This window comes from Variovorax sp. IB41 (genome assembly GCF_016405905.1).
GTDB lineage: Bacteria > Pseudomonadota > Gammaproteobacteria > Burkholderiales > Burkholderiaceae_C > Variovorax.
This window is the reverse complement of sequence record NZ_JAEFCB010000009.1, coordinates 55,120-169,245: the sequence shown is the minus strand read 5'-3', so window position 1 is coordinate 169,245 and position 114,126 is coordinate 55,120. Positions and strand designations below refer to the sequence as shown.

Below are 114,126 nucleotides of genomic sequence, written 5' to 3'. Positions count from 1 at the left end.
TGCGCGGGCAGCACGACCACGCGGGCGCCGTTCAACCCATCGCCCCGCCAGTGCATGTGCGCGACGCTGTCGATGCCGCGCCAGAGCTGCGCGTCGTCCGAGGGCGAACCGAGCACGCGCAGGCGGCAGGGCCAGCCCTGCAGCGCCGCTGCCAGCTCGCGCGCGCCCTTTCGCGCGAGCGCGCTCGCGGCGAAGACGATCAGCGGCGGCGCATCGCGTGCGGCATCGGCAGCGCGAACAGCGGGCAGCACCCAGTCGAGCCGCAATGTTTCCGCCTGCGGCGCCATCGCGGCCAGGTGCGCGGCGACCGCCGCATGCGGCGTGACCACCATCGCAACGCGCGCCAACGCCGCGGTCTCGGCGAGCACGAGCGCCGGGTCGGCGCGAAAGTCACGCAGCGTCGCGTCGTCCGGCCAGCGCTGCGCGGCTGCATCGAGCCGGCGCTCGATCTCCGCCATCGGCAGCGTGCTGGCCAGCACCGTGATGCGGCGGCCATCGAGCGCGCCGATCTGCTGCAGATGCGGCAGCAGCCCCTGGTCGATCACGAGTTGCGTGTGCTCGGGTTTCAGTCGCGCGGCGAAGGCGAGCGCCAGCCAGCGCTGGCCGTCGATCAGGCTGCCCTGCCGCTTGCCCGCATGCCGCGCCCAGAGACGCTGCCACATGGCGCGACGCAGGCTGGCCCACCACGGCGATCGCGCATCCGCGGCGGCTTCTCGATGCCAGCCCGCGGCCGGGCCGGCGCGCCAGAACGTGAGCCGCACCGGCGCGGGCTGCATGCGGTCGGCGCCGGCAAGGTGTTCGGCGAGATAGCGCGCGAACTCGGGCGTCCACGCATCGAGCAGGATGGCCGTGCGCCCCTGCTGCGCCACGGCGGGGAGTGCGCGATGCCGGAAGCAGGCGGTCTGGTCGCAACTGAGGCAGCCGCGTGCCATCGGCAATGCGTTGCTGCCGCCCTCCTCGCTCGCCCGCCGCAGTGCCATCGGCGTCACGGGCATCGCAAGCGGCGAGCGAGCGCGGATGCGCAGCACCAGTTCGTCGGAAGTCAGCTCGACTTCAAGCCGCCAGGCATGCCTGGCGCGCACTTTCAGATCGACGTAGTTCCAGAACACCGTGGCATCCACCGCATCGCCCGCAGCGTCGGCGGCCTGTTCGATGCGCGCCGTGTGGCCATGGCGCTCCACCAGCTCCAGCCCGGCGCGTGCGGCCACGGTGGCGAGCGCGTTCGAGAGTTGGCACAGGCCCCCGGCCAGCGTCGGCACGACGCAACCGCCGCGCAGTTCGCGCCCCTGCACGAAACCGCGCAACGCGCCCGGCCGGCCCAGCTGGCGCCAGAAGCTCAGCACCTCGCCGGCGGGCACCTCGATCGCATCGAAGGCCCGGCGCGCCACGCGCAGGTTCTGCACCTTGCCGGCCACGAGGGGGAATTCGTCCGCGCGTCCGTCGGTCCAGAGCGGGGTGCGGTACTGCGCAAGTACAGGCGCATCGGCCAATGCGTGCGTGCCGCCCTGCCAGCGCCGCGCCGAAGGCCGCAGCGCCTCGCGCAGCGAATGGGCGCTGGCCAGCAGCCGGGAGCGCAGCCAGAAATCGATGGCATCGATGCGGCGCGGCGGCAGCCAGGCCGGCGCGCTCACACCGAGGGGCCTCGCTTGCGCCATTGGCCGAGTTCGGCTTCGATGCGCTCGTTGATGTTGCCGCTCCAGTGCGCCTCGAAGCCGGCGGCGCGCAGCAGCTCGACGATGCGGTGGCCCACCACCACGGTGTTGGCCTCGCGCTGCTCGATTTCGGGGATCATGCCGCCGCTGAATGCCAGGTGCAGCCGGCCGGTGCGCACGGCCGTGTCCAGGTCCTGCGAGTGATAGAAGCAGCACCCCCGGATGCCCGAGGCCAGGCGCCCCGCCGCACGCCAGTGTTCGCGCACGTCGTCGTGGCCGTCGGAGAGCGTGTTGCCCGCGCGGTGCAGCGCAATGATCTTTTCGTTGCGCAGTTGCGCGAATACTGCTTCGAGCCGGTCGTACTCCGTCTCGGCCGGCCACTCGGCCTCGGCCGCGCGCTTGGCGGCGCAGATGCCGGCCGCCTCGGCCTTGACCCAGGCCCGGTCTTCGCTCGTGAGTTCGTCGGGGTCGAGATACTCGTCGGTGACCATCCACTCGACATCGGCATCGGGATAGAAGCCGCACCACACGAGATCGTGAATGCGTCCGCGCGTATCTTCAGGGTCGAGAGTTAGAGCCATGCGTGTTGGGTTGTCGCATCGGGGGCGACGGATCATGCTTTCATTTTTCCTGGCGGAAACGTCGTCGTATTTTCGCGTGCCCGCACCACCGTGGCGCAGTAATGCGAAAGCATGAAGTCGGGCGGTCGTCCCTTCCGCGCCGCCATCATGATTGATGCGCTGCGGCAAGGCAATGCGCCTTTTGGCGCAGCCGCGGCCTGTCGCGCAGCCTGTCCAGGCGAACTTTAGGCCGAGTGCCGCACCGGCGTGGTGCCGCCGGCGCCTCGGGCCGCATGGCTATGCTCGGTGGCTCCTCCCCCGTGCCCCGATGCCCCGCCTTCATCCGTCCGTTGCACTGATCGCCCATCTGTCCGGACACGCGCCGGGGTACGGCTGCATCTCGCCCGACGGCCGCTACCAGGCGTTGGAAGCCGGCGGTGACACGCTGATCGTCGATGTGCGCGAGCGGCGAATGCACCGCGCGCCCGGCGTGTACCCGCGCGGCTTCGAGGCCGCGACGCCCGACGGCGCGACAGGCACCGCGCTGCGGGTGGAAGGCGAGGAAACCGCCACGGCCTACCTGCCGGCGTGGACCGATCTCCAATGGATCGCGCTGGAAAACGCGGCGGGCGATTTCTGGTCGCCGTGGCCCGACCCGCGAACGGCCGGCCTGCCGCCCGTCGATGAAACGCTGCCCGCCGAATGGACCTCCGAAGCGCCGCAGGCCACGGAGCGCGTGCGCAAATCCATCGGCGACTGGGCGGCGTGGCTCATCGCGCTCGCGGTGCTCGTCTTCTTCGCGGTCTTCGGCTTCAACGCGATGACCTGGGCGCTGGCCGGCGGGTGGCAGTGGCTCTGGATGGCGGTCGGCCTGCCGGTGTTCGCGATGTTCTCGGTGCTGACGGTCGTCTTCGTCGCCTCGGGCTGGCGCGAGCGGCGCCGCGTGCGCGTGGCGTTGAGCGGCATCTCGCTGGAGCGCGGCGAAGGCTTTCGCGTCGGCGAGCCGCTCGACGTGCGCCTGTTGGCGACCGTGCCCGAGGCGCAGGGCGGCGAGCGCACGGCGGCGCCGGAGCGCATCGTTGTGCGGCTGATGCGGCGGTCGGTGTGCGACGAAACCGATGGCCGCTGGCGCGTGGTGGACGAATGCTGCGACGAGGCGGTGGCCGTGCGCGACGACACGACGCGCGCCGGCCGGGTGCTCTATGCGTGCGAGCTTTGCGCGCGCCCCACATCCGACGACGCGCGCTCGCAGTGGACCGTCGAACTGCACGAGACGGCCGCGCCGGACAGCGCGCCTTTCATCGTCGCCGGCCTGCGGCTGCTGGCCGCGCGCTGAGCAGTTTCAGTTCTTGCCAGCGATCGCTGCGACGAATTCGTCCGTGGAACGCACGCGCCCCATGCGCGGGAACAGTTCCTTGACCGTGAAGGCGTGCGGCTCGGCGGCCAGCGAAGTCATCGCGTCTTCCACGAACACCAGTTCATAGCCGCGGTCGAACGCCGCGCGCGCCGTCGATTCGACGCCGAAATTGGTCGCGATGCCGCTCATCACCAGCGTCCTGATGCCACGGCGGCGCAGTTGCAGGTCCAGGTCCGTGCCGTAGAAGGCGCCCCATTGGCGCTTGGTGATCCGCACGTCGCCGTCGTGCACGCGCACTTCGGGCACCAGTTCGGAGAGTTCGGGCGGCGGCACGGGCGAGCCGGGCGGGCGCAGCGGCGTGTCCGACGGCAGGCTCAGCAGTCCGGCGAGATCGACGCGCACCCACACCACGGTGCCGCCCGCCGCGCGCAGCGCATCGGCGATGCGCGTGCTGCGCTGGACCACGTCCGCCGCAGCGTGCGGCGCCAGCGGGCGGCCGACGTTGCTGCGCTGCAGGTCGATGGAGATGAGGGCGGTCTGGCGGGGGTCGAAGGCGAGGGCTTGCATATCGGGCGATGGTACGAAGGCAGTCTGACGGTGTCATGAGGACATCGCGGGGCAAAGAAAAAGCCGACCCATGCTTTCGCAGGGGTCGGCTTTTTGGAGAGCTGACGCTCTCGGCGGATTACAGCGGCAGTGCGTCGCCACGAGCGGCAGCGCGGGCTGCGGCGCGGACGGCGTTGCGGTCCACGGTGCTGGCGACCAGCGGGGCCACGCCAGCCGATGCGCCTTCGGCGTACGGATCGGCGCTGTGTGCAGCGGCGACGGCTTCGGCGCGGACGGCACCGCGGCTGGTCGACGACACGAAGACCGGTGCGGGGCCTGCATTGGCGCCGGTGGCGTACGGGTTGGCGCTGTGCGCGGCGACCACGGCCTGGCTGGCGACGTCGGCGCGGGCGGCGGCCGAGGTCAGTTGGTGCACGCCGTCATAGCTTTCAGCGTGGGCGGCACCGGCAACAGCCATCAGGGCAACAGCAACGGCGGAGAGGATCTTCGAGGCGGTCATTTGGATTTCCTTCAATTCAGTTCAATTTCTTGCTTGGATGATTCGAACCGGTCTTGGGTGGGTCACCGTCCCTGCGGGGGGCGGCCACCTCGCTCGGGGCCCTGTTCACCCGGATCAACTGTTTGGCTGGTCCGTGAGATGTATTGTGCGACGCCATCTAGGTAAAAACCCGTAGCAAAACGAACCGCGGCGTTCACAGAACGGAAACAATCAATGCCCAAAGGTCAGCGAACTTCCGTTTGACCTACAGTTCGCGCATGGAAACGACGCCCCTGCCGCCCCTCGCTTTCTGGGGCACGCCGGACACGGTCTTCGCCCGGCTCGAAGGCGCCTGGGACCTGGACCGCACCATCGAGAGCAAGGCGACGATGACTGGCATGGCCGGGTTCACGCGTCTCGAAACCTGCCAGCTGAAGTACCGCGAAGACGGGCGCATCCGCCTGCCAGACGGCCAGTCGTTCGACGGGCACCGCGAATACGTCTACGAGCGCAGCCCGGACGGCTTCTCGGTGTTCTTCGCCGAGACGCCGCTGCGGCTCTTCCACGACATCGCCATCGTGCGCGAAGGCGACGCGCTGGTCGGCGCGGCCGGCCACCTTTGCGTGGCCGACCAGTACGACAGCATCTACCGGTTCCTTGCCGACGGCACCTTCGTCGTCGAGCACCTCGTGAAGGGCCCGCGCAAGGACTACCTTTCGCGCACCGTGTTCAAGCGGCGCGGCCTCTGAACGCGATCAGTCGCGATCGAGCCGCCAGCTCGGCATGCCGCGCATCACCGTCTGCACGAGCATCGCGCAGATGCCGCACTTGATGAGGTCGCCCGGAATGAACACCAGCATCGCGAGCGCCGCCTGCGAGAGCGACATGTGGGCGATCAGCGAGAGCCCCACGATGCCGAACGCATAGACCACCACGATCCCGCCGACCACCGACGCGAAGAACGCCGCGGCCAGCAGCCCCTTGCCCGTGGCGCCGGCCATGCGGCGCATCAGGAGCCCGCACACGAAAGCGCCGAACATCCAGCCGAACAGAAAGCCTCCGGCCGGCGCGACGAACACCGCCAACCCGCCGCGACCGCCCGGCAGCAGCGGCAGACCGAGCGCCACCGCGAGCAGGAACAGCGCGATCGCGAAAAAGCCGCGCCGCGGCCCGAGCAGGCAGCCGGCCAGCATCACGCCCAGCGACTGCAGCGTGATCGGCACGCCGAACGGCAGGTCGACCTTCGGGATGAGCCCGAACACCGCCATCAACGCCGCGAACAGCGCGATGTACGAGAGCGAGCGGGACGAGGTGAGGGAGCCGGTGGTGGTCATGTCGGGATTCGGGAGAGGGGTGTGGTCGGATTCTGCGCCGCGCTGCCTGGGCTATCGCCCCAGCCGCGCGGCCAGCGCATCGGCCACGCGCTCGGCCGTCTGCAGCGTGCGGATGGTCAGCGGCGCCAGCAGCCGAATGCCGCCGCCGTGGCCCGCGCGGGCGCGGTAGGCGTCGTCCAGCCGCTGCCACTGCACGTAGAAGTTCTCGGCAAAGCGCAGCATGAGGCCGATGCCCAGCGCGATGCGCTCGGTCGGAACGCCCAGGCGCTGCAGCGGCTGCATCACGGTTTCGAGCACGGCCAGCAGGTCTTCGAAACGCGTGGTGAGCGTGAGCATCAGCGCGAGCACGGCCGCGCTCGCCAGGCGCAGCGCGCTCGCGACGCCGAGCATGGTCGTGCCCAGGAACCAGTGAAAGCCCACGATCAACGCGCAGCCGATCGCGATGCCGACCAGCATCCGCAAGCGCCGCCACGCGGTGCGGCCGAGCGATGCGAAAAGCAGCAGCACCACCGCGCACGCAATGCCCAGATGCACCGGCCGCGCGACCAGCACCAGCAGCGTGCCGCACACCGAAAGCACCGCGAGCTTGACCCACGCGGGCACCGCATGCAGCCAGGTCGGATGGGATGAATAGAGGCTACGCACGCCGTGCGTCCCGCTCGGCCTCGGAATGCCGCGCGCTCCGCTCGGCCGCCGCGCGCCGGCGCACGTCTTCGGCATAGGCCTCGCAGACCTCGCGGCCCGGCCCGTCGGCGCGCACCCGGCCCTGCTCGAGCCACAGCACGCGCTCGAAGCCGTGGACGTGCTCGAGCAAATGCGTGGAAACGACGATCTGCTGCCCGGTCGCTTCGAGCTGCGCCGCGAGCCGCGCCTGGCTCAGCAGGTCGAGGCTCGCGAACGGTTCGTCCAGCAGCAGCGTGGCGGGCTGGCTGATCTGCAGCGCGAGCAGGCACACCTGCTGGCGCTGGCCCTGGCTGAGTTCGCCGATGGCGCGACCGGCCCACGCCGCGAGCCCGCGCTCCGCGAGGAATTCTCGTGCCCGCTCGCGCGCCGCCTGCCGCGTCTGGCCGCGCGCGGTGAGGCTGAACGCGAGCTCTTCGGCCACGGTGGGAAAGATGATCTGGTCGTCGGGGTTCTGGAACATCAGGCCGACGTGCTGCGAGAGTTCGCGGCGGTCCGTCTGGGTATCGCACCCATGCACCACGACGCGCCCGTGCTGCGGCTGGTCGAGCCCGCTGATCAGGCGAAACAGGCTGCTCTTGCCCGCGCCGTTGTCGCCGACGAGCCCGATGCGCGCTTCGTCCAGGCTGAGCGTGAGCCCGTCGAAGACGCGCTGCTCGCCGCGAACCAGCGTGACCGATTCGAGGTGGATGCTGTGCGGAACGGGAGGATCGGTGGGTGTGGGCTGCGGCAAGGGGTCGCCACTGTACCCCAGGCGTTTCGTCGCCCGAGGCGCGCGGGCATTGCGTCCGCGTCCCTGCGCCGGACGTGAAAAGGGGCCGGCTCCGGCAAGAGGGCTCTGGGGCGCCCCCGTGCAGTTGCCGACCCCTTCAGGGTGGTTTGCCTGTGCCGCTCACGCCGCCGTTGCGGCGGGCGCTCTGCGGCACGGCGCTTCAGCCGCGAACGCTCAGAACACGCCGCTCACGCCCACGCGCACGCCCGCGCCGCCCGACGATGCGGCCGACACGCCGCCCGTGATGCTCCACTGGCCGTCGTCCGAGGTCTTGCGCAGCGACACGCCCACGGCCGATTCGCCCTGGTAGTGGCCCAGCGCAGCCGAGTACGACACCTTGCCCGGCACGTACGGTGCGCTTTCCATCGCCATGGCGGCGGCCACGCCACCGTAGGCCTTCTTGGCGACGTCGCGCACGTGGTTGTCCAACTGGCGGTAGCGCGATTCCGACGCGGCCGAGACGGCCGAGAGCTGGTTCACGTTGACGGCATCGGTGCCCACCACGCCCGGCGCGACGTTCGAGATGCGCGTGCCGCCCGGTGCCTGGCCGTTGCCCAGGGTCACCTGGTTGTAGTTGACCGAGCCGTCGGGGTTGGTCGCGTACTGCACGGTGCCCGCCTTGACGTTCTCGGCGGCGGCCTTCAGCTGCGCGATGTTGGCGGCGTCGGTGTCGGCCGAGCCGGCTGCGACGCCGGTGATCTGGCGATAGAGGCCCGCGGCCTCGTCGCCGACCGATACCGCACCCACCGCATTACCGTCCAAGTCGACAGTGCTGGTCGTTGCCGCGATGGCAGCCCTTTGTGCCGCCGTGGCGCCCTCGGGCACATAGCCCGCCACGCCGCCAGCGCGGGAGGCCAACGAACCCGAGCCCAGCGCCACTCCACCTGCCGTGCTCGCCCAAGAATCCCAACCCAATGCCACGGCGCCAGTGCCCTGCGCAAGCGACTGTTGGCCAAGGGCCAGAGCATTGTCTCCCTGCGCCCAGGAGTCTGAGCCGAAGGCTGCGGCGGCCTTTCCCTCGGCAAGCGCATTGCTGCCGACGGCTGCAGCAGCTTCGCCGTTAGCCCCCGAGTTATAGCCAGCGGCCAACGAAGCCGACCCGTTGGAGATTGACGAATGGCCGATTGCCGTGGCGTTTAGCCCGGTAGCGGTTGCGGCACTACCCAGCGCCACGGCACGCTCCCCGTCTGCGGTGGAGGAATCGCCGATTGCCACAGATCTCATCCCTTTAGCCTCGGCGAGGTTACCCACAGCCACGGCGTTCTGTTGTGTTGCAGCTGCTTCGCTACCTACTGCAACCGTGTTGTCGCCGGTGGCATTTGCAAAATTACCGAAGGCTGCAGCACTTACGCCCTCGGCGATAGCTTGCGCGCCAATAGCTGATGTGCCCTCTCCCTTTGCGAACGCTTGATCGCCGACGGCCGTGGACGCGAGTCCGACCGCGACAGCCTCGGACCCGAGTGCCGTAGCGCGCTCCCCATCGGCCTTTGCGAGGATACCGAAAGCCGAAGCTTGCTCGCCCTTAGCCAAGCTATAGGCGCCAACGGCCGTTGACGACAAACTCTGGGCCTCGGCGCTGTCACCCACCGCCGTGGAAGACTCGTCCTTGGCAAGGCTGTAATGCCCGATAGCAGTGGAGGCGTAACCAGCAGCCATGCTGGCGGCGCCAAGTGCCGAAGCCATATTGTTCAAAGCGCTGGCATAGATGCCAGTCGCGGTGCCCGACAACGTGAACATCTGGGGGGCCATGTCTGCCCTCAGCTTGGCTTCGCCCTCTTTGGTCGCAAACGCGGCTGCCCGGTCTTTTTCAAAATCGCGGTCCTCCCAATAAACACTCGGGACAGTCGCAGGGCCGAGGGCAAGCCGGTCTTCTTGTGACGTCGCACTCGGATCGCGCTGGAGAGATCTCTCATCTGCAGAGGTAGTCTTTTGATCAACCGCCGGAGCATCCTGTGCCGCGGCAGCCGTTTCCTCTGCCGCAGGAGCATCCTCCGCAAAAGCACTTCCCATCGAGGCACCCGCCAGAACCAGGCCCGCGAACGTGGCGGCCACCAGCCGGGCGGATTTGCTGCGCTTGCCGCGCGCCTTGGTGGTTTCGGAAGCGGCAACCCAGGCGCCGAGCGATTCATTCCATACCGAGCGATGTGATTTATTCATGTTGGTCAACAGTTTTAAAACTAACTAACGACGGGGGGGATGGACAAAAAAACGGATCGAGGGCCCCTCCCCACAGCCTCGATCGCGCGTGCGGCGCGGATGCGCCGGCGGTTCGGTTCGGTTCAGTTCGCCTTGGGGGTCAGGAAAGCTGCAGGCCCATGTCCGGGCCGAGAGGGGCGGCCGGCCCGAGGGCCAGTCCGTTGAGGGCGCCATCGGCGCGTGCGAAACCCGGCGGCCTGGATGCAGTCGCCGGCGCCAGCCCCGCATCGGTGCGGTTGCGCGGCGGCGTTGTGCGCAGCTGGTAGCCGCGCTTGTAGACAGCGCGCAGCGTGAAGCCGTTTTCGGGCCGCAGATCGAGCTTGCGGCGCACGTTGGCCACGCACACGTCCAGGGCGCGCACGCCTTCGCGCGGCAGCACCGGGCCCCAGAACGAGTTCCACAGCCACTCGCGCGTAACGAGCCGGCCGACGTTGCGAAAGAGTTCGAGCGCCAGTTCGAACTGGCGCGGCTGCAGCATGATTTCGCGCCCCTTGTGCACCACGATCTGCGGGCCTTCGAGGAACTCGTAGCCGCCGATGGTGGTTTCGTGGACCTGGGCGTAGCGGCGTCCGTTGGCGTTGGCGCGGGCGCGCTGGATCAGGTTGCGCAGGCGCGCGTCCAGTTCGATGTCGGTGCTGTCGGAGGTCGCGAAGTCGAAGAGCGGCGCCAGCAGCACGTCGTGGTCGAGCTCGGTGCGGGTGCGCCAGCGGGCTTCGTAGGTCAGGAGCAGCGCCGGCATGCCGAGCACGCTGCACACCGCCGAGAGGCGGCCCCAGGCCGCGGTGCCGTCGTCCACCAGCAGCAGGGCCTCGAATTGCCGGCCGCTGGCCAGCGCGGCCAGCAGTTCGGACACGCCGGCAAACAGCATCGGGCAATAGCCCCGCCGCTCCAGCCGGGTGGCCAAGCCCAGGCGCTGGACCTCGGCGCTGTCGACAAGGGCCACGGAAGATGGCGCCCGTGTTCCATTCATTGTTTACTCCAGAAATTGGGCACCCGGGGATGCCGTGTCTACCGATGGATTGCCCTTTGAAAGAGCAAATAACGAATTGCGCCAATTCAGAAATCATTCCCATGGCGCCGGAATGGAGCGCTGACCCGGTGTCATTGCGATCCGGGGCGGACTTTAGAAGGGCATTGCCCAACGAGCGAGCGCTAAATGGCTCGGAAAGTAATGTTTAAGACATTACCCGAGAAGCAATTGCGGCGAGTGCAAACAATTGCACACTCCGGAATTGGCAATCCCGCTTTCGACTCAATTCCATTGAAAAGTGATGTTCGCGACAATTGAGGGCAATGAGATTTGCATCGTGCAAATAAATGCACATCCGCAATGAATTCAGGACGGCAAATCCGCCCCGGGCGCTCAGGCCCCGCGCCCCAGCGCGCGCAGCGCGGCGAGGTTGCGCACGATCACGCTGCCGTACTCGGCGCTGAGGAGCCCGCGCTGCTCGAAGGCGCGCATCTCGCGGTTGATGGACTGGCGCGTGACCTGCAACATGGCCGCGAGGTCTTCCTGCGACAGGCGCAGGCGCAGCATCCGGGTGGTGTCGCTGCCGCCCAGGATCTGCGAGAACCGGGTGAGCGTGGCCGCCAGGCGCTGGCGCACCGGGCCGCTCAGCTGGTGCAGGAGGGTGGTGAGCAGCGCACGCTGCTGCCGCAGGAGAAACGGCGCCATGCCCTTCCAGAGCGACGGCTCCGCATCGAGAATGCCGAGCAGGAGCGGGGCCGGCAGGTGCGCGACGAGCGTGCCGTCGTCGTGCGCGCGGTACGCATAGCGGGTTTCGTCATGCAATTCGGGCTCGCCGATGCCCGCCAGCGTGCCCGGCCCGACCAGCGTGAGCGACAGGGGCTCGCCGGCGGGTCCGGACCAACCCATCATCAGGTAGCCCGACAGCACCACCAGCGCTTCGGAGCCGCCACGGCCTTCGCGATGAACCGACGCCCCCCGGTCATACCGGCCCAGACGGGCCGATTGCAGCAATTCCCGCAGCGCGGCGGCCGACCATGGCGCAAATGCCTGAACGGTGCCCAACCCCTGGAGCAGGAGCGCCATATCCTGCGCGGATTTTTCCGACGAATTCACGATGCCACCCTGTGCGGCGGTTCATTTCATGAATTCGGAATTGAATTGCTTTGAAAATGATCGCCAACATTTAATTTCAATCCGCAATTCGAGGCGGATTGGCCGGCGGGCAATTTAATCGAGTTGAATTCGTAACTTAATAACGATTGAAAATTCAGGGCTGCGCTTCCTGTGCGCCCTGTGCGCCTTGTTCGTCCGATCCCTGCACCCCCAATTGCCGCAGGGCCGCAAGCTGGTGAACGCTGACCGCGCCGTATTCGCTCCCCACGAGCCCCTGCGCTTCGAGCACGCGCATCTCGCGGTTGATGGACTGGCGCGAGACCTGCAGCATGGTCGCCAGGTCGTCCTGCGAGAGCGCGAGCCGCAAGCCGGGGCTGCCGTCGCCCGCGCCGTACAGCTGCGCCAGCCGGGCGATGGTGGCGGCCAGGCGCTGGCGGGTGCTGCCGGTCTGGTAGTCCATCAGGGTCCTGCCGACGGCGCGCGCGCCCAGCAGCAGCGGGGGCGCCATGGCCCGCCAGAGCGCGGGCTGCGCATCGAGCCGCTCCACGATCGCGCGTCCCCCCAGGTGCACCACGACGAGCTCGTCGAGCGCCTCGTACATGTCGTGCAGGTGGTGCTGCAGATCCAGCACCTTGTACATGTTGGCGACCAGGCCGGGATGGAAAACGAACACCGGCGTGTACGACCCGTCCGCGTGCACGCGGCTGGCCAGCAGGTGGCCCGAGAGCACGACCAGCGCCTCGGGCTCGCCGTCGCTCCTTTCGATGCGCACGCGCGCGCCGCGCCGATAGCGGCCCAGTTGCGCCGAGGCCAACAGCGCCTCGACGGCCGCGGGCGGCCACGCGGCGAAACGCGCGACGAGCGCCAGGCCCTGGCGCATGAGCGCGACGTCGGCCGGCGCATGGCCCGGCTGGCTTTCCGGCTCGAAGGGCGCGGGCCGGCTGGCGATGCCGCCGAGCGCGAGCAGCGCGGGCAGGTCGCGCACGGTCACGGTGCCGTAGTCGGCGCGCAGGAGCCCCAGCGCCTCGATCGCGCGCAGTTCCCTGTTGATGGCGCCGCGCGACACCTGCAGCAGGCCGGCCATGTCTTCCTGCGAGAGGCGCAGCCGCAGCGTCATCGCGGCGCCGTCCACGCCGTAGACCTGCGCGAGGCGGGCGATGGTGGCGGCCAGCCGCCGGCGCAGGCTGCCGCCGAGCTGGTCGATCATGGCCGTGAGCATCTGGCGATGCTGGCGCAGCAGCATGAGGGTCAGGCTCTTCCAGAGCGAGGGCTCGGCGTCCAGCACGCCTAGCATTTCCCGCGCGGGCAGACCGGCGACCACCGCGTCGCCGTGCGCACCGTAGATGCAGCGCGCCTCGCCCTTGGCGTCGAGCGCGCGCGGCACGCCGATGAGCGTTCCGGGCCCCATGAGGGACATGGGCACGCCCGGACCGCCGGCGGCCAGGCGGCTCATCAACAGATGGCCGGACACCACGAGCAGGACCACGGGTTCGCCCACGGCCTCGCTGTAGACCAGCTCGCCGCGTGCGCAGGTGCGCAGCCAGGCCACGCGCAGCAGCCTGTCCAGCAATGCCGCAGGCCAGGCGGCGAAGGCTTCGGTGGTGCCCAGTGCCTGGCGGATGAGCGCGGAGTCGTCGCGCGTGCTGTGTGGCGAATCCATGAGCCCTTTCGTTTCGCCAACCGGCTCCCCTTGCGCTTGGTGCGTTTCGAACGCTCCCGGGATTCTAGGTTTCGGCAACCGATCAGGACAGCGCGGAAAAGAGCGCGTTGACCTCGCCCGCCGCGAGCATGCCCTCGCCCATCGCGCGGAATTGCCCTGCATCGAAGGCCTCCCCGGCGATGCGACCGAGCAAGCCGAGCGCGGACTGCAACGGCCCGCAGCCCAGGCTGATGCGGCGCGCGCCGGCATCCGCGAGCACCTGCACCGGCGGCGCCTGCGTGGTGCCGGCATAGACGTTCACGGGCAGCGGCACCGCGGCCGCGAGGCCCGCGATTTCCGCAAGGCTCGCCATGCCCGGCACGAAGATGCCGTCGGCGCCCGCTGCCGCATAGAGCCGCGCGCGGCGCAGCGTGTCTTCGTAGCGGGCGGCGGGATCGTCGTTGGCGACGAAATAGGTGTCGGTGCGCGCATTGATGAAAAAGCGCGCATCGAGCCGGCGCAGCGCTTCGATGCGCTCGCACAGGATCTCCGGCGGCGCGAGGTCCCGCGTGCCGGGGAGCGTGCCGTCTTCGATATTGATGCCCACCGCGCCCATGTCGATGAGCGCGCGCACCACGTCGCACACCGCCCCGGTGCTGTCGCCGAAGCCGCGCTCGATGTCGACGGTGACCGGCACGCGGCTCACGCGGCAGATGCGCGCGGTGGCCGCGAGCATTTCATCGACGGGCATGCGCTCGCCGTCCGCGTAGCCGAGCGCCCACGCGATGCCCGCGCTGGTGGTGGCGATGGCCGTCGCCCCGGCGCGCTCGACGATGCGCGCGCTGACCGCGTCCCACGCGTTCACGAGCACCAGTGGTGCGGGGCCGGTGTGCAGCCGGTGGAAGGTTTCGGTTTGCCGTTGTCTCGTTTCGGTGGAGGGCATGGTGGGCATGGTGCGTCGTCTGGATCGATGAGTTGGAGGAACGAGGCCAGCGTAGCGGCGCCCCGCCTCCGGAACTTGGAGAAAACTGCGGCCGCCCCTCGCGCTGCGGCTACAGTAGTCGCCCCGAATCGAAGGAACATCAGCCATGGGCGCACAGTGGAAAGCAAAGCACAAGGACCTGGCCGCCAATGCCAAGGGCCGCCTCTTCGGAAAACTGGCCAAGGAAATCATGATGGCGGCGCGCAACGGCGCCGACCCGGCCTCCAATTCGCGCCTGCGGCTGGTGGTGGAGCAGGCCCGCAAGGTCTCGATGCCCAAGGACACGCTGGACCGCGCCATCAAGAAGGGCGCGGGCCTGACGGGCGAGGCGGTGCATTTCGAGCACGTCATCTACGAAGGCTTTGCGCCGCACCGCGTGCCGGTGATGGTCGAGTGCCTGACCGACAACGTGAACCGCACCGCGCCTGAAATGCGCGTGCTGTTTCGCAAGGGGCAGCTGGGCACGTCGGGCTCGGTGTCGTGGGATTTCGACCACGTCGGCATGATCGAGGCGGAGCCCGCGAACGCCACGGCCGACCCCGAGGTCGCCGCCATCGAAGCCGGCGCGCAGGACTTCGAGCCCGCCGGCGAGAGCAACGCCACCGTGTTCCTCACCGACCCGACCGACCTGGACCTGGTGAGCCGCGCGCTGCCGGCGCAGGGCTTCACGGTGCTGTCGGCCAAGCTGGGCTACAAGCCGAAGAACCCGGTCGATCCGGCGAGCCTGAGCGCCGAAGACCTGGAGGAAGTCGAAGTGTTCCTCGCGGCCATCGACGCGAACGACGATGTGCAGAACGTTTTTGTCGGCCTCGCAGGCTGAGGCCCTTACCGCTTGCGGAAGGCCTCGGTGACGCACCCCGTCCGCAACCTCGCCGGCCGGTGCCTGTGCGGCGCCGTCCACTACACCGTGGCTGACGAATTCACCTATGCGCTGAACTGCCACTGCGCGGACTGCCGCCGCGCCACGGGCTCGGCCTTCAAGCCCTTTGCCGGCATCGAGCGGCACAAGCTGGCCCTCACGCAAGGCGACGACCAGCTGCTGATCCATGGCGAGCCGGACGCCGGCGACATCCACTGCGGCCAGTGCGGCTCGTTCCTCTATTCGGTGGTGCGCGACGGCCTGTTCGTGCACGTCACGCTGGGCACGCTGGTGGACGATCCGTCGATCCGGCCCAGCGCGCACATCTTCGTCGGCTCGAAGGCGCCGTGGTTCGCCATCCACGACGACCTGCCCCGGCACCAGGGGCACGCGGACGCCGGCTGAGTGCGGGCTTCAGGCCTTGCGCGGCTTGCGCTGCAGCGGCAGCCACAGCGTGAAGAGCGTGCCGTCCGGCCCCGAGCGCCAGCTGACGCCCCCGCCGATGGCTTGCGCGCGGCGCAGCTGGTTCTGCATGCCGCGCCCGCCGGCCTCGGCCATCGCCTTGTCCACGTCGAAGCCCTGGCCGTTGTCCTGGATGTTCACGCGCACGCCTTCGCCCTCGGGCACGGTGGCCACGCGGATCTCGGTGGCGCGGGTGTGGCGCAGGATGTTGGCGATGCTCTCCTGCACGATGCGCAGGATGTGCAGCGCGCTGGTCGGGTCGAGCCACTCGATCGGCGGGATCTCCTGCACCTCCCACCGCAGCGCGACGCCGGAACTCTCCAGCCGCGCGCCCAGGCGATAGCGCAGCGTGGCCAGCAGGAGCAGCAGGTCTTCCTCCAGCGGCTCCATCGAATCGATGGTGAGCTTCAGGTCGTCCAGGCAGCTCTTCAGGATGTGCGACACCTTCTCGCTGGTGAGGCGCCCGTTCTCCACCGAGCGGATCGCGCTGATGAGCGAGGAGCCCAGGCCGTCGTGCATGTCCTGCATCAGGCGCTGGCGCTCGTCGCCGATGGTCTGGCGCCGCTCCACTTCGCGCAGGCGCCGGTGGCTTTCGTCGAGCTCGGCCTCGCGCGAGCGCAGCCGCTCGGCCAGGCTCGCGTTGACCAGCTCCACCTCGGCGATGGCGTTGACGTAGCGCCGGTACATGAGCGTGCCGAAGACGCTGAAGGTGACCGCGTTGGTGTAGGCGCCCAGGTACCAGCCCTCGGGGCTCACGAAGTTGTTCTGCAGCAACCAGTCCGAGAGGCCCAGCAGCACGCACACGCCGATGCCCACCGCCACCAGCCGCCCCTCGTTGGAGCGGCGCCAGGCGCTGATGCCGCCCACCAGCGCCACGGCACCGCCCATGAAGGCCGCGCCGACGTAGATGAGCGGCGTGACCTGCGGCGTGTTCGTGAGGATGCCCAGGCCCGGCAGCGTCAGCACGCCGGTGAGCACGGTCCACCCGACGACGCCAAATGTCAGCCACTTGAGCGGCCGGCCGTGCAGTTGCCGCAGCGCGAAGTGCACCACCGCGACCAGCCAGAACAGCGAATTGACCGTGAGCCAGGCGAACCAGTCGTTGGCCACCGGCAGGCCCACGTAGAAGTGCAGGCTGCGCAGGAACGACGTGGTCGCGAGGTTGAAGAAGAGCAGGTAGCCGGTTTCATGCCGGCGCCGGAACCACACGAACAGCGCGAACAGGCCCACGGCCATGAAGGCCGCGCCGAGCATGGCGGGCAGGTCCTGCTGGAACCACAGGCGCTTGCTGTAGCGATCTTTGAGCGCATCGACCGGCCCGAGCCACAGCGGCGACACCGCCACCTGCGCATGGCGCGTGTGCTCCAGGCGGATGAGGATTTCTTTCAGCGGCACCGCATCGGGCGTCTTCTCGATCACCACCCACAGCGGCGTGCGCGTGCTGTTCCACAGCGGCCCGTTCTCCTGCGCGCGGTGCACCAGCCGGCCATCGGCATACACCGCGATGGTGCCGTCGGTCTTGATGCGCACGCCATAGAGAGCGAGCGGACCGGCATGCGTCGGCAACTCGCGCACGGCCACGCGCAGCCAGGTGGTGCGCGTGGCGCTGTCGGAGACGCGGCCATCGGCCTGGCGCAGCAGCTCGATGGGCGGCGAGAGCGGCAGTTCGGCGGGGTGCCAGGCATCGGGCAGCGCGCGGCTGTCCATGGTGAGCGAGGGTTCGCGAAAGCCCGGCGCCTCGGTGGTCTGCCAGTCGGCGCGGGTGATCTGCGTGGCCGCGGCGCCCGGCGCGCCGGACGATCCGCCGAAGAAGACGATCATCACCGCCAGCAAGGCGAGCGAGACGGCCAGCACCACGTTGGCCCAGAGGGGCGCGGCGCGGTATTTCGAGAGGCCTTCGAAGAACCACGCATGCAGCTGGCGCACCAAAGGGATGTTCATTGGAGCGCGGGCTGCGGGGCGGTGTTCAGGGCATTGCCGGGGGGCGCGGAGGCCCCGGGCTGAACGCGTGTCCGAAGCGGCGATGCTGCGGCTTCGGTCATGCAAGGGGAGACGTTCGGATCCGTGGTTTTACAGGTGACTTTTTTTGTACATGGCGCAAACGCTCCCGATGAAAGCGGGTCTCTCGGGTCAGGGCGGTCCTATCGATCGTAAACATGGCCTGGAGTTTCGGCATTTTTGTTTACGTAGTCTACGCACCTCGGCAATGTCCAAGGGAGAGCGCTGCAGGACCCACGCAACGCCCGGCCTTCGTTGGTCAAGCCAAGCGTGTCGATGCCAGCGCTTCGAGCTGGGTCGCACATGCATCCCAGCCTGAATGGAATCCCATGTTCTCGTGCTGGCGTGCGGCGTCGGTGGACCAGTGGCGCACGCAGGCGGTGTAGCGGGTCTTGCCCTCTTCATCGTCCAGCGTGATGGTCGCGACCATGAACGGAGCCCCTTCCTTGGGTTGCCAGGCCGCGGTGAACGCGTCGGTGAAAACCAGTTTCCTGCCCTCGATGACTTCGAGATAGACGCCTTCGTTCGGCGTCTCGGTGCCGTCGGGCAACTGCATGGTCAGACAGCTGATGCCACCGGGCCGCACGTCGACTTGGGCCTGCGTCACCTTCAAGGGCGCGGGAGCGAACCATCGCTTGAGCAGGTCGGCATCGGTCCAACAGCGCCAGACATTGGCGCGTGGCGCATCGATGAGACGCGTGAAGACAAGCTCGCGATCGGCGGGAAATTCAGGCACGGCCATTTGTCGATTCATTCGATGAGTGAAGTTGTTGAACAAGCAGCGGGCCACAGACCGCTGCTTGTGGATTGCGAGCATCAGGCCCATCACATCTTGTGGCCGGCGGCGCGAAGGCAAAGAAAGGACCGATGGCCGCAGAGATCCTTCACCAGGCGTTTCTCGTCGTTCAGGATCTGCGCCTTCTCCGCCTTTCCCACCATCTGGATCAGGTAGCTCTGCTCGGCATTCCCCTGTCGATCGATGAAGGGATTCAGGAGGCTGCGCGGGTCGGCGAGGTCGGGTTTGGCGCCGATGTCTGCGTTGCTCACGCCCGGCGCGTAGAACATGAAGTGGGGCATCGCCATCGTATGGATCGCCATGTCGGGAGGCCCCACGGTTCGCATGAGGGGCGCGACCATGTAGGACAGGCCGGCTTTGGTGGGGGCACGGTAGGTGCCGTCTGCAAACCGGCCGAGCACTTTCGCCTTGAGCTCGGCGGCGCCCAGGCCCTCGGCCCGCATCGCGGCCGTGTCCATGATGACCTTCAGGTAGGTGTCGATGCCTGCTGCGTCGTAGCAAAGCGCGTAATAAACATCGTCGCGGTGCTCGCCCAGTTCCCAGGCCGTTCGCTGCACCAGGCAGGCAATGCCGCTGGTGCCCTGGCGAGACAGCCGATAGCCCTTGGCCGGATCGAGCAAATAGACCGACGCGCCATCCCGCAGTCGGGTAGGCAGCGCGCTGAGCGCGAAGCGCGCTTCCAACTCGGCGGGCATGGGTGTGAGCGTCGAGCCGGCCGGCTCGGCGTTGCCGATCGATGGGGCGGCGAGGCAGAACGCAATCAACAGGCGAGATGCGGCACCGCACAGGGCCGATCTCCATTCACCGTTGCCGTTTTCAGTGGCTGAAAAACGATTCGTCATGCGCATTCCACGTGGGTTGAACAACATCCATCAGGCGGCTGCAGCCACCAGCGCTTTCACTGCATAGTCGAGCCGCACGAGCCCGCCGGCTTCTTGGCTGACATGCAGGAGCTCGAGCGTGCGACGCTGAACAGGCGTGGCGAACAACGACGTGCCCGGGCCGGCGATCAAGGGATGGACGAGCAGCCGCAATTCATCGACCAGGCCCGCCTCGATCAGGCTCATCGCGATCTGCCCGCCCCCCATCAGGTAGATGTCTTTGCCGCTCTGGTTTTTCAGGCCTGCAACATCGTCCAGGTTGCGAAGAAAGGACGTGTTGGACCATCGAGCCGACGACTGGTTTTGCGAAAGCACGTAGTGCGGCGTGCGTGCCGCAAATCGCGCCCATTCCAGCTCTTTCGGCGTCGGGGGAACGCCCTTGATCCATGCGACCTTGTAAGGATCCTGCTGAAGGCCGCTCCAATAGTTTTCGTACCCTGGATACATTTTTCCGCCGAGGATGCACGCGTCGATTTGCTCCGTGAGTCCGTAGTCCTCCGACCACGATTCCGCCCAGTCGGCCATGCCCTGCGGGCCTTCCATTTTTCCGTCCAGGGAAATCTTGAAGCCGGCAATCAATTTACGCATTGGTGTTCCTTTCCGCTGCTTGGCGGAATCAGTTTTGGATCTCGACAGAACCCAGCCACGAAGGAGGTCTTTCGAACGTTTGCTGTGCGCAGGGGGCTGCACGGGATCGGATGATGTGCGCCGGCACCCACGGTCCGCAATTTCAGAGCGACAAGCGACGCTCCGCAGCGATAGACGCCGCTCGCCGGCGCGACCGGCTAGCCCTGGATACCCAGCGCCTGGCGGACAGCCCCCAGGTAATGCCGGCCGATCGGGCGGCTTTCGCCCATGAGATCGACCGCCACCCAGGCACCATTTCCGAGATGCCGGCACGTGCCGATCTGATCGACGGCGACGATGGTCGAACGGTGGATGCGGACGAACCGGTCCGCAGGCAGGCGTTCTTCTATCGCCGACATCGTCGTGCGAACCATGAACACTTCCTGCGCGGTGTGCACCTTCGCGTAGTCGCGCTCAGCTTCGACCCGCACGATCGAGGCGATCGGCACGCGAACGACAGTGCCGCGGCGCGGCAACCAGAGGTCGTCGGCCTGACAAGGCAGCGACCCTTTGCGCTGACCCAGGACGTCGGACAGCTTGTCGATCGCACGGCGGAAGCGTTCGGCCCGAAGGGGCTTCAACATGTAGTCGGCCACAGCCAGGTCGAAGGCCTCCGCGGCGAAATGGTCGTACGCCGTCACGAACACCACCAACGGCGGCTTGTCCAGGGCCTGCAGCCTTGTCGCCACTTCGAGGCCGCCGAGCCCGGGCATGCCGATGTCCAGGAATATGGCGTCCGGCCGCAGCGCGTCGACGCGCTGGAGTGCTTCGATCCCGTTGGCGGCGGTGGCGATCAGGCGAACACGACCATCGGATGCACAGTGGCCCTGAAGCGCCTCGAGCGCGAGAGGTTCGTCATCGACGGCCAACGCGGTGAACGCGGTGAACGCCATGCTCACGTGACCGCGGTGAAGGGGAAGCTCAACTCGACGCGATACCCTTGCGGCCCGTCGGGCCCGGCCACGCAACTGGCCGTGGGGCCGAATCGCGCGGCGAGCCGCGCCGAGACGTTGGCCAGCCCGATTCCCAAGCCCGGCGCCGGCAACGCCAGCGGCACTTCGTCCGCCCCGGCTTCGGCAGAGTTCATGACGACGAGGCTGACGCGGTCGCTGCCCTGCCTGGTGGCGTGGATGGAAATCGTCACGGTGCTGCTGGTGGCGCCGACCCCGTGCTTGACGGCGTTTTCGACGATCGGTTGCAGGATCATCGGAGGCAGCGCGGCAGCCCCGACCTCCGGCGCGACCGTCAGTTCCAGTTTCATCCGCTCGGGAAATCGCCGCTGCTCGAGATCGAGGTATCTCTGCTGCATTTCCACCTCGCTATCTAGCGAAACATCGCCGACGGCGTCGACCGTCAAGCTGAACCGGATGAATTGCCCCAGATCGCCGATCATTTCCTCCGCTTGAGAGGTATCTTTTCGCCGAACGAGGGCCGTCAGGGAATTGAGGCAGTTGTAGAGAAAGTGCGGATTGATCTGATAGCGCAAAGCGCGGATCTCCGCGATCCGTGCCGCCTCCCGCTCGATGTGCGCCCGTTCGTTGGCGACGGACGTTTCGATCGCTGAACGCAACGAAAGATGCAACAGGCCCCATGCGGAAAATACGAACATCCAGACCAGGGTGTTGTCGACCTCGAGTTTCCATATGTCGGACCAGGTACAGAGCACCGTGTTCGGGCACGCAATCGACAGATCAGGCTTGATGACCCCGCCGATCAGGGCATCGCTGGCAGCGAACAGGATCGCCGTTGGAACACTGACGGCAATGACCCAGGCAATCCTGCGCGCGAAGACCTGCACGGAGATTATTTCCACCACGAGATACATGAGCCAGGACAGGGCGGCGCCAGCCGCTGCGATGGCAACCCGCGGCCCCATGCCGCTCCAGACCTTCGCGGGCTCCACGAGCGAAGCGTGCAACGTATAGAGCGCGATGAACGTCAGCCAGAACGAACCCAGCGCCACAAGGGCAAAACGGTCCAGTCGGCCGCGCAGGATTTCAGGGGTCGGGAGGCCATCGCGCGGCGAAAAGGATGGGGTCGGTTGCGTTCTGTTCGGCATGGGTCTCCTGGCCGGCGCCAGCGGGTGCGACACATCGGCGGGCGCTGTCGGGTCAGGATAGCGCTTGCCGGCCCAACCCCGGCGCTCGGCCACTCGACCAAGCCGGCTTTGCGTCAAACAACGTTTGCGCGCGACAGGCGCTCCTGTTGTTGAATTTCGCACCTGCCAGCAGCCTGGGTCCTGCAGGGCGTGAACAACGAAAAAGGCCCGGGCGATACTGCCACGGGCCTTTTGTCGACGACTTTGGAAAAGTAGCTCTTAGAACGGAATGTCGTCGTCCATGTCGTCGAAGCCCGACGACGACTTGGCCGGTGCCTGGCGCGGCGCGGCCGAGGGTGCGCGGGGTGCCGCTGCGGGCGCGCGAGGGGCGTAGCCGCCACCACCGCCGCCGTTGCCGTTGCCGCCCTGCGAGTAGCCGCCGCCACCGCCACCACCACCGCCTTGCGAATAACCGCCGTCGTCCTCGGGACCGCCCGACGGGCCGCCCTGACCCTGGCGGCTGCCCAGCATCTGCATCTGGTCGGCGCGGATTTCGGTGGTGTATTTTTCAATGCCGTCCTTGTCGGTCCACTTGCGCGTGCGCAAGGAGCCTTCGACATACACCTGCGAGCCCTTGCGCAGGTACTGGCCGGCGATTTCGGCCAGGCGGCCGTTGAAGACGATGCGGTGCCATTCGGTGGCTTCGCGCATTTCGCCGCTTTGCTTGTCTTTCCAGCGATCGGTGGTGGCCACTGTGACGTTCGCGACCTGGTCGCCGCTCGGGAAGGTACGCATTTCGGGGTCGCGCCCCAGATTGCCGACGACGATGACTTTATTGACCGATGCCATATGCACTGCCCCTGATAAGTAGATGAAGGAGGAGGAAAAAGAACCGGAGATTGTGCCCCAAGGCAGTCGGCCGGAGCCTGCGCCATCGCGGCCGGATGCCAGAATGGACCGCACCGATGAACCGAGAACCTGACTTTTTCGAGCATCTGCGCGCCGAGTTGCGCGGCGGCCGCGTCTGGCTGGACCGGGCCATCGTGCTGGGCTACGCCATCGCGGCCGGGCTCTTCGTGGTGGGCTTCACCTTTGCGAGCGACTGGGTCTTCGGCCAGTTCCATCGCTTCTACCGCGCCTGGCCCTGGGCGGTGCTGCTGACCACGCCGCTCATCACCGCGGCCATCGTGTGGTTCACGCTGCGCTTTTTCCCCGGCGCGGGCGGCTCGGGCATTCCGCAGATCAAGGCGGCGCTGCACCCGGCGCTGCCCGAGGAGCGGCGCTTCGTCTTCGCGTCGCTGCGGCTCACGGTCGCCAAGATCGGGCTGGGCGTCGCGGGCTTCGCGGCGGGCCTCTCGATCGGACGCGAAGGGCCGTCGGTGCAGGTCGCGGCGGGCGTGATGCAGCACGCGCGGCGCTGGCTTTCGCCCAACACCACCATCGACGGGCGCGCGCTGCTGGTGGCGGGCGGGGCGGCCGGCATCGCGGCCGCCTTCAATGCGCCGCTGGCGGGCGTGGTGTTCGCCATCGAGGAGCTGTCGGGGCGGCTGGAGGCTCGCTCCAGCGGGCTCATCATCACGGCCATCGTGCTCGCGGGCCTGGTGGCGGTGTCGGCCTTCGGCAATACCAGCTATTTCGGCGTGATCCGGGTGCCTCATCTCGGCTGGGACGCGCTCTGGCCGGGCCTCCTGGTCACCGTGCTGAGCGGCGCGGCCGGCGGGCTGTTCGCGCGGCTGCTGATCGCTTCGCTGACCGGCGCGCCCGGGCGCCTGAACCGCTGGCGGGCGCGCTTTCCGGTGCGCTTCGCGGCTTGCGGCGGACTGGCGGTGGCCGTCATCGGGCTGGTCACGGGCGGCGTCACCTTCGGCGCGGGCTCGGAGGCGGTCAAGCAGATGCTGCAGGGCCACGACGAGCTCACGCCGCTCTACACGGTGCTGAAATTCGTGGCCACCTGGCTCACGGCCTGGTGCGGCGTGCCGGGCGGCATCTTCGCGCCGTCGCTGTCGATCGGCGCGGGCATCGGCGACGCGGTGGCGCGCCTGGCCAGCAGCGACCTGGGGCCGGCGCTCATCGCCATGGGCATGGCCGGCTTCCTGGCGGCGGTGACGCAGGCGCCGCTCACCGCGTTCATCATCGTCATGGAGATGGTCGACGGCCACTCGATGGTGCTCAGCCTCATGGCCGCGGCGATGCTGGCCAGCCTGGTCTCGCGGATGATCAGCCGCCCGCTGTACGACACGCTGGCCGAGCATATGGTGGGCAAGGCGATCGGCAGCAGCGAGCCGGTGCATCCGCTGGCGGAAGCCCCCACGCCCGCACCGCCGGAAACCGCCCGCTCGCCATGAAATCCGCGGCGGTCTATCATGTCCGGTTGCCCTCGGACGATCGCCCCCTTGAATTCCAAAGCCACTGAAGACATCGCCGCCCACGAGGAAAGCGCACGCGACGCGCAACTCGAACGCGACACCTACCTCGGCGCGGTGCTGGCGCAGCAGCGCATCAGCATCCGCGGTGCGCGCACCCACAACCTGAAGAACGTCGACCTGGACATCCCGCGCAACAAGCTGGTGGTGATCACCGGCCTGTCGGGCTCGGGCAAGTCGAGCCTGGCGTTCGACACGCTGTATGCCGAGGGGCAGCGGCGCTACGTGGAGAGCCTGTCGGCCTATGCGCGGCAGTTCCTGCAGCTCATGGACAAGCCCGATGTGGACGTGATCGAGGGCCTCTCGCCCGCGATCAGCATCGAGCAGAAGGCCACCAGCCACAACCCGCGCTCCACCGTGGGCACGGTGACCGAGATCCACGACTACCTGCGCCTCCTGTATGCCCGCGCCGGCACGCCCTACTGCCCCGACCACCACCTGCCGCTGCAGGCGCAGACGGTCTCGCAGATGGTCGATGCGACGCTGGCCATTCCCGACGAGCCGCGCCTGCTGATCCTTGCGCCCGTGGCGCGCGAGAAGAAGGGCGAGTTCCTGGAGCTCTTCGCCGAGATGCAGGCCGCGGGCTACGTGCGCTTTCGCGTCGATGGCCAGACCTACGAATACAACGACCTTCCCAAGCTCAAGAAGACCGAGAAGCACGACATCGACGTGGTCATCGACCGCCTGCGCGCACGCCCCGACATGCAGCAGCGCCTGGCCGAGAGCTTCGAGGCGGCGCTGCGCCTGGCCGAAGGCCGCGCCATTGCGCTGGAGCTGGGCGCCGAAGGCGCAGCCGACAAGGAGCACCTGTTCAACGCCAAGTTCGCCTGCCCGATCTGCCACTACTCGCTGTCGGAACTCGAGCCGCGCCTCTTCTCGTTCAACTCGCCCGTGGGCGCGTGCCCGAGCTGCGACGGCCTCGGCCACCGCGAGGTGTTTGATCCGGCGCGCGTGGTGGCGTTTCCGTCGCTCTCGATCGCCAGCGGCGCCATCAAGGGCTGGGACCGCCGCAACGGCTATTACTTCAGCATGATCGAGAGCGTCGCCAAGCACTACAAGTTCGACGTGGACGCGCCCTTCGAATCGCTGCCCGCCTCGGTGCAGCAGGTGCTGCTCAACGGCTCGGCGGCCGAAGAGATCAAGTTCAACTACACCATGGAGTCGGGCAACTTCGCGGGCAAGAAGCTCACGAAGAAGCACCCTTTCGAGGGGATCATCCCCAACATGACGCGGCGCTACCGCGAGACCGATTCGGTGCTGGTGCGCGAAGACCTCGCGCGCTTTCGCAACCTTCAGCCCTGCCCCGATTGCGGCGGCTCGCGGCTTCGGCGTGAAGCGCGCAACGTGTTCCTGGTGGACGAGTCGGCCCGCCCGGCGGATGGCGGCGAGCCGCCGCGCATGGCGATCTTCGAGCTGAGCCACCTCACGTTGCGCGATTCGCTCGCCTGGTTCCAGACGCTCAAGCTGCGCGGCGCCAAGGCCGACATCGCCGACAAGGTGGTGCGCGAGATCGGCCTGCGGCTGAAATTCCTCAACGACGTGGGCCTGAACTACCTGAGCCTGGACCGCAGCGCCGAGACGCTCTCGGGCGGCGAGGCGCAGCGCATCCGCCTGGCCTCGCAGATCGGCTCGGGCCTCACGGGCGTGATGTATGTGCTCGACGAGCCCAGCATCGGCCTGCACCAGCGCGACAACGACCGGCTCATCGGCACGCTCAAGCATCTGCGCGACATCGGCAACAGCGTGATCGTGGTCGAGCACGACGAGGACATGATCCACGCCGCCGACCACGTCATCGACATGGGCCCCGGCGCGGGCGTGCACGGCGGCCGCGTGATGGCCCAGGGCACCTATGCCGAGGTGTCGGCCAACCCCGATTCGCTCACCGGCCAGTACCTCTCGGGCACCAAGAAGATCGAGGTGCCCAGGCACCGCACCGCGTGGCTTCCGGTGGTGAAGAAGCCGGCCTTCAACGAAGGCAAGAAGCCCTCGCGCTTTCCGCAGAGCCCCGCGGCCGAACGGCGCGCCGCGCGCGAGGCGGCCCACATCGCCTCGCAGACCGACCTGCAGGAAATCCGCGTGATCGGCGCCACCGGCAACAACCTGAAGAACGTGAGCGTCGCCTTCCCGGTGGGCCTTTTGACCTGCGTGACCGGTGTCTCGGGTTCGGGCAAATCGACGCTGGTGAACGACACGCTCTACACCGCCGTGGCCCGCACGCTGTACCGCGCGCACGAGGAGCCGGCCGCGCACGAGTCGATCGAGGGCATCGAGTATTTCGACAAGGTCATCAACGTCGACCAGAGCCCCATCGGCCGCACGCCGCGCAGCAACCCGGCGACCTACACGGGCCTGTTCACGCCCATCCGCGAACTGATGGCCGAGACCAACACCGCGCGCGAGCGCGGCTACGGCCCCGGCCGCTTCAGCTTCAACGTGGCGGGCGGCCGCTGCGAGGCCTGCCAGGGCGACGGCGTGGTGAAGGTCGAGATGCACTTCCTGCCCGACGTGTACGTGCCCTGCGAGGTGTGCCACGGCCAGCGCTACAACCGCGAGACGCTCGAGGTTCAGTACAAGGGCCGGAACATCGCCCAGATCCTGGAGATGACGGTGGAGACCGCGCACGAGTTTTTGAAGGCCGTGCCGACCATCGAGCGCAAGCTGCGCACGCTGCTGGACGTGGGCCTCTCGTACATCAAGCTCGGCCAGTCGGCCACCACGCTCTCGGGCGGCGAGGCGCAGCGCGTGAAGCTCGCGCTCGAACTGAGCAAGCGCGACACGGGCCGCACGCTCTACATCCTCGATGAGCCGACCACCGGCCTGCACTTCGCCGACATCGAGCTGCTGCTGAAGGTGCTGCACCAGCTGCGCGACGCGGGCAACACGATCGTCGTGATCGAGCACAACCTGGATGTCATCAAGACCGCTGACTGGCTCATCGACATGGGTCCCGAAGGCGGCGCGGGCGGCGGCACGGTGGTGGGCGAAGGCACGCCCGAGGACATCGCGGCGAACGCGGCGAGCCACACGGGGCGGTACCTCAAGCGCCTGCTGTAAGCCCCAGGCCTGTTCATGCCCTCCTTCACCCCGCGCCAGTTCGTCCTGCTCGTCCTCCTGACCCTCGCCTGGGGTTTCAACTGGCCGGTGATGAAGCTCGGCGTGGCCGACTATCCGCCGCTCGCGTTCCGCGCGATCTCGATCTGGCTGGGCCTGCCGGTGCTGGGCCTTGCGCTGGTGTGGATGAAGGTGCCGTTCCGCGTGCCGCGCAGCGCCTGGCCCGAGCTGGTGTGGCTGGGGGCGACCAACATGTTCGTGTGGCACGCCTGCATCATCCTCGCGGTGAAGGCGCTGTCGGGCGGGCGTGCGGCGATCCTGGGGTACACGATGCCGGTGTTCTCGGCGGTGATCGGCGCGGTGCTGTTCTCCGCCGTGCTCACGCGGCGTTCATGGATCGGCGTGGGCGCCTGCGCGGTCGGCGTGGGCCTTTTGCTGTGGCACGAACTCACAGACCTGGCGGGGCGCCCCGGTTACGTGGCCCTGGCACTGGTGGCCGCGGCGACATGGGCGCTGGGCACGCAGCTCCTGCGCCACACGCGTATCGGCCTGCCGACGCTCACGCTCTCGTTCTGGATGACCGCGATGACGGCCGTGGTGATGACGGTGCTCTCGCTGCTCTTCGAGCGCACCCCGTGGCAGTGGCCGGGCCCGGTGACCTGGGGATCGATCCTCTACAACGCGGTGCTGATCTTCGGCTTCGCGCATGCCGCGTGGTTCTACCTCGCGCGCGGACTGCCGCCGGTGGCCTCGACCTTGAGCGTGATGTTCATCCCCGTGCTCGGCGTGTTCAGTGGCGCGGTATGGCTCGGCGAGGTCGTGCACTGGCAGGACTGGGTCGCGGTCGCGCTGATGATGGTGGCCATCGCCTCGGTGCTGTGGCCTTCGCGCAGCAACACCGCCAAGGCCTGACGCAGAAACCTCAGGTCGTCGTCTGCACGTGCAGGCGGCTTTCCTTGCAGCGGTGCAGCGCGCGGTAGTGCTCCAGCGGCCGGCCGTTCGCGCCGTAGGCGATCGACTCGATGCGCAGGAGCGGCTCGGGCTGCGGCAGGTCGAGCAGCTTGCAGGTCGCGGCATCGGGCAGCACCGCATCGATCCAGCGCTCGGCGCGCACCAGGCGCAGGCCGTACTGGCGGCGCAGCACGTCGTAGAGCGAGCGGTCATCCAGCCGCGTGCGGTGCAGCCCGGGCGCGAGGTCCGCGGGCACCACCGTCTCGACCAGGAGGCGCAGTTCGCCATCGACACTGCGAAGGCGCTTGAGCGCCACGACCAGTGCCTCGGGCTCGGTGAGCCCCAGCGACGCGGCTTCCTGTTCGGTGGGCGCGCGCAGTTCCTGCGTGAGGATCTGCGTGCGCACCGAGCGGCCCTTGCGTTCCATTTCGTCGGAGAAACCGAGCACGGTGGAGACGAAATCCTCGTCGCGCTCGCGCGCCGAGACGAACGCGCCGCGGCCCTTGATCTTGTAGATGAGGTTGTTGCGCACCAGGTCGGCCAGGGCCTCGCGCACCACGATGCGCGAGATGCCGAACTGGTCGCCCAGCTCGGCTTCGGACGGCAGCTTGGCGCCGATGGGCAGCACGCCCTGCAGGATCTGCAGGCGGATCGCATCGCGGAACTGGGCCCACAGCGGGGACTCGGAGTTGCGGTCGAGCACGGTCGACATGTTGTCGTTGGGACTGTTCACTTTTAGGACTGGCCGAGGGCGGAGCTGGCCATCAATGATGCATCGAATGAGGGTTCCACGTCGGGCGCCACGGCCTGCAGGCGCACGTTGTGGCGCTCGCGCAGGGCGGTCGCGCAGGCGCTCAGTTCCTTGTGCGCGCGGTCTGCGTCCCAGCCCAGCGCCTCGGCGGCGATGCCCGAGATTTCGGCGAGCGCGGCATCGGTGACGAGGCCGCGAATCGCCAGCAGCGTGCGGCGGATGACGAGGTCGTCCAGGTGCACCACCCCGGTTTCCAGGCACAGGTACGAGAGCTCGGCGGCAGAGTAATCAGGCGCGTGTTGCAGCGGCACGTCGCCCGAAGCCACGAGGCGCTGCGCGAGGGGCAGCGCCTTGGAGCCGTAGCGCGCGAGCAGCGTGAGCGCGCGCGTGCGGCCCATGCCCGATGCCGTCATCTTCTCGATGAAGCGCTCGGTCGCGGCCGCATCGACCGGCAGGTCTGCGCCGCCGCCGATGGGCAGCAGCTCGGTCGATGCGGTGCGCGAACGCCCCAAGAGCTGCAGCACCTCGGTGGTCGCCTCTTCGGCGAGCGAGCGGAAGGTGGTCCACTTGCCGCCCACGAGACCGACGATGGGAATGTCGCGCGTCGCGTTCGGCGGATCGATCACCACCGAGTGGTCGCGCGAAATCTGGCCCGGCTTGTCGGCGTCGGAGCGCGCGAGCGGCCGCACGCCGACGTAGGTGTAGACCACGTTGTCGCGGCCGAAGGCCATGTTGGGGAACACCTCGCGCAGCACGTCGATGAGGTAGTCGACCTCGGCGGGCTCGGTGACGATCTGGTCGGGGTCTTCCACCGGGATGTCGGTCGAGCCCACGAGCACGCGATCGAGGAACGGATAGACGATGCACACGCGCCCGTCGACCGCCTCGAAATACGCCATGCGGCCGTCCAGCGCATCGCGCAGCGCGGGGTGGTCGAGCACGAGGTGCGAGCCCTTGGTGCCCATCACGCGCGGGCCCGCGCCGCCGAGCACCGCGGCGCTGCGGTCCAGCCACGCGCCGGTGGCGTTCACCACGGTGTCGGCCGTCACGCGCACCAGTGCGCCGGTGAGTTCGTCGCGCAGTGTGAGGATGTTGCCCGCACAGCCCATCACGCGGCAGTAGTTGGCAGCGGCCGACCGCGGCTGGTCGCGGCAGGCGTCGCCGATGAGTTCGAGGATGAGCCACTCGGGATGGCTGATCCACGCATCGAAGAAGGTCGCGGTCCAGCGGATCGCCGCGCGGAAGAGGCCGCGGTCGTTGGTCGGGACGCGGCTGATGCGGTGCCCCGGCATCACGCGCTGGCGCCGGCCCAGGATGTCGTAGAGCCGCAGGCCCAGCGCTACCGCCAGGAGGCCGCGCGTGCGCTGCGGCGGCGTGCGGCCGAAGAACTTGAGCGCGCTGCTCATGAGGCCGCCGAAGAAGTTCGCGAGCGGCACCACCGTCTTGAGCGGGCGCACGAGGTGCGGCGCGTTGCGCAGCAACAGGTTGCGCTCGCGCGTGGCCTCCGCCACGAGCGAGAAGCTGCCGTTCTCCAGGTAGCGCAGGCCGCCGTGGATCATGCGCGAAGGCGCGCTGCTGGCGCCCGCGCCGAAGTCGCCCTTGTCGACGATGAGGCAGTCGACGCGCTGCAGTGAAAGATCACGGAACACGCCGACGCCGTTGATGCCGGCACCGACGATCACGGTCGAAAAATGGCGGTCCGCCAACGAAGCCGGACGCACGAAGGGAAGTTGCCATGCGCTCATGGAGAAACCTCCGCGCTGCGCGCTGCGGTGCGAGCGCCTTCGGGCGGCCGTGCGGCGCTCTGCGCACCGCCCGCGATGTGGGTGAATACAGGTGACATGCTGTCGATCAGTTCGTTGAAATCGGCGTTGAAATCCGCATGGGCGCGTGCGTCCCTTGCATCGGGTTCGATGAGGTCGCACGGCGCGAGCAGCGCGCTGCCTTCGGCCGCGTCGTCCAGGCCCTGCGACAGGGCCGCGTAGAGCGCGGCGCCGCGCGCGCCGGTCTCGTCGTCGGCGCAGCGTTCGACCGGGCGGCCCAGGAGCGAGGCTAGGAGGCGCACGAGGCGCGCATCGCTCGCGCCGCCGCCCAGCACGGTCGATGCGGAAACCGCGAGGCCGCCGGCTGCCAGGCGCGCCGTCTGGCGCACATGCAGCGCCGCCACGGCGTCGACCACGGCGCGGGCCATGTCGGCGCGGGTGTGGTGGCTCTTCAGGCCCACGAAGCCCGCCGTCACGCCACCGCCGCCGTTGATGAAGGGCGCGAAGCGCAGGCCGTTGGCGCCGAGCGGCACCGTCATCGCGAGGTCGACCACCGCGCGCGCATCGGGCAGCGCGAGCACCCCGGCGAGCCACGCGATGTTGGCCATCGACGACGGGCTGTTCTCCATGTAGAGCCGCTCGTGCGTGCGGCCGAAATTCACGATGGAGGCGACGGCGGGCTTGGGCGCGAGCACCGGCCCGATGACCGCGTTCACGCACCACGTGCCGAACACCTGCACCGCGCGGCCGCGGCCTTCGGCGCAGATCGCCGTCATCGAGGCGAGCAGGTCGATGGCGCCCATCGCGACCGGAATGCCGGCGGGCAGGCCGCACAGCGCGGCCTCGGCGGCGCGCAACTTGCCGAGCACCGTGCCGCTCGGCAGGAGCGGGCCGAAGTTGCGCGCGCCCAGGTCCGTGAGGCCCGAGGCGTCGAAGGCGATCTGCGACCAGCCGCCCGCGGCGAGCGACACGAGGCCGGCGGTGCTCGCATCGCTCGCGTCGGTGGCGATCTCGCCGGTCAGCAGGAAGCCCAGGTAGTCCTTCGCGAAGAGGAGGCGGCGCAACTCGCCGCGCTGCACGGCATCGGCGCCCAGCAGCTCGGCGGCGATCACCGTCGGCTGGCCGGGCCACGGGCCGCAGCCCACGTCCTCGAAGAGCCGCGCGCCCTGGCTTTTGGCCAATGTCCGTGCGCGGGCATCGGCGCGCTGGTCGGTGGAGGCGACGGCGCGGCCGCCGACAAGTTCGTTGTTCGCATCGAGTGCGTAGAGGCCGGCGCCGTGGCCGGTGCAGGCCATGGCGCGGACTTCTGCGGCGCGCGGCCCGAGCTGGTGGGCCACGTCGCGCAGCACGTGGGTGAGCGCGGCGCGGATGGCCGCGGCGCGCACTTCGCAGCCGCCGCCGGCGAGCCGGTCGTGCGGCAAAGGCATGCGGGACAGGGCCACGGCGCGGCCGCTTCCGGCTTCGAGGGCCAGGGCTTTCAGGCTGCTCGAGCCCATGTCCACGCCGATCAGTATGTTTGGCATCATGTCATAACAGCTTCGGCGGAATAAAAGCACATCGCCAGTAGCGTTTCCCCTAGTACTCCACCCAATCGGGCCGGGATTACATTCTAGCCTGTCATAACAACTGATGTGACATTGAGGTTCCAAAGACCTGCTCGAAAAAGCAAGTCGCAAGCTCTGCCAGTCAACGTGAGGAGACAAAGAATGAGGCGTAATTTCCTGAAGTCCGCAGCCGCCGCCGGTATCGGCTTGGCGGGTGCGAGCGCGTTCGCGCAACAGCAAGCAGCTGCCCCTGCCGCAGGCACGGGTCTGCGCGGCAATGCCAGCGACGTCTACGTGATGAACGTGATGGTCTCCGGCGTGGAGTACTGGTTTCCGGTCTACGAAATGATGAAGCAGCTCGGCCGCACGCTGGGCGTGAAGACGCGCTACACCGGCACGCCCGAGTACGACGTGAACAAGCAGCTCGCGTCGTTCGAGCAGGAACTGGCGCGCAAGCCCGCGGGCATCCTGCTGCACCCGATGAACCCGGACCCCTTCATCGAGCCGATCAACCGCGCCGCGGCGATGGGCATCCCGGTGGTCACCTTCGCGGCCGATTCGCCCAATTCGAAGCGCACCTCGTTCGTCACCTCCGACAACGACCGCGAAGGCACGCAGGCGGCCGACGCCATCGCCGCATCGCTCAACGGCAAGGGCGAATACGCCGTGCTGGAGAACCCGGGCCAGGACAACCACGACCGCCGCATCGCCGCCTTCGTGAACCGCATGAAGACCAAGCACACGGGCATGAAGCTGGTGGGCCGCGCCGCCAGCAACCAGGACCCGAACAAGGCCTACCAGGCGGTGCTGAGCCTCGCGCAAGCCAACCCGAACCTGGGCGCGCTCTTCATGCCCGAGGCCAACTCGGCGCTCGGCGCGGCGCAGGCCAAGGTCGAGACCAAGAAGAACATCAAGGTGATGTGCTGCGACGTCAACGCCAAGATCCTGGACATGATCAAGTCCGGCGACGTGTTCGGCGCCATCAACCCGAACCAGGGCATGCAGGGCTACATGGGCATGATGATGTTGTTCCTGGCCAAGAACCCCTCGCTCATCGACCCGATGAACGACGCCAAGCGCAACGGCACCAACCCGATGGCCGTGCCGTTCCTGGACAACGGCCTGGCCGTGGTGAGCAAGGCCAACGCCGACGACTTCTACTGGGACAAGTACCTCGCGCGCCGCGGCACCAAGGGAATCGGCGAGTGAGCGCCTTGCTCGAACTGAAGGGGATCAGCAAGCGCTTCGGCGCTTCGCGCGCGCTCACGGGCGTGGACTTCTCGCTGCACGCGGGCGAGATCCACGCCCTGTGCGGCGAGAACGGCGCGGGGAAGTCGACGTTGATGAACATCATCGACGGCATCCACCGCCCCGACGAGGGCGAGATCCTCTTGAACGGCCAGAAGGTCGTGATCAACGGCCCGGCGCACGCGATGCGCCTGGGCATCGGCCTCGTGCACCAGGAGATCGCGCTGTGCGCCGATGCCACCGTGGCCGAGAACATCTTCATGCCGGAGATCAACGCCGGCAAGGCGGCGTGGATGAACTACGCGAGCTTCAACGAACGCGCGGCCAAGGTGCTGCACCGCCTGGGGCAGGACATCGACCCCGCCATGCCGGTGCGCGACCTTTCCATCTCCAGCCAGCAGCTGGTGGAGATCGCCAAGGCGCTCACGCTCGACTGCAAGGTGCTGATCCTCGATGAGCCCACGGCCGCGCTGACCGACAACGAGTCGGCGGCGCTGTTCCGCGTGCTGCACGACCTGAAGGCGCAGGGCATCGGCATCATCTACATCAGCCATCGCATGGCCGAGATCTTCACGCACGGCGACCGCGTCACCGTGCTGCGCGACGGGCGCAACGTGCACTGCGGACCGCTGCACGAATTGACGCCCGACGAGCTGGTGCGCCGCATGGTCGGGCGCGACATGGGCAACTATTACCCGCCCAAGCAAGCGGTCGCCGAATCCTCCGGCCCCGTGCTCGAAGTGACCGACATCGCCGACGGCGAGCGCGTGCATGGCGTTTCTTTCACGCTCAAGCGCGGCGAGATCCTCGGCATCGCCGGCCTCATGGGCGCCGGCCGCAGCGAGCTCGCGGAAACCATCTGCGGCCTGCGCATTGCCAAGCGCGGCACGGTGCGCCTGAACGGCAAGACCCTCGCCATCCGCAAGTACAGCGACGCGCTGCGCGAAGGCATCGCGTACCTGAGCGAAGACCGCAAGGCGGCCGGCGTGTTCCTCGATCTCCCGATTGCGCAGAACGTCTCGTCGATGGCGCTCGGCCGCGTGAGCTCGGCCTGGGGCCTCTTGCAGCGCTCGGCCGAGCACAAGCTCGCCAAGACGCTCGGCGCCAAGCTGAACCTGAAATCGGACGGCGTCGCCATCGAGGTCTCCAGCCTCTCGGGCGGCAACCAGCAGAAGGTGGCCATCGCCAAGCTCTTGGCCACCAACCCGTCGGTGCTGCTGATGGACGAGCCCACGCGCGGCGTCGACGTGGGCGCGAAATCGGAGATCCACCACATCCTGCGCGAGCTCGCGACCCAGGGCGTGGGGGTGATCGTGATCTCGTCGGAGCTGCCCGAAATCATTGGCCTGTGCGACCGCGCATTGGTGATCCGCGACGGCCAGGTCGCGGGCGAACTCGAATCGAACGACATGACGGAAGAGGCCCTGCTGCGGCTGGCTTCCGGACTCTGCGAACAGGAAACAGCATGAACTACCCGGCACAACTCGATGCGGGCCTCCCTCCACGGCGTACCGGCCAGTCCGGCGGCGATCCGGGGAAGCCCGCCAACAAACTCACGAGCATGCGCGAAGCAGGGCTGCTGCTGATCATCGCGGTGCTGTGCATCGCGATGAGCTTCGCATCGCCCTACTTCCTCACCTGGGACAACGTGCGCGCGATGCTCTTGTCCTTCTCCATCGAAGGCATCGTGGTGGTGGGCATGACGATCCTCTTGATCGTCGGCGGCATCGACCTTTCGGTGGGCTCGGTGGTGTGCTTCGCGATGGTGGTGACGGGCAAGCTCTTCCTGATGGGCGTGGACCCGTGGCTCGCAAGCCTCGTGGCGATCGGCATGTGCGGGCTCATCGGCGCGATGATCGGCGGCTGCGTCACGCGCATCGGCCTCAACCACTTCATCGCCTCGCTGGCGTTCATGGTGATCGTGCGGGGCCTGTGCCTCGCGCTCACGCAGGGCACGCCGCAGTCGCTCTTCTCGCTGCCGGCGGAGTTCAAGTTCATCGGGCAGGGCACGCTCTTCGGCGTTCCGGCGGTCATCCTGATCTTCCTGGCGATCGTGGTGGTGAGCGACTTCGTGCTGCGCCGCTCGACCCTCTTGCGCCGCGTGTTCTACACGGGCAGCAACGAGAAGGCGGCGCTCTATTCGGGCATTCGCGTGGGACGCGTGAAGTTCTGGGTCACGGTGCTGTGCTCGGCTTCGGCCGGTCTTGCGGGCGTGATCTACACGGCGCGTTTCGGCGCCGCCACGCCGACCTTCGGCATGGGCATGGAGCTGAACGTGATCGCCGCCGCGGTGATCGGCGGCGCGAGCCTGAAGGGCGGCTCGGGCACGGTGCTCGGCGCGGTGCTGGGTCTGGCGCTCCTCTCGGTGGTGACCAGCTCGCTGATCCTTCTGGACGTCTCGCCCTACTGGCAGGACGTGATCAAGGGTCTCATCCTGCTGGCGGCCGTGACCATCGACCACATCATGAACACGAGAAAGAAAACGCGATGAGCCAAGTGCAGATGACGCAGATGACGCAGATGACGCAGATGAAGAAGACAACGCTGGGCCCCTCGGGCATCGAATGCTCGGCCATCGGCCTGGGTACCTGGGCCATGGGCGGCTGGATGTGGGGCGGCGGGGACAACGCGGCCGCCGTCATCGCCATCCAGGCTTCGCTCGATGCGGGCGTGAACCTGATCGACACCGCGCCGGCCTACGGCCTCGGCCGCTCCGAGAGCATCGTGGGCACCGCGCTCAAGGGGCGCCGGCAGGACGCGGTGATCGCCACCAAATGCGGCCTCGTCTGGCACACCCAACAGGGAACGCACTTCTTCGAAGAAGACGGCCACCCGGTGTACCGCTTTCTCGGGCGCGAGTCGATCTTCCACGAGTGCGAAGAGAGCCTGAAGCGCCTGCAGACGGACTACATCGACCTCTACATCACGCACTGGCAGGACAGCACCACGCCCGTGGCCGAGACCATGGACGCGCTGCTCGAGTTGAAGAAGCAGGGAAAGATCCGCGCCATCGGCGTGAGCAACGTGAGCCCCGAGACGCTCGCCGAATACCTGCGCTACGGCCCGGTCGATGCGGCGCAGGAGCGCTACAGCCTCGTCGACCGCGAGATCGAGACGACGCTCGCGCCGCTGTGCAGCGAGCACGACGTCGCGGTGCTCGGCTACTCGTCGCTGGCGCTCGGCCTCCTCGCCGGCCCGATCGACCCCGAGCGCGAGTTCAAGGGCGACGACCAGCGCGCGAGCAACCCGCGCTTCAGCGCCGCCAACCGCGCGACGCTCAAGGCCTTCTTCGAAGAGCTCGAGCCCGTGCGCGCAAAGCTCGGCTGCTCGTTCGGCCAGATGATGATCGCGTGGACCGTCGCGCGCGGCACCGTGTCCGTCGCGCTCTGCGGCGCGCGCGTGCGCCAGCAGGCCATCGAGAACGCCGGTGCCGGCGCGGTCGCGCTGGGCGACGAAGCGTTGCGCCTGATCGACGCCGCGGCGAAGCGCCATCTCTCGGCGCTCGCCTGATACCTCCCCTCTTCATTTCCGACCCCCACAAGGAGTTCTTTCCCATGTCGAAAGACAAGACAGCACGGCTGAACCGCCTGCTCACCAACGGCCGCTGCCTGGACATCGCCCTGGACCACGGCGTGTGCAACGAGCCTTCGTTCCTCGACGGCCTGGAGGACATGCCCCAGGTCATCGACAAGCTCGTGGCCGCCGCGCCCGATGCGCTGCAACTGAACTACGGCCAGTCCGACCTGCTGCAGGACCGGCCCGGCCGCGACAAACCCGCGCTGGTGATGCGCATCGACATGGGCAATCCCTACAACGCCACGCTGCACCGCGTGATGTGGGCGCAGCTGCAGAACGAGCACGACCCGGTGCTGCCGGCCGTGCAGCGCGACGCGGCCTGCGTGGTCGTGAACCTCTTCATGCTGCCGAACGAGCCCGATCTCTTTCGCCAGTGCGTGCAGAACATCGCGCGCGTGCGTGCCGACTGCGACCGCTACGGCATGCCGCTGATGATCGAGCCGCTGGTGATGCAGTCGCCCACGCCCGGCAGCCGCTACATGGTCGATGGCGACGCCGAGAAGATCGTGACGCTCGTGCGCCTGGCGCGCGAGATGGGCGCCGACATCGTCAAGGCCGACCCGACCGGCGACCCCAAGGACTTCCACCGCGTGGTGCAGGCCGCGCGCTGCCCCGTGCTCGTGCGCGGCGGCGGGCGTGAGGAACTGCAGCAGGTGTTCGCGCGCTCGCGCGCGCTGCTGGACCAGGGCGCGGTCGGCATGGTGTACGGACGCAACGTGTACCAGCACGCGAATCCGTCGGCGGTGGTCAGTGCGCTGATGGCCATGATCCACCGCGATGCCAGCGCCGAGGCGGCCTGGGACATCTACGAATCGGGCGGCGCGAAGAAGTAAGGCCGCCGCCAGAGGGAGAGAGAACCAGGACCGTTCGGGCTGAGCTTGTCGAAGCCTCGCGCGGCGCTTCGACAAGCTCAGCGTGAACGGTTCCAAAAGGGTTTACGGCAGGCGATCACCCGTCGCCTGTCGGGGTGCGTCCTGCGCGCGCACTTTGCAAGTCGAGCCAGAGAAGAAACGAGTCAGTGGGTCCCCCTGCGAACTTCTAACAACTTGGAGGCAACGATGAAGATCCGGTATTACGTGATGGCATTGATGGTGCCGTTCGTCACACTGCTGACGCACGCGGCAATCACCGGGGTCAGTCCGATGACGACCCTCGGCAACATGGCGACAGCGGTCTCCGCGGCCGTCGCCGATCCGCTCCCGCTGCAAGGGCCGGGTCTTGGCAACCTCACCTACACCTCGGCCGAACTGTTCAAGCCGGTGTCGATGATCACCAGCCCCGCGCACCCGCTCGACCCCGCGCACAGCAGCGCCTACGAATCGCGCGAGGTGCCCGCCACGTACCCGGGCCGCAAGGACTACGGCATGAACGCCGGCATCATGGTCAACGGCTACTTCCTCACCTCCTTCGCGCCGGACAGCGGCCTCGGCCCGGGCGGCTTTTTGCTGTACGACGTGTCGAACCCGCGGCAGATCCAGCTCGTGAAGAAAATCTACGAGCCAGAGACGCGCACCAAGGAGTTCCGCGAGACGCACTCCTTCGGCACCGCCAAGATCGGCGGCAAGACCTACGTGGTGCTGCCCAGCATCAATGGCGTGGAGTTCTGGGACTTCACCGACATCAACGACATCAAGCAGGTCAAGAAGCTCGCGCTGCCGGGCGTGAACGCCGGCGACTACGAGAACGTCGCCTGGCAGCTCTGGTGGCAGGCGCCCTACCTGTACGTGGCCTCGGCGGGCCGGGGCATCTTCATCGTCGATGCGAGGGACCCCGCGAATGCCGTGGTCGCCAACCGCGGCGCCGGCAAGCCCAACCCGGTGCCCACGGGCGAGCTCGGCGGTTTCCGCATCGGCCCGATCTTCACGATGGGCAACCACATGGTGCTCACCGCGATGGAAAGCAACGGCGGCTTTGCGAGCCTGGACATCTCCGACCCGCTCAATCCCAAGGTGCTCGATTCCATCGTGGGCACCACGCCCTTCTATTACGCGACCTGCTTCGACGGCCGGAACCTGCACGTCTCCACGCGCAACAGCGGCGCGAAGATGTACAGCTACGACCTCTCGGACCGCTCGCGCTTCGTGGCGGAAGACAACCGCCTCGTCATCGACGAGCAGCTCTATTGCGCCACGCAGGACAACTACGTCATCCAGGGCGCGCAGACCCGCATCCACAAGGTGGACGTGAGCAATCCGCTGAACCACGTGGAGGTGGGCCGCGGCAGCATCCTGCGCGAGGACGACCCGAACTTCACGCACTCGGACAACGGCCAGGTCGCGATCTTCGGCAACCTCGTCTTCGTGGGCAACGACCACGGCTCGGGCAGCGGCTTCGTCGTGCATTCGGTGGACCCGGACATCGTCAAGCCCGAAGTGAAACAGGTCTCGCCCGCCAACGGCGCCAGGCAGCAGGCGCTGACCTCGCGCATCGGCCTCGGCATGACGGACAACATCCGGCCCGAGAGCGTGAATTCCAACACCTTCATCGTGCGCCCGGTGGGCGGCAACACGCTGGCGGGCACCTACAGCGTGCAGCTGGGCATCGTCAACTTCCACCCCGAGCAGCCGCTGCTGCCGGGCACGAGCTACGAGGTGTTCCTGCCGGCCAACGGCCTGAAGGACTATGCGGGCAACGCGATCGGCGCGGACTACCGCTCCACCTTCAACACCGGCAACGCGACCGACATCAACCTGATGCACTACTGGACGCTGGCGGGCAACCTCTCCGACCAGATCGGCAACAACGGCGGCACGCCGGCCGCGGGCGATGCGTTCGAGAGCATCGGCATGAACTTCGCGAACCGCACCGCCGGTGTGCCGCTGAAGAACGACAGCGTGGCCACCGTGCTCGGCGGCACCGCCTCGCTGAGCTTCTACATGAAGACCACGCAGGCGGGCGGAGCGAACTCGTGGACGGCGCCGGGCATCTTCGGGCGCGACCAGTCGGGCGGCGCGGACGACGTGTTCTGGGGCTGGCTGGACAACAACGGGCGCATCAAGCTCTCGGTGGGCAACGACGGCGGCACCACCTCCACCGCGGTGGTGAACGACGGCAACTGGCACCACGTGGTGCTCACGCGCGATGCGGCCTCGGGCGCGCAGGCGGTGTACGTCGACGGCGTGAAGACCACCTCGGCGGGCCTCACGGGCACCAAGGGCCTCACGAACAAGTTCAACATGCTGGGCCAGATCCAGGGCAACACGGCGCTCTTCAAGGGCACGCTCGCGGAGGTGCGCGTCTACGGCCGCGTGCTCACCGACACCGAGGTGAACACGCTGCGCGGGCAGGCGATCATCGGCGACCCGGGCATCGGCGGCGGGCCCAAGCTCGTGAACGGCCAGCTGGTGTTCAACCCCGGCACGCTGGGCAGCGGCGGCGCGCAGTTCCGCTGGAACTTCGGCGACGGCACGCAGACCGCGTATTCCAACCAGCCGAACTACACCTACACCTACAACCGCCCCGGCCACTTCACGGTGACGCTGACGGTCAAGGATGCGTCGGGCCGCGAGACCTTCTACACCTACAACCTCACCGTGATCGTTCCGACCACGGCGCGGGCGCCCACGCACACCACCAACATCGCGGGCGATGCGAACTCGGTGTACTCGGTCAACCCCGACAGCGGCACGGTCGCCGCCATCGACGCGCAGACCCTGGCCAAGCGCTGGGAAGTGCGCGTGGGCGAAGAGCCCAAGACGCTGGCGGTCGGCCCCGACGGCCGCATCTGGGTCACGGTGCAGGGCGAGGACAAGCTGGTGGCGCTGAGCGCGGCGGACGGCAGCGTCTCGGCCACCGTGCCGCTCGCCTACGGCAGCGGCCCCTACGGCGTGGCCTTCACGCCCGATGGCGCCAAGGGCCTCCTGACGCTGGAGAGCAAGTCGGTGCTCATGAGCTTCGACCCGAGCAACGGCGCCACCACCGGCGCGGTCGCGCTGGCGGGGAACCTGCGAGGCATCGCAGTGAGCTCCGACGCACAGGTGGCGTATGTCACTCGCTTCAAGTCGCAGATGACCGGCGGCCAGCTGCACAAGGTGAACCTGCAGAGCATGAGCGCCATGACCACCATCGCGCTGCCGGTGGACACCACCACGGTGGACACCGAGAGCCGCGCGCGCGGCGTGGCCAACTACCTGAGCCAGGTGATCATCTCGCCGGACGGCACGCGGGCGGTGCTGCCTTCGAAGAAGGACAACATCGTGCGCGGCAAGTTCAGGGACGGCAACAACCTGGTGCACGACCAGACGGTGCGCTCCATCCTCTCGCAGGTCAATCTGCAGACGGCCGCGGAAGTGTTCGGCGAGCAGATCGACTTCGACGACCGCGCCCCCGCGCGCGCCGCGCTGTACTCGCCGTCGGGCGACTACCTGTTCGTCGCGCAGATGGAAGGCAACCGCGTGGCCATCGTCGATCCGTACAGCCGCTCGGTGCGCGGCGAGATCAACGCCAGCAGTGCGCCGCACGGCCTGTATCTGGACGCGGCGAGGAAGCGCCTCTACGTGAACAACTTCCTCGCGCGCTCTGTGTCGGTGCACGACGTGGCCTCGGTGCTGGCCTCGGAGACGGCGGCGCCGATCTTCCTGCAGAACGTCTCGACGGTCGCGCAGGAGCCGATGTCGCCCGCGGCGCTGCGCGGCAAGCAGGTGTTCTACAACGCGTCGGACCGGCGCATGAGCAAGGACAACTACATCTCCTGCGCGAGCTGCCACGCGGATGCCGGCGACGACGGCATGGTGTGGGACTTCACCCAGCGCGGCGAGGGCCTGCGACGCACCATCAGCCTCATGGGCAAGCGGGGCCTGGGCCACGGCAAGCTGCACTGGACGGCCAACTTCGACGAGGTGCAGGACTTCGAGAACGACATCCGCAACGAGTTCGGCGGCACCGGGTTCCTGAGCAACGCGGACTTCACGGCCACGCAGGACCCGCTGGGCGCACCCAAGGCCGGCAAGAACGCGCAGCTGGACGATCTGGCGGCCTACCTCACCTCGCTGAACAAGTACATGCGCAGCCCCGCGCGCAACGCCGACGGGAGCCTGAGCGTCGATGCGGCGCGGGGCCAGGCGCTGTTCGCCTCGGCGCAGTGCGTGACCTGCCACACCGGTGCCACCTTCCGCGACGGACAGCGGCACGACGTGGGCACCATCCAGCTCTCGTCGGGCAAGGGCAGCAACCAGCCGCTGGCGGGCGTGGGCTTCGACACGCCGACGCTCGTGGGCACCTGGAACACCGCGGCCTTCTTCCACAACGGCCAGGCGGCCACGCTGCAGGACGTGCTCGCCGGCGGCCACGGCAACGCCAGCAGCCTGCCGGCGGCCGACGTGGTGGCGATCCGCGAGTACGTGCGGTCGCAGGACACGGACCCGACGCCCACGATCACCCGCATCCGCTCGAACCTGAGCAACCTGTGCGTGAACATCAAGGCCGTGTCGACCGCGAGCGGCGCGACAGCGGTGCAGTGGCCGTGCGGCAACGCGAACAACGAGCGGTTCACGGTGACGAGCCTCACAGGCGGCTACGTGCAGTTCAAGGCCGAGCACAGCGGCCTGTGCCTGGCGCAGAACGGCACGGCGACGACGAACGCTCCTGTCGTTCAACTGGCCTGCTCGGCCGGCGACACGACGCAGTGGAGCCTGGCGGGCGGTGCGATCAAGAACCGCGCCTCGGGTTCGTGCCTGGACGTGCCGAACAGCTCGACGACGCAGGACACGGCGCTCATCACCTGGACCTGCAACGGGGGCACCAACCAGACCTGGACCCAATTGCCCTGACCATCTGACGCCCCTCTGAAAGCCGGCCGCATTGCGCGGCCGGCTTTTTTTCGTCCAGCCCATGACCTCCCACGTCATGGACCGTGCGCACCCGTTGCGCGAAAGTACGTCCATCGATCAACCAACCACCAGGAGAAAACACCATGACCGGCTTCAACATCCTTCCCCTCGCAGTCGCCCTGCTGATCGGCATCGCAGCGCTCGGCTCGTGCCTGGGCATCGGACTGGTCGGCCAGAAGTTCCTGGAGAGCACCGCGCGCCAGCCCGAAATGGTCGACGTGCTGCAGACCAAGTTCTTCCTGATCGCGGGCGTGACCGACGGCGCGTTCATCATCGCCACCGGCATCGGCCTCTGGTTCGCGACGGCCAATCCCTTCGGCTGACCGAGTGTCGCGGCCCCTGAAAAACGGGGCCCGCGCACCAGGAAGTGACACGTTCCACTGGCACCATTCGTGCTAGCACCGTTGACACTGAATCGTTTATGGTTAAAGTATTTAGCTATCAACGGTTCGATGGTGCCGGTGCTGCATGGCGCAGCGCCAGTGCGTCGTTTCATCCTTCCTCCCTCGGAGAATCCATGAGCCACCTGTCCCCGAAGTCGCCCGCGCTGCCGCGCACCCTCGTCTCGCTGCTGCTGTGCGGCGCGGCCCTTGGCACCGCAGCAACGGCCATGGCCGCCCCCGTGAAGGTGGGCTTGGCCCTCGACATCTCGGGGCCTTTCGCGGCATTGGGCGCCGAGGCGCGCGATGGTTTCGCGCTCGGCATCAAGCAGTTGAACGGCAAGCTCGGCGGGCAGGACGTGGAGTTCGTGCAGGCCGACATGGCCGGCAGCCCCGACCAGGCCAAGCAGTTGGTGGACCGCATGATCCAGCGCGACAAGATCGACATCTTCAGCGGCCCCATCGGCTCCAACGTCGCACTGGCCGTGGGCCCCACGCTCTTCAACGCCAAGGTGCCCTACCTCTCGGCCAACGCCGGCCCGAGCCAGTTCGCCGGTGCCCAGTGCAATGCGTATTTCTTCGGCACCGCCTACCAGAACGACCAGTTCCACGAGGCGGCCGGCAAGTTCGCGCAGGACCGCGGCTTCAAGAAGACCGTGCTCATCGCCCCCAACTACCCGGCCGGCAAGGATGCGCTGGGCGGCTTCAAGCGCCAGTTCAAGGGCCAGGTGGCCGACGAGCTCTACACCAAGCTCGGCCAGATCGACTACGCCGCCGAACTCGCGCAGCTGCGCGCGGCCAAGCCCGACTCGATCTACTTCTTTTTGCCCGGCGCGATGGGCATCAACTTCATCAAGCAGTTCGTGGGCGCGGGCCTGTCGAAAGACATCACGCTCGTCACCAGCGGCTTCTCGGCCGACGAGGATGTGATCGGCGCCGTCGGCGAGCCGATGCTCGGCCTCTTCAACACTTCGCACTGGGCGCACGACCTGGACAACCCCGCCAACAAGGCGTTCGTGGCCGCGTTCCGCAAGGAATACAACGGCCGCTACCCGTCGGTGTACGCGGCGCAGGCCTATGACGCGATCCTCGCGATGGACGCGGCCGTCAAGCAATCGGGCGGCAACGCGCAGAACCGCGAAGCCGTGGTCGCCGCGCTGAAGAAGGCCAACTACGCGTCGACGCGCGGCGCCTTCAAGTACGCGAACAACCACTACCCGATCGAGAACTTCTACCTGCGCGTGATCGGCAAGGATGCGCAGGGCAAGGTCACGAACAAGCTGATCAATACGGTGCTCACGAACTACGGCGACAGCTACGCCGACAAGTGCCCGCTGAAATAAGGCTCGCCCCCAGGCTGCGCGGCACTTCGTGTCCGCTTCTCCTTCCCCCTACCGGGGGCAACACCAGCGGCCCGGCAAAGCCGGTTCCGCGGTGTTTCTCGAATGAAAACGCGGGCAACCCTTGTGATCCTATGAGTGGAATTCTTGTTCTCGAGCAGCTGCTCAACGGCCTGGGCTACGGCCTGATGCTGTTCCTGCTGGCCGCGGGCCTCACGCTGGTGTTCGGCATCATGGACGTGCTGAACCTCGCGCACGGTTCGCTGTTCATGGCGGGCGCCTACGTGGCGGCCGAAGCGCACACGCGCACCGGTTCGTTCGCGGCGGCCATCGTCATCGCGGTGGCGGTCACCGTGGTGGTGGCGTTGCTGCTCGAAGTGCTCCTGATGCGCCGCCTCTACACACGCGACCACCTCGCGCAGGTGCTCGCCACCTTCGGCGTGATCCTGGTGGCCGACGACATCGTGACGATGGCCTGGGGCCCCTCGCCGGTGATGGCACCGACGCCCGCCGCGCTCTCGGGGCCGGTCAACCTGATGGAGGGCCTGCCCTACCCGGCCTACCGCCTCGTGATCCTCGTGGGCGGGCTGCTGGTGGCGCTCGCGCTCTACCTTTTGGTGAACCACACGCGCATCGGCATGCGGGTGCGCGCGGGCGCGTCCGACCGGCCGATGGCTGAGCTGATGGGTGTGCGCGTGGGCCGCATCTTCAACGGCGTGTTCCTGCTCGGTGCGGCGCTCGCGGCACTGGCCGGCGCGCTGATGGGGCCGATCGTCGCGGTGCAGGTGGGCATGGGCGAAGCCATCCTGATTCCGGCGCTCGTGGTGCTGGTGATCGGCGGCATCGGTTCGGTGCGCGGCGCCTTCGTGGCCGCACTGCTCGTGGGCGTGGTGGACACCGTCGGCCGCGCGTTCGTGCCGATGCTGCTGCGCGCGACGCTGCCGCCCGCCACCGCGGCCGACCTCGGGCCGCTCTTCGCCGAAGTCGCGATGTACGCGCTGATGGTGATCGTCCTGATCTTCCGGCCCTCGGGCCTCTTCTCGGCGCGCGCATGAAGACTCCTTCCTCATCCTCACGCTACGTCGGCCTCGGGCTCGTCTTCGTGCTGCTCGCGGCGTTTCCGCTGGTCGCGCCGCTCTTCGGGCTCGACTTCTACATCGGCTTCGTGCGTCGGGTGCTCATCGTGGCGCTGGCCGCGGCGAGCCTGAATTTCATCCTCGGCTTCGGCGGCATGGTGGCGCTCGGGCATGCGGGCTTCATCGGCATGGGTGCGTACACGGTGGTGGCGCTCAGCGACGCGGGCGTGATGTCGGCCTGGGTGATGTGGCCGCTGGCCGCGCTGGTCGCGGGCGTCGTCGCCGCGCTGATCGGCACGGTGGCGCTGCGCACGCGCGGCGTGTACTTCATCATGACCACGCTGGCCTTCGCGCAGATGCTGTACTTCGTGGTGGTGTCGCTGCGCCGCTATGGCGGCGACGACGGCTACACGCTCATGAGCCGGCCCACGCTGCTGCCCGGGCTCGACCTTGGCAACGAATCGAACTTCTACTGGGTCGTGCTGGTCATCGTGGCGCTCGCGCTCGGGTGGCTGCACCGCGCGACGCAATCGCGCTTCGGCCACGCGCTCATGGGCATCCGCGACAACGAGACGCGCATGCGGGCGCTGGGCTATCCGGTGTTCCGGCTGCAGCTCGCGGCCTTCGCGATCGCCGGCGCCATCGCCGGGCTGGCGGGTGCGCTTCTTGCAGGCGGCAACGGTTTCGTCAGTCCCGCGACGATGCACTGGACGCAGTCGGCCACGCTGCTGGTGATGGTGGTGATCGGCGGCCTCGGCCGCAGCTGGGGCGGGCCCGTGGGCGCCATCGTGTGGCTGCTGCTGGAGGAGTTTCTCAAGCAACACACCGAGCACTGGCACATGCCGCTGGGCCTGCTGTTGATCGCCGTCGCGTTGTGGGCACCCAAGGGACTGGCAGCACTCGCGCGCCGCCGCCGTGCGGCGCCACTCACCAAGGCAACACCATGAGCCTGTTCAGAATCGAAGGATTGGTCAAGCGCTTCGGCGGCCTCCTGGCGACCGATCATGTGAGCCTCACCGTCGAGCGCGGCGAGGTGCATGCGCTGATCGGCCCCAACGGCGCGGGCAAGACCACGCTGGTGAACCTGATCACCGGCCTTTTGAAGGCCGACGCGGGCCGCATCCTGCTCGACGAGATCGACATCACCAAGCTGCGCGACCACCAGCGCGTGGCGGCCGGCATGTCGCGCTGCTTCCAGGTGACGCGCGTGTTCGCCAAGGAAACCGTGCACGACAACCTGATGCTCGCGGCGCAGGCCCATGCAGGCAGCAGCCTGCGCTTCATGGCGCCGCGCGCGAGCGAGCGCGACCTGGTGCAGCGCGCCATCGCGCTGGCCGATCGCGTGGGCCTGGGCGGCGAGCGCGACCGCATCGCGGGCACGCTGCCGCACGGTGCGCAGCGCGCGCTCGACGTGGCGCTGGCGCTCGCGGCCGAGCCCAAGCTGCTGCTGCTGGACGAGCCGATGGCCGGCATGGGCCCCGACGAATCGGCGCGCATGGTGGACCTGATCGAATCGCTGCGCGAATCGATGGCCATCCTCCTGATCGAACACGACATGGACGCGGTGTTCCGCCTGGCCAACCGGCTCACGGTGCTGGTGCAGGGCCGCGTGCTGATGAGCGGCACGGCCGACGAAGTGCGCGGACATCCCGACGTGCAGGCGGTGTACCTCGGAACGGAAGCGGAAGGACACGCATGAGCACCGCAACGACAACAAGGACTCTGCTCGAGGCGAAGTCCATCGAGGCCGGCTACGGCGCGAGCCAGGTGCTGTTCGGCATCGATCTGAAGATCGGCGCGGGCGAAGTGCTCGCGCTGCTGGGCCGCAACGGCATGGGCAAGAGCACGCTCTTGAAGGTGCTGACCGGCACGCTCTCACCGATGCGCGGCGACGTGCATTTCGGCGGCGATGCGATCGGCGGTCCGAACAAGTCGATGCGGCCCGATGCGATCGCCCGGCGCGGCGTGGCCATCGTGCCCGAGGGGCGCCACGTGTTCCCGAACCTCAGCGTGGACGAGCACCTGCGCGCCTTCGCGCGGCCACGCCCCGGCAGCGCGCCGCGCTGGACGGTCGAGGCGCTGTACGGCCTCTTTCCGCGCCTGGCGGAACGCAAGGCCAACGCGGGCAACCAGCTCTCGGGCGGCGAGCAGCAGATGCTCGCGATCGCGCGCGCGCTCTCGACGCACCCGCGCCTCCTGATCCTCGACGAAGCCACCGAAGGGCTCGCGCCGGTGATCCGCGAGGAGATCTGGCACTGCATCGCCACGCTCAAGTCGGAAGGCGAAGCGATCCTGGTGGTCGACAAGTACGTGCAGCGCCTGCTGCCGCTGGCCGACCGGCATGTGATCCTCGAACGCGGGCGCGTGGTGTGGCAGGGCGCCTCGGCCGCGCTGGATGCCGACCGGTCGCTCTGGACGCGCTACCTGGGCGTGTAGGCCCGCGTCATTCCCGAGTTACTCCCGAGTTACTCCCACGTTATTCCTGCGGACGGCAGGCGAGGAAGCCGGCCCACGCCACGTCCTTGCGGCCGATCCATTGCGTGTCCCATTGCAGGCGCAGGCCGGCCGCTTCGAGCGCTTCGGCGAACCGGTCTTTCGCCCAGTACACGGTCTGGTAGTCGTCGTTCGTCTCGCCTTCGCCGATGCGCATGCCCGCCAAGAAGACGCCGCCGGGCTCGAGCGCATCGAACACCTTGCGCAGGACCGGTGCGACCTGCGCGCGATCGACATGGATCAGCACCGCCATCGCGAGGATCGCGCTGTAGGGCCCGCCCAACGCGTCCGTCACGACGTTGAGCAACTCGCCCTTCTTGCCGCGTTCGGCCTGCAGGTCGAGAAACGCCTGCGCCGCATCGGTGCGCCTGACGATGCCGCCCAGGGACTCGATGAAATCAGCGTCCTGCCCCGATCCGGAACCGATCTCGAGCACGCTGCCGCCCGCGGGCACGAACTGCATCATCCGGCGCAGCGCGTCCACGATCTCGGGCGGGCGATGGCCTGCGACGATCGCGTTGTATTCGCGCGCGGACGCTTCGTAAGACGCGATGGTGCGGTCCATGTTCTCCAGCACCGGGGCGGGAATTTTCATGAGCGCCTTTCCGCCCCTCGGACATCCGACGGGACCGGAAAGGCTAGGTCCAACGCATCAACCGGCTCACGGGAAAACTACCTAGGACCCAAGCATTACTCGGGCGCGGCGTCCAGCTGCAGGATCAGGTCGCGGCTGGCTTGGTTGAGCCCGGTCACATCCACCACGCTGCCGTGCTTGCGCAGCCGCTCGACCACCTTCGTCAGCGCGGCCACGGCGGTCACGTCCCAGAAGTGCGCCTGCGCCACGTCGATGTGCACGGGCGCGCCGTCGATCTCGCGCACGTCGAAGGCATCCACCAGCATGTCGGCCGAAGCGAAGAACACCTGGCCCGTGATGCGGTAGATGCGCCGGCCACCCTCGCCCACCTCGGCATGCACATGCAGCAGCCGCGCCACCTTGAAGGTGAAGAACACGCCACTCAGCAGCACGCCGACGGCCACGCCCGCGGCCAGGTTGTCGGTGGCGACGGTGACCGCCACCGTCGCGAGCATCACCGCGCTCGACATGCGCGGGTGGCGCACCAGCGTGCGCAGCGACCCCCAGTCGAAGGTCGATGCCGACACCATCACCATGATCGCGACCAGCGCGGCCACCGGCACCTGCGACACCCAGGGCTTCAGCAGCACCATGAGGATCAGCAGGAAGGCGCCCGCGAACAGCGTGGACAGCCGCCCACGCCCGCCGTAGCGCACGTTGCTCACCGTCTGGCCGATCATTCCGCAGCCCGCGATGCCGCCGAAGAAACTGGCCGCGACATTCGCCAGCCCCAAGCCGCTGCACTCGCGGTTCTTGGAACTGGGCGTGTCGGTGAGCTCGTCCACCACGCTCGCGGTCATCATCGATTCGAGCAGGCCGACCATCGCGATCGCGAAGGCGGGCAGCGCGATGATGCGCAGCGTGTCGAGCGTGAACGGCACCGACGGGAACGCGAACGCGGGCAGCGCATCGGGCAGGTGCCCCAGGTCCGCCACGGTCTTGAGCGGCAGGTCGAGCCAGTGGCCGACCAGCGTCACCACCACGATGCACACCAGCGGCGAAGGCACCGCGCGTGTGATGCGCGGCAGCAGGTAGATGACCACGAGCCCCAGCCCCACCATCGCCCAGGTGGCCATGTTGGCGCCGATGAAGTGCGGCATCTGCGCCGCGAAGATCAGGATGGCGAGCGCGTTGACGAAGCCCGTGCGCACCGAGGTGGAGACGAAGCGCATCAGCACACCGAGCCGCAGCAGGCCGAACACGATCTGCATCGCGCCCGCGAGCACGCCGGCCGCCAGCAGGTACTGCAGCCCGTGCGCATGCACCAGCGGCGCGGCCACGAGCGCGACCGATCCCGCGGCGGCCGACACCATCGCCGGGCGCCCGCCGGTGAAGGCGATGACGATGCTGATCACGAACGACGCGAACAGCCCGACGGCCGGATCGACGCCCGCGACAAAAGAAAAAGCGATGACTTCAGGAATGAGCGCGAACGTGGCGACGGCACCGGCCATCAGTTCGCGCGGAATGCTCGGGCACCACTCGGTGCGCAGGCGGCTGTGTGGGGAGGACATGGGGGAAAAAGCAATGCGGCCCGCACACGCCGGCGAGGCGATGCGGGTCAGGGGCAAGGAGAGATGGCCGGCGCTGCGGCCTGGGTGGGCCGTGGCAAGCGCCACGGCGCGGTCACTGCGCGATCGTCAAGGAGGCGTCGGCCGCGAGCAGCCGGACTGCCGGCGGCGGATGGGAAAGCGGGGCATCCTCGGACACATGGGCGCGATTGTAGAGAGCGCCTCCGCGTCCACCATTACACGGCTACACCGAGCGCGTGATGCCGCCGTCCACGCGCAGGTTCTGCCCCGTGATGTAGCCCCCGCCTTCGGAGGCGAGGAAGCCGATCACCGCCGCGATCTCGCTCATCTTGCCGTAGCGCCCCATCGGAATGCGGCCGCGGAACTCGGCCTTCTCGGGCAGGCTGTCGATGAAGCCGGGCAGCACGTTGTTCATGCGCACGTTGTCGGCCGCGTACTTGTCGGCGAAGAGCTTGGTGAACGCGGCGAGACCGGCGCGAAACACGCCCGAGGTCGGGAACACCGGGTCGGGCTCGAAGGCCGCGAAGGTGGAGATGTTGATGATCGTGCCGCCGCCCTGCTTGACCATCAGCGGCGCCACGAGGCGGCTGGGGCGCACGGCGCTCAGCAGGTAGACGTCCATGCCGCGGTGCCAGTCTTCGTCGGTGATCTCCAGGATCGGCGCGCGGGGGCCGTGGCCTGCGCTGTTGACCAGCACATCGACGCGACCCCATGTGTCCGTCACCTTGTCGACCAGGCGCCTGATGTCGTCGTTCGACTGGTTCGAGCCGGTCACGCCGATGCCGCCGAGTTCCTGGGCCAGCGCTTCGCCCTTGCCCGACGACGAGAGGATCGCGACGCGGAAGCCGTCGTCCGCGAGCTTGCGCGCCGCCGCGGCGCCCATGCCGCTGCCACCGGCGGTGACGATGGCTACTTTTTTCTGTGCTTCAGAAGACATGCGGGAGTCCTTGGTTGGAATTCTTGCGAGGGGTGCATTTTTAGCCAAGGTTTCGGGGCGCGTGCACAGGCCATCGGGTACTCCCCTCCGCGAATGTCCCCCGGGCTTCGCCCTCCTCCTTGATTTCGCTGCGGGGAGCACCCGATGCCCTGCGCACTCGGGCACGCTGCTGGTGATCGGCGATCAACGACCGCTCTGAAAGCGCTTCCGCCGATGGTGGGCTCTGTTTCGCGAAATCAAGGAGGAGGCCGCAGGCCGGGGGACATTCGCGAAACAGAGCCCACCGTCGGCGGGAGTGCCGCCCCGAACGGACTCAGGCAGTCGGCGGCAGCGTCGCCTGCATCGAAGCCCGCTGATTGAACACCCCGAACCACTTCGCCGTGTTCGGCGCATCGCCACGCCAGTCGACCGAGGGAAAGCGAAAGTCCATGTAACCCAGCGCGCAGCCGAATGCGATGGTCCCAATATCGACGCGCTCGCCGAACGACGGTGCGGCCGATTCGAGCCATTCGAGACCGGTGCGCACCTTGGCCAGCTGCCCCTCGGTCCAGTCGTTCCACCGCAGCGGCTCAGGGCGCAGCATGGTTTCGTAGCGCGCGAGCAGCGCGGCGGCCGTCATGCCATCGGCGAGGGCCAGTTCGGTGAGGCGGGCCCAGCGCTCGGTCCCGCTCTTGGGGAACAGCGCACCCGAATGCGTGGCATCGAGGTACTCGCAGATCACGCGGCTGTCGTACAGCACCTGCCCGTCGTCGCACAGGAACGTCGGCACCTGGCCGAGCGGGTTCTTCGGGAGGATGGTGGCATCGCGCTTCACCGGGCCGGCCGCGCTGGGCAGCTTCTCGATGCGGTCGGCAATGCCGAGCTCGTGCGCGACGACCATGCACTTGCGCACGAACGGCGAAGCGGGCGAGTGGAAGATCTTCATTCGGTGTGTCCTCGGGTTGCGGTTTTCAACGCTTGATGCGCAGCATGCCTTCTTGTGCCGTGGAGGCCACGAGCCGCCCGTCGCGCGTGAAGAGGCTTCCGCGGCACAGGCCCCGCGCACCGCTTGCGCTGGGCGAATCGAGCACGTAGAGCAGCCAGTCGTCCATGCGGAAATCGCGGTGGAACCACATCGCGTGGTCCAGGCTCGCGGGGCGCACCTGCCCGCTCATGAAACTCAGGCCGTGCGGCAGCATCGCGGCGCGCAAGAGACCGTGGTCGGAGGCGTAGGCCAGCAGCGCGCGGTGCACCACAGGGTCATCCGGCAGCGGCGCGATGGCGCGCATCCAGATGGCGCTTTCCGAGGGCCGCACGACGGGCGTGAGCAGGTCGTCGGCTTCGACGCGGCGGTACTCGATGCCGTGCGGCTCCAGGCCCTTGATGCGCCAGCGCTCGGGGAGGCGCTCGCCCAGGGCCAGGCGCTGGTCGAGTTCGCTGGCCAGGCCTTCGGGGCCTTCGACGGCGGGCATCGCGAGCTGGTGCTCGACGCCGTCGTCCACTGTCTGGAACGACGCCGACATCTCGAAGATGATGCGCTCCCCCTGGCGCGCCACCACGTGGCGGGTGGTGAAGCTGCGGCCATCGCGCACGCGGTCGACGCTGTACTCGATGGGCGCGTGCTCGCCCGGCAGCAGGAAGTAGGCGTGCATCGAATGCACCGGCCGGTCGGCGCCGACCGTGAGGCTCGCGGCCGCGAGCGATTGGCCGAGCACCTGGCCGCCGAAGACGGCGGGGGTGCCGATGTCTTCGCTCTGGGCGAGAAAGCGGTCGCCGCCGAGCGGCGCGAGCTGCATGAGGGCGACGAGTTCGTCGACGAGGCGGGCGGCGGTGGCGGGATCGGTGGTCATCGGTCGGGGCGGTCAATGCAAAAAAAGGCAGCCTTCGACCTTAGCAAAGGACGGGCCGGCGCGCTGTCGCGGCCCGGTCAGCCAGGCGCTGCTATTTGTAGAAGCAGATGTCCATGAAGCGGGCCCGGCAGCGGTAGTCCGTGCCGCCCTGGACCAGGAACATGGGCGCGCCGGCCAGCAGCGGCTTGCCGTCGTCGTTGTAGATGAGCGGCGTGGGCGCGGGCCTGGCGGCGGGGCCGGTGGCGGTTTCCTGCTCGACGTAGTTGACGAAGAACGAACGGGAGAAGTCGAGCGTGTCGGCCGGCTTGAGCGGCGCGGCCGCGTAGCGCGTGCCGTAGACGGTGCCGAAGTAGCGCAGCGCCGGCCCGGTGCGGTCGCCGTATTTCATGTCGGTCTTGGCAAAACCGGTCTGGATCAGGAAGGTTCGGTCTTCGGGCGTCAGGTCGGCATCGAAGGCGACGAGCGTGTACGACCCTTCGAAGCTGTTGTTGCGCGCCACCTTGAGCTCGCCGTTGAGGCTGGGCGTGACCTTGGCGCGCCCGTCCCAGCGCAGCAGCGCCGCCACGGACGGGTCGCCGTCGAACACGTAATGGTATTTCTCCGCGGCGATGACGACCTTGCGGCCGTCCTTGGCGGCCAGGAAGCTCACCACCTGGTCCTTGCCGTGGACGGGTTCGCCTTCGGGGGTGCTGGCACAGCCCCATTGCATCAGGCCGAGCGCGGCGCAGGAAAGGGCCAGGAGGATGCGACGCGCGGTGGTCGACAACGAAAGGAAGTGCACTTTTCGTCCGGGGTTGGAGTTCATCAAGCCCCGGACTCTAGCGTCATACCTGTGTTCCGGTCTTCAGCGGTCGAGATCCGCGCCGTCGGCCAGCAGTTTCTTCTGCAGCGCCGGCACGTCGACGTCCGCGAAATTCGCGTTGCCCAGCGATGCCGCCGCCGTGCCCGCGGCCTGCCCCATGACGAAGCAGCCGCCGCTCGCGCGCGCGGCCGACTGGCCCTCGTGCGTCATCGCGGCGCAGCGGCCGGCCACCAGCAGGTTGTCGACCTTTCGCGGCACCAGCATGCGCCAGGGCAGCTGGTTGTAGGTGCGGTTGTCGTCGCGCGGAAAGGCCCACTCGATGCGGCCGTCGGCGTGCATCTCCATCGGCCAGGCGTTGATGCCGATGCTGTCGTCGAACTTCGCCGACGAAAGGATGTCCTCGCCCGCGAGCTCGTAGAGGCCCTCGATGCGGCGCGTTTCGCGAATGCCCACCTGCGGCGCGATTTCCACGATGGCCGAATGCGCGAAGCCCGGCACCTCGGCCTTCATGAACTTGAAGTACTCGGCGATCTGGCGGCGGCCTTCGAGCTCGCCCTCGGTGAGCTCGCGCGCATCGACGCCGTTCATCGCGCGGCCGGCCGCGTTGCGGATCTGCGTGACGTTGGCGCGCCATTCGCGCGGATCGATGTTGGGCCGCAGGATCGCGCCCTCGCGCGGAAACTTGTAGGTGCCCGGCTTCTGTTGCTGGACTCTGGCCATCAGGTCGTTGATGGCCTTGAATTCGCCCACGGCCGCGAGCGCTGGCGCGGCATCGACCTGGCCGACGCGGAACATCGTGGTCGGAAAGAGGCCGCTGCCGTGGCCGTCGCCCACCTCGAAGGGCACGCCCGCGAAGGCGGCCACGTCGGCGTCGCCGCTCGCGTCGATGAAGGCGTTGGCGCGGATCGCCTGGCGGCCCGACTTGGTCTCGACCACGAGCGCCGCGATGCGCTCGCCGTCGCGGATCACCGCTGCCGCCCACGCGTGGAACAGCAGGTGCACGCCCGCATCGAGCAGCAACTGGTCGGCCGCGATCTTGTAGGCCGAGGTGTCGTAGGAGCGCACGCGGATGCGGCCCTGCATGCCGTCCTGCGGCTTGTTCAGGCCGCCGAGCGCGCCGATGCGATCGAGCAGGTCGTCGGCCACGCCGCGCACCAGGAGCGTCATCTCGCCGTTGCGCTTGCCGTAGAGGCCCGCGAAATTGGTCACGCCGCCCGCGGTGCCCATACCGCCGAGGAAGCCGTAGCGCTCCACCAGCAAGGTGCTTGCGCCATGGCGCGCGGCGCTCACGGCGGCGGCGATGCCGGCGGGGCCGCCGCCCACCACCACCACGTCGTATTCGCCGAAGACCGGCAGCTCGCGCGCCGGTTCGGTCAGGGTCTTTGGCTGGACTGTCATTACTGCAACTTGATGCCGCGGGTGGAAATGATCTTGCTCATGATGGCCGCCTCTTCGGTCACGCGCGTGCGCATGCCGTCCGGCGAGGTGCCCACGGCCTGCCAGCCTTGCTCGAAGAGCTTGCGGCGAACGTCCGGGTCCTTCATGACGATTTCCAGTTCGCGGCCGATGCGCGCCTGCGCGGTCTTCGACAGGTTCGCGGGCCCGAGCAGCGCCACCCACACCTCGAGGTTGAAGTCCTTCACGCCGGCTTCGGACAGCGGCGCAATTTCGGGCACCAGCGCACTGCGCCCGCCCGTCAGGCCCACGGCCTTGAGCTTGCCGGCCTTGATCTGCGGCATGGCCACGCCCGGCGGGATCAGGCCCATCTGCACCTGGTCGCCCAGCATGCCGGTGATGACCTGCGGGTTGCCCTGGTAGGGCACGTGCTCGGGCTTGAAGCCGGCGACGCGGCTCTTGAGCAGTTCCATGCCCAGGTGGCCGACCGAGCCGATGCCCACCGAGCCGTAGTTCCACTTGTCGCCGGCCTTGCGCGCGGCGTCGAAGAAGGCCGTGCCCGTGGGCAGGTTGTTCTGCGCCACCAGCACGAGCGGCGCGGTCGCGATCAGCGAAAGGTAGGTGAAGTCCTTGACCGGGTCGTAGGGCAGCTTCGGGTACAGCATCTTCGACGAGGTGAGGTTGCCGTTGATGACGATGCCCAGCGTGTGGTCGTCGGTGGCCTTGGCCACCTGGTCGGCGGCGATGTTGCCCGAGGCACCGGCCTTGTTGTCCACCACGATCGGCTGGCCCAGCGCCTTGCCCAGCGGCTCGGCGATGGTGCGTGCCGCGATGTCGGGGGTGGAGCCGCCCGGAAAGCCCACCAGGAGGCGGATGGGCTTGGTCGGCCAGGCGTTGTTCTGTGCACTGGCGGCGAGCGGCAGCACGGTGGCGGCTGCCAGGCCGCAAGCGATCAAAAGGGCTCTCTTGTTGGCGTGCATGGCGAAAAGAAGTGAGAAAGTTAACAAAAATCGAAGGGGGCCAGCTTAACTGCCGGGACGAACGCGGGGCAAGGAACGCTCCCCGCTATTCGAGGCTGATGTTGCCCCTGCGCACCAGTTCGCCGTACACCTTCGACTTGGCCTCGGCGTTGCGCTGGATCTCCTCCGGCGACCACGCCAGCGGCTCGAACGCGAAGGTGTCGAAGCGCGCGCGGATCTCGGGGTCGGCGATGACCTTGGCCACGTCGGCGTTGATCTTTGCCTTCACGGCCGCCGGCACGCCCTTGGGCGCGAGCAGCGAGACGAAGGAATTGACTTCGAGCGACGCGGGCCCGCCCGCCTCGGCCATGGTCGGCACATCGGGCATCTGCGCAATGCGCTTGGGCGCGGCGACCGCGATGTAGCGCAGCTTGCCCGCCTTGTAGATGCCCTGGCTCGACGGAATGCTCGCGAAGGCCCACGGCACATCGCCCGTGCCGACGTTGGAATACAGCTGCGACACCTCGCGGTACGGCGCGTGCCGCATGCGGATGCCGGTGAGCGCCTCCAGCTGCTGCGCGCCCAGGTGGCCGGGGCTGCCCACGCCCCACGAGCCGTACACCACGCCTTCGGGCTCGGCCTTGGCGGCGGCGATCAGGTCGCCCATGGTCTTCCACTTCGAATCGGTGCCCACCGCCACGAAGAAGGGCGTGCGAAAGAGCGAGGCCACCGGGTCGAAGTGCTGCAGCGTCACGAAGTTCTTCGACTTGTACAGGTGCGGCAGCGCGGCGACGTGCTCGCTGTCCAGCTGCAGCAGCGTGTAGCCGTCGGGCGCGGCGCGGCGGGCCTGGTCGATGGCGATGAAGCCGCCGCCGCCGGGCTTGTTGTCGATCACCACGCGCTGGTTCCACAGGCGCGAGAGCTTGTCGGACACCAGGCGCAGCACCGCGTCGGGGCCGCTGCCCGCGGCGAAGGGCGTGACCAGCGTCACGGGCCGGTTCGGAAAGTCGCCGGCCTGCGCCAGCGCGCCCGTGGTGGCGACGGTGGCGGTGAGGGCGAGAGCGCCCGTGAGCAATGCGCGCGAGAAATTCATGGTGCTTGTCTCCTGGGCCTTCGGCCTCGAATGGTGATGATGAAAGAAATTCGTTTCAATGCAACGAAAGCTCGGCGGCGGCAGGGTGCAGCGAGACCGGCGCATCGTCGAGGCAATGCTCGGGCCGCCATGCATAGAGCCACTCGACGGCATCGTAGAAACGCTCCGGCGTGCGCCCCACCCAGAGGCTGTTGCGCACCAGCCGCTCGACGCCCTTCGCGTGGTACAGGCGTCCCATCTCGCGCACCGACAGCACCACGCGCGCCGTGCGGGCGACGCGCGCGGCTTCGTACAGCTTGAACGCGGCGGTCATGTCGAAATCGCAGGCCTTCACCGCGGCGCCCAGGGTCACCGCGTCTTCGAGCGCCATGCAGGCGCCCTGCGCGAGGTACTGCATCATCGGATGCGCCGCATCGCCCAGCAGCGTGGCCGGGCCGTCGCTCCAGCGGTCGACCGGGTCGCGGTCGGCGGTGCTCCAGCGGCGCCACGAGGTGGGGCGATCGAGCAGCTGGCGCGGGCGCGCATGCACGCCCTCGAAGTACGACAGCACTTCCTCCTTGCTGCCGTCGGTGACGCCCCACTCTTCTTCATCGCGGCTGTGGAAGGTGACGACCAGGTTGTACTGCTCGCCGTGGCGCAGCGGGTAGTGCACCAGGTGGCAGTTCGGTCCGGCCCAGACGACAGGCGCGTTCCAGCGCAGGTCCGCCGGCATGTCGGCCGCGGGCACGACCGCGCGGTACACGACGTGGCCCGAGACGCGCGGCGCATCGCCGATGAGCCTGGCGCGCACCACCGACTTCACGCCGTCGCAGCCCACGATCGCATCGGCCTGGAAGCGCCGGCCATCGCGCGTGACCGCGGTGACGCCGTGCGCGCCGCTGTCGATGGACTCGACCTGCGCCGAGGTGTGAAAGCGGATCAGCGGATGCTGCCTGACCGCCTCGTGGATCGCGCCATGCAGGTCGGCGCGGTGGCTCACCGCATACGGATTCTTGAAGCGTGCGCGGAAGGCTTCACCCACGGGCACCGAGGCGACTTCGCCGCAATCGACCGCGTCCATCATCACCAGCCGGTCGGTGAACACCGAGCCCCGGCGCACCGCTTCGCCCACGCCCAGTGCGTCGAGCGCCGCGAAGGCATTGGGGCCCAGCTGCAGGCCCGCGCCGATCTCGCCGATGGCCGCGCTTTGCTCGAGCAGGTCGATGGAAACACCGAGGCGCGCGAGCGCGAGCGCCGCGGCCATGCCGCCGATGCCGCCGCCGACGAGCAGCACAGTGGGCGGGTTCTTCGTGAGAGATGTGCTCATCGGGATGGCCTTTGCGCTTCGGTGGAAATCAGTCGATGCGAACGGTGAGCGAGGGCAGCCGCTCGATGCTCACCTTGATCGTCTGCCCCGCCTTCACCGCGCCCACGCCTTCGGGCGTGCCGGTGAAGATCAGGTCGCCGGGCTGCAGCGTGAAGAGCGTCGAGAGATTGGCGATCACTTCGTTGACCGACCAGATCAGGTGCGTGATGTCGCTGTTCTGGCGCACTTCGCCATCGACGGTGAGCGTGATCGCGCCCGCGTTGATCTCGCCCACGTCGGCCAGCGTGCGCAGCGGCGCGATGGGGGCCGAGAAGTCGAAGGCCTTGCCGATTTCCCACGGACGGCCTTGCTCCCGCATCTTCATCTGCAGGTCGCGGCGCGTCATGTCCAGGCCCACGGCGTAGCTGTGGATGTGGGCCGAGGCCTGGTCGATCGGAATGTCCTTGCCGCCCTTGCCGATGGCGACGACGAGTTCGGCTTCGTAGTGGTAGTTGCTGGTGAGCGGCGGGTAGGGAATCGCGCCGGTCTGGCCTTCGGCCACGGGCACCACCGAGGCGTCGTCGTTGGGCTTGCAGAAGAAGAAAGGCGGTTCGCGGTCAGGGTCGAACCCCATCTCGCGGGCATGCGCCGCGTAGTTGCGGCCGACGCAGTAGACGCGGCGCACGGGGAACAGCTTGTCGGAATCGGCGATGGGCAGGCCGACGATGGAAGGGGGTGTGAAAACGAAGGACATGGAAGGCTCCTGCCGCACGCGGCGGCACACGGTCAAACGATGAAATGAAAAGAGGTCGGCCGCCGTTCAGGCGTCTTCGAGAAAAGCTTCGCGCAGGATGCCCATGGCCTGCTGCACGGGGCGGTCGGAGAAGCTGAAGAGCACCACGTCGGCGATGGGCGAGAGCAGCCGCAGCGGCGCCCACGACGGCACGACGAAGGTGTCGCGCGGGCCGAACTCGAAGCGCTGGCCCGCGATCTCGGCGATGCCGTGGCCTTCGACGACGCTGTAGACCGCGCCGTCGGTCGCGCGGTGCGTCTTGCCCGCGAAGCCCTTGGGCAGCAGCTGCAGGTTGGTCGAGATGGTCGGCATCGGCGAGCCGCCCGTCAGCGGGTTGATGTAGCGCAGCTTGTGGCCCAGCCACGCATCGGGCGCTTCCTGTTTCTGCAGCTGTGCGAGCGCCTCGCGGCTGCGCGCATAGGGGTAGTTGAAGATCGGCGAGGTGGCCGACACATGGTCGTGGCGCACCGGCACCATGTTGTGGCCGAAGCGCGCGAGGCTGTGGCCCTCGGGGCGCGCGACGTGCTGCACCTTGGCGTCGTCGTTCTCGGCAAAGCCCGCGTCGAAGAAGCGCAGCATCGGGATGTCGAGCCCGTCGAGCCAGACCACCGGCTCGCTCACGCCCTCGATGCCTTCGTTTCCGTGGTCATGCCAAGCCCACGAAGGCGTGATGATGAAGTCGCCGGGGTACATGGTGGTGCGCTCGCCGCCCACCGTGGTGTAGGCGCCCTTGCCGTCGACGATGAAGCGCAGCGCCGACTGCACATGGCGGTGCGAAGGCGCCACCTCGCCCGGCATGATGAGCTGCAGCCCCGCGTAGATCGACTGCGTGATCGACGAGTTGCCCGGCAGCGCCGGGTTCTCCAGCACCAGCACGCGGCGCACGGCCTCCTCGGCGGTGATGAGGTCGGCCGACTCCATCAGCAGCGGACGGATCTCGTCGTAGCGCCAGAGTGCGGGCACGCACGGCGTCTGCGGCTCGCGCGGCACCAGCGCGTGCAGCGATTCCCACAGCGGGGTGAGGTTCAGCGGGCGAATGCGGGCGTAGTAGTCGCGGCGTTCGGCGGCGTTGGCCGGGGCGCTCTTTGCGGGGCTCTGGGAAGCGGGGTTCATGCGTGGTTGTCTCCGTTCGCGGGCATTGTTGAGCCGCCCCACTATTTCCTCAAGACCGGTAGCCAATACACGGAATTGGAAATTTCGATAATGGTGCCTTTCGCCCTAAGCAAAGACCGCCGGAAAGACACACCATGTCCAAGCTCGATCTCGAATGGCTCGCCGTGTTCGACGAGGTCTACAAGACCGGCAACGTCTCCAAGGCGGCCGAGCGGCTGGGCATGGCGCAGGCCGCGGCCAGCACCGCGCTCAACAAGCTGCGCGCGCACTTCGACGATCGCCTCTTCACCCGCACCGCGCAGGGCATGCAGCCCACGCCGCATGCCGAGCGCATCTACCCGAACCTGCGCGAGGTGCTGGCCCAGCTGTCGCAGGCCCGGGGCAACCGCAGCAGCTTCGAGCCCGCGGAGGCGCAGCGGCGCTTTCGCATCTGCATGACCGACATCAGCGAGGTGGTGCTGCTGCCAGGCCTGCTGGACCACCTCAGGCACGTGGCGCCGGGGGTGCACATCGAGACCGAGATCATCTCCACCAACAGCGGCCGCCGCCTGCAGGACGGCGAGGTCGACCTCGCCGTGGGCTTCATGCCGCAACTGGATGCGGGCTTCTACCAGCAGACGCTCTTCATGCAGAACTTCGTGTGCCTGGCCGCGCAGAACCACCCGCGCATCGGCGCCCGGCTCACGCGCAAGCGCTTCGAGGCGGAGGCGCATGCGGTGGTGTCCACGTCCGGCACGGGGCATGCCATCGTCGACACGACCATCGCGCGGCTGGGCCTGAAGCGCGACGTGGTGGTGCGGCTCTCCAGCTTCCTGAGCGTGGCGCGGATCGTGGCGCACACCGAGCTGCTCGTGGTGGTGCCGCGCATCCTGGGCAAGGTGCTGGCCACGCAGGAGCCGGTGAAGCTGCTGGAGCTGCCCTTCGCGCTGCCGGACTACGCGGTCAAGCAGCACTGGCACGAGCGCTTCCACGCCGACCCGGGCAACGCCTGGCTGCGGCGCGCGCTGGCCCAGCTCTTCAGCGGCAGCTGAGCGTGCCAGGGCCTGTTTACCCTACGCAAGGGGTCGCGTTGCTTCGCCAAGGGGCTGGCTGCAAGGCGCCCGTGCGCAGCAAGGCTTGCGCCTTGCAAGCGCGGGCAACGCCGCAGACGGCCCCTTGGCGAAGCAACCCGCAGGGAAGCTCGCCACAGCCCGCCCCTCCGCGTTGCGCTCCTTGTGCGTGCGGACGCACGCACGGCGTCGCGCGCCTTGAGGGGCGGGCTGTGGCGAGCTTCGCGACCCCTTGCGTAGGGTAAACAGGCCCTCGCGACGGGCGGCGCGGCTGGCAGCGGGCGCCCGCTCGCATAATCGCGGCTCCCCACCACAGCCCATCCAACAAAGGCGGCGCCCCATGTCTTCGATCACCCTGCGTTTTCTGGCCGAGCCCAGCACCGTCAACTTCGGCGGCAAGGTCCACGGCGGCACGGTCATGAAGTGGATCGACGAGGCCGGCTACGCCTGCGCCACCAGCTGGGCCAAGCGCTACTGCGTCACCGCCTTCATCGGCAGCATCCGCTTTCACCGGCCGATCATGATCGGCGACCTCGTCGAGGTCGAAGCCCGTCTCGCCTACACCGGCACCACCAGCATGAACATCTCGGTGGAGGTGCGCAGCGGCGACATGAAGGGCGGCATGATGGAAAAGACCACCGAGTGCCTGATCGTCTTCGTCTCGGTCGACTCGCACGGCCGGCCGCTTCCGGTGGAAGCCTTCGTGCCCGGCACGCCCGGCGAAATGGCGCTGGCCGAGCGTGCGAAGGCGCACCTGGACGCGAGCCGCGCGGCCGGCGCTACGCCTTGAGCCGCACCAGGTAGAGGCGAAGCTCTAACGGGAGCGATGCCCAGCGGCTAGAGTCAGCCGATTGTTTTCACAGGAACAGCGCGCATGGCGACTCAAGACGACGACAGCAACAACAAGTCCTCCGACCGCATCAAGGACTCCGCACAACAGATCTGGCTCGCAGGCCTGGGCGCCTTCGCCAAGATGCAGCAGGAAGGCAGCAAGGCCTTCGAGGCGCTGGTCAAGGACGGCGCCGGCATGCAGAAGAAGACCCAGACCGCCGCCGAAGAAACCCTCGCCCAGGCCCAGCAGCGCATGGCCGGCTTCGCCAGCGAGTTCGGCACCAAGGCCGCGGGCCAGTGGGGCAAGCTGGAGAACATCTTCGAAGAGCGCGTGGCGCGCGCCCTCGAAAAACTCGGCGCCCCATCGGCCGCCGACATGGCCGCGCTGCAGGCGCGCGTCGATGCCCTCGAAGCGCAACTGAAGGGCAGCGCGAAGACGGCAGCGACCGCCCGCAAAACCACCGCACGCAAGACCGCGGCAGCGCCCGCCGCCAAGAAGACGCTGCGCCGCCCCAAGGCCGGCTGACCTGCCTCTCCCCAATTGCGGCGCTGCACAAAAAAGTCGGCGCCGCAAAACATGTCCCGCACCGTTCATGGTGCAGTGCACATACGCTAGAGTGTTCCCAAGACCAAGAGACACACCGGGGGCACCGACATGGCAAAGAAGGCGCCACGCCGCACAGCGCAACGCATCCTCGAAGCCGCATTGGACCTGTTCAACCGCTTCGGGGAACCGAACGTCTCGACCACGCTGATCGCGGGCGAGCTCAACATCAGCCCGGGCAATCTCTACTACCACTACCCCGCCAAGGAAGAGCTGATCAACAAGCTCTACCAGGGCTACGAGGCCGAGCTCAACGAGCTGCTGCATGCGAGCGAAGGCGTGCACGACGTGGAGGACGCGTGGTTCTTCATGCACACGCTCTTCGAGCTGATCTGGCGCTACCGCTTTCTCTACCGCGACCTGAACGACCTGCTGAGCAAGAACCGGCACCTGGAAACCCAGTTCCAGCTGGTGCTGAAAAACAAGGCACGCGCCATCCGCCAGCTCATCGCCGGCCTCGGCCGCGCCGGCCACCTGGACATCGACGCGCACGAGATCGATCCGCTGGCCCAGAGCATGGTCGTGGTGCTGACTTACTGGCTGAGCTACGAATACGTGCGCAACCCGCGCGAAGCGCTGGAGCCGGCGCATGCGCAAGGCGCGCTGATGCGCGGCGGCCACCACACCCTGCACCTGCTCGCCCCCTACCTGGGACGCGAACAACGGCGGCATCTGCTGACACTGAGCAATGCCTACAACGGCGAAGATGCCACGCACCACGTGGTTCCGACTGTCGACATGGCGGCCTAGGGCCTGTTCAACCCATGCCCCACCCCGATTTCAAACCGCTCTCGCTGATGTCCGCCGGCCCGGTCGCCGCCAACGCGGAACCGTGGAAGCCGCTCCCCTACCCCGACGTGCCGCGCTTCGACGCGCGCAGCGTGCTGCCGCACTGGACGCGCCTGCACGCCGGCCATCACCTGCCCCCGCCGGACGCCGATGCGCCGCTGGCCGAGGGTTGGGCGCTGTACCACAGCGGCGAATTCGAACGCGCCGCCGCCATCGGCCTCCTGCACGGCTCCGAAGGCCTGGTGCTGGCCAACCAGGCCACCGCCATCTATGCCAACTACGTCGAGCCGCGCGAGGGCGCCCGGCTCGCGCTGTTCCGCCAGGTGATCGAGCGCGCCGGCGCGCAGGTCGCCGCCGAGCCCGACAACTGCCAGGCGCTCTACTGGCAGGCCTACGCGCTGGGCCGCTACAGCCAGGGCATCAGCGTGGCGCGCGCGCTGGCGCAGGGACTGGGCAGCAAGCTCAAGGGCGCGCTGGAGCATGTGATCGCGCTGCAGCCGAACCACGCCGACGCGCACGTCGCGCTGGCCGCGTTCCACGCCGAGGTGATCGACAAAGTGGGCGCGCTGGTCGGGCGCATGACCTACGGGGTGCGCGCCGAGACCTCGGTGGAACTCTTCGAGCGCGGCCTCGCACTGCATCCGCATTCGGCCGCGGGAATGATGGAATACGCCCGCGCCCTCCTGATGCTGCACGGCGATTCGCGCATGGGCGAGGCCACGCAGCTCTACGAAAAGGCCGCGGCGCTCAAGCCCGCGGATGCGCGGGAGCGGCTGGACGTGGAGCTGGCGCGGGCGGGGCTGTCGGACTGACCTGCGCGCGCGTCAGCGCGTCAGCGCGTCACCGCATCACCGTCTCTGGCGCGTCACCCCGACCTGCTCCAGGAACGCCCGCACGCGCGGCTGCCACACTTCGGGATAGCGCGAAAACAGCGCATGCCCGTCCTCGCCGTACGGCGGGAACTGCGTGAACTCGCCCTTGCCGCCCGCATCCCTGAAGGCCTTGAACCACTCCTGCGGATAGGTCGGCCCGAAGTACTGGTCGTTCTCGGTGTAGATCCACAGCGTGGGCATGTGCGCCGTCTTGCCGTACTGGCCGAACAGGCGCTCCATGGCCTCCGGCGAACACGGGCGCTGCGGCTGGGTCTTCGGATTGCCACCACCGCCGCCCGCGAAGTTGATGGCCGCCACCACGCCCGCGGGGTTCTGGGCGGCGGCCGCGATGGCGATGGTTCCGCCGAACGACTGCCCGAGGATGACCGCGCGCGCCGGATCGACATCGGGCCGCGCGCGCATCAGCTGCAGCACCCGCAGCGTCTGCGCCAGCCCCGCCTCGTAGGCCGGCCCGTAGCGCCTGGCGCCGCACTGGCCGCTGGCTTCGACGTCTTCGCCGCCGGTCACGCCGTAGCCGATGCGGGTCGGCACCGCGACCACGAAGCCCTGCGCCACGAAAAAGCGCGACGCCACTGAATAACGCGCGCGCCCCATGGCCGCGCGCTCCGCGGCCTGCGCCGCCCGGCCGTGGTTGAGCACCATCAGCGGGGCCGGTACCGGGTTCGCGTCGTCCGAGAACACCGTCACCCGGATGGACTGCTCGACGCGCTTGCCGTAGATGTCGCTGACCTGCACCGGCACGTCGAGCTGTTCCTCGCGCAGCGCGCCATGCGCGCCCGTGGCCGCCAGCAGCGGCAGCAGCACTTGAAGCAGCGCGGCACACCAGCGTATGGATGTCTTCTTCATGAATGTCCCTTGCGCTCGCGGTTATTAAGATTGCCGTTTCGACTCATCTTCTTCCCACCCGCCATGTCCGACCTCAACGCCCAATTCGAAGCCGCCCAGGCCAACTCCAAGCTCTTGGCCGAGCGCCCCGACAACCCGACGCTGCTGAAGATCTACGGCCTCTTCAAGCAGGCCACCGAAGGCGACAACACGGCCAAGAAGCCCAGTTTCAGCGACATCGTCGCGCGTGCCAAGTGGGATGCGTGGACCGCCCAGAAGGGCGCGAGCGCCGATGAGGCGAAGCAGAAGTACATCGACCTCATCGAATCCCTGCGCGCCTGACCCCGCGCCAGGAACCGTTCGGGCTGAGCTTGTCGAAGCCCTGCGCGACGCGTCGACAAGCTCAGCGCGAACGGATTTGCCTTTTCAACCCACGATCCCGCGCGCGTGCAGCGCGGCGATCTGCCCGGCGCTCAGGCCGATCTCCCTCAACACCGCATCCGTGTCCGCGCCCAGCGCCGGCGCGTTGTGCCGGTGGCTCGCCGGCGTGAGGGAGAGCTTGGGCACGAAGCCGGGCACCGCGAGCGCGCTGCCGTCGGGCATTTGCACCTGCTGCAGCATGCCGCGCGCGGCGTAGTGCGGATCGGCCGCGATGTCGGCGATGGTGTAGATGCGGCCGGCCGGCACATGCGCGGCGTCGAGGGCGGCGAGCACCTCGTCCACGGTGCGCGCGGCCGCCCAGTCGCCGATGGCGGCATCGAGCATCTCCACCTGGGCCACGCGGCCCGCGTTGCCCACCAGCGCGGGATCGGCGGCCAGGTCAGGGCGGCCGATGCATTCCATGAGCCGGCGGAAGATGCTGTCGCCGTTGCCCGCGACGATCGCGTAGCCGCCGTCCGCACAGCGGTACGCGTTGGTCGGTGCAATGCCGGGCAGTGCGCTGCCGGCCGCCTCCCGCACCGCGCCGAACGCGCCGTACTCGGGCAGGAGGCTTTCCATGCAGTTGAAGACCGCTTCGTAAAGCGCCACGTCGATCACCTGCCCCTTGCCCTTCGGATATTCGGCGCTCACCGTCGCGTGGCGGTGCTGCATCGCCATCAGCACGCCGATCACGCCGTGCAATGAGGCCAGCGTGTCACCGATCGACACGCCCACGCGCACCGGCACGCGGCCGGGCTCGCCCGTGAGGTGGCGCAGCCCGCCCATCGCCTCGGCCACCACGCCGAAGCCGGGGCGGTCGCGGTAGGGGCCGGTCTGGCCGTAGCCGCTGATGCGCAGCATCACGAGGCCGGGGTTGGCCGCCAGCAGCGCGTCGGGCCCGAGGCCCCAGCCTTCCATCGCGCCGGGGCGGAAGTTCTCGATCAGCACGTCGGCCTCGGCCACGAGCTGCCGCACGATGGCCTGCGCCTCGGGCTCGCGCAGGTCCAGCGCCAGCGAGCGCTTGTTGCGCGACTGCACCTGCCACCAGACCGAGGTGCCGTCCTTCAGCAGCCGCCAGGTGCGCAACGGATCCCCCGCGCCGGGCGGCTCGATCTTCACCACCTCGGCGCCGAAATCGGCCAGCGTGCGTGCGGCGAAAGGCCCGGCGATCAACTGGCCGAGCTCGACGACCTTGAGGCCGGCCAGCGGGCCCGCGGCGGTCGGCGCGGCCTGGGAAGAAGCGGTATTCGTCATGGCGCCAGAGTGTGCCGTGTCGCGGCGCGCGCTCCGCAGGGCGGGAAAACACCTATGAATTCTTGACGCTGCATATCCGGCGCTTTCCGCACCGCAGCAATCGTCCGCCGGTTACACCGCTCTCCCGAGGAGAAAGGCGCTTGCTGCACCGCAATGCCTTTGCCAACCCGCTTGCGCGAAGGTCAAAAAAGTATCAACTTCGGACCCCGAGTCTGGTTGTTGACGTCCTGGGCGATTCGTACAGTCCGCTCCACTGTCACGCGTCGCAACCACAACAAAGAGACAAGGAAAGGGACCCGCTCATGCAGCCTGATCTGGAAATCGTCGAAGTCCGCAGCGATGAATCGTTCACCGCCTGGGCGCACGGCTATCCGTACCGCACGGTGCGCTGGCACTTCCATCCCGAGTACGAGATCCAGCTGATCGTGGAGACCCGGGGCGTCTACTTCGTGGGCGACCACGTCGGCCACTTCGAGCCCGGCAACCTCGTGCTCATGGGCCCGGACCTGCCGCACAACTGGATCAGCGACGTGCCCGCGGGCCAGAGCGTGGAGCGGCGCGGCATCGTGATCCAGTTCCCGGCCGGCCTCGTGAAGAACATGGCGGCCACCTTCCCCGAATTCGAGCGCATCGCGCCGCTGCTGGCCGAGTCGGGCTCGGGCCTCCTGTTCTCCGCCGAGACGGCGCTCGCGGCCAAGCCGGTCATGGAGTCGCTGCTCCAGGCGCGGGGCCTGCGCCGCGTGATCCTGCTGCTCTCGCTGCTCGAGCTCCTGGTCGACAGCCACGACCGCCAGCGGCTCGCGAGCCCCGCGTTCAAGCCCGACCCGAAGGCCTTCATGTCGCACGCCATCAACAACGTGCTCGCGCACATCTCGGCCAACCTGGGCGACGAGCTGCGCGAACCGATGCTCGCCGAGCTGGTGGGCCAGAGCCCGAGCGCGTTCTCGCGGTCGTTCCGAAAGCACACGGGCCAGTCGTTCGTGCGCTATGTGAACCGGCTGCGCATCAGCCGCGCCTGCGAGCTGCTCACCAACAGCGAGAAGCCGGTGCTGGACGTCTGCATGGACGTGGGCTTCAACAACGTCTCGAACTTCAACCGGCAGTTCCTCTTGCACAAGCGCATGCCGCCGACGAAGTTCCGCAACTTCCATCGCATGCAGGCCGCGGCCTCGCGCGCCGCCAATTCGCCGTAGCCGGCGTTCGGTTTTTCGTTCCCCGCGTCGTTACCGGCGCGGCGCATCGGGCGCCGCGCGGAGCACGCCTTTGCCCGCGTTTTTTCGACAGTCCACACGAACCCAAGGAGACCGCAACCATGAAGAACCTTCTCAACGCCACCGCCCTCACCGCCCTCACCGCCGCACTGCTGTGCGCCGCTACCGCCGCCCAGGCGCAGGCGCCCAAGCAGCCGCTGCGCATCGGCATGACCTTCCAGGAGCTGAACAACCCCTACTTCGTGACGATGAAGCAGGCGCTCGAAGAAGCCGCGGCCACCATCGGCGCGACGGTCGTCACCACCGATGCGCGGCACGACGTGGCCAAGCAGATCGGCGACGTGGAAGACATGATCCAGAAGAAGGTCGACATCCTTCTCCTGAACCCGACCGACTCCACCGGCGTGCAGTCGGCGGTGCGCTCGGCCAAGAAGGCGGGGCTCGTCGTGGTGGCGGTCGATGCGAATGCGCAGGGCCCGGTCGATTCCTTCGTCGGCTCCAAGAACACCGACGCGGGGCGCCTGGCCTGCGAATACCTCGCCAAGAACATCGGCGAGAAGGGCGACGTGGCGATCCTGGATGGCATCCCCGTCGTGCCGATCCTGGAGCGCGTGAAGGGCTGCCGCGAAGCGCTCGCCAAGTACCCCGGCATCAAGGTGGTGAGCACGCAGAACGGCAAGCAGGAGCGCGCCACCGCGCTCACCGTGACCGAGAACATCCTGCAGGCCAACAAGAACCTCAAGGGCATCTTCAGCGTGAACGACGGCGGCTCGATGGGTGCGCTCGCGGCCATCGATGCGAGCGGCAAGGACGTGAAGCTCACCAGCGTGGACGGCGCGCCCGAAGCCATCAAGGCGATGCAGAAGCCGGGGTCGAAATTCATCGCCACCACCGCGCAGTACCCGCGCGACCAGATCCGACTGGCCATCGGCATCGCGCTCGCCAAGAAGTGGGGCGCCAACGTGCCCGCCGCGGTGCCGGTGGACGTGAAGCTGATCGACGCCGAAGGCGCGAAGACCTTCACCTGGTAACGGCGCACGGCACGACGGCTCAGGACCAGGCCATGAACTCCGCAGAAGAAATGCTCCGACTGGAAGGCGTCTCCAAGCGCTTTCCGGGCGTGAAGGCACTCTCGGGCATCGACCTCTCGATCCGCAAGGGCGAGGTGCACGCGCTGCTCGGCGAGAACGGCGCGGGCAAGTCGACGCTGATGAAGATTCTCGGCGGCATCTACCAGGCCGACGAGGGCCGCATCTTCATCGAAGGCAGCGAGCGCAAGTTCGCGGGCTACAACGACGCGATCGCCGCGGGCATCGGCATCATCTTCCAGGAGTTCAGCCTCATCCCGTACCTGAACGCGGTGGAGAACATCTTTCTCGGCCGGTACCTGAAGAACCGCTTCGGGCTGATGGACAAGGCGGCGATGAAGCGCTCGGCGCAGCAGCTCTTCGCCGAGCTGGGCGTGCAGATCGACCTGGGCGTGCCGATCTGCCGGCTCTCGGTGGCGCAGCAGCAGTTCGTGGAAATCGGCAAGGCGCTGTCGCTGAAGGCGCGCCTGCTGGTGCTCGACGAGCCGACCGCCACGCTCACGCCGAACGAGGCCGGACACCTCTTCAGGATCATGCGCGAGCTGCGCGCCAAGGGCGTGGCGATGATCTTCATCTCGCACCACCTCGATGAAATCTTCGAGGTGTGCGACCGCATCAGCGTGCTGCGCGACGGCGCCAACGCGGGGCATGCGGACGTGGGCGCGACCGATGTGGATGCGCTCGTCGAGATGATGGTGGGCCGCCGCATCGCGCACAACTTTCCGCCCAAGCCGCAGCCCGCGCCGCGCGGCCGCAAGGTGCTGGAGGTGCCCGAGATCCAGCTGGCCAAGGGCGGTCCGGTCAACAGCTTCGAATTGCACGAAGGCGAGATCCTCGGCTTCGCGGGACTCGTCGGGTCGGGCCGCACCGAGCTCGCGCTCGGGATGATGGGCGCCGACCGCGTGCACCGGAAAACGGTGCTGCGCAACGGCCAACCCGTGCGCCTGAACGACCCGACCGAGGCGCTCGCCAACGGCATCGGCCTCCTGCCCGAGAGCCGCAAGGTCGAGGGGCTGATCACCGACTTCACGATCCGCTTCAACATCTCGATGAACAACCTGGGCAAGCACAAGAGCGCGGGGCTTGTGAGCCAGAAGTCCGAGAAGCAATCGGCCGGCGAGCTCGCCAGGCGCGTCGGCGTGAAGGCGCCGAGCATCGAGACGCGCGTGGCCACGCTCTCGGGCGGCAACCAGCAGAAGGTGGTGATCGCGCGCTGGCTCGGCCATGCGAGCGAGGTGCTGATCTTCGACGAGCCCACGCGCGGCATCGACGTCGGCGCCAAGGCCGAGATCTACGGCCTGATGCGCGAACTCACGCGCCAGGGCAAGGCCATCGTCATGATCTCGAGCGAGCTGCCCGAGATCGTCGGCATGTGCGACCGCGTCGCTGTGTTCTCGGGCGGGTCGATCGTGGCCACGCTCGAAGGCGACTCCATCAACTCGGGCGACATCATGCGCCACGCAACCACAGGGGGTTCGCAATGAATGCCACCGCCAGCCATCCCACGCCGCCGGTTCCCACCGGGGGATTCTTCACGCAGCTGCGCCGCTCGACGGCCTTTCTCCCCCTGGTGGGGCTGATCGCGATCTCGGTCTTCATGATCGTGGCGACCGACAACTTCCTCTCGTGGGGCAACCTGCAGAACATCGCGCTGCAGTCGTCGATCAACGCGATCATCGCGGTGGGCATGACGGCCGCGATCCTCACCGGCGGCATCGACCTCTCGGTGGGCGCGGTGGTGGCGCTGTCGGGCACGCTGGCCTCGGGAATGATGGTGCAGTTCGGGCTGCCGCCGATGCTCGCCGTGCCGCTCGGGCTGGCGGTGGGCGTGGTGATCGGCCTCTTCAACGGCTACTGCGTGGCGTACCTGCGCATGCCGCCGATCATCGTGACGCTGGCCACCATGGGCATCGCGCGCGGCATTGCGTTGATCTACACCGGCGGCTATCCGATCGACGGGCTGCCCGATTCGTTCGCCTTTCTCGGCGGCGGCGTGCTCGCGGGCATCAAGGTGCCGATCCTCATCATGCTGGCGACGTACCTCGTGGCGTATGTGCTGCTGAACATGGCGCCGTTCGGCCGCTACGTGTATGCCATCGGCGGCAACGAGGAGGCGACGCGCCTGTCCGGTGTGCGCGTGTCCCGCTACAAGCTGCTCGTGTATGCGCTGAGCGGCCTTACCGCGGCCATCGCCGGCATCGTGCAGGCGGCGCGCGTCACGAGCGGACAGCCCGGCGTGGGCGTGGGCTTCGAGCTCGATGCGATCGCGGCGGTGGTGATGGGCGGCACGTCCATCGCCGGCGGGCGCGGCGCGATCGTGGGCACGCTGGTCGGTGCGCTGCTGCTGGGCGTGCTGAACAACGGTCTCAACATGATCGGCGTGTCGCCGTACCTGCAACTGATCATCAAGGGCGGCATCGTCCTCCTTGCGATCTTCATCAGCCGCGAAGCCAAGCGCTGACCCATCCCACCTTCCCTTCACACCTCCTGATCACAAGGAACCCATGTCTTATCAAAAGCTCCAGCCCGGCGCCTCGGGCGCCATCGGCGCACTCTCCGCAGTGCAGGCGGCCATGCAGGCCGTCGTGTGCCACGGCCCCAAGGACTACCGGCTCGAAACCGTCGCCATGCCGGCCATCGGCCGCAACGAACTGCTGATCTCCATCGCCGCCTGCGGCATCTGCGCCTCCGACTGCAAGTGCCACTCGGGCGCGAAGATGTTCTGGGGCGGCGACGGCCAGCCCTCGTGGGTGAAGGCGCCCGTGATCCCGGGCCACGAATTCTTCGGCTACGTCGAGGCACTCGGCGAAGGCGCCGCCGAGCACTTCGGCGTGGAGAAAGGCGACCGCGTGATCGCCGAGCAGATCGTGCCCTGCGGCAAGTGCCGCTTCTGCACCACCGGCAAGTACTGGATGTGCGAGGTGCACAACATCTTCGGCTTCCAGCGCATCGTGGCCGACGGCGGAATGGCCGACTACATGCGGCTGCCGCCCACGTCGCGCGTGCACAGGATTCCCGACGGCATCTCGCTGGAAGACGCGGCCATCATCGAGCCGCTCTCGTGCGCGATCCACACGGTGAACCGCGGCGACATCCAGTTCGATGACGTGGTGGTGATCGCGGGCGCCGGTCCGCTCGGCCTGATGATGGTGCAGGCCGCGGCCCTGAAGACGCCCAGGAAGCTGATCGTGATCGACCTCGTGCCCGAGCGCCTTGCGCTGGCAAAGCAGTTCGGCGCCGACGTGACGATCAACCCCAAGACCGAGAACGCCGACACCATCGTCAAGGGCCTGACCGAAGGCTACGGCTGCGACGTGTACATCGAGACCACCGGCGCGCCCATCGGCGTGACGCAGGGGCTGGAGATGATCCGCAAGCTCGGCCGCTTCGTCGAGTTCAGCGTGTTCGGCTCGGAGACCAGCGCCGACTGGTCGATCATCGGCGACCGCAAGGAGCTCGACGTGCGCGGCGCCCACCTGGGGCCGTACTGCTACCCGATCGCCATCGACCTGCTGGCGCGCGGGCTCGTCACGTCCAAGGGCATCGTCACGCACGACTTTCCGCTCACCGAATGGGAGCGCGCGTTCGCGCTGGCGAACTCGCTGGACTCGATCAAGGTGCTGCTCAAGCCGCAGCCTCAGCAGCGGAACGCGGCGTCATGAAATACGTCATCGGCGTCGACATCGGCACGCAGAGCACCAAGTGCCTGCTGGTCGGCATCGACGGCAAGGTGCATGCGCAGGCGAGCGTGGCCTATCAGCCCGAGACGCCGAAGCCGCTGTGGGCGCAGCAGGACTGCGCGGTGTGGTTCGACGCAGTCTGCGAGAGCGTGCGCGCCTGCGTGACAAAGAGCGGCGTCGCGCCCGCGGACATCGCCGCGATGTGCGTGAGCAGCCTCTATGGCGGCGCGGGCATCCCGGTCGATGAGGCCATGCAGCCGCTGCACCCGTGCCTCATCTGGATGGACCGCCGCGCCACCGCCGAGGTCGACGCGGTGAACGCGACGCTCGATGTGGCGCGCTTGCAGGCGATCACCGGCAACGGCGTCGACAGCTACTACGGCTTCACCAAGATGCTGTGGATTCGCGAGCACCTGCCCGCGGTGTGGGCGAAGACGCGCTGGTTCCTGCCGCCCAACAGCTACATCAACTGGCGGCTGACCGGCGAGCTCGCGGTCGACCACAGCTCGGCCGGCAACATCGGCGGCGTGTACGACGCGGCGCAGCGCCGCTGGTCGTTCGAAGCGCTCGGCATGCTCGGCATTCCGGCGCGCATGATGCCGCCGCGCCTGGTCGAATCGAGCGACGTGGTCGGCGGCCTCGGTGCCGAATGGGCCACGAAGCTCGGCCTCGCCGAAGGCATGCCGCTGATGGCCGGCGGCGTCGATGCGGCCGTGGCCACGTTCTGCGCGGGTGTGACCGGCAGCGGCGACCACGTCGCGATGATCGGCACCAGCATGTGCTGGGGCTTCGTGAGCCGGGCGGTGGACGCGCGCCACCGGCTCATCACGATGCCGCACGTCTACCGCGGCGCGGACCGCAGCTATGTGTTCGGCGGCGCGATCACCGCGGGCGCGGCCGTCACCTGGTTCCGCGAAGCCTTCTGCCAGGTCGAAGTGGCCGAGGCCGCGCGCACCGGCGAAGACGCGCACGCGCTGATCGAGCGCAAGGCCGTCGACGTGCCGCCCGGCGCGGAAGGCCTGGTCTTCCTGCCCTACCTGATGGGCGAGCGCAGCCCGATCTGGGACGCGCAGGCCAAGGGCGCGTTCATCGGCCTCTCGCTCGCGCACAGCCGCGCGCACCTTTATCGCGCCGTGCTCGAAGGCGTGAGCTTCGCGCTGCAGCACAACATCGAAGCGGGCCGGCAGAGCGGCCAGCCGCTGGACGACCGCCTCATCGTGGTCGGCGGCGCGGCGCATTCGGACCTCTGGATGCAGATCGTCGCGGACATCACCGGCTACCCCGTGTTCACCATCGAGGAAGAGGTCGAGGCGGCCCTCGGCGCGGCGATGCTCGCGGCGCTTGGCGCGGGGCTGGTCGATGCGGCGACTGCGGAGCGCGGCTGGGTCACGCTGGTGGAACGCGCGCGGCCCGAGCCATCGGCGCAAGCCGTGTACCGGGAGCGCTTCGAAATCTACAAATCTCTTTATCCCGCGCTGCGGGATGCGATGCATCGGCTGAAATGAAATTCGCTTCCTGATTCGACCGCAGGTTCAGGGCGACGCCCACGCCGACGGGGCACCTTGCTCCGCGAATGTCCCCCGGGGCTTTGCCCCTCCTCCTTGATTTCGCTGCGCAAGGCACCCCATCGGCGTGCTCGTTTTTTGGAGCACTGGTTGATCGGCCAGCACCACGACAGCGCTCGGTGTGCGCAGGGCATCGGGTGCTCCCCGCAGCGAAATCAAGGAGGAGGCGAAGCCGGGGGACATTCGCGGAGGGGAGTACCCGGTGGCCTGTGCACTCACCCTGAACACATGCCTCTCCAAACAAGACAACAGACCATGACAACAACCTTCGATTTCTCCACCCGCCGCGCCCTCGTGACCGGCGCCAGCAGCGGCATCGGCCGCGCGGTAGCGGTGCAGCTCGCCCAGTCGGGCGCAGCGGTAACGGCAATCGGCCGCAACATCGCAGCGCTCGACGCCCTGCACGCAGAAGCAGGCTGCACGCCTCTCGTGGTCGACGTGGGCGACGCCGCCGCGTTGGAACGCGCGCTCGCACTTTTGCCTGCCTTCGACCTCGTGGTGAACTGCGCCGGCATTGCATTGCTCGAATCCGCGCTCGGCCTGCAGGCCGAGAGCTTCGATGCCGTGATGGCCGTCAACGCGCGCGCCGCGGCACTGGTCGCTTCGCGCTGCGGCAAGGCGATGATCGCGGCCGGTGTGCGCGGCAGCATCGTCAACGTGTCCAGCCAGGCCGCGCTGGTCGCGCTCGATGCGCACCTTTGCTACTGCGCATCGAAGGCGGCGATGGATGCGATCACGCGCTCGCTGTGCCTCGAATTCGGGCCGCACGGCATTCGCGTGAACAGCGTGAACCCGACCGTGACGCTCACGCCGATGGCTGCGCAGGCGTGGGCCGATCCGGCCAAAAGCGCGGCGGCCTTGAGGAACATTCCGATGGGAAGGTTTGCAGAGGTCCAGGAGGTGGTCTCACCGATCCTCTTCCTGCTCTCCGATGGCGCGTCGATGGTCAGCGGCGCGGCGCTGCCGGTCGACGGCGGCTACACGATCGTCTGAACCCGATCAGGCGAAGCGCGTGCCGCCGCTCGGCGAATCGAGCAGCGCGTCGAGGTTGCGCGAGATCTTCTGCTCGATCTGCTCGCTGAAGCTGCTGAACAGGAAGCCCAGCGTGGCCTCGAGCTTGAAGGTATCGGCGGTCACCTCGACCGTGCCATCGATGCCGGGGCGGCTGAACTGGGCGACGTCGCAGGTCTTGCCCTCGGTGTAGGTGCACTCCAGGCCGTAGTCCTGCTCGACCTGCTGCACCCATTGGCGCGCGACTTCGCGGGCGCCGGCAATGCCCAGCGTGTGGTTTCTCTCGATATGGATGTCAGGCACCGTGATCTCCGTTGTTGTTGTCGCTGGAATGCGTTTGCAGGATGCCCGTGGCGGCCTGCAGGGCCCTGCGGCGTTCTTCCATGGTCGGCAGCGCGGCGATGCGCCGCACCTCAGTGTAGAAGCGTGGCCAGTCGCGGCCCTCGTGCGCGAACAGCGCCTCGAAGGCCGGCACCAGGTCGTCGTACGCACCCTGCGCGCCGAAGGCCGCGTTGTTGGCACGCGCCACCCAGCCATCGTAGGCGCCCTGGCGCGGGCCGGGCCAGCCTTTCTTCAGCTCGGCATAGCGCGCGCGGAAGTCGGCCATCGCAGTCTTCTTCATCGCCTCGACCGCGGTCCAGTCCCTGGCCTTGGCCTCGGGCGACTCGTACACCTGCGTGAGCGCGCGGCGGGTGTTGAGCGCGAGCGCGCGGAACTCCTGGCGCTGGCCGTCGAACTGCGCGTACTCGCGGCGCGCCGCCTCGCCGGCTTCGCGCTGCAGCCACATGCCGCCACCGATGCGCTCGACCGCGGTGGCGTACGACTCGTTGAACACCGTGTCTCCCGGCACGTAGAGCACCTGGTGCGCGAGTTCGTGGAACACGATGCGCGCGAGCTCGCCCTCGGGGTAGCCGATGAAGGTGGAGAGCAGCGGATCGCCGCCGGCCCAGTTCATCCAGCCGAGCGTGGAGTACGCGGGCACGGGGTACACGGCCACTTCGAGGTCCAGCGCGCGCTGCGCCTCGGCTTCGGCCTTGGCCGCGTCTTCGCTGTAATAGCCGCGGTAGCCCACGCAGCCGGCCACCGGGAAGCACCAGCTCTTGAGCGTGAGCGAATACGGCGGCGCGGCCACCACGTTCCACACGGCTGCGGGGCGGTGCAGGTCGGCATACGACTTGTAGCTCGCGTTGTCGGGCAGGCCGAGTTCGCTCGAGGCGAAGCGGCGGATGCGCTGCGTGAGTTCGAGCTTGGCCTTCAGCGGCGCCGAGGTGGCCGGGTCCGCGAGCCATTCGGGCACCGGCTTGGCGGCCTGCATGATGCCGATGTGGCCCCTGGCGGACTGCCAGTAGTAGCCCAGGTCCGCGCAGCCCGTGAGGAACAGGGCGCCGGCCAGCGTCAGTACGGGAAGCGCTCTCACACGCGCTCTCACAAGGGTTCGACTTCGACGAGGCAGTCGTAGAAGGTCGGGCCGCGGCCGATGTCGGTCAGCCGCTGGCTCGTGAGCTGGTTGACGTTGGTGCCGTCGCCGCCGAACTTGCGCCACCAGATGCCCATGCCGTGCACCACGCCCTGGCGCGCGCGGCGCGAGACCTCGGCGCGGCAGCGGTGCTCGCCGCGCCCGTTGAACACGCGCACCATCGCGCCGTCCTCGATGCCGCGCGCGGCGGCGTCGGCCGCGTGGATCTCCAGCAGCGGCTCGACCTCGATCGCGCGCAGGCTCGTCACGTTGACGAAGGTGGAGTTCAGGAAATTGCGCGCGGGCGGCGAGATCATCGCGAGCGGAAACTCGGTCGAACTGCCGGCCGGCTCCCAGTTGGGCACGTGGTCGGGCAGGCCGTCCATGCCCATGGCTTGGAGGCGCGCGCTGAAGAATTCGCAGCGGCCCGAGGGCGTGGGGAACTGGCCTTCGGCAAAGGGCGCCTCGGGCAGCTTCACGCTGGTGAAGCCCTGCGTCAGCATCTGCGCGTAGTCGATGGCGTTCTCGGCGAACGCGGTGCGGCACAGCGCTTCGTCGTCGTCCGAGAAACAGGGCTCGTCGAAGCCCATGCGCCGCGCCAGCTCGCGGAACACCCAGGCGTTGCTGCGGGCCTCGCCGCGCGGCGCGACCGCGGGGCGGTTCAGCAGCACGTCGGTGTGGCCGTAGCTCGTGTGGATGTCCCAGTGCTCCAGCTGCGTCGTGGCGGGCAAGAGGTAGTCGGCGTAGTCGGCCGTGTCGGTGCGGAACTGCTCCATCACCACAGTGAAGAGGTCTTCGCGCGCGAAGCCCGCCACCACCTTGGCCGAATCGGGCGCCACAGCCACCGGGTTGCTGTTGTAGACCACGATGGCCTTCACCGGCTTCGCCGCGTCGAGCAGCGCATCGCCGATGGTGCTCATGTTGATGGTGCGCGGGCGGCGCCCTTCGAGCAGGTCAGGGCGCTGCAGCGCGGCGCGGTCGACCGGAAAGTGGCCCGAGCTGCTCAGCAGCAGCCCGCCCGCCCGGTCGCGCCAGGCGCCCACGAGCGCCGGCAGGCAGGCCACGGCGCGCGCCGCGTTGCCACCGCCGCGCACGCGCTGCATGCCGTAGTTCAGGCGGATGGCCGCGGGCTTGGTCGTGCCGTAGGCCTCGGCCAGCGCCACGATCTGCGCTTCGGGAATGCCGCAGACCTCGGCCGCGCGCGAAGGCGGCCACTGCAGCGCGCGCTCGCGCAGCTGTTCCCAGCCCAGCGTGTGGTTGGCGATGTAGTCGTGGTCGAGCCAGTCGTGCACGATCAGCTCGTGCATCAGCGCCAGGGCCAGCGCGGCGTCGGTGCCGGGCAGGAGCGCGATGTGCTCGTCGCACTTGTCGGCGGTCTCGGTCCTGCGCGGATCGATGCACACCAGCCGCGCGCCCGCGCGCTTGGCCGCCTGGGCGTGGCGCCAGAAATGCAGGTTGCTCGCGATGGAGTTGCTGCCCCAGATCAGGATCAGCTTCGCCTCGGCGAAGAACTCGATCCGCATGCCGACCTTGCCGCCCAGGGTGTGGACCATCGCCTCGCCGCCGGCCATCGAGCAGATGGTGCGGTCCAGCAGCGATGCGCCCAGCTTGTGGAAGAAGCGCCGGTCCATCGATTCGCCCTGCACCAGCCCCATGGTGCCCGCATAAGAGTAGGGGACAATTGTTTCCGGATCGGCCTGCAATGACCGAAGATGCGCGGCGATGTCGTCCAGCGCGGCGTCCCACGAGACCGGCTCGAACTGGCCGCTGCCCTTGGGGCCAACGCGCTTCAGGGGCTGCACCAGCCGCTCGGCATGGTCGTTGCGTTCGATGTAGCGCGACACCTTGGTGCAGAGCACGCCGCCGGTGTGCGAATGGGCGGCATTGCCCTGCAGCTTCACGGCCACGCCGTCCTTGACGGTGGTGACGAGTGCGCAGGTGTCGGGGCAATCGTGTGGACAGGCGCCCAGCACGGTGACCGTCTGGGAGGCTGGTGGGGCGGAAGTCGTGGCTTCCAGGGAGTCCGGTGCGTGGGGCATCGGGCAAGTCTAATTTGAGTGCGGAAAAACGCGCAGAGGGAGTTTTTCACCATGGTGAATCGCAGGCATTTTTCCTTGGCTGTCGGCGCCGCCGCCACGCTGGGCAGCTTCCGGATCGCGCAGGCGCAGACCGAGGCGCCCCTCGTACTGGGCCAGTCCGCGCCTTTCACCGGCCCGGCCGCGCAGCTGGGCATCCAGTTCCACCAGGGTGCCAAGGTGTTCCTGGACCAGTACAACGCCCAGCCCGGCCGCCGCAACGTGGTGATCAAGAACCTGGACGACGGCTACGAGCCCGACCGCTGCGCCGCCAACACGCAAAAACTCATCGAGGAAGACGTGTTCGCCCTCTTCGGCTACATCGGCACCCCGACCAGCCTGGCCGCGCTGCCGCTCGCGGTGAAGGACAAGGTGCCGTTCATCGCGCCGTTCACCGGCGCGATGTCGCTGCGCGAGCCCTTCCACAAGAACGTGTTCCACCTGCGCGCCTCGTACAACGACGAGACGGCACTGATGGTCAAGCAGCTCACCCACCTGGGCCTGAAGAAGATCGCGGTCTTCTACCAGAACGACGCCTACGGCAAGGCCGGGCTCGACGGCGTGACGCTGGCGCTCTCGCAGCTGGACTTGAAGCCCATCGCCATGGCCACGGTGGAGCGCAATTCGGCCGACGTGGCGCAGGCGGTGAAAGCCATCGTGGGCGCGCGGCCCGATGCGGTGGTGCAGGTGGGCGCATACAAGGCGTGCGCGGCGTTCATCCGCGAGGCGCGCAAGGCGAGCTATGGCGGCACCTTCATCAACCTGTCGTTCGTCGGCACGCAGGCACTGGCCGACGAGCTCGGCAAGGAAGCCGCGGGCGTCATGGTGACGCAGGTGGTGCCCTCGCCCTACAACCCGGCCAACGCGATCACGCGCGAATTCGTCGATGCGGTGCGCAAGGCGGGCGGCGGGGCCAGCGCGAACTTCTCGAGCATGGAGGGCTACCTGGCCGCCAAGGTGCTGACCGAGGGGCTGCGCAAGGCGTCGGGCAAAGTCACGCGCGAGAGTCTTGTCGGAGGGCTGGAGAGCATCGACCGGCAGCAGTTCGGTGGGTTCGAGGTGTCGTTCTCGGCGAAGAACCACGTGGGGTCCAAATTCGTCGAGCTGTCGATGCTGACTGGGGATGGGCGGGTTCGGACCTAGTTTTTTTGGCGCGCTTGTTCAGGGCGCGTGCACAGGCCACCGGGTGCTCCCCTCCGCGAATGTCCCCCGGGCTTCGCCCTCCTCCTTGATTTCGCTGCGGGGAGCACCCGATGCCCTGCGCACGATGAGCGCTCTGCTTGTGCGGGCCGATCAACAAGTGCTCTGAAAGATCGCGCTGGCGGTGGGCTCTGTTTCGCGAAATCAAGGAGGAGGCGAAGCCGGGGGACATTCGCGAAACAGAGCCCACCGTCGGCGTGATCGCCGCCCCGAACGCTCAGCCGCTCAACCCATCCACCGCCTGGAACATCGCCTGCCGCGCCTGGCTCACGATCTGCCCGCGCCAGGCATCGGTGTCCGTGTAGAACGCCTCGACCATCCGCGCGCGAATGCCGTCGGCCAGGTCGGCCGGCGCATCGGGGTGCTTGTGCAGCCAGTGGTCGGCGCGCAGGGCACCGGTCACTTCCAGGATCGGCAGCGTGCCGTATTCGAGCGCGATGCCGGTGTATTCGGCCTTCGGGCACTCCTCGTAGACGGCGTCCCACATCAGCCCGCGCAGCAGCGCCGATGTCGATGAACCGTCGTAGATCGAGGTGACGGGCGCCGCGGGCGTGCCCCACCAGGCGTTCGCGCGGGCATAGGCGGTCTTGTCGTCCTTGCCTGCGTAGATGCGCTCGCCCAGGCCATTGGGGCCGAGCCCCGTGTGCAGGTCGATCCAGGCGATGCGCCTGGCGTTGCCCGCATGGCGGCGCAGCACGCCGCGGATGGTCTTGTTGCTCCAGGTGGGCGCCTTGCCGCCGAAGAAGAGGCCATCGTCGAACTGGTACTGGCCGCTGGTGACCGCCGCCTGGTAGGCGGTGGCGCCGTGCTTCTCGATCCACTTCTCGACGGCCGCCTGGTTCTCGGGCGTGGGCGGCCAGGTGTCGGGCAAGAGCAGCGGATGCAGCTTGGCGTAGGGCTCGTTGACCGGCGCCGGCTGCGAAAAATCGATGAAGTTGCGGTTCAGGTCGACGTTCTCGTGCGTCACGCGCCGGCCGTAGGAAAAACCGTGCGGGTTGAGCGCGTGCACGTAGAGCACCGCCACGCCCTGCGCCTTGGCCTTGTCGCGCCACTCGGCATCGTGCAGCGCGAACACCTGCACGCCGCTGCCGCAATGGCCCTCGACGCCGTGGCAGGCGCTCGTGACGACCAGCAGGCGCTCGGCGTTCGCATCGCCATCGAGCGCCACGTCCATCGAGAGGTCTTCGCCGTCGCGGCCCTTGAGCGGGTGCGCATGCGGCTCCACGGTGAGGCCCGCGGCGACGCAACCCTGCAGGAATTTCTGGCGCGCCTGGGCATAGCGCGGCGAAAAGGCCTCGCCGATGCCGATCATGAGACGTTGCCGCCGGGCTTGTTCAGGAACTGCTCGGCGATCTGCACCCAGCAGGTGGCGCCCAGCGGGATCAGGTCGTCATTGAAGTCGTAGCTCGCGTTGTGCAGCGTGCACGGGCCCTCGCCATGGTGCACGTCGCGGTGCGCGCCGTCGCCGTTGCCGATGAAGGCATAGGCGCCGGGCTTGGCCTGCAGCATGAAGGCGAAGTCCTCGGAGGTCATGGCGGCCTCTTGCTTCAGCACGTTCTCCGCGCCGACGATGCCGCTCATCACGCCGCGCGCGAAGTTGGCCTCGGCCTCGGTGTTGACGGTGGGCGGGTAGTAGCGATCGAAGCGGAAGTCGCAGGTCGCGTCGTGCGCCGCGCAGATGTGCTCGGCGATCTGCTTCATCTTCGCCTCGATCATGTCGAGCACCTCGATCGAGAAGGTGCGCACCGTGCCCGAGAGCTCGCAGTTGTCGGGGATCACGTTGTTGGTTTCGCCCGCATGGATGGTGGTGACCGAGATCACGGCCGAATCGGTCGGCTTCATCTTGCGGGTGAGGATGGTCTGGAAGGCCTGCACGATCTCGCAGGCGATCGGCACCGGGTCGATGCCCGTCTGCGGGAGCGCCGCGTGGCCGCCCTTGCCGATCACGTTGACGTGGAACTTGTTGCCCGACGCCATCACCGGGCCGGGGCTCACGGCGAACTGGCCGGCCTTCATGCCGGGCCAGTTGTGCATGCCGAAGACGGCGTCCATCGGGAACTGCTCGAAGAGCCCTTCCTTGATCATTTCGCGGGCGCCGCCGCCGCCCTCTTCGGCCGGCTGGAAGATCAGGTAGACGGTGCCGTCGAAATTGCGGTTCTTCGCCAGGTGCTGGGCGGCTGCGAGCAGCATCGCCGTGTGGCCATCATGGCCGCAGGCGTGCATCTTGCCGTGGTGCTTGCTGGCGTGATCGAAGGTGTTGAGCTCGGTGACGGGCAGTGCGTCCATGTCGGCGCGAAGGCCCACGGCGCGGTTGCTGGTGCCGTTCTTGACGATGCCCACGACGCCGGTGGTGCCCAGGCCCCGGTGGATGGGAATGCCCCATTCGGTGAGCTTGCCGGCCACCACGTCGGCGGTGCGTACTTCCTGGAAACAGAGTTCGGGGTGGGCGTGGAGGTCACGTCGGACGGCGGCGATGCCGGCCGCCTGCGTGACGAGCGAATCGATGAGTTTCATAGGTCACAGTCTAGGCTTTGCGAAGTGCGCCGCAAAGACCGTGCCGGGCAAACCCTCAGCGGCCGAGACTCTTCAGATACTCGGCGCGCGCGGCGATCGCGGTGTCGGTGAAGTCGGTGAAAACGCCGTCCACGCCGAGCTTGTAGTAAATCGCGTACTCGTTCTTGCCGTCCTTGTTGTAGTCGGCGGCCAGGCGGCGCGACTCGTTGCGGAAGGTGAAGGGGTGCACGAACAAGCCCGCCTTGTGGGCGTCGGCGATCAGCGTGGTGGGCGAGACCGAGGTGGCGTCGGCGTCGTTGATCTTGCCGTCCTTGTTCACGTCGATCGGCTTGCCGTCCGCGCCGATGCTGCCCTTGATGGTCACGATGTAGCGCTTCCACGGACCGATGCCGTCAGCGTAGGTCTTGATCTCGGCCAGGCCCGCGGGCGTGACCATGACGTCGAAGTTGCGCTTGTCGCCGGCCTTGGTCCATTCGTAGGGGCGGTCCACCGGAATGGCGTAGGTCATGGCGCCCGTCTTCATGTCGATGCCGTCGCCGTCGATCAGCTGGATGAGCTTGGTCTTCAGGCCCTTGCCCTTCATGTACTTGAGGCTGCCCGGCTCGAACGACTGCACGTAGATCGGCGCGGTCTTGCTGTTCCAGCCGGCTGCGTCGATGGCGGCGATCATCTTGTCTTCCAGCGGCAGTCCGAGGTCGCGGAAATAGGTCGGATTCTTCGACTCCGGGTAGATCGCGATGGTGCGGCCGGTTTCCTTCGACTTGGCCTTGGCGAAATCGATGATCTCCTGGAAGGTCACGATCTTGAACTTGCCGTTGAATTCCTGCGGGCGCTCGGCGTCCGTGGAGATGCCGCCCAGCGTCTTGATCTCGGCCAGCGTGAAGTCGTTGCTGAACCAGCCGGTCTGGGTTTCGCCGTCGACCTTGATGGTCTTCTTGCGCGAGGCGAAGCGGGGGTGCTTGGCCACGTCGGTGCTGATGGCCAGGTTGGGGTCGTGGCGGGCGATGAGCACGCCGTCCTTGGTGGAGACCAGGTCCATCTCGATCACGTCGGCGCCCAGCTCGATGGCCTTCGTGTAGGCCTCCAGCGTCTGCTCGGGCAGGTAGCCCGAGGCGCCGCGGTGGGCAATGACCAGCGGCGGATTGCCGTCCAGCGTCAGGAGCTTGGCCGGGCCCGAGGGGCCGGTGCTGCCGCAGGCCGCGATGCACAGGGCGGCGGTGGCGGTCAGTGCGATCTGAAGGGTGCGCATGGTCTTTTTCTCCATCCAAAAGAGGCGCAGGGTACCCGCTGCGGATGACAGTCGGAACAACCGCGGACGCGGGGCATCGACTTCTTGGACAATCTGTTGCATGCCCCATACGCTTTCCCCCCAAAGCCTCGCACTGGCCCAGTCGCTGGTGCGCATGAACACCGTCAGCGAGAACAGCAACCTGCAGCTGATCGACCTCGCGCAGAGCCACCTCGCCACCCTCGGCGTGAAAAGCCGCATCACTTACAACGCCGAGCGCACCAAGGCGAACCTGTTCGCCACGCTGGGCGAGGGCAAGCCGGCCGGGGTGATCATTTCGGGGCACACCGATACGGTGCCCTGGGACGGCCAGGACTGGAGCGTCGATCCGCTCTCGGCCGTGGTGCAGAACGAGCGCCTGTACGGCCGCGGCTCGGCCGACATGAAGAGCTTCATCGCGATTGCGCTGTCAAACGCGAAGCGTTTTCTTGAAAGCGACTCCCCTTTCGCGGTGCACTTCGCCTTCAGCTACGAGGAAGAAATCGGCTGCTTCGGCGTGAAGGAGCTGATCGCCGACATGCGCGACGCGGGCATCAAGCCGCTGGCCTGCATCGTGGGCGAGCCCACCAGCATGGTGCCGGCCATCGCTCACAAGGGCGTGTACCGCTACAAGTGCTGCGTGCGGGGCAAGGAGGCGCATTCGTCGCTCACGCCCAAATCGGTCAACGCCATCGAGATGGCAGCGCGCGTGATCGGCAAGGTGCGCGACATGGCCGAGGACTTCGAGCGCAGCGAGCCGCGCTACGAGGGCTTCGACGTGCCCTTCAGCACCGCGAGCGTGGGCCAGTTCCACGGCGGCATTGCCGACAACGTGGTGCCGCGCGACGCCGAGTTCCGCTACGAATTCCGCGACCTGCCCACCGCCGACGCCAAGCGCATGCAGTCCGACGTGCTGGCCTATGCCGCGAGCATCGAGCCCGCGATGAAGAAGGTGGCGCCCGATGCGGGCTTCAGGTTCGAGACGATCTGCGAGATCCCGAGCTTCCTCGGCGCGGCGAGCGACCCGGTCACGCTGCTCGCGCAGCGCCTGGCGGGCGAGGACCGCACCACCTTGGTGGCCTTCGGCACCGAAGCGGGCCTGTTCAAGAACGCCGGCATCCCCACGGTGGTGTGCGGCCCGGGCAGCATCGAGCAGGCGCACCAGCCCGACGAGTTCGTGAGCCTCGAACAACTCGCGCGCTGCGAGCTGTTCATGGAGCGCCTCGCCACTTCGCACACCATTGGCTGAAGAAGACCCAAGCAGCGCCGCGCTGCAACGCATGAAGCGCGTTGCGCTCGGCCTGCTGTGCGCGGCGGCGCTGCTCTACGCGGTGGCCAGCGCGCTGCACGCGCAGCATCCGGCCTGGGGCTACGTGGCCGCTTTCGCCGAGGCCGCGATGGTCGGCGCGATTGCCGACTGGTTCGCGGTGGTGGCGCTCTTCCGCCATCCGCTGGGCCTGCCGATTCCGCACACCGCGATCATCCCGAGCAACAAGGACCGCATCGGCGCCAAGCTCGCGGGCTTCATCTGCAACAACTTCCTGAGCACCGCGCAGGTGCTCGCGAAGCTGCGCGAGTTCGACACCGCCAGCCGCATCGCCGACTGGCTCGCGCGCCCCGCGAGCGGCGAGAAGCTGGGCGAATGGGGCGTGGCCGCCACGCGCTACGGCCTCACCGCCTTCGACGACGACCGGGTGCGCGACTTCATGGGCCGCGCCGCCGCCGCGGGCCTGGCGAAGATCGACCTCTCGCGCCTGACCGGCCAGGCCCTCGATGCGCTCACCGCGGGCGGGCGCCACCAGGCGCTGCTGGACGACGTGCTGCAGCAGGTGGCGGGCCTGCTCGAAGGCGACGAGGTGCAGGCGCACATCACCGAAGCGATTGCACGCGAGATCAAGACGCTGCGCTACGTGGGCCTGGACCAGGTGGCGGCCAAGCTCGCCACGCGCAAGATCGTGGCCGCCGTGGCGCACACCATCGGCGAGCTCGCGGCCGAGCCGGACCACCCGATGCGCAAGCGCTTCGACCACTTCGTCGACGACTTCGTGGTGCGGTTGAAACTCGACCCCGAGTTCCAGCAGCGTGGCGAGCAGATCCGCGCCGAGCTGATGGCGCACCCGGCCCTGGGCGACTACCTGCACGGCCTGTGGGGCGAGCTGCTCGCGTGGCTGGACGGCGACCTGCGCCGCAGCGATTCGACGATCCGCCAGCGCATCGCATCGATGGCCGGCGCGCTGGGCACGCGGCTGCAGGCCGACGAGGCGATCCGCCACTGGATCAACGAGCAGATCGAGGCGGCCGCGCCGCTGGCCATCGAGCGCTACCGCGAGGACATCCGCCGCTACATCGAGGAGCGCGTGGGCGAATGGAACGCCGAGGAGATGACGGTGGAGCTGGAGCGCCACATCGGGCGCGACCTGCAGTTCATCCGCATCAACGGCACGCTGGTGGGTGGGCTGGTGGGGCTTGCGATCCACACCGTGACGCAACTGCTGCGCGGCTGATCCGGCCGATCCGTTGCTTCGGGTAATCCGCAGCGGATGAAAGTGCGCATGTCTCGCGAGAGACCGCGCCAACGCCCCCGCCTCCTTCTAGACTGCGCGCGCATCCACAAGAAGGAGAAGACATGCCCCGTCACCCGCTGCGCACCGCCGCCGCGCTGATCGCCACGCTCGCCCTGCTGGGTGCCTGCAGCACGGTCGCGCCGCCTGCGTCCGCGCCCGTGCCTGCGCCCGCGCCGACGCCCTCACCGCCATCGGCACCGCTCACCACCCGGCCGGCTTCGTGGGCCGCGCCCGAGGCGCTGGTGCCGCCATCGTCGTTCTCGGGCGTGCACGGGCTGGCCATCGATGCGAAGGGCCGGCTGCTTGCGGGCTCGGTGCTCGGCAACACGCTGTGGGAGGTCGACCGCACGACCGGCGCAGCGAAAGTGCTGATCGACGCGCCCGAAGGCCAGGCCGACGACATCGCGGTCGGCCCCAACGGCGAACTGGCATGGACCAACTACCTCATGGGCGTGCTGCGCTACCGCGAGAGCGACACCGCGCCGATGCGCGTGCTCGCCAAGGACCTGCCCGGCCTGAACTCGCTCGACTTCGACCGCAAGAGCGGCAAGCTCTACGCCTCGCAGGTGTTCCTGGGCGATGCGCTCTGGGAAATCGACCGCGCCGGCCAGAAGCCGCCGCGGCTCATCAAGAAGGACATGGGCGGCTTCAACGGCTTCGAGGTCGGGCCCGACGGCATGCTCTACGGGCCGCTGTGGTTCAAGGGCCAGGTCGTGAAGATCCATCCGGCCAACGGCCACATGACCGTGATCGCGGACGGCTTCAAGATCCCGGCCGCGGCCAATCTCGATGGCAAGGGCAACCTCTGGGTGGTCGATGCGCGCAGCGGCGAACTGGTGCGGGTGGAACTGGCAACCGGTAACAAGACGGTCGCCAAACAGCTTCGCCCCTCGCTCGACAACCTGGCCATCGCGCCGGACGGGACGATCTATGTGTCGAACATGGCCAACAACGAGGTGCAGGCTTTCAACCCCGCCACCGGCGAGTTGCGCACTCTCACCACCGGCAAGGTGGCGGTGCCCGCGGGCCTGAAGATCGACGGCAACGACCTCTGGGTGGCCGATGTCTTCGGCTTCCGGCAGGTGGACGTGCGCACCGGCGAAGTGCGCGACGTGTTCCGCATGCAGCGCGAACCGGAACTCGACTATCCCTTCGCGGTCGGCCTCTCGGCCACGCGCTTCGCGCTGGCTTCGTGGTTCACCGGCACGGTCCAGCTGGTCGATCGCCAGACGCTCAAGACCGTGGAAATCATCCACGGCCTGAAGGCGCCGTTCGACGCGATCCCCATGCCCGACGGCAGCGTGATCTACGCCGAGCTCGCCACCGGCAGCATCACGCGCGCCAGCGGGCCGAAGTTTGCGGAAAAGTCAGTGCTCGCTAGCGGACTGAACGGCCCGGTGCAGATGGTCATCGGCCAGGACGGCGCGCTCTACGTCACCGAGGCCGCCGGCAAGCTGCTGCGCATTCCGCTGGACGCCAGCGCGCCGCTGCGCACCATCGTCGACGGCCTCGCGCTGCCCGAGGGTGTGGCGCAAACGCCATGGGGCACTTTCGTCGTGGCCGAGAGCGCGGCGCAGCGGCTGGTGGAGATCGATCCGGCCAGCGGCACCCGCCGGACCATCGCCGACAACCTGCCGATCGGCCTCGCGCCCGGGCCCGGACTGCCGCCGCCCTACGTGGTCACGGGCGTGGCCGTGGGCCGCGACGGCACCGTTTACATGAGCGCCGACCGCAACAATGCGATATATCGAATTCGCGCTGTAAGGTAGGGTAACGATAAGTACAGATTTCGATTTACTTTTAAAAACAAATATTACAAACTGGCCGGGACGCCGCGCGGTGTCCCGATCACATCCGGTTTTCGGGGCCTCCTGCGCGTTCTCTCTGAAAGGAAAAACGCATGACTCCCCTCGTCGTAGGCCAGTTGCTGTCGCCCGAGTACTCCTTGGGGCTGGTGGCGCTTTCGTTCCTCATCTCGTTCGCGGGATCGCTGGTGGCGCTGATCTGCGCGGGCCGCATGGTCAATGCGGACGGCAAACCCAACCTCGCCCTCGTGGCCTGCGCCGCGGTGGCGCTCGGGGGCATCGGCATCTGGTCAATGCACTTCATCGGCATGCTGGCGTACCGGTTGCCGGTGGCCATTTCGTACAACATGCCGCTGACCATCGTGTCGCTCGTGGCGGCCATCCTGATCTCGGGCATCGCCCTCTACCTGGCCGGCGGCCGGCGCAAGTTCAGCAAACCCGGCTGGGCGGCAGGCAGCCTGCTGGCCGGCATCGGCGTCTGCGTGATGCACTACATGGGCATGTTCGCGATGAACATGCGCGCCACGATGGAGTTCGACACGGGCACCGTCGCGCTGTCGGTGGTGATCGCGATCACCGCCGCCGCGGCCGCCTTGTGGCTGGCCTTCAACCTGCGAAAGCTCAGCCACCAGATCGGGGCCGCCGCGGTGATGGGCGTGGCGGTCTGCACGATGCACTACGTGGGCATGACCGCCGCCAGCATGATCTGCACGGCCGCGGCGCCGACCGATGCGCTCGCCATCGGCGGCAGCTACATGGGCCTGTCGGTGTTCGGCACGGCCGGTGCGGTGCTGATCTTCATCTACTGGGTGGCCACCGGCAGCAGCCTCGACGCGCCGACGCCGCAGCGCGTCCGCCCCCGCACCAGCTAGTTGGCGCAAGCGGGCGGAAGGCCCCGTCCCTAAAGTCTGTGCAGAGCGAAAAACCAGCGACCTGCACAGACCCCATGCCCGTCATCGAATCCCGGCTGCCATCGGCCAGCGACACCTTCCAGGCCAACCGCGCCGCCATGCTCGCGCTGCTGGACGAAGTGCGTGCGCACGAGGCCCGCGCCGCGGCCGCATCGGGCGCCTCGGCCGAGCGATTCGCCCAACGCGGCCAGCTGCTGCCGCGCGAACGCATCGCGCTGCTGCTGGACACCGGCGCGCCCTTTCTGCCGCTGGCTTCGCTCGCTGGCCTCGGCCATGACAATCCCGACCTCTCGAAGAGCGTGCCGGGCGGCGGGCTGATCTCCGGCATCGGACAGGTCGCGGGCGTGCGCTGCATGGTGAGCGCCTCCGATTCGGGCATCGACGCCGGCGCGCTGCAGCCCATGGGCCTGGACAAGCAACTGCGCGTGCAGGAGATCGCCCTCGAGAACAAGCTGCCCTACGTACAGCTGGTCGAAAGCGCCGGCGCCAACCTCATGCAGTACCGCGTGCAGGACTTCGTGCGCGGCGGCAACATCTTCCGCAACCTCGCGCGGCTCTCGGCCGCGGGCCTGCCGGTGGTGACGGTGACGCACGGCTCCTCGACCGCGGGCGGCGCCTACCAGACGGGCCTGTCGGACTACATCGTGATGGTGCGCGACCGCACGCGCGCCTTCCTCGCCGGCCCGCCGCTGCTGAAAGCCGCCACCGGCGAGATCGCGACCGAGGAAGAACTCGGCGGCGCCGTGATGCACACCCACATCTCGGGCCTGGGCGACTACCTGGCCGAAGACGACCGCGACGCCATCCGCATCGCGCGCGCGATCCTCGGCGGCATCGACTGGACGCGCGACGAAGCGCCGCGCGCCTTCGCGCCGCCGCGCTACGACGCCCAAGACCTGCTGGGCATCATGCCCAGCGACGGCCGTCGGCCGGTGGACATGCGCGAAGTCATCGCGCGCATCGCCGACGGCTCCGAGTTCCTCGAATTCAGCGCGCACTACGGCAGCGCCACCGTCTGCGGCCACATCCGGCTCGAAGGGCATGCGGTGGGCATCGTCACCAACAACGGCCCGATCGATTCCGACGGCGCGACCAAGGCCACGCACTTCATCCAGGCCTGCTGCCAGTCGCGCACGCCGATCGTCTACCTGCAGAACATCACCGGCTACATGGTGGGCCGCGCGCACGAGGAGGCCGGCATCATCAAGCACGGCGCCAAGATGATCCAGGCCGTGACCAACGCGACCGTGCCGCAAATCACGCTGCACTGCGGCGCCTCCTACGGCGCGGGCAACTACGGCATGTGCGGCCGCGGCTTCGCGCCGCGCTTCTGCTTCTCGTGGCCCAACGCGCGCACCGCGGTGATGGGCGGCGAACAAGCCGCAAAAACCATGGCCATCGTCATGGAGGCCGGCATGGCGCGCAAGGGCGCGGTCGACCACGCGAAGATCGACGCGATGCAGCAGCAGATCGTGGAACGCTTCGACCGGCAGATGAGCGTGTTCATCACCAGCGCGCTGCTGCTCGATGACGGCGTGATCGATCCGCGCGACACGCGCGCGGTGCTGGCCGAGGTGCTCTCGGTGTGCCGCGACGCCGATGCGCGCGTGCCGCAGGCGATGCAGTTTTCAGTAGCACGGCCATGAGCACCTTCGACAAGATCCTCATTGCCAACCGCGGCGAGATCGCCGTCCGCGTGATGCGCACCGCGCGCGCGATGGGCCATCGCACCGTGGCGGTTTACTCGAGCGCCGACGCCGATGCGGAGCACGTAAGGCAAGCCGACCAGGCCGTGTGGATCGGCGAATCGCTGCCCGCGCAGAGCTACCTGAACATCGCCGCGATCGTCGAGGCCGCGCGTTCGAGCGGCGCGCAGGCCGTGCATCCCGGCTACGGTTTTCTCGCCGAGAACGCCGGGTTCGCACAGGCTTGCCGCGATGCGGGCCTGGTCTTCATCGGCCCTTCGCCCGAAGCCATTCGCGCGATGGGCGACAAGGCCGGCGCGAAGCGGCTGATGCAGGCGGCCGGTGTGCCATGCATTCCCGGCTACCAGGGCGAAGACCAGCGCCCGGCCACGCTGGCCGCCGAAGCCGCGCGCATCGGCTGGCCCGTGATGATCAAGGCGACCGCCGGCGGCGGCGGGCGCGGCATGCGACTCGTGCCATCGGCCGCGGCGTTTGCCGAACTGCTGCAGAGCGCGCAGTCCGAAGCGCTCAACGCCTTCGGCGATGCGACCGTGATCCTGGAGCGCGCGATCGTCGCGCCGCGCCACATCGAGATCCAGGTGTTCGCCGACCGGCACGGCAACGCCATCCACCTCGGTGAGCGCGACTGCTCGGTGCAGCGGCGCCACCAGAAGGTGATCGAGGAATCGCCTTCGCCGGCCGTGTCCGCCGACCTGCGCGAACGCATGGGCGCGACGGCCGTTGCCGCGGCGAAAGCCATTGGCTACGAAGGCGCGGGCACGCTCGAATTTTTGCTCGATGCGGAGGGCCAGTACTGGTTCATGGAGATGAACACGCGGCTGCAGGTGGAGCACCCGGTGACCGAGGCGGTGACGGGGCTCGATCTGGTCGAACTCCAGTTGCGCGTCGCCGCCGGCGAGCCGCTGTCGCTCACGCAGTCGGACGTGCGCATGCGCGGCCATGCGATCGAAGTGCGCCTGTGTGCCGAAGACCCGCGGCAGGGATTCATGCCGCAGAGCGGCACGCTCGCCGCGTGGCGTCCGTCGCCGGCGCTGCGCACCGAGCATGCATTGCGCGATGGCGCCGCGGTGCCGCCGTTCTACGACTCGATGATCGCCAAGATCGTGTCGCACGGCCGCACTCGGGATGAAGCGAGGCATCGTCTGATTGCAGGCCTGCAGGACACGGTGGCGCTCGGCATCGCAACCAACCAGCAATTCCTGCAGCGCGCGCTGTCGCATGCCGTGTTTGCCGAAGGTGCCGCGACGACTGCCTTCATCTCCGAGTACGTCGAAGCGCTGCTTGCGCCCGACACCGCGACAGAAGGCCGCGCGGCATTGCTGGCCGCACTGCTGCTCCAACTCGGCGAACGCGGCTGGCCTTCGCCGCTCGCGCACACGTTGCCCAATGCCCTGCGCTTCGCACTCAATGGCAAGGTGCATGCGGCGCGCGTGACGCCGCGGGGCGCGGGCCATTTCGATGTCGCGCTCGATGCAACCGCGCCTGCGCGCATCGAACTGCTTGCGCTGCCCGGTGACGGCGTCGTGCGCTTCTCGTGCAGTGGCGTTTCCGAGCAAGCCATGTCGGTGCGCGAAGCCTGCAATCGCTTGTGGATTCACTTCCGTGGCCAGGCCTTCGAACTCGAAGATCTCACGCACGTGGCAGTACCCCGCGTTGGTGCCACGGGCGGCGACGGCCTGCTGCGCGCCTCGATGAACGGCCGCGTCATCGCGCTGCTGGCCGCAGAGGGCGACACGGTTGCCGCCGGCCAGCCGCTCGTCACGCTCGAAGCGATGAAGATGGAGCACGTGCATTGCGCACCGCGCGCCGGCCGCGTCGCCGCGCTGCATGTCGCGGTGGGCGCGCAGGTGGCTGCGCGCCATGTCGTCGCGGAGATTACCGACGTCCCGATTTCCTGAAAGCCTTTCGCATGAACGCCCCTTCCCACTACCGCTCCGTGTTCTCGCCCGGCCTGTTCGACGGGCAGGTGATCGTCGTCACCGGCGGCGGATCGGGCATCGGCCGCTGCACCGCGCACGAGCTCGCATCGCTCGGCGCGCAGGTCGTGCTCGTCGGCCGCAATGCCGAGAAGCTGCAGCAGGTGCAACGCGAAATCGCAGCGGCCGGCGGCAGGGCCGGCACGCAGGCCTTCGACATCCGGCACGAAGACGCCGTGCGTGCCGCGATCGCCGAGGTCGTCGCGGCACATGGCCGCATCGACGGCCTCGTCAACAACGCTGGCGGCCAGTACATCACGCCGCTCGCGGCCATATCGGCCAAGGGCTGGGAGGCGGTGATCCACACCAACCTAACGGGCGGCTTCCTTGTCGCGCGCGAATGCTTCGTGCAGAGCATGCAGGCCCACGGCGGCGCCATCGTCAACATCGTGGCCGACATGTGGGGCTCGATGCCCCACATGGGCCACAGCGGCGCGGCGCGCGCGGGCATGGTGAGCTTCACCGAGACCGCAGCGCTCGAATGGGCCGCGAGCGGCGTGCGCGTGAACGCCGTGGCGCCGGGCTACATCGCCTCGAGCGGCATGGATCACTACCCGCCCGAGGCCGGCGACATGCTGCGCGCCATGCGCAAGACCGTGCCCGCGGGCCGCTTCGGCAACGAGGCCGAGACCTCCGCGGCCATCGCCTTTTTGTTGAGCCCCGCGGCGAGCTTCATCAGCGGCAGCGTGTTGCGCGTGGACGGCGCGCGGCCGCAGGTGCGCATGGGCTGGCCGATGGCGCTGCCCGATGCAGCCGCGCAGCAGCGCCCCGCGGTGCGGCCCTTCGAGGGCTTTCACCTCGCGCAGACGCCGCGCGTGTTCCAGGACAAAGAAACGAACGACTGACCGGAGACAAGGCGACATGCAGTACACCCACGAACACCTCGAGATCCAGAAGACGCTGCGCCGCTTCATCGACGAGGAGATCAACCCGCACGTCGACGCATGGGAAGAGGCCGAGATCTTCCCCGCGCACGAGGTCTTCAAGAAGCTCGGCAACCTGGGCATGCTGGGCCTGAACAAGCCCGAAGCCTTCGGCGGCGGCGGCCTCGACTATTCATATGCGATGGCGATGGCCGAGGCGCTCGGCCACGTGAGCTGCGGCGGCGTGCCGATGGCCATCGGCGTGCAGACCGACATGTGCACGCCCGCGCTCGCGCGTTTCGGCAGCGACGAGTTGCGCCGCGAATTCCTTGCGCCCGCCATCGCGGGCGACATGGTCGGCTGCATCGGCGTGAGCGAGCCCGGCGCGGGCAGCGACGTCGCGGGCCTGAAGAGCCACGCGCGCAAGGACGGGGACGACTACCTCATCAGCGGCCAGAAGATGTGGATCACCAACAGCCTGCAGGCCGACTGGATGTGCATGCTGGTCAACACCAGCGACGGCCCGGTGCACCGCAACAAGTCGCTCGTGATGGTGCCGATGAACCTGCCGGGCATCGAGAAGGCCAGGAAGATCCGCAAGATCGGCATGAACTCGAGCGACACGGGGCTCATCTACTTCGACAACGTGCGCGTGCCGCAGCGCTACCGCATCGGCGAGGAAGGCCAGGGCTTCATCTACCAGATGCAGCAGTTCCAGGAAGAGCGCCTCTGGGCCGCGGCCAGTTCGCTCGAACCGATGGAAGACTGCATCGCGCAGACCATCGAATGGGCGCAGCAGCGCCACATGTTCGGCGGCACGCTGGCCGACCAGCAGTGGGTGCAGTTCAAGCTGGCCGAACTGAAGACCGAGGTGGAAGCGCTGCGCGCCCTCACCTACCGCGCCTGCGACCTGCATGTGCAGGGCGAGGATGTGCTCGAACTCGCCTCGATGGCCAAGCTCAAGACCGGGCGCCTCACGCGGCAGGTGTCCGACACGTGCCTGCAGTTCTGGGGCGGCATGGGCTTCACGCTGGAGAACCGCGTGGCGCGCCTGTACCGCGATGGCCGGCTCGGCTCGATCGGCGGCGGCGCGGACGAGGTGATGCTGGGCATCCTCGCAAAGACGATGGGCATCGCCAAGCGGCCTCCACGGGGCTGAACGCGGTTGAACGCGGCTGAGGCACACATGGACCCCGAACTGCACGCCGACCGCGCGGCGCTCGCCGACACGGTGCGGCGCTTCGCCGAGAGCGAGATCGCGCCGCATGTTCAGGCGTGGGACGACGCGGGCGAATTTCCGCGCGCACTCTACACGCGCGCCGCGGCACTCGGGCTGCTCGGTCTCGGCTATCCCGAAGCGCTCGGCGGCACGCCGGCTTCGTATGCGCTCAAGCTCCCCGCATGGATCGCGCTCGCGCGCCACGGCAAGAGCGGTGGCGTGCTCGCGAGCCTGTTCTCGCACAACATCGGCCTGCCGCCGGTGGTGCTGCATGCGAGCGACGACGTGCGCCAAGAGGTCGTGCCCGCCGTGCTGCGCGGCGAGAAGATCGCAGCGCTCGCGATCACCGAGCCGGACGGCGGCTCCGACGTCGCGGCACTTCGCACAACCGCAAGGCGCGACGGCGATCACTACGTGCTCAACGGCGAGAAGACCTTCATCACCTCGGGCATGCGCGCCGACTGGATCACGGTCGCCGTGCGCACCGGTGAAGGTCGCGGCGCGAGTGGCATCTCGATGCTGCTGGTGCCCGGCGATTCGCCCGGCCTCACGCGCACGCGGCTCACGAAGATGGGCTGGTGGTGCTCCGACACCGCGACGCTGCACTTCGACAACGTGCGCGTGCCGGCGCGCTACCTGTTGGGCGAAGAAGGCGCGGGCTTTCGCATGGTCATGGGCAACTTCAACGGCGAGCGCATCGGCCTCGCGGCCGGCGCGCTAGGCTTCGCGCAGGCGTGCCTGGACGAAGCGCTGGCCTGGTCGCGCGAGCGCAAGACCTTCGGCGCGGCGCTCATCGAACACCAGGCCGTGCGCCACAAGCTGGTGGACATGCAGATGCGCATCGCGTCCACCGAGGCGTGGCTGGAGGCGGTGAGCGCCGAAGGCGATGCGCTCGAATCGGCCGACCACATCAACGCGCCCGAATGGGTGGCGCAGGTCTGCATGCTCAAGAACCACGCGACGCAGACCATGCAGTTCTGCGCCGACCAGGCGGTGCAGATCCTCGGCGGCATGGGCTTCATGCGCGGCACGGTGAGCGAGCGCGTCTATCGGGAGGTCAAGGTGATGATGATCGGCGGCGGCACCGAGGAAATCATGAAGGAGCTGGCGGCGCGGCAGCTGGATTGGCTCTAGCGCACCGCCTCGCCTCGCCTTGCTTCGCATTTTCTCCAGCGGAAAACTGTTCTTCACCGGCGAGGCATGCGGCGCATGGCCTTTCGCACGGGGCCTGCTTACCATCGGCTGCACACCGGGGCTGCTTCCGCGCCCCATCGACCGCATGAAGCCGGAGCCGCCGTGATCCTTGTTTTCCATCTCTTCGACAAACCCGGTTCCGCCGAATGAGCGAGCCCCGCACCATGTTCAAGCACATCGTGATGTGGGACCTGCGCGGCGAATCGCCCGAAGAGAAAGCGCAGGCCACGCAGTTGCTCAAGCGCAAGTTCGAATCGCTGCGCGGGCAGATTCCCGGGCTGCTGCACATCGAAGTGGGCATCGATTCGAGCCGCATCGCCTACGCCTGCGACGTGGTGCTCTACAGCGAGTTCGACAGCCAGGCATCGCTCGACGGCTATGCCACGCACCCCGCGCATCTGCAGGTGCGCGAGGAACTGGGCGACCTCAGGATCGCGCGGCACCAGGTCGACTACGCGGCGGATTGACCGCCGCCGATCAGTCGTTCTTTTCCGGTTCACCCTGCTGCGCGGCCTGCGCGGCCTGAGCTGCGGCGCGCAGCTTGTCCTTCTTGCTCGGCCGCTTGCCCTTGATGCCGCCGGTGCCCGATGCGTCGACAAGCGGCACGGCCGCCTCGGTTGGCTCGAACCCTTCGATGCGCTCGCGCGGCAAGCTCAGGCCCTGGCGCTTTTCGATCACGCGGAAGTGCGCCTCGGTCGATGCGCTCACGAAGCTGATCGCCAGGCCGCTCTCGCCCGCGCGGCCCGTGCGGCCGATGCGGTGGATGTAGTCGGTGGGCGAGCGCGGCAGGTCGTAGTTGATGACCACGGGCAGCTGCGCGATGTCGATGCCGCGCGCCGCGAGATCGGTGGCGATCACCACGTCCCACCGGCTCTCCTTGAACTGCGCGAGGATGCCGGTGCGCGTGCCCTGCGCGATGTCGCCGTGGAAGGGCACCGCGTAGACGCCGTTCTTGTAGAGCTTTTCGGCCACGGTCTGCGCCGCGTGCTGCGTGGCCACGAACACCAGCACGCGCTCCCACTCGTTCTCTTTCAGCAGATGGCGCAGGAGCTGCGTGCGGCGGTTCGCATCGACCTCGATCACGCGCTGCACGATGGCGGGCTCCGTGCCCGGCTCGCCCTTGACGTCGATGACCGCGGGGTCGCGCAGCATGCCGTCGGCCAGCGACTGGATGGCGGGCGGGAATGTGGCCGAGAAGAGCAGGTTCTGTCGTTGCGCCGGCAGCAGCGCGAGGACGCGGCCGAGCTCTTCGGCAAAGCCGAGATCGAAGAGGCGATCGGCCTCGTCGAGCACCAGCATCGAGACCGCGCCCAGCTTGAGCGCGTTGTGCTCGACCAGGTCGAGCAGCCGGCCGGGCGTGGCGACGACGATGTCGGCGCCGCCGCGCAGGCTCATCATCTGGGGGTTGATCGAAACGCCGCCGAAGGCGATGGCGATCTTCAGGCGTTCGGGCAGGTGCTGCGCGAGGCTGCGCATCGTCTCGCCGACCTGCGCCGCGAGTTCGCGCGTGGGCACAAGCACCAGTGCGCGCACGCGGCGCGGCGATTGCACGGCTTCGGCGGCCAGGCGCTGCAGCAGCGGCAGGGAGAATGCGGCGGTCTTGCCGGAGCCGGTCTGCGCCGAGCCCCGCACGTCGCGGCCCTGCAAAATTGCGGGAATGGCCGCGGCCTGGATGGCGGTCGGCGCGGCATAGCCGCTTTCGGCGGCAGCCTGCACGAGCGCGGGGGCCAGGCCCAGTGAGTCGAATGGCATGTGAGCAGACAGAGAGAGAAACCCGGATATAGAGAAGAGATGGATCGAATGGCGACGACGAAAAGCAATCAGGCCAGCGCGCTGGTGTATTCCACCGAGGCGGGCGGCCGCATGTGCCCCGATTGCGGCGCGCCGATGGCGCAATGCCGCTGCAAGGAACTGAAGGCGCGCGCGCCGGCCACTGACGGCATTGTGCGTGTATCGCACGAGACCAAGGGCCGCAAAGGCAAGGGCGTGACGGTCATCAAGGGCCTCGCGCTCGACGCCGCGGCGCTCGCGGCGGTGGGCAAGCAGCTGAAAACAGCCTGCGGCTCGGGCGGCACGGTGAAGGACGGCATCATCGAGATCCAGGGCGATCACCGCGAACTGGTGATCGCGGCCCTCGTGAAGCAGGGCCACACGGTCAAGCGCGCGGGAGGCTGAATCGCATGAAACCCGAAGACCTGCAGCGCCTCGTCACCCTGGAGATGCCTTTCGGCAAGCACAAGGGCACGCTGATCGCCGACTTGCCCGGAAATTACCTGACCTGGTTCGCACGCGAGGGTTTTCCCTCAGGAGAAATCGGCCGGCTGCTCCATTTGATGCATGAAATAGACCACAACGGCCTGTCGGACCTGCTCAAACCGTTGCGAAACCGCCCGTCGCGCCGGGATGTTTCTCAATAACACACGATTTCCCACGCTTTTTTGCAAAGGACCGGGATAATTCCCCCCACGTGTCTGTGAGCTTGTCTCCCGTGCACGTAATTCGGTGATCGGTCAGTTTCGCGCCACAGCGCACTTGTTTGTTGTGATTCTGGGACTCCATCGCTTTGTTTTGTTGGTTTGAATTAGGAGTCCCTCCATGGGCAAGAAACTCTACGTAGGCAACCTCGCCTACTCTGTGCGTGACAACGACCTGGAACAGGCTTTCGGCGAGTTCGGCTCGATCGTCAGCGCCAAGGTCATGATGGAACGCGATACCGGCCGTTCGAAGGGCTTCGGCTTCGTCGAAATGGGTTCGGATGCTGAAGCACTCGCAGCCATCGAAGCCATGAACGGCCATTCGCTCCAGGGCCGTGCCCTGACGGTGAACGAAGCTCGTCCGATGGAAGCTCGTCCCCCCCGCACCGGCGGTGGTGGCGGCTACGGCGGCGGCGCTGGCGGTGGTGGCGGCGGCTACGGTGGTGGCGGCGGCGGCGGTTACGGCGGCGGCGGCGGTGGCCGTAGCGGCGGTGGCGGCGGCGGTTACGGCGGCGGCGGCGGTGGTCGCGGCGGCTACTAAGCCCTCATCCACAGTCAGGGAACTCCGGCTCTCTGAATGAATGAAAAGCTCCTTCGGGAGCTTTTTTCGTTTCCGGCCCTTCCTTTTCCTCTGTTGCAGGAAGCCCGCAAAACCGGCTTCGCGGGCGAAAAAAACGTCGCTCCGGGGAGAACCCTAATCCTGGCCTAAGCATTTGTCCTTACCGGAGCGGTCAGCCAACGGTCAGCCGCCCAAGACGACCCTCACCTCTCCAAAACAGAGGGTCGAGGCGATGAAGATCAAGAGTCAGGCGGACTTCTTTTCAGGGGTCATGTTCACCACCGTGGGGGGCGCCTTCGCGATAGGCGCCACCACCTACACCGTCGGCAACGGCGCCCGCATGGGCCCCGGTTACTTCCCGCTCATGCTGGGCATCCTTCTGGCCATCCTCGGGGTGGTCATCATGTTCCAGGCCATGGTGGTGGAGACCACCGACGGCGACAAGATCGGCAAATGGGCCTGGAAGCCGCTGGCCTTCGTGCTCGGCGCCAACCTCGCGTTCGGCATCCTGCTGGGGGGCCTGCCGAGCATCGGCCTGCCGGCGATGGGCATGATCATCGCGATCTACGCGCTCACGATCATTTCCAGCATGGCGGGCACGCAGTTCAAGCTGCGCGACGTGCTGGTGCTCTCCACCATCCTGGCGGCCGGCAGCTACGTGGCCTTCATCTGGGCGCTCAAGCTCCAGATCCAGGTCTGGCCCACTTTCATCTCGGGCTGAGGAGCACGCACCATGGACCTGATCCACAACCTTTCCATCGGTTTCGGCGTTGCCTTCACCTTCACCAACCTGCTGTACTGCCTCCTGGGCTGCATCCTGGGCACGCTGATCGGCGTGCTGCCGGGCATCGGCCCGGTCGCGACCATCGCGATGCTGCTGCCCGCCACCTACGCGCTGCCGCCCGTGTCGGCGCTGATCATGCTGGCCGGCATCTACTACGGCGCGCAGTACGGCGGCTCGACCACCGCCATCCTGGTGAACCTGCCGGGCGAATCGTCCTCGGTGGTCACCTGCATCGACGGCTACCAGATGGCCAGACAGGGCCGCGCAGGCCCCGCACTCGCGGCCGCGGGCCTGGGCTCGTTCTTCGCCGGTTGCGTCGGCACGCTGATCCTGGCCGCCTTCGCGCCGCCGCTGACCGAGCTGGCCTTCAAGTTCGGCCCGGCCGAGTACTTCTCGCTGATGACCCTGGGCCTGATCGGCGCCGTCGTGCTGGCTTCGGGCTCGCTCCTGAAGGCGGTGGCGATGATCGTGCTGGGCCTGCTGCTGGGCATCGTGGGCACCGACGTCAATTCGGGCGTCGCCCGCTTCAGCTTCGACATCCCCGAGCTCACCGACGGCATCGGCTTCGTGGTGATCGCCATGGGCGTGTTCGGCTACGGCGAGATCATCGGCAACCTCTCGCAGCCCGACGACGAGCGCGAAGTCTTCACGCACAAGGTCAAGGGCCTGTGGCCCACCAAGGACGACTTCAAGCGCATGACGCCCGCGGTGCTGCGCGGCACGGCGCTGGGCTCCGCGCTGGGCATCCTGCCCGGCGGCGGCGCGCTGCTGGCGGCCTTCGCGGCCTACGCGCTGGAGAAGAAGATCAAGATGCGCCCGGGCGAAGTGCCCTTCGGCAAGGGCAACATCCGCGGCGTGGCCTCGCCCGAATCGGCCAACAACGCCGGTGCGCAGACCTCGTTCATTCCGCTGCTGACGCTGGGCATTCCGCCCAACGCCGTGATGGCGCTGATGGTGGGCGCGATGACGATCCACAACATCCAGCCCGGCCCGCAGGTGATGACCAGCAACCCTGAGCTCTTCTGGGGCCTGATCGCCTCGATGTGGATCGGCAACGCGATGCTGATCATCCTGAACCTGCCGCTGATCGGCATGTGGATCAAGCTCCTGACCGTGCCCTACAAGTTCCTGTTCCCCGCCATCGTTCTTTTCTGCGCGATCGGCGTGTACTCGACCAACAACAACACCTTCGACGTGTGGATGGTCGCGATCTTCGGCTTCATCGGCTACCTGTTCCTGAAGCTCAAGACCGAGCCGGCGCCGCTGCTGCTGGGCTTCATCCTCGGGCCGATGATGGAAGAGAACCTGCGGCGCGCGCTGCTGCTGTCGCGGGGTGCGTGGAGCGTGTTCGTCACGCGGCCGCTGTCGGCGGGGCTGCTGGTGGCTGCTGCGGCGCTGTTGTGCATCGTGCTGCTGCCCTCGATCAAGGCCAAGCGCGAAGAGGCCTTCGTCGAGGAATAGGCTCGTCCCGGCGTTCCCTGAACGAGCCCCTGCACGAAAGCGCGGGGGCTTTTTTCATTCCAGGACGCCACGGCGGTGGCCGCGCCCCATATCGACGCGCTCTTGTTGGTGCCAGGCAGCGTCGCCGGTGGTGCGCCCGAAAAGATGCAAAGCGCGACGGTTCCACGATCGATCCGCGTCCGTGTCGATCGATTCGACAAATCCCGCGAGCAGCAAGGTGCCCATAGTTACCGCATTGCAATGAGGAGATTGCTTGACCCAGATTGCTACTGAAAAGCTAGCAATGAAGTACCGCGGTATATGGGCGACCCAGGAGATTTGATCAGAAGAAAAAACCTGCCAACGCCCTTCGCGCGGGCATAAAAAAGGCGCCGACCAGCGGCGCCTTTCAAGTTCAAACCGGCATCTCGTACGGAGCCTTGAAGGATTTTTCTTTTTGAAGGGGAAATTGTCTCCTCGGACCCTCGGCAGCACGAGCAGGGCCCGTTCGCGAGTGCGCAGACTTTATGTGCTGCACCGCACCAGTGCATTGGGAATTACCCGCTTTGCCTTACTGCGAACGGCCGATTCGCAAACCAAAGTGTTTCTGGTAGTTAACGACGTGGCACGACTCGTGCACGTAAGGCCACACCCTACAACTCGAAGAAGCGCACCGCCATGGCCTTGGTCCCGCAAGCCTCCATCAACGCGGCCGACACCGCCTGGATGATGACCTCGACCGCCCTCGTGCTGCTGATGACGCTGCCCGGCATCGCGCTCTTCTACGCCGGGATGGTGCGGCGCAAGAACGTGCTGGCCACCATGGCGGCCGTCGTGGCGATCGCCGCGGCGGTCTCGCTCACCTGGTTCGCGCTGGGCTATTCGCTGGCCTTCACCGCCGGCTGGCCGTGGCTCGGCGGCACCGGGCGCTTCTGGTTCTCGGGCTTCGAGTACCTGAAGGAAGCCGGGCAGGTCGCCGTGAGCCACATCGCGCCCAACGTGCCCGAATCGGTCTATGCGATGTTCCAGCTGACCTTCGCGATCATCACGACCGCGCTGGTGCTGGGCGCCTTCGTCGAGCGCATGCGCTTCTCGGCGGTGCTGTGGTTCGCGCTGCTGTGGAGCGTGCTGGTGTATGCGCCCATCGCGCACTGGGTGTGGGAGCCGGGCGGCTGGCTCGCGCAGATGGGCGCGCTCGATTTCGCGGGCGGCTCGGTCGTGCACGTCAACGCGGGCATCGCGGGGCTGGTGTGCGCCTATGCGCTCGGCCCGCGCAAGGGCTACGGGCGCGAGGCCTTCGAGCCCTACAGCCTGGCCATGACGATGATGGGCGCGGGCCTCCTCTGGGTCGGCTGGTTCGGCTTCAATGCGGGCTCGGCGGTGGCAGCCGACGGGCGCGCGGGCCTGGCGATGCTGGTCACGCACATCGCTGCCGCGGCCGGCGCGATGAGCTGGATGATCGGCGAGTGGATCGTGCGGCGCAGCCCTTCGCTCCTGGGCCTGTGCTCGGGCCTCGTGGCGGGGCTGGTGGCGATCACGCCGGCCGCCGGCTTCGTCACGCCGCTCTCGGCGCTGGCCATCGGCGCCATCGCGGGCCTGGCCTGCTACTGGGGCGCCACGGGCCTGAAGCACATGCTCGGCGCGGACGATTCGCTCGACGTGTTCGGCGTGCACGGCATCGGCGGCATCGTGGGGGCGCTCCTCACGGGCGTGTTCGCCGATGCACGCATCTCGGGCGCGGCGGGCAATGTGCTGACGCAGGCGATCGCGGTCGGCAGCGTGGCGATCTACAGCGCGGCGGGGACGGCGATCGTGCTGTTCCTGGTGCACGTGCTGGTCGGGTTGCGCGTCGACCCCGAAAGCGAACAGCTGGGCCTCGATCTTGCTCAGCACCGTGAACACCTGGGAGCCTGACCACCGAGGGAGACGCCATGCCATCCATGTCCGAAAGCGAACGCATCGCGCTTGCAGCCCGCCTTCACGTGGCACTGCGGCGAAAGCACGGGCGCGTGACCGACACCGAATGGATGGCCACCAATGCCGAGTACGCCGCCGAGATCGTGCGCATGACGCGCTTGCATGCCGCCGAGACCAAGGACGAGGAGCTCGACCAGCTCGCGACGCGGCTGGAGCTGGCGATGGAGCCTCTTGCTCGGGCGGCGCGGCTCGCGGCGCGGCAACCCGATGGGACGCCGCCTACGCCGCCGCCTCGCTATGTCGGCGGGTTGCGCTGACGTTTTTAGTTGGCGTTCAGGGCGGGTGCACAGGCCACCGGGTGCTCCCCTCCGCGAATGTCCTCCGGGCTTCGCCCTCCCCCTTTATTTCGCTGCGGGGAGCACCCGATGCCCTGCGCACTGGTGGGCGCTGCCAATGAGCGGCCGATAACGACCGCTCTGATGACGCCTCAGTTCGCGGCCAGCGCGGCCTTGCGAATCGACTGCAGCGTGCTGGCCGGCGTGATCGCCTCGGGGTCCAGCAGGCAGTGCAGGATCGCCGGCTTGCCGCTGGCCCGTGCACGCGCGAGTGCGGGGCCGAATTCTTCCGTCGTGGTCACGCGCTCGCCGTGGCCGCCGAACACCTCGGCGTAGCCGCGGAAGTCGGGGTTCTTCAACTGCGTGGCGCTGATGCGGCCGGGGTAGTGCTTTTCCTGGTGCATGCGGATCGTGCCGTACATGCCGTTGTCCAGCAGCACCACGAGGATCGGCAGGCCGTACTGCACGGCGGTCGCGAACTCCTGGCCATGCATCATGAAATCGCCGTCGCCCGCGAACACGACCACCTCGCGTTCGGGCCACAGGCGCTTGGCGCCAACGCCGGCCGGCAGGCCGTAGCCCATCGAACCGCTGGTGGGCGCGAGCTGGCTCGCGAACGCGCGGAACGGCCAGAAGCGGTGCACCCAGGTCGCGAAGTTGCCCGCACCGTTGCAGAAGATGGTGTCGGCCGGCAGCACCTCGCGCAGGTGCTGCATGACCTCGCCCATCTGCAGCGGACCGGGAATGCGGATGGGCGCCGGGTCGCTCCAGCGCAGAAACTCTTCGCGCGCGGTCTTCGTCTCGGCCTGCCACGCGGGCGGTGACGCGGGGCGCAGCGTGGACACGGCTTCAGCGAAGGCCTGCGGCGTGGCATGAATGCCCTGCGCCGGGCGGTAGAGCTTGCCGAGCTCGTCGGCATCCGCGTGCACATGCACCAGCGCCTGCTTCGGTTGCGGGATCGCGAACAGCTCATAGCCCTGCGACGGCACTTCCGACAGACGCCCGCCCACCAGCAGCACGAGGTCCGCATCGCTGACGCGCGCCAGCATGCGCGGGTTCGCGCCGAGCCCCAGGTCGCCCGCGTAGCAGGGGTGCTCGGCGGACATCAGCATCTGGCGGCGGAACGAGCAGTAGACGGGCAGCGCATAGGCCTCGGCGAACTGCGCGAACTGCTGCGTCGCGGCTTCGGACCAGCGGCTGCCGCCCAGGATGACGACGGGCCGTTGCGCTTGCGACAGGCGCTGCTGCAGCTCGGCCAGTTGTGCCGCGCCGGGATGGGTTTCGGTCACGGCATAGGGCAACGCATCGGCCACCACGGCGGCTTCGGTCAGCATGTCTTCCGGCAGCGCGATCACCACCGGACCGGGCCGGCCCGAGGTCGCGACATGGAAAGCGCGCGAGACGAGTTCGGGCACGCGCGCCGGGTCGTCGATCTGCACGACCCACTTGGCCATCGTGCCGAACACCGCGCTGTAGTCCAGCTCCTGGAAGGCTTCGCGGCCCATCGCGTCGCGCGCGACCTGGCCGACGAACAGCAGGAGCGGCGTCGAGTCCTGGTGCGCGATGTGCACGCCCGCCGCCGCGTTGGTGGCGCCGGGGCCGCGCGTGACGAAGCAGACGCCCGGCTTGCCCGTGAGCTTGCCCTGCGCCTCGGCCATCATCGTGGCGCCGCCCTCCTGCCGGCACACCGTCACGTCGATCGATGCATCGTGCAGCGCGTCGAGCACGGCCAGGAAGCTTTCGCCGGGCACGCAGAAGAGCTGCTTGACGCCGTGGGTGATGAGCTGGTCGACCAGGATCTGGCCGCCGGTGCGGGAGGAAGTCATGTGGGTTCCAGTGGAATGAAGATGTTCAGGAGAGCGCGGCGCAGGCAGCGGCGATCCGCGCACAGGCCTCTTCCAGCTGCGCCATCGACGTCGCATACGAGATGCGGAAATACGGCGCGAGCCCGAACACGCTGCCCGGCACCACGGCCACGTCGAAGTCCTGCAGCAGGTAGCGGCAGAAGTCGCTGTCGGTCTGCAGCAGCGCGCCGCCAGCGGTGCGTTTGCCGAGCACGCCGGCACAGCTCGCGAATGTGTAGAAGGCACCCTCGGGCACGCGGCAATGCAGGCCCGGCGTGCGGTTGAGTGCGGCCACGACGAAGTCGCGGCGCTGTTGAAACGATGCGCAGCGCTCTGCCACGATGCCCTGCGGTCCGGTGAGCGCCTCGATCGCCGCGGCCTGGCTCACCGACGACGGGCACGAGGTCGACTGGCTCTGCACCACGGCCATCGCCGCGATCAATGCGCGCGGCCCGGCGCCGTAGCCCACGCGCCAGCCGGTCATCGCATAGGCCTTGGACACGCCGTTCACCGTGAGCGTGCGTTCGCACAGGCGCGGCTCGACCGCCACCGGCGTCGCGAAGGCGAGGCCGTCGTAGAGGATGTGTTCGTAGATGTCGTCCGCCAGCACCCAGACGCCCGGGTGATCGAGCAGCACGTCGGTGATCGGCTTGAGCTGCTCGGCGCTGTAGGCCGCGCCGCTCGGGTTCGAGGGCGAGTTGAGAAACAGCCAGCGCGTGCGCGGCGTGATGGCCGCCTGCAGCTGCGCCGCGGTCAGCCGAAAGCCGTTCTCCTCGCCGCACGCCACCGACACCGGCACGCCGCCGCAGATCTGCACGATGTCCGCGTACGAGGTCCAGTACGGCGCGGGCAGGATCACTTCGTCGCCCGGATCGAGGCTCGCCATCAGCGCATTGAAGATCACCTGCTTGGCGCCCGCGCTCACGCTGATCTCGTCGAGCGCGAATTCGAGCGCGTTGTCGCGCTTGAATTTGAGCTGCACCGCCGCCTTCATCGCCGGGCTGCCGTCGAGCACCGTGTAGCGCGTGTCGCCGCGCGCAATGGCCTGCGAGGCCGCATGCCGGATGTTCTCGGGCGTGTCGAAGTCGGGCTCGCCCGCGCCCAGCACGATCACCGGGCGGCCGGCGCGCTTGAGCGCCTGCGCATGGTCGGTGATGCGCAGGATCTCCGAGACATGGATGGCGCGCACGCGTTGCGCCGGCGAGAACACGGCGGCGTCTGTCACTTCGCGTAGGCTTCCAATGGCTTGTCGTTGGGTTCGAGCAGCAGTTGCTTCAGGGCCGGGCTCATCGGCAGATTGAGGCTCGTGTTCTTCGGCGGAATCGCGGCCACGAACCACTTGGTGTAGATCTTCTCGAGCTCGCCGCTCTTCATGAGCTTGCGCAGCGACTCGTCCACCGCGGTCTTGAAGGCCGGATCGTCCTTGCGGAACAGGAGCGCGATCGGCTCCGAGCCCAGCGCGTCGCCCACGATGCGGTAGGCCGCCGGGTTCTTGGAGTTCGCGATGATGCCGGCGAGCAGGTTGTCGTCGAGCACGAAGGCATCGGCGCGGCCCGACTCCATGAGCAGGAAGCTCTCCAGGTGGTCCTTGCCGAGCATCGTGTTGTACGAGACGTTCTGCGCGCGCTCGCGCTTGCGCAGCAACTGCACGGCGGTGGTGCCGGTCGATGCCGACACGTTGCGGCCCGCGAGCTGGTCCAGCGTGGTGATGCCCGAATCGACCTTGGTGGCCATGCGCACTTCGCTCACATACGTCGTGAGCGCGAAGGCCACCTGCTGCTGGCGCGCGGTGTTGTTGGTGGTGGGGCCGCAGCCGATATCGAGCGTGCCGTTCTGCACCAGCGGGATGGTGTTCTGCGCGGTCACGGCCATGTATTCGAGCTTGGCGTTGGGCGTGATGTCTTTCAGCACACGCTCGCAGAGCTCGACGTGGTAGCCCACGTACTTCTCGCCCGCGCCCAGCATGTAGGCCATCGGCGGCGAGGCTTCGCGCACGCCGAGCACGACCTTGCCGCTCGCCTTGATCTTGTCGAGCGTGCCGCCCGTGGGCGCCTGCTGCGCGGTGGCGGTGGTGCCGAAGGCGAGCGCGAGCAGCGCTGCGGTGGCGAGGGTCTTCTTCATTTGCTTTTTCATCTTCTCTGTCTCCTGGTAGTTTTTCTTGGATGCGCGCGGCCGCCGCCTTGCCGCTGCAGCCAAGTGCTGCGCGGCAAGACCAACAGGCCGGGGCCGATCAGTCGCCGATATCGAAGGTCACGCCCTGGGCCAAGGGCAATGCCGTCGAGTAATTGATGGTGTTGGTCGCGCGGCGCATGTACGCCTTCCAGCTGTCCGAGCCCGCTTCGCGCCCGCCGCCGGTTTCCTTTTCGCCGCCGAAGGCACCGCCGATCTCGGCACCGCTCGGGCCGATGTTGACGTTGGCGATGCCGCAGTCCGAACCCGCGCTGGACATGAAGCGCTCGGCCTCGCGCACGTTGAGCGTGAAGATCGACGACGACAGGCCCGCACCGACGGCGTTGTGCCATTCGATGGCTTCATCCAGCGTGCTGTAGCGCACCACGTAGAGGATGGGCGCGAAGGTCTCGCGCAGCACCGGGCCGTCGTGCGACTTCAGCTCCACCAGCGCGGGGCGCACGTAGTAGGCCTCCTGCGTGCCGATGCCGTCCACGCGCTGGCCGCCGTGCACCTTGGCGCCGAGTTCGCGGCTTTCGCCCAGGGCCTTCTGCATGCCGTCGAAGGCCGCGCGGTCGATCAGCGGACCGACCAGCGTGCCGGCCTCGCGCGGATCGCCCACCTGCACATTGCCGTAGACCTTCGCGAGCTTGGGCACCAGCTGGTCGTACACGCTGTCGTGCACGAACAGGCGCCGCAGCGTGGTGCAGCGCTGGCCGGCGGTGCCCATCGCCGAGAACGCGATGCCGCGCAGCGTGAGATCCAGGTCGGCCGAGGGCGTGACGATGGCGGCGTTGTTGCCGCCCAGTTCAAGAATGGCGCGGGCAAAGCGCGCAGCGAGCTTGGGCCCGACCTGCCGGCCCATCGCCGTGGAACCGGTGGCCGAGAGGATCGGCACGCGGTGGTCGTCCACCAGCACTTCGCCGATGTCGCGCTGGCCCAGCAGCAAGCCCAGCAGGCCTTCGGGCGCATCGCCGAAACGCTCGATGGCGCGCTGCGCGATGGCGTGCACGGCCAGTGCGGTGAGCGGTGTTTTTTCGGACGGCTTCCACACCACCGAGTCGCCGCACACCAGCGCGAGCGCCGCGTTCCACGACCACACGGCCACGGGGAAATTGAAGGCCGAGATCACGCCGCACACGCCCAGCGGATGCCAGGTTTCCATCATCCGGTGCTCGGCGCGCTCGGTGGCCAGCGTGAGGCCGTAGAGCTGGCGCGAGAGGCCGACCGCGAAGTCGCAGATGTCGATCATCTCCTGCACCTCGCCCGCGCCTTCGGACGGAATCTTGCCGGCCTCCAGCGTGACGAGGCGCCCGAGGTCGCGCTTGGCGGCGCGCAGCTCTTCGCCCAGCAGGCGCACCAGCTCGCCGCGGCGCGGCGCCGGCACGTTGCGCCAGGCCTTGAAGGCTTCGTGCGCGCGGCCGATGGCGCCGGTGGCCTCCGCGACCGTGGTCTGCGGCACCTGTGCAATCACCTCGCCGCTGACCGGCGAGCGCACCACGAGCTCGCCGCCGGTGTGGGCGGCACGGGGCACGCCCAGGCGCTGCAGCAGTTGTTCGACTTCGGTGGGGAGGGAAACAAGGGTCTGGGCTTCTGACATGGACGCTCCGGGGTGGAGGAAGAGAAGAAGAGAGAAGAAATGGAACGGCGAGGAACGGCGAGGAACGGCGAGGAACGGCGAGGAACGGCGGAACCGGGCCAATATGTGCGAATCCCGCGCCGTTGCATAGTGAAAAATTGGAAGGACTTGATGCGTTTGCGGAATGAACTCGGCGTCCGCTCCCCGCGCGTCGGGCTGCGCGCCTACGCACGACGCTGCCGTGGGCGCCGAAGATTCCGCACCTTCACTTCCCGCCCCGGACGCGCCATGAAGCTCATCCACTCCCTCTACGCCGCGATCCATGCGCTGATGGCGCTCGCTTTCGCGGTGGCCTCGATCGTCCTGGTCGTGATCGCGGCGCGCGCGGGCTGGGGCGCGGTCATGCACGGCCTGGACCTGCCGGCCGCCGAGGCGATCATCGAAGCGGTGGGCCTGCTTGCGGCCGGCGTGGTGGCGCTGCAGATCTCGCAGACCGTGCTCGAGGAAGAAGTGGTGCGCGATGCGCACATCGGCGCACCGACCCGCGTGCGCCGCTTCCTCTCGCGCTTCATGGTGGTGATCGTGGTGGCCGTCGCGGTCGAAGGGCTGGTCGCCACCTTCAAGGCGCGCGAGGCGCCCGAGCTGATGCTGCACGCCGCCGCGATGCTGGGCGCCGTCGGTCTGCTGATGGCGGGCTGGGGAATCTTCATCCGCCTGAACCGCTACGCCGAGGAGCTGGAGCCCGAGGCGATGGAAGAGGCCAAGAGCGAAGACCGCAAGCTGAAGTGATCAGCCCGGTGCGGGCGCGTCGGGCAGCGAGATCTTCTGGCCTGCCGGTGAGCCCGCGAGGCTCTGCGCCGGCCGCCTGAGCGTCGCGTCGAACGGGTTGATCTTCGGCCCGATGGCCGCCGCTTCCCGCTTGAGCAACTCGACCACCGTCGGCATGCGGTCCACGTTGAGACGGTCGGCGATCGTGCCCACGCTCAGCGCAGCCACCGCGCGCCCTTCACGGTCCAGGATCGGCACCGCCACACCCGCCATGCCTTCGAGCAGCCCGGTGTTGCGCCCCGCGTAGCCGGCCTGCCGCACGCGCTCGATCTCGGTGCGCAGATAGACCTCGTCGTACACGCCGTACTCGCGCACCCGCGAAAGATTGAAGCGGATCACTTCTTCGCGCTCCGCCTCCGGCAAAAACGCCAGGATCGCGAGCGCCCCCTGCCCCACGCCGAGCGCGATGCGCCCGCCGATGTCGCCGGTGAACGAGCGGATCGGAAACGGCCCTTCGCTGCGGTCCAGGCACACCGCGTCGAAGCCGCTCCGCACCAGGAGAAAGATGCTGTCGCCCAGGCTCGCGCACAGGCGCAGCAGCACCGGCCGGCAGATCGCGCGCAGGTCGCCGGGGTTGCCGGCGTTGGCCGCGAGCGCGAAGAAATCGATGCCCAGGCGGTAGAGCTTGGTGCGCTCGTCCTGCTCGACCATGCCCTCGGCCATCAGCGCCTGCAGCAAACGGTGCGTGGTGGCTTGCGTGAGGCCCACCGAGCGTGCGATCTGCGTCACGCGGCCGCCTTCGGCCTGCACCGCGCCGAGCGCGCGGATCACCGAAAAGACGCGCGGCACGCCGCCGCTGGATGCGGTCGACGCCGAAGCGGCCTCCGAAGGGGTTTCCATACCTTGCTCCTGTGGAATTTTCTGCATTGATTTTAGGTTTTATATTCCAATGAATGGAATAAATCAGAGAAAGATTCTGATTAATGGAATACCCGAGGCGTTCTGGCGCAATCGTTGCAATAGAGTGAATTGAAAGTACTCAGCGGTCCATGGCCTGCACCAAGGTGTCGCACGCCATCTTTGGGTCCCCCACGAAAGGCGCTTCCATGTCATTCCTACGGCTTACCGACGTGACCAAGTTCTACGGCAGCACCCGCGCGGTGTCGGCGATGAACCTCACCGTCGAAAAGGGCGAGTTCGTCTCGCTGCTCGGCCCCTCGGGCTGCGGCAAGACCACGACGCTGCAGATGATCGCGGGCTTCGAGGCGGTCTCCAGCGGCCGCATCGAACTCGCGGGCAAGGACATCACCAACGCCAAGGCCAACACCCGGGGCCTCGGGATCGTGTTCCAGAGCTACGCGCTCTTTCCGCACATGACGGTGACCGACAACGTGAGCTTCGGCCTGGAGATGCGCAAGATGCCCAAGGCCGAGCGCGCCGAACGCGTGAAGCAGGCGCTCGCGCTGGTGCATCTGGAGCCGCACGCCACGCGCTACCCGCGCGAGCTCTCGGGCGGCCAGCGCCAGCGCGTGGCGCTCGCCCGCGCGCTGGTGATCGAGCCGCCGGTGCTGCTGCTCGATGAGCCGCTCTCCAACCTGGACGCCAAGCTGCGCGAGGAGATGCAGTTCGAGCTGCGCCAGATCCAGCGCAAGGTCGGCACCACCACGGTGATGGTCACGCACGATCAGAGCGAAGCCATGTCGATCAGCGACCGCGTGGTGGTGATGGAAGGCGGCTGCGCCACGCAGATCGACCATCCGCACCGCGTGTACGAACACCCGAGCACGCGCTTCATCTCCACCTTCGTGGGCAAGGCGAACCTCCTGAACGGACGCGTGACGACCTGCAGCACCGGCAGCTGCAACGTCGAGGTCGGCCCGCTCGCGGTGCAGGTCGACGAAGACGGCTTCAAGGCCGGCGCCGCGGTGCTCATGAGCGTGCGGCCCGAAAAGCTCCAGCTCGTTACCGCGGGCCGCGGCCGGCTCGACGGCACGGTGCAGGAGCGCTTCTTCCTCGGCAGCCAGTGGCTCTACCGCATCGCCACGCCCGCCGGCGACCTCATGGTGCTGAGCCCCAACGACGGCCGCGATGCGCTCGACGAAGGCAATGCCGTCGGCATCGACTGGCCCGCGCACTGCACGCGCCTCTTGCCGGCCGAGGAGGCGGGCGCGGCATGAGCGGCATCCGGAACAAGGCGGCGCCCTGGTGGCTCTCGGGCCCCGCGCTGCTGCTCTTCACCGCGCTGCTGCTGGTGCCGCTGCTGCTCACCGCCGTGCTGTCGTTCAACGTGTACGACCCGGCCACCGGCCCGAAGGCCGGCGAATTCACGCTCGCGCACTACGCGCAGGTGTTCACCGACTCGTACTACCACGGCATCTTCTGGCGCACCTTCTGGATCTCGGCGCTGGTCACGCTGATCTGCGTGGTCATCGGCGCGCCCGAGGCCTATGTGCTCAGCCGCATGCGCAACCCGTGGCGCTCGATCCTCTTGTTGGTGGTGCTCGCGCCGCTGCTCGTGTCGGTGGTGGTGCGCGCCTTCGGCTGGAGCATGCTGCTCGGGCCCGAGGGCGCGGTGAATTCGCTGCTGGGCCTCGTGGGCATCGGGCCGGTGAAGATGCTCTACACCGAGATCGCGGTGATCGTCGCGCTGGTGCACGTGATGCTGCCGTTCATGGTCATTCCGGTGTGGACTTCGCTGCAGAAGCTGGACCCCGGTGTCGAGAACGCGGCGCTCTCGCTCAAGGCCTCGCCCTTCACCACGCTGCGCCGCATCGTGCTGCCGCAGGTGATGCCCGGCATTCTCTCGGGCAGCCTGATCGTCTTCGGCCTCGCCGCGAGTTCGTTCGCGATTCCGGGGCTGCTCGGTGGGCGTCGTTTGAAGATGGTCGCGACGGTGGTCTACGACGAGTACCTGAGCGAACTGAACTGGCCGCTCGGCGCAGCCATCGCACTCACGCTGCTCGCCGCGAATTTGATCGTGATGCTGAGCTACAACCGCCTCGTCGAAGGCCGCTACAAGAAAGCGCTGGGCTGACCGCATGAGCAAGAACGGCCCCATCGCCCTCGCGTTCAACGCGCTCGTCATCACCTTCATGCTGGCACCGCTGCTGGTGGTGTGCATCGTCGCCTTCACGCCCGAGAACACGCTGACGATTCCGACCACCAGCTTCTCGCTGCGCTGGTTCGCCGCGGTGTTCGCGCACCCCGACTTCATGCAGTCGTTCTGGAACAGCCTGTGGCTCGCGCTGGCCTCGGCCACCATCGCCACGCTGCTGGCGGTGCCGGCCGGCATGGCGATCACGCGCTATGAATTCCCGGGGCGCGATTTCCTCAACGGCCTCTTTCTCTCGCCGCTGATCATTCCGCACCTGGTGCTGGGCGTGGCGCTCTTGCGCCTGTTCGCGCTGGTGGGCGGCACGGGCAGTTTCGGCTGGCTGGTGATGGCGCATGCGCTCATCGTCACGCCCTACACGCTGCGGCTCGTGGTGGCCGCGCTCGTGGGTTTCGACCGCAGCGCGGAGCAGGC

General features: G+C 68.0%; 102 protein-coding genes and 2 pseudogenes (2 of these 104 cut by a window edge). 54 read left to right on the top strand and 50 right to left on the bottom strand.

Annotated features, from left to right (window positions below; genetic code table 11):
- Positions 1–1,655, bottom strand: partial view of a VanW family protein gene (locus JC881_RS18110; RefSeq protein WP_198787094.1) — the 5' portion only. Its footprint begins 193 nt before the window's first position; 1,655 of the gene's 1,848 nt are visible here — the first part of the coding sequence; the start codon lies at positions 1,653–1,655; its stop codon lies off the left edge, out of view.
- Positions 1,628–2,233, bottom strand: coding sequence for a DUF6891 domain-containing protein (locus JC881_RS18105; protein WP_198787093.1), 606 nt, complete (start codon positions 2,231–2,233; stop codon positions 1,628–1,630). The genes JC881_RS18110 and JC881_RS18105 overlap by 28 nt, the downstream gene beginning before the upstream one ends.
- Before the next feature lie 307 nt (positions 2,234–2,540).
- Here JC881_RS18105 and JC881_RS18100 point away from each other — a divergent pair, with 307 nt between their 5' ends.
- A complete protein-coding gene (locus tag JC881_RS18100) occupies positions 2,541–3,548 on the top strand; it encodes a hypothetical protein (RefSeq protein ID WP_233101870.1) in 1,008 nt (335 codons plus the stop codon).
- Positions 3,549–3,554: 6 nt separating this feature from the next.
- Here JC881_RS18100 and JC881_RS18095 read toward each other — a convergent pair whose 3' ends face one another.
- Positions 3,555–4,136: an isochorismatase family protein gene (locus JC881_RS18095; RefSeq protein WP_198787092.1), complete on the bottom strand. Its 582-nt coding sequence runs from the start codon at positions 4,134–4,136 to the stop codon at positions 3,555–3,557.
- Between the two features lie 118 nt (positions 4,137–4,254).
- Positions 4,255–4,635 carry a helicase SNF2 gene (locus JC881_RS18090; RefSeq protein WP_198787091.1) on the bottom strand — a complete coding sequence of 127 codons (381 nt, stop codon included), beginning with the start codon at positions 4,633–4,635 and terminating at the stop codon, positions 4,255–4,257.
- Between the two features lie 257 nt (positions 4,636–4,892).
- Here JC881_RS18090 and JC881_RS18085 point away from each other — a divergent pair, with 257 nt between their 5' ends.
- Positions 4,893–5,363 carry a DUF6314 family protein gene (locus tag JC881_RS18085; RefSeq protein WP_198787090.1) on the top strand — a complete coding sequence of 157 codons (471 nt, stop codon included), beginning with the start codon at positions 4,893–4,895 and terminating at the stop codon, positions 5,361–5,363.
- Positions 5,364–5,369: 6 nt separating this feature from the next.
- Here JC881_RS18085 and JC881_RS18080 read toward each other — a convergent pair whose 3' ends face one another.
- From JC881_RS18080 to JC881_RS18045, 9 genes and pseudogenes are all read right to left on the bottom strand, one after another.
- Positions 5,370–5,948: a biotin transporter BioY gene (locus JC881_RS18080; protein ID WP_198787089.1), complete on the bottom strand. Its 579-nt coding sequence runs from the start codon at positions 5,946–5,948 to the stop codon at positions 5,370–5,372.
- Between the two features lie 51 nt (positions 5,949–5,999).
- Positions 6,000–6,593 carry an energy-coupling factor transporter transmembrane component T family protein gene (locus tag JC881_RS18075; RefSeq protein WP_198787088.1) on the bottom strand — a complete coding sequence of 198 codons (594 nt, stop codon included), beginning with the start codon at positions 6,591–6,593 and terminating at the stop codon, positions 6,000–6,002.
- Positions 6,586–7,362 carry an energy-coupling factor ABC transporter ATP-binding protein gene (locus JC881_RS18070; RefSeq protein ID WP_198787087.1) on the bottom strand — a complete coding sequence of 259 codons (777 nt, stop codon included), beginning with the start codon at positions 7,360–7,362 and terminating at the stop codon, positions 6,586–6,588. Before JC881_RS18070 ends, JC881_RS18075 begins: the two co-directional genes overlap by 8 nt.
- Before the next feature lie 213 nt (positions 7,363–7,575).
- A complete protein-coding gene (locus tag JC881_RS32460; protein WP_233101883.1) occupies positions 7,576–8,259 on the bottom strand; it encodes a YadA-like family protein in 684 nt (227 codons plus the stop codon).
- Between the two features lie 12 nt (positions 8,260–8,271).
- Positions 8,272–9,558 (bottom strand): annotated as a pseudogene (locus JC881_RS32865) (ESPR-type extended signal peptide-containing protein); the annotation flags it as partial.
- 139 nt (positions 9,559–9,697) lie between these two features.
- Positions 9,698–10,540: a winged helix-turn-helix domain-containing protein gene (locus JC881_RS32720; RefSeq protein WP_198787085.1), complete on the bottom strand. Its 843-nt coding sequence runs from the start codon at positions 10,538–10,540 to the stop codon at positions 9,698–9,700.
- A 420-nt stretch (positions 10,541–10,960) separates the two neighbouring features.
- Complete coding sequence (locus JC881_RS18055) at positions 10,961–11,650, bottom strand: Crp/Fnr family transcriptional regulator (protein WP_198787084.1); 690 nt, start codon at positions 11,648–11,650, stop codon at positions 10,961–10,963.
- Between the two features lie 184 nt (positions 11,651–11,834).
- Positions 11,835–13,340: a Crp/Fnr family transcriptional regulator gene (locus JC881_RS18050; RefSeq protein WP_198787083.1), complete on the bottom strand. Its 1,506-nt coding sequence runs from the start codon at positions 13,338–13,340 to the stop codon at positions 11,835–11,837.
- A gap of 82 nt (positions 13,341–13,422) precedes the next feature.
- Positions 13,423–14,262 (bottom strand): isocitrate lyase/PEP mutase family protein, encoded by an 840-nt coding sequence (locus JC881_RS18045; RefSeq protein WP_198787082.1) that lies wholly within the window; start codon positions 14,260–14,262, stop codon positions 13,423–13,425.
- 145 nt (positions 14,263–14,407) lie between these two features.
- Here JC881_RS18045 and JC881_RS18040 point away from each other — a divergent pair, with 145 nt between their 5' ends.
- The gene (locus JC881_RS18040) at positions 14,408–15,121 is read left to right on the top strand and encodes a YebC/PmpR family DNA-binding transcriptional regulator (protein WP_198787081.1); all 714 of its coding nucleotides are present in this window, start codon (positions 14,408–14,410) and stop codon (positions 15,119–15,121) included.
- 27 nt (positions 15,122–15,148) lie between these two features.
- Complete coding sequence (locus tag JC881_RS18035) at positions 15,149–15,565, top strand: GFA family protein (protein ID WP_198787080.1); 417 nt, start codon at positions 15,149–15,151, stop codon at positions 15,563–15,565.
- Positions 15,566–15,574: 9 nt separating this feature from the next.
- Here JC881_RS18035 and JC881_RS18030 read toward each other — a convergent pair whose 3' ends face one another.
- The 7 genes from JC881_RS18030 to ssb all read right to left on the bottom strand — a co-directional run bounded on the left by JC881_RS18030 (position 15,575) and on the right by ssb (position 22,811).
- On the bottom strand, positions 15,575–17,563 hold the full coding sequence (locus JC881_RS18030; protein ID WP_198787079.1) for a sensor histidine kinase: 1,989 nt from the start codon (positions 17,561–17,563) through the stop codon (positions 15,575–15,577).
- Positions 17,564–17,879: 316 nt separating this feature from the next.
- Complete coding sequence (locus tag JC881_RS18025; RefSeq protein ID WP_233101869.1) at positions 17,880–18,446, bottom strand: SRPBCC family protein; 567 nt, start codon at positions 18,444–18,446, stop codon at positions 17,880–17,882.
- Positions 18,446–19,258, bottom strand: coding sequence for a hypothetical protein (locus JC881_RS18020; protein WP_198787078.1), 813 nt, complete (start codon positions 19,256–19,258; stop codon positions 18,446–18,448). Before JC881_RS18020 ends, JC881_RS18025 begins: the two co-directional genes overlap by 1 nt.
- A gap of 30 nt (positions 19,259–19,288) precedes the next feature.
- Positions 19,289–19,885 (bottom strand): dihydrofolate reductase family protein, encoded by a 597-nt coding sequence (locus JC881_RS18015; protein WP_198787077.1) that lies wholly within the window; start codon positions 19,883–19,885, stop codon positions 19,289–19,291.
- A gap of 197 nt (positions 19,886–20,082) precedes the next feature.
- A complete protein-coding gene (locus JC881_RS18010) occupies positions 20,083–20,817 on the bottom strand; it encodes a LytR/AlgR family response regulator transcription factor (RefSeq protein WP_198787076.1) in 735 nt (244 codons plus the stop codon).
- Positions 20,818–20,819: 2 nt separating this feature from the next.
- Complete coding sequence (locus JC881_RS18005; protein WP_198787075.1) at positions 20,820–21,983, bottom strand: sensor histidine kinase; 1,164 nt, start codon at positions 21,981–21,983, stop codon at positions 20,820–20,822.
- A gap of 258 nt (positions 21,984–22,241) precedes the next feature.
- Positions 22,242–22,811 carry a single-stranded DNA-binding protein gene (ssb, locus tag JC881_RS18000; protein ID WP_198787074.1) on the bottom strand — a complete coding sequence of 190 codons (570 nt, stop codon included), beginning with the start codon at positions 22,809–22,811 and terminating at the stop codon, positions 22,242–22,244.
- Positions 22,812–22,927: 116 nt separating this feature from the next.
- Here ssb and JC881_RS17995 point away from each other — a divergent pair, with 116 nt between their 5' ends.
- From JC881_RS17995 to JC881_RS17985, 3 genes are read left to right on the top strand one after another with little or no spacing between them, the layout of a single operon-like run.
- The gene (locus JC881_RS17995; protein WP_198787073.1) at positions 22,928–24,307 is read left to right on the top strand and encodes a chloride channel protein; all 1,380 of its coding nucleotides are present in this window, start codon (positions 22,928–22,930) and stop codon (positions 24,305–24,307) included.
- 18 nt (positions 24,308–24,325) lie between these two features.
- Entirely contained in the window at positions 24,326–27,442 is a 3,117-nt protein-coding gene (uvrA, locus tag JC881_RS17990; protein ID WP_198787072.1) for an excinuclease ABC subunit UvrA, read from the top strand.
- 15 nt (positions 27,443–27,457) lie between these two features.
- Complete coding sequence (locus JC881_RS17985; RefSeq protein ID WP_198787071.1) at positions 27,458–28,351, top strand: DMT family transporter; 894 nt, start codon at positions 27,458–27,460, stop codon at positions 28,349–28,351.
- A 10-nt stretch (positions 28,352–28,361) separates the two neighbouring features.
- On the opposite strand, the gene JC881_RS17980 is transcribed toward JC881_RS17985, so the two are convergent.
- The 3 genes from JC881_RS17980 to JC881_RS17970 are packed head-to-tail and all read right to left on the bottom strand — an operon-like array spanning position 28,362 to position 32,430.
- The gene (locus tag JC881_RS17980) at positions 28,362–29,102 is read right to left on the bottom strand and encodes a GntR family transcriptional regulator (RefSeq protein ID WP_233101868.1); all 741 of its coding nucleotides are present in this window, start codon (positions 29,100–29,102) and stop codon (positions 28,362–28,364) included.
- Positions 29,103–29,125: 23 nt separating this feature from the next.
- The gene (locus JC881_RS17975) at positions 29,126–30,886 is read right to left on the bottom strand and encodes a glycerol-3-phosphate dehydrogenase/oxidase (RefSeq protein WP_198787069.1); all 1,761 of its coding nucleotides are present in this window, start codon (positions 30,884–30,886) and stop codon (positions 29,126–29,128) included.
- Entirely contained in the window at positions 30,883–32,430 is a 1,548-nt protein-coding gene (locus JC881_RS17970) for an FGGY family carbohydrate kinase (RefSeq protein ID WP_198787068.1), read from the bottom strand. Before JC881_RS17970 ends, JC881_RS17975 begins: the two co-directional genes overlap by 4 nt.
- A gap of 180 nt (positions 32,431–32,610) precedes the next feature.
- Between JC881_RS17970 and JC881_RS17965 the strand changes: the two genes are divergently transcribed.
- The 12 genes from JC881_RS17965 (at position 32,611) to JC881_RS17910 (ending at position 48,332) form a co-directional block, all read left to right on the top strand.
- The gene (locus tag JC881_RS17965) at positions 32,611–33,657 is read left to right on the top strand and encodes a substrate-binding domain-containing protein (protein ID WP_013538860.1); all 1,047 of its coding nucleotides are present in this window, start codon (positions 32,611–32,613) and stop codon (positions 33,655–33,657) included.
- On the top strand, positions 33,654–35,165 hold the full coding sequence (locus JC881_RS17960; RefSeq protein WP_198787067.1) for a sugar ABC transporter ATP-binding protein: 1,512 nt from the start codon (positions 33,654–33,656) through the stop codon (positions 35,163–35,165). The genes JC881_RS17965 and JC881_RS17960 overlap by 4 nt, the downstream gene beginning before the upstream one ends.
- The gene (locus JC881_RS17955; RefSeq protein WP_198787066.1) at positions 35,162–36,187 is read left to right on the top strand and encodes an ABC transporter permease; all 1,026 of its coding nucleotides are present in this window, start codon (positions 35,162–35,164) and stop codon (positions 36,185–36,187) included. The genes JC881_RS17960 and JC881_RS17955 overlap by 4 nt, the downstream gene beginning before the upstream one ends.
- Before the next feature lie 38 nt (positions 36,188–36,225).
- The gene (locus tag JC881_RS17950; protein ID WP_198787177.1) at positions 36,226–37,206 is read left to right on the top strand and encodes an aldo/keto reductase; all 981 of its coding nucleotides are present in this window, start codon (positions 36,226–36,228) and stop codon (positions 37,204–37,206) included.
- A gap of 44 nt (positions 37,207–37,250) precedes the next feature.
- Entirely contained in the window at positions 37,251–38,105 is an 855-nt protein-coding gene (locus tag JC881_RS17945) for a class I fructose-bisphosphate aldolase (RefSeq protein WP_198787065.1), read from the top strand.
- A 225-nt stretch (positions 38,106–38,330) separates the two neighbouring features.
- Positions 38,331–43,040, top strand: coding sequence for an RICIN domain-containing protein (locus tag JC881_RS17940; RefSeq protein ID WP_198787064.1), 4,710 nt, complete (start codon positions 38,331–38,333; stop codon positions 43,038–43,040).
- Positions 43,041–43,183: 143 nt separating this feature from the next.
- Positions 43,184–43,423, top strand: a complete 240-nt coding sequence (gene atpE / locus JC881_RS17935; protein ID WP_013538854.1) for a F0F1 ATP synthase subunit C — start codon at positions 43,184–43,186, stop codon at positions 43,421–43,423.
- A 194-nt stretch (positions 43,424–43,617) separates the two neighbouring features.
- Entirely contained in the window at positions 43,618–44,823 is a 1,206-nt protein-coding gene (locus tag JC881_RS17930) for an ABC transporter substrate-binding protein (protein ID WP_198787063.1), read from the top strand.
- A gap of 131 nt (positions 44,824–44,954) precedes the next feature.
- Entirely contained in the window at positions 44,955–45,875 is a 921-nt protein-coding gene (locus JC881_RS17925; protein WP_198787062.1) for a branched-chain amino acid ABC transporter permease, read from the top strand.
- Positions 45,872–46,843, top strand: coding sequence for a branched-chain amino acid ABC transporter permease (locus JC881_RS17920; RefSeq protein ID WP_198787061.1), 972 nt, complete (start codon positions 45,872–45,874; stop codon positions 46,841–46,843). Before JC881_RS17925 ends, JC881_RS17920 begins: the two co-directional genes overlap by 4 nt.
- Positions 46,840–47,595, top strand: a complete 756-nt coding sequence (locus tag JC881_RS17915; RefSeq protein ID WP_198787060.1) for an ABC transporter ATP-binding protein — start codon at positions 46,840–46,842, stop codon at positions 47,593–47,595. The genes JC881_RS17920 and JC881_RS17915 overlap by 4 nt, the downstream gene beginning before the upstream one ends.
- Positions 47,592–48,332, top strand: coding sequence for an ABC transporter ATP-binding protein (locus JC881_RS17910; protein ID WP_198787059.1), 741 nt, complete (start codon positions 47,592–47,594; stop codon positions 48,330–48,332). The genes JC881_RS17915 and JC881_RS17910 overlap by 4 nt, the downstream gene beginning before the upstream one ends.
- A gap of 40 nt (positions 48,333–48,372) precedes the next feature.
- Here the strand turns inward: JC881_RS17910 and JC881_RS17905 are convergent, their stop codons facing one another.
- From JC881_RS17905 to gtdA, 12 genes are all read right to left on the bottom strand, one after another.
- Positions 48,373–48,984, bottom strand: coding sequence for a class I SAM-dependent methyltransferase (locus JC881_RS17905; RefSeq protein WP_198787058.1), 612 nt, complete (start codon positions 48,982–48,984; stop codon positions 48,373–48,375).
- A gap of 95 nt (positions 48,985–49,079) precedes the next feature.
- A complete protein-coding gene (locus JC881_RS17900; RefSeq protein ID WP_198787057.1) occupies positions 49,080–50,537 on the bottom strand; it encodes a SulP family inorganic anion transporter in 1,458 nt (485 codons plus the stop codon).
- A gap of 241 nt (positions 50,538–50,778) precedes the next feature.
- Positions 50,779–51,492 (bottom strand): SDR family oxidoreductase, encoded by a 714-nt coding sequence (locus JC881_RS17895; protein ID WP_198787056.1) that lies wholly within the window; start codon positions 51,490–51,492, stop codon positions 50,779–50,781.
- Positions 51,493–51,805: 313 nt separating this feature from the next.
- Positions 51,806–52,417: a glutathione S-transferase gene (locus JC881_RS17890; RefSeq protein WP_198787055.1), complete on the bottom strand. Its 612-nt coding sequence runs from the start codon at positions 52,415–52,417 to the stop codon at positions 51,806–51,808.
- 25 nt (positions 52,418–52,442) lie between these two features.
- Positions 52,443–53,321 carry an acyl-CoA thioesterase gene (locus tag JC881_RS17885; protein WP_198787054.1) on the bottom strand — a complete coding sequence of 293 codons (879 nt, stop codon included), beginning with the start codon at positions 53,319–53,321 and terminating at the stop codon, positions 52,443–52,445.
- A 91-nt stretch (positions 53,322–53,412) separates the two neighbouring features.
- The gene (locus tag JC881_RS17880; RefSeq protein ID WP_198787053.1) at positions 53,413–54,126 is read right to left on the bottom strand and encodes a hypothetical protein; all 714 of its coding nucleotides are present in this window, start codon (positions 54,124–54,126) and stop codon (positions 53,413–53,415) included.
- 39 nt (positions 54,127–54,165) lie between these two features.
- Entirely contained in the window at positions 54,166–55,521 is a 1,356-nt protein-coding gene (locus tag JC881_RS17875; protein ID WP_198787052.1) for an FAD-dependent oxidoreductase, read from the bottom strand.
- The gene (locus tag JC881_RS17870; RefSeq protein ID WP_198787051.1) at positions 55,521–56,498 is read right to left on the bottom strand and encodes a Bug family tripartite tricarboxylate transporter substrate binding protein; all 978 of its coding nucleotides are present in this window, start codon (positions 56,496–56,498) and stop codon (positions 55,521–55,523) included. The genes JC881_RS17875 and JC881_RS17870 overlap by 1 nt, the downstream gene beginning before the upstream one ends.
- 85 nt (positions 56,499–56,583) lie before the next feature.
- The gene (locus JC881_RS17865; RefSeq protein WP_198787050.1) at positions 56,584–57,570 is read right to left on the bottom strand and encodes a Bug family tripartite tricarboxylate transporter substrate binding protein; all 987 of its coding nucleotides are present in this window, start codon (positions 57,568–57,570) and stop codon (positions 56,584–56,586) included.
- A 55-nt stretch (positions 57,571–57,625) separates the two neighbouring features.
- Positions 57,626–58,876, bottom strand: a complete 1,251-nt coding sequence (locus tag JC881_RS17860; protein WP_198787049.1) for a 3-hydroxybenzoate 6-monooxygenase — start codon at positions 58,874–58,876, stop codon at positions 57,626–57,628.
- A 28-nt stretch (positions 58,877–58,904) separates the two neighbouring features.
- Complete coding sequence (locus JC881_RS17855) at positions 58,905–59,609, bottom strand: fumarylacetoacetate hydrolase family protein (RefSeq protein WP_198787048.1); 705 nt, start codon at positions 59,607–59,609, stop codon at positions 58,905–58,907.
- 66 nt (positions 59,610–59,675) lie between these two features.
- A complete protein-coding gene (gene gtdA / locus JC881_RS17850; protein WP_198787047.1) occupies positions 59,676–60,761 on the bottom strand; it encodes a gentisate 1,2-dioxygenase in 1,086 nt (361 codons plus the stop codon).
- Between the two features lie 134 nt (positions 60,762–60,895).
- Here gtdA and JC881_RS17845 point away from each other — a divergent pair, with 134 nt between their 5' ends.
- From JC881_RS17845 to JC881_RS17825, 5 genes are all read left to right on the top strand, one after another.
- Positions 60,896–61,792: a LysR family transcriptional regulator gene (locus tag JC881_RS17845; RefSeq protein ID WP_198787046.1), complete on the top strand. Its 897-nt coding sequence runs from the start codon at positions 60,896–60,898 to the stop codon at positions 61,790–61,792.
- Between the two features lie 358 nt (positions 61,793–62,150).
- On the top strand, positions 62,151–62,600 hold the full coding sequence (locus JC881_RS17840; protein ID WP_042580045.1) for an acyl-CoA thioesterase: 450 nt from the start codon (positions 62,151–62,153) through the stop codon (positions 62,598–62,600).
- Positions 62,601–62,684: 84 nt separating this feature from the next.
- Positions 62,685–63,167, top strand: a complete 483-nt coding sequence (locus tag JC881_RS17835; protein WP_198787045.1) for a phasin family protein — start codon at positions 62,685–62,687, stop codon at positions 63,165–63,167.
- A 129-nt stretch (positions 63,168–63,296) separates the two neighbouring features.
- Complete coding sequence (locus tag JC881_RS17830) at positions 63,297–63,995, top strand: TetR/AcrR family transcriptional regulator (RefSeq protein WP_198787044.1); 699 nt, start codon at positions 63,297–63,299, stop codon at positions 63,993–63,995.
- A gap of 14 nt (positions 63,996–64,009) precedes the next feature.
- On the top strand, positions 64,010–64,846 hold the full coding sequence (locus JC881_RS17825) for a hypothetical protein (protein WP_198787043.1): 837 nt from the start codon (positions 64,010–64,012) through the stop codon (positions 64,844–64,846).
- 36 nt (positions 64,847–64,882) lie between these two features.
- Here the strand turns inward: JC881_RS17825 and JC881_RS17820 are convergent, their stop codons facing one another.
- Positions 64,883–65,773 carry a dienelactone hydrolase family protein gene (locus tag JC881_RS17820; RefSeq protein WP_198787042.1) on the bottom strand — a complete coding sequence of 297 codons (891 nt, stop codon included), beginning with the start codon at positions 65,771–65,773 and terminating at the stop codon, positions 64,883–64,885.
- 63 nt (positions 65,774–65,836) lie between these two features.
- On the opposite strand from JC881_RS17820, the gene JC881_RS17815 reads away from it, so the two are divergent.
- Positions 65,837–66,094 carry an acyl-CoA-binding protein gene (locus tag JC881_RS17815; RefSeq protein WP_198787041.1) on the top strand — a complete coding sequence of 86 codons (258 nt, stop codon included), beginning with the start codon at positions 65,837–65,839 and terminating at the stop codon, positions 66,092–66,094.
- 84 nt (positions 66,095–66,178) lie between these two features.
- Here the strand turns inward: JC881_RS17815 and JC881_RS17810 are convergent, their stop codons facing one another.
- The gene (locus JC881_RS17810) at positions 66,179–67,426 is read right to left on the bottom strand and encodes a CaiB/BaiF CoA transferase family protein (RefSeq protein WP_198787040.1); all 1,248 of its coding nucleotides are present in this window, start codon (positions 67,424–67,426) and stop codon (positions 66,179–66,181) included.
- Between the two features lie 302 nt (positions 67,427–67,728).
- Here JC881_RS17810 and JC881_RS17805 point away from each other — a divergent pair, with 302 nt between their 5' ends.
- The 7 genes from JC881_RS17805 (at position 67,729) to JC881_RS17775 (ending at position 75,963) form a co-directional block, all read left to right on the top strand.
- The gene (locus JC881_RS17805; protein WP_198787039.1) at positions 67,729–68,619 is read left to right on the top strand and encodes a helix-turn-helix domain-containing protein; all 891 of its coding nucleotides are present in this window, start codon (positions 67,729–67,731) and stop codon (positions 68,617–68,619) included.
- A gap of 119 nt (positions 68,620–68,738) precedes the next feature.
- The gene (locus JC881_RS17800; RefSeq protein WP_198787038.1) at positions 68,739–69,668 is read left to right on the top strand and encodes an ABC transporter substrate-binding protein; all 930 of its coding nucleotides are present in this window, start codon (positions 68,739–68,741) and stop codon (positions 69,666–69,668) included.
- Between the two features lie 32 nt (positions 69,669–69,700).
- Positions 69,701–71,209 carry a sugar ABC transporter ATP-binding protein gene (locus JC881_RS17795; RefSeq protein WP_198787037.1) on the top strand — a complete coding sequence of 503 codons (1,509 nt, stop codon included), beginning with the start codon at positions 69,701–69,703 and terminating at the stop codon, positions 71,207–71,209.
- Positions 71,206–72,186, top strand: coding sequence for an ABC transporter permease (locus JC881_RS17790; RefSeq protein WP_198787036.1), 981 nt, complete (start codon positions 71,206–71,208; stop codon positions 72,184–72,186). Before JC881_RS17795 ends, JC881_RS17790 begins: the two co-directional genes overlap by 4 nt.
- A gap of 43 nt (positions 72,187–72,229) precedes the next feature.
- Entirely contained in the window at positions 72,230–73,387 is a 1,158-nt protein-coding gene (locus JC881_RS17785) for an alcohol dehydrogenase catalytic domain-containing protein (RefSeq protein ID WP_443083357.1), read from the top strand.
- Positions 73,384–74,910 (top strand): FGGY-family carbohydrate kinase, encoded by a 1,527-nt coding sequence (locus JC881_RS17780; protein WP_198787035.1) that lies wholly within the window; start codon positions 73,384–73,386, stop codon positions 74,908–74,910. Before JC881_RS17785 ends, JC881_RS17780 begins: the two co-directional genes overlap by 4 nt.
- A 315-nt stretch (positions 74,911–75,225) precedes the next feature.
- Positions 75,226–75,963, top strand: a complete 738-nt coding sequence (locus JC881_RS17775) for an SDR family oxidoreductase (RefSeq protein WP_198787034.1) — start codon at positions 75,226–75,228, stop codon at positions 75,961–75,963.
- A 6-nt stretch (positions 75,964–75,969) separates the two neighbouring features.
- Here the strand turns inward: JC881_RS17775 and JC881_RS17770 are convergent, their stop codons facing one another.
- Genes JC881_RS17770 through JC881_RS17760 form a run of 3 tightly spaced genes read right to left on the bottom strand, consistent with a single transcriptional unit; the run spans position 75,970 to position 79,476 of the window.
- Positions 75,970–76,284: a polyhydroxyalkanoic acid system family protein gene (locus tag JC881_RS17770; RefSeq protein WP_198787033.1), complete on the bottom strand. Its 315-nt coding sequence runs from the start codon at positions 76,282–76,284 to the stop codon at positions 75,970–75,972.
- A complete protein-coding gene (locus JC881_RS17765; protein ID WP_198787032.1) occupies positions 76,277–77,398 on the bottom strand; it encodes an aminopeptidase in 1,122 nt (373 codons plus the stop codon). The genes JC881_RS17770 and JC881_RS17765 overlap by 8 nt, the downstream gene beginning before the upstream one ends.
- Before the next feature lie 8 nt (positions 77,399–77,406).
- Positions 77,407–79,476, bottom strand: coding sequence for a molybdopterin-containing oxidoreductase family protein (locus tag JC881_RS17760; RefSeq protein ID WP_198787031.1), 2,070 nt, complete (start codon positions 79,474–79,476; stop codon positions 77,407–77,409).
- 51 nt (positions 79,477–79,527) lie between these two features.
- On the opposite strand from JC881_RS17760, the gene JC881_RS17755 reads away from it, so the two are divergent.
- Positions 79,528–80,655: an ABC transporter substrate-binding protein gene (locus JC881_RS17755; RefSeq protein WP_198787030.1), complete on the top strand. Its 1,128-nt coding sequence runs from the start codon at positions 79,528–79,530 to the stop codon at positions 80,653–80,655.
- A gap of 274 nt (positions 80,656–80,929) precedes the next feature.
- Here the strand turns inward: JC881_RS17755 and JC881_RS17750 are convergent, their stop codons facing one another.
- From JC881_RS17750 to JC881_RS17740, 3 genes are read right to left on the bottom strand one after another with little or no spacing between them, the layout of a single operon-like run.
- Entirely contained in the window at positions 80,930–82,024 is a 1,095-nt protein-coding gene (locus JC881_RS17750) for a M14 family metallopeptidase (RefSeq protein WP_198787029.1), read from the bottom strand.
- Positions 82,021–83,226: a M20 aminoacylase family protein gene (locus tag JC881_RS17745; RefSeq protein WP_198787028.1), complete on the bottom strand. Its 1,206-nt coding sequence runs from the start codon at positions 83,224–83,226 to the stop codon at positions 82,021–82,023. Before JC881_RS17745 ends, JC881_RS17750 begins: the two co-directional genes overlap by 4 nt.
- A 55-nt stretch (positions 83,227–83,281) precedes the next feature.
- Positions 83,282–84,475, bottom strand: a complete 1,194-nt coding sequence (locus JC881_RS17740) for a glycerophosphodiester phosphodiesterase (RefSeq protein WP_198787027.1) — start codon at positions 84,473–84,475, stop codon at positions 83,282–83,284.
- A 100-nt stretch (positions 84,476–84,575) separates the two neighbouring features.
- Here JC881_RS17740 and argE point away from each other — a divergent pair, with 100 nt between their 5' ends.
- The 10 genes from argE to JC881_RS17690 all read left to right on the top strand — a co-directional run bounded on the left by argE (position 84,576) and on the right by JC881_RS17690 (position 97,198).
- Complete coding sequence (argE, locus tag JC881_RS17735; protein WP_198787026.1) at positions 84,576–85,742, top strand: acetylornithine deacetylase; 1,167 nt, start codon at positions 84,576–84,578, stop codon at positions 85,740–85,742.
- Positions 85,735–86,997 carry a DUF445 domain-containing protein gene (locus JC881_RS17730; RefSeq protein ID WP_233101867.1) on the top strand — a complete coding sequence of 421 codons (1,263 nt, stop codon included), beginning with the start codon at positions 85,735–85,737 and terminating at the stop codon, positions 86,995–86,997. Before argE ends, JC881_RS17730 begins: the two co-directional genes overlap by 8 nt.
- Before the next feature lie 122 nt (positions 86,998–87,119).
- Positions 87,120–88,826 (top strand): hypothetical protein, encoded by a 1,707-nt coding sequence (locus JC881_RS17725; RefSeq protein WP_198787025.1) that lies wholly within the window; start codon positions 87,120–87,122, stop codon positions 88,824–88,826.
- Positions 88,827–88,957: 131 nt separating this feature from the next.
- Positions 88,958–89,734, top strand: a complete 777-nt coding sequence (locus JC881_RS17720) for an MHYT domain-containing protein (RefSeq protein WP_198787024.1) — start codon at positions 88,958–88,960, stop codon at positions 89,732–89,734.
- Between the two features lie 74 nt (positions 89,735–89,808).
- Positions 89,809–91,419 carry an acyl-CoA carboxylase subunit beta gene (locus tag JC881_RS17715; protein WP_198787023.1) on the top strand — a complete coding sequence of 537 codons (1,611 nt, stop codon included), beginning with the start codon at positions 89,809–89,811 and terminating at the stop codon, positions 91,417–91,419.
- Positions 91,416–93,377 (top strand): acetyl/propionyl/methylcrotonyl-CoA carboxylase subunit alpha, encoded by a 1,962-nt coding sequence (locus tag JC881_RS17710; protein WP_198787022.1) that lies wholly within the window; start codon positions 91,416–91,418, stop codon positions 93,375–93,377. The genes JC881_RS17715 and JC881_RS17710 overlap by 4 nt, the downstream gene beginning before the upstream one ends.
- Before the next feature lie 11 nt (positions 93,378–93,388).
- A complete protein-coding gene (locus tag JC881_RS17705) occupies positions 93,389–94,300 on the top strand; it encodes an SDR family oxidoreductase (RefSeq protein WP_198787021.1) in 912 nt (303 codons plus the stop codon).
- Positions 94,301–94,316: 16 nt separating this feature from the next.
- The gene (locus tag JC881_RS17700) at positions 94,317–95,477 is read left to right on the top strand and encodes an acyl-CoA dehydrogenase family protein (protein WP_198787020.1); all 1,161 of its coding nucleotides are present in this window, start codon (positions 94,317–94,319) and stop codon (positions 95,475–95,477) included.
- Between the two features lie 27 nt (positions 95,478–95,504).
- Complete coding sequence (locus JC881_RS17695) at positions 95,505–96,671, top strand: acyl-CoA dehydrogenase family protein (RefSeq protein WP_198787019.1); 1,167 nt, start codon at positions 95,505–95,507, stop codon at positions 96,669–96,671.
- A 206-nt stretch (positions 96,672–96,877) separates the two neighbouring features.
- Positions 96,878–97,198, top strand: coding sequence for a Dabb family protein (locus JC881_RS17690; protein WP_233101866.1), 321 nt, complete (start codon positions 96,878–96,880; stop codon positions 97,196–97,198).
- 10 nt (positions 97,199–97,208) lie between these two features.
- On the opposite strand, the gene JC881_RS17685 is transcribed toward JC881_RS17690, so the two are convergent.
- Positions 97,209–98,483 carry a DEAD/DEAH box helicase gene (locus tag JC881_RS17685; RefSeq protein WP_198787018.1) on the bottom strand — a complete coding sequence of 425 codons (1,275 nt, stop codon included), beginning with the start codon at positions 98,481–98,483 and terminating at the stop codon, positions 97,209–97,211.
- Positions 98,484–98,531: 48 nt separating this feature from the next.
- Here JC881_RS17685 and JC881_RS17680 point away from each other — a divergent pair, with 48 nt between their 5' ends.
- From JC881_RS17680 to JC881_RS17660, 5 genes are all read left to right on the top strand, one after another.
- Entirely contained in the window at positions 98,532–98,906 is a 375-nt protein-coding gene (locus JC881_RS17680; RefSeq protein ID WP_198787017.1) for a translation initiation factor Sui1, read from the top strand.
- A 5-nt stretch (positions 98,907–98,911) separates the two neighbouring features.
- Complete coding sequence (locus JC881_RS17675) at positions 98,912–99,148, top strand: DUF3820 family protein (protein ID WP_093053658.1); 237 nt, start codon at positions 98,912–98,914, stop codon at positions 99,146–99,148.
- Between the two features lie 178 nt (positions 99,149–99,326).
- Positions 99,327–99,746: an RNA recognition motif domain-containing protein gene (locus JC881_RS17670; RefSeq protein ID WP_198787016.1), complete on the top strand. Its 420-nt coding sequence runs from the start codon at positions 99,327–99,329 to the stop codon at positions 99,744–99,746.
- Positions 99,747–99,996: 250 nt separating this feature from the next.
- Complete coding sequence (locus JC881_RS17665; protein ID WP_013538813.1) at positions 99,997–100,485, top strand: tripartite tricarboxylate transporter TctB family protein; 489 nt, start codon at positions 99,997–99,999, stop codon at positions 100,483–100,485.
- Between the two features lie 12 nt (positions 100,486–100,497).
- Entirely contained in the window at positions 100,498–102,009 is a 1,512-nt protein-coding gene (locus JC881_RS17660; RefSeq protein WP_013538814.1) for a tripartite tricarboxylate transporter permease, read from the top strand.
- A gap of 59 nt (positions 102,010–102,068) precedes the next feature.
- Here JC881_RS17660 and JC881_RS17655 read toward each other — a convergent pair.
- Positions 102,069–102,234: pseudogene (locus JC881_RS17655) on the bottom strand (sulfite exporter TauE/SafE family protein); the annotation flags it as partial.
- A gap of 432 nt (positions 102,235–102,666) precedes the next feature.
- On the opposite strand from JC881_RS17655, the gene JC881_RS17650 reads away from it, so the two are divergent.
- Positions 102,667–103,902 carry an ammonium transporter gene (locus JC881_RS17650; RefSeq protein ID WP_198787014.1) on the top strand — a complete coding sequence of 412 codons (1,236 nt, stop codon included), beginning with the start codon at positions 102,667–102,669 and terminating at the stop codon, positions 103,900–103,902.
- A gap of 17 nt (positions 103,903–103,919) precedes the next feature.
- The gene (locus tag JC881_RS17645) at positions 103,920–104,222 is read left to right on the top strand and encodes a hypothetical protein (RefSeq protein WP_198787013.1); all 303 of its coding nucleotides are present in this window, start codon (positions 103,920–103,922) and stop codon (positions 104,220–104,222) included.
- A gap of 170 nt (positions 104,223–104,392) precedes the next feature.
- Here the strand turns inward: JC881_RS17645 and JC881_RS17640 are convergent, their stop codons facing one another.
- The 4 genes from JC881_RS17640 to amaB all read right to left on the bottom strand — a co-directional run bounded on the left by JC881_RS17640 (position 104,393) and on the right by amaB (position 109,853).
- Positions 104,393–106,066 (bottom strand): thiamine pyrophosphate-binding protein, encoded by a 1,674-nt coding sequence (locus JC881_RS17640; protein WP_198787012.1) that lies wholly within the window; start codon positions 106,064–106,066, stop codon positions 104,393–104,395.
- 25 nt (positions 106,067–106,091) lie between these two features.
- On the bottom strand, positions 106,092–107,309 hold the full coding sequence (locus tag JC881_RS17635; protein ID WP_198787011.1) for a pyridoxal phosphate-dependent aminotransferase: 1,218 nt from the start codon (positions 107,307–107,309) through the stop codon (positions 106,092–106,094).
- On the bottom strand, positions 107,306–108,217 hold the full coding sequence (locus JC881_RS17630) for an amino acid ABC transporter substrate-binding protein (protein WP_443083356.1): 912 nt from the start codon (positions 108,215–108,217) through the stop codon (positions 107,306–107,308). The genes JC881_RS17635 and JC881_RS17630 overlap by 4 nt, the downstream gene beginning before the upstream one ends.
- Before the next feature lie 97 nt (positions 108,218–108,314).
- On the bottom strand, positions 108,315–109,853 hold the full coding sequence (gene amaB / locus JC881_RS17625; RefSeq protein ID WP_198787009.1) for an L-piperidine-6-carboxylate dehydrogenase: 1,539 nt from the start codon (positions 109,851–109,853) through the stop codon (positions 108,315–108,317).
- 267 nt (positions 109,854–110,120) lie between these two features.
- Between amaB and JC881_RS17620 the strand changes: the two genes are divergently transcribed.
- Positions 110,121–110,621: a hypothetical protein gene (locus JC881_RS17620; protein ID WP_198787008.1), complete on the top strand. Its 501-nt coding sequence runs from the start codon at positions 110,121–110,123 to the stop codon at positions 110,619–110,621.
- Here JC881_RS17620 and JC881_RS17615 read toward each other — a convergent pair whose 3' ends face one another.
- A complete protein-coding gene (locus JC881_RS17615) occupies positions 110,622–111,500 on the bottom strand; it encodes an IclR family transcriptional regulator (protein WP_198787007.1) in 879 nt (292 codons plus the stop codon). It lies immediately after the preceding gene.
- Between the two features lie 206 nt (positions 111,501–111,706).
- Here JC881_RS17615 and JC881_RS17610 point away from each other — a divergent pair, with 206 nt between their 5' ends.
- The 3 genes in view from JC881_RS17610 to JC881_RS17600 are tightly spaced (at most 4 nt apart) and all read left to right on the top strand, a layout consistent with a single transcriptional unit that may run on beyond the window.
- Positions 111,707–112,777 (top strand): ABC transporter ATP-binding protein, encoded by a 1,071-nt coding sequence (locus tag JC881_RS17610; RefSeq protein ID WP_198787006.1) that lies wholly within the window; start codon positions 111,707–111,709, stop codon positions 112,775–112,777.
- The gene (locus JC881_RS17605; RefSeq protein WP_198787005.1) at positions 112,774–113,634 is read left to right on the top strand and encodes an ABC transporter permease; all 861 of its coding nucleotides are present in this window, start codon (positions 112,774–112,776) and stop codon (positions 113,632–113,634) included. The genes JC881_RS17610 and JC881_RS17605 overlap by 4 nt, the downstream gene beginning before the upstream one ends.
- Before the next feature lie 4 nt (positions 113,635–113,638).
- A protein-coding gene (locus JC881_RS17600; protein WP_198787004.1) for an ABC transporter permease crosses the window boundary here: on the top strand, positions 113,639–114,126 show its 5' portion. The gene runs 307 nt beyond the window's last position; the window shows 488 of its 795 coding nt (coding positions 1–488); the start codon lies at positions 113,639–113,641; its stop codon lies off the right edge, out of view.

Coding starts and splice junctions, on each gene's coding strand:
- JC881_RS17755 (WP_198787030.1), top strand. CDS start 79,528: ATGGTGAATCGCAGGCATTTTTCCTTGGCTGTCGGCGCCGCCGCCACG.
- JC881_RS17890 (WP_198787055.1), bottom strand. CDS start 52,417: ATGAAGATCTTCCACTCGCCCGCTTCGCCGTTCGTGCGCAAGTGCATG.
- JC881_RS17690 (WP_233101866.1), top strand. CDS start 96,878: ATGAGCGAGCCCCGCACCATGTTCAAGCACATCGTGATGTGGGACCTG.
- JC881_RS17645 (WP_198787013.1), top strand. CDS start 103,920: ATGCCATCCATGTCCGAAAGCGAACGCATCGCGCTTGCAGCCCGCCTT.
- JC881_RS18030 (WP_198787079.1), bottom strand. CDS start 17,563: ATGAACATCCCTTTGGTGCGCCAGCTGCATGCGTGGTTCTTCGAAGGC.
- JC881_RS18080 (WP_198787089.1), bottom strand. CDS start 5,948: ATGACCACCACCGGCTCCCTCACCTCGTCCCGCTCGCTCTCGTACATC.
- ssb (WP_198787074.1), bottom strand. CDS start 22,811: ATGGCATCGGTCAATAAAGTCATCGTCGTCGGCAATCTGGGGCGCGAC.
- JC881_RS18055 (WP_198787084.1), bottom strand. CDS start 11,650: ATGGCGCTCCTGCTCCAGGGGTTGGGCACCGTTCAGGCATTTGCGCCA.
- JC881_RS17720 (WP_198787024.1), top strand. CDS start 88,958: ATGACTCCCCTCGTCGTAGGCCAGTTGCTGTCGCCCGAGTACTCCTTG.
- JC881_RS17810 (WP_198787040.1), bottom strand. CDS start 67,426: ATGACGAATACCGCTTCTTCCCAGGCCGCGCCGACCGCCGCGGGCCCG.
- JC881_RS18040 (WP_198787081.1), top strand. CDS start 14,408: ATGGGCGCACAGTGGAAAGCAAAGCACAAGGACCTGGCCGCCAATGCC.
- JC881_RS17695 (WP_198787019.1), top strand. CDS start 95,505: ATGGACCCCGAACTGCACGCCGACCGCGCGGCGCTCGCCGACACGGTG.
- JC881_RS17835 (WP_198787045.1), top strand. CDS start 62,685: ATGGCGACTCAAGACGACGACAGCAACAACAAGTCCTCCGACCGCATC.
- JC881_RS17800 (WP_198787038.1), top strand. CDS start 68,739: ATGAAGAACCTTCTCAACGCCACCGCCCTCACCGCCCTCACCGCCGCA.
- JC881_RS17905 (WP_198787058.1), bottom strand. CDS start 48,984: ATGAAAATTCCCGCCCCGGTGCTGGAGAACATGGACCGCACCATCGCG.
- JC881_RS17785 (WP_443083357.1), top strand. CDS start 72,230: ATGTCTTATCAAAAGCTCCAGCCCGGCGCCTCGGGCGCCATCGGCGCA.
- JC881_RS18020 (WP_198787078.1), bottom strand. CDS start 19,258: ATGACGAATCGTTTTTCAGCCACTGAAAACGGCAACGGTGAATGGAGA.
- JC881_RS17965 (WP_013538860.1), top strand. CDS start 32,611: ATGAGGCGTAATTTCCTGAAGTCCGCAGCCGCCGCCGGTATCGGCTTG.
- JC881_RS17880 (WP_198787053.1), bottom strand. CDS start 54,126: ATGAACTCCAACCCCGGACGAAAAGTGCACTTCCTTTCGTTGTCGACC.
- JC881_RS17660 (WP_013538814.1), top strand. CDS start 100,498: ATGGACCTGATCCACAACCTTTCCATCGGTTTCGGCGTTGCCTTCACC.
- JC881_RS17915 (WP_198787060.1), top strand. CDS start 46,840: ATGAGCCTGTTCAGAATCGAAGGATTGGTCAAGCGCTTCGGCGGCCTC.
- JC881_RS17855 (WP_198787048.1), bottom strand. CDS start 59,609: ATGTCCTTCGTTTTCACACCCCCTTCCATCGTCGGCCTGCCCATCGCC.
- JC881_RS18050 (WP_198787083.1), bottom strand. CDS start 13,340: ATGGATTCGCCACACAGCACGCGCGACGACTCCGCGCTCATCCGCCAG.
- JC881_RS17725 (WP_198787025.1), top strand. CDS start 87,120: ATGCCCCGTCACCCGCTGCGCACCGCCGCCGCGCTGATCGCCACGCTC.
- argE (WP_198787026.1), top strand. CDS start 84,576: ATGCCCCATACGCTTTCCCCCCAAAGCCTCGCACTGGCCCAGTCGCTG.
- JC881_RS17700 (WP_198787020.1), top strand. CDS start 94,317: ATGCAGTACACCCACGAACACCTCGAGATCCAGAAGACGCTGCGCCGC.
- JC881_RS17865 (WP_198787050.1), bottom strand. CDS start 57,570: ATGAATTTCTCGCGCGCATTGCTCACGGGCGCTCTCGCCCTCACCGCC.
- JC881_RS17615 (WP_198787007.1), bottom strand. CDS start 111,500: ATGGAAACCCCTTCGGAGGCCGCTTCGGCGTCGACCGCATCCAGCGGC.
- JC881_RS18095 (WP_198787092.1), bottom strand. CDS start 4,136: ATGCAAGCCCTCGCCTTCGACCCCCGCCAGACCGCCCTCATCTCCATC.
- JC881_RS17680 (WP_198787017.1), top strand. CDS start 98,532: ATGGCGACGACGAAAAGCAATCAGGCCAGCGCGCTGGTGTATTCCACC.
- JC881_RS17670 (WP_198787016.1), top strand. CDS start 99,327: ATGGGCAAGAAACTCTACGTAGGCAACCTCGCCTACTCTGTGCGTGAC.
- JC881_RS17945 (WP_198787065.1), top strand. CDS start 37,251: ATGTCGAAAGACAAGACAGCACGGCTGAACCGCCTGCTCACCAACGGC.
- JC881_RS17685 (WP_198787018.1), bottom strand. CDS start 98,483: ATGCCATTCGACTCACTGGGCCTGGCCCCCGCGCTCGTGCAGGCTGCC.
- JC881_RS17665 (WP_013538813.1), top strand. CDS start 99,997: ATGAAGATCAAGAGTCAGGCGGACTTCTTTTCAGGGGTCATGTTCACC.
- gtdA (WP_198787047.1), bottom strand. CDS start 60,761: ATGAACCCCGCTTCCCAGAGCCCCGCAAAGAGCGCCCCGGCCAACGCC.
- JC881_RS17930 (WP_198787063.1), top strand. CDS start 43,618: ATGAGCCACCTGTCCCCGAAGTCGCCCGCGCTGCCGCGCACCCTCGTC.
- JC881_RS17895 (WP_198787056.1), bottom strand. CDS start 51,492: ATGTCTTCTGAAGCACAGAAAAAAGTAGCCATCGTCACCGCCGGTGGC.
- JC881_RS17815 (WP_198787041.1), top strand. CDS start 65,837: ATGTCCGACCTCAACGCCCAATTCGAAGCCGCCCAGGCCAACTCCAAG.
- JC881_RS18005 (WP_198787075.1), bottom strand. CDS start 21,983: ATGCCGAACAGAACGCAACCGACCCCATCCTTTTCGCCGCGCGATGGC.
- JC881_RS17760 (WP_198787031.1), bottom strand. CDS start 79,476: ATGCCCCACGCACCGGACTCCCTGGAAGCCACGACTTCCGCCCCACCA.
- JC881_RS17610 (WP_198787006.1), top strand. CDS start 111,707: ATGTCATTCCTACGGCTTACCGACGTGACCAAGTTCTACGGCAGCACC.
- JC881_RS17640 (WP_198787012.1), bottom strand. CDS start 106,066: ATGACTTCCTCCCGCACCGGCGGCCAGATCCTGGTCGACCAGCTCATC.
- JC881_RS17940 (WP_198787064.1), top strand. CDS start 38,331: ATGAAGATCCGGTATTACGTGATGGCATTGATGGTGCCGTTCGTCACA.
- JC881_RS17875 (WP_198787052.1), bottom strand. CDS start 55,521: ATGACAGTCCAGCCAAAGACCCTGACCGAACCGGCGCGCGAGCTGCCG.
- JC881_RS18100 (WP_233101870.1), top strand. CDS start 2,541: ATGCCCCGCCTTCATCCGTCCGTTGCACTGATCGCCCATCTGTCCGGA.
- JC881_RS18090 (WP_198787091.1), bottom strand. CDS start 4,635: ATGACCGCCTCGAAGATCCTCTCCGCCGTTGCTGTTGCCCTGATGGCT.
- JC881_RS18105 (WP_198787093.1), bottom strand. CDS start 2,233: ATGGCTCTAACTCTCGACCCTGAAGATACGCGCGGACGCATTCACGAT.
- JC881_RS18025 (WP_233101869.1), bottom strand. CDS start 18,446: ATGGGCCTGATGCTCGCAATCCACAAGCAGCGGTCTGTGGCCCGCTGC.
- JC881_RS17870 (WP_198787051.1), bottom strand. CDS start 56,498: ATGCACGCCAACAAGAGAGCCCTTTTGATCGCTTGCGGCCTGGCAGCC.
- JC881_RS17955 (WP_198787066.1), top strand. CDS start 35,162: ATGAACTACCCGGCACAACTCGATGCGGGCCTCCCTCCACGGCGTACC.
- JC881_RS17980 (WP_233101868.1), bottom strand. CDS start 29,102: ATGTCGACCGTGCTCGACCGCAACTCCGAGTCCCCGCTGTGGGCCCAG.
- JC881_RS17750 (WP_198787029.1), bottom strand. CDS start 82,024: ATGATCGGCATCGGCGAGGCCTTTTCGCCGCGCTATGCCCAGGCGCGC.
- JC881_RS17860 (WP_198787049.1), bottom strand. CDS start 58,876: ATGAGCACATCTCTCACGAAGAACCCGCCCACTGTGCTGCTCGTCGGC.
- JC881_RS17795 (WP_198787037.1), top strand. CDS start 69,701: ATGAACTCCGCAGAAGAAATGCTCCGACTGGAAGGCGTCTCCAAGCGC.
- uvrA (WP_198787072.1), top strand. CDS start 24,326: ATGTCCGGTTGCCCTCGGACGATCGCCCCCTTGAATTCCAAAGCCACT.
- JC881_RS17820 (WP_198787042.1), bottom strand. CDS start 65,773: ATGAAGAAGACATCCATACGCTGGTGTGCCGCGCTGCTTCAAGTGCTG.
- JC881_RS17705 (WP_198787021.1), top strand. CDS start 93,389: ATGAACGCCCCTTCCCACTACCGCTCCGTGTTCTCGCCCGGCCTGTTC.
- atpE (WP_013538854.1), top strand. CDS start 43,184: ATGACCGGCTTCAACATCCTTCCCCTCGCAGTCGCCCTGCTGATCGGC.
- JC881_RS17715 (WP_198787023.1), top strand. CDS start 89,809: ATGCCCGTCATCGAATCCCGGCTGCCATCGGCCAGCGACACCTTCCAG.
- JC881_RS17970 (WP_198787068.1), bottom strand. CDS start 32,430: ATGATGCCAAACATACTGATCGGCGTGGACATGGGCTCGAGCAGCCTG.
- JC881_RS17830 (WP_198787044.1), top strand. CDS start 63,297: ATGGCAAAGAAGGCGCCACGCCGCACAGCGCAACGCATCCTCGAAGCC.
- JC881_RS17950 (WP_198787177.1), top strand. CDS start 36,226: ATGAAGAAGACAACGCTGGGCCCCTCGGGCATCGAATGCTCGGCCATC.
- JC881_RS18085 (WP_198787090.1), top strand. CDS start 4,893: ATGGAAACGACGCCCCTGCCGCCCCTCGCTTTCTGGGGCACGCCGGAC.
- JC881_RS17740 (WP_198787027.1), bottom strand. CDS start 84,475: ATGCGCACCCTTCAGATCGCACTGACCGCCACCGCCGCCCTGTGCATC.
- amaB (WP_198787009.1), bottom strand. CDS start 109,853: ATGTCAGAAGCCCAGACCCTTGTTTCCCTCCCCACCGAAGTCGAACAA.
- JC881_RS18045 (WP_198787082.1), bottom strand. CDS start 14,262: ATGCCCTCCACCGAAACGAGACAACGGCAAACCGAAACCTTCCACCGG.
- JC881_RS18015 (WP_198787077.1), bottom strand. CDS start 19,885: ATGCGTAAATTGATTGCCGGCTTCAAGATTTCCCTGGACGGAAAAATG.
- JC881_RS17780 (WP_198787035.1), top strand. CDS start 73,384: ATGAAATACGTCATCGGCGTCGACATCGGCACGCAGAGCACCAAGTGC.
- JC881_RS17910 (WP_198787059.1), top strand. CDS start 47,592: ATGAGCACCGCAACGACAACAAGGACTCTGCTCGAGGCGAAGTCCATC.
- JC881_RS17925 (WP_198787062.1), top strand. CDS start 44,955: ATGAGTGGAATTCTTGTTCTCGAGCAGCTGCTCAACGGCCTGGGCTAC.
- JC881_RS17825 (WP_198787043.1), top strand. CDS start 64,010: ATGCCCCACCCCGATTTCAAACCGCTCTCGCTGATGTCCGCCGGCCCG.
- JC881_RS17675 (WP_093053658.1), top strand. CDS start 98,912: ATGAAACCCGAAGACCTGCAGCGCCTCGTCACCCTGGAGATGCCTTTC.
- JC881_RS17975 (WP_198787069.1), bottom strand. CDS start 30,886: ATGAGCGCATGGCAACTTCCCTTCGTGCGTCCGGCTTCGTTGGCGGAC.
- JC881_RS17845 (WP_198787046.1), top strand. CDS start 60,896: ATGTCCAAGCTCGATCTCGAATGGCTCGCCGTGTTCGACGAGGTCTAC.
- JC881_RS17995 (WP_198787073.1), top strand. CDS start 22,928: ATGAACCGAGAACCTGACTTTTTCGAGCATCTGCGCGCCGAGTTGCGC.
- JC881_RS17790 (WP_198787036.1), top strand. CDS start 71,206: ATGAATGCCACCGCCAGCCATCCCACGCCGCCGGTTCCCACCGGGGGA.
- JC881_RS17630 (WP_443083356.1), bottom strand. CDS start 108,217: ATGAAAAAGCAAATGAAGAAGACCCTCGCCACCGCAGCGCTGCTCGCG.
- JC881_RS17805 (WP_198787039.1), top strand. CDS start 67,729: ATGCAGCCTGATCTGGAAATCGTCGAAGTCCGCAGCGATGAATCGTTC.
- JC881_RS17885 (WP_198787054.1), bottom strand. CDS start 53,321: ATGACCACCGATCCCGCCACCGCCGCCCGCCTCGTCGACGAACTCGTC.
- JC881_RS17650 (WP_198787014.1), top strand. CDS start 102,667: ATGGCCTTGGTCCCGCAAGCCTCCATCAACGCGGCCGACACCGCCTGG.
- JC881_RS18010 (WP_198787076.1), bottom strand. CDS start 20,817: ATGGCGTTCACCGCGTTCACCGCGTTGGCCGTCGATGACGAACCTCTC.
- JC881_RS17920 (WP_198787061.1), top strand. CDS start 45,872: ATGAAGACTCCTTCCTCATCCTCACGCTACGTCGGCCTCGGGCTCGTC.
- JC881_RS17775 (WP_198787034.1), top strand. CDS start 75,226: ATGACAACAACCTTCGATTTCTCCACCCGCCGCGCCCTCGTGACCGGC.
- JC881_RS17745 (WP_198787028.1), bottom strand. CDS start 83,226: ATGAAACTCATCGATTCGCTCGTCACGCAGGCGGCCGGCATCGCCGCC.
- JC881_RS17605 (WP_198787005.1), top strand. CDS start 112,774: ATGAGCGGCATCCGGAACAAGGCGGCGCCCTGGTGGCTCTCGGGCCCC.
- JC881_RS17620 (WP_198787008.1), top strand. CDS start 110,121: ATGAAGCTCATCCACTCCCTCTACGCCGCGATCCATGCGCTGATGGCG.
- JC881_RS17710 (WP_198787022.1), top strand. CDS start 91,416: ATGAGCACCTTCGACAAGATCCTCATTGCCAACCGCGGCGAGATCGCC.
- JC881_RS17900 (WP_198787057.1), bottom strand. CDS start 50,537: ATGTCCTCCCCACACAGCCGCCTGCGCACCGAGTGGTGCCCGAGCATT.
- JC881_RS17840 (WP_042580045.1), top strand. CDS start 62,151: ATGTCTTCGATCACCCTGCGTTTTCTGGCCGAGCCCAGCACCGTCAAC.
- JC881_RS17985 (WP_198787071.1), top strand. CDS start 27,458: ATGCCCTCCTTCACCCCGCGCCAGTTCGTCCTGCTCGTCCTCCTGACC.